Source organism: Dactylosporangium sp. NPDC049525, assembly GCF_040676755.1.
GTDB lineage: Bacteria > Actinomycetota > Actinomycetes > Mycobacteriales > Micromonosporaceae > Dactylosporangium.
The window spans coordinates 57,123-162,551 of the sequence record NZ_JBFAPO010000022.1 but is presented as its reverse complement, the minus strand read 5'-3'; the positions used below and the strand labels follow the sequence as shown (position 1 = coordinate 162,551).

The window sequence follows — 105,429 nt, the reverse complement described above, 5'->3', positions numbered from 1 at the left end:
CCGGCTCCGGCCAGTCGGCGCCGGTGGCCTCGTCCGAGCCGTCCGGCCCCGGCTCCGGCCCGTCCGGCCCCGGCTCCGGCCCGTCCACGGCGTGCTGACCGCCGCCGGCGCGCTCGGGCGACAAGACCGGGGAGGGCGACGCCGACGCCGAAGCCGGAGACGGCGCCGGGGCGTCGTCGGTGGAGGGCGCCCGGTGCGACGGCACGGCGCGGTGCGAGGCGGCCGTCCCCACCGGCACGGCGTCCTCGGCGGCGGGCCGCTCCTCGTACGTCTCGGCGAACTCCAGGTCGTCGTCGATGTCGCTGCCCGCGTCGGGGTCCACCGCCTCGTCGACCAGGTCGGCGGCGGCGTCGGCGACGGCCCGGGACACGCGGACCGGGCGCCGCGGCGCGAGGGGCGCCGTCACCTCGGAGGCGCTGCCCAGCTTCGGCTCGCCGAGGACCTCCTCCGCGACCCGGCGCACGTCCCAGCCGAGCTCGTCGTAGCGGGCCATCAGCTCCGCCGGGGTCGCGACGCCGGCCTCGACGAGCAGCCGGGCGGTGCGCACCAGGGGGTCGCGGGCGAGGTCGGCGGCGATCTCCACCGGGGAGCGGTACGCCATCTCGGCGTCGGCGCCCGCGTGGCCCATCAGCCGGACGGTGGTGAGGTGCAGGACCGCGGGACGCCGGAAGCGGCGCACCCACGCGGCGGCCTCGGCGGCCCGGTCGTAGGTGCCGGCACTGTCGCAGCCGTCGGCGGCGTAGTACCGCACCCCGGGCCGGCTGCGCAGCGCCGCGGTGACCCAGCCGTCGGGGGAACGGACGCTGATGCCGAGGGCGTTGTCCTCGCAGACGAACAGCAGCGGCAGGCGCAGGCCGACGTGGTCGCACCAGCCGGCGGTGTTGAACGCGGCGGTCGCGGCGGCGTGGTTGACCGACGCGTCGCCGAAGGAGCACACGACGAGGGCGTCGCCGGGCCAGCCGTGGCTGTTGCCGGCGCCGGCGGCCGGGTTGCGCCGGCGGCCGCGGCCGAGCGCGTAGGCGACGCCGACGGCGCGCGGCAGGTGCGAGGCGATCGTCGAGGTGGTGGGCACGACGTGCAGGTCGGGGTGGCCGAAGACCTTGTGCCGGCCGCCGGCGATCGGGTCCTTCGACGAGGCGACGACCCCGCGGAGCACGTCGCGGATCGGGTCGCTGCCGGGGACCTGCGCGGCGCGCATGCAGTAGAAGCCGCCGGAGCGGTAGTGCAGCAGCGCGGGGTCCGTCGGGCGCAGTGCCGCGGCGACGGCCGCGTTCCCCTCGTGGCCGGACGAGCCGATCGTGTAGTAGCCGGCGTCGAAGCTGCGCAGCCAGCGGGCGGCGAGGTCGAGGTGCCGGCTGGTGCTCTGGGCGTCATACAGCGCCCGGGCCTGCACGCCGGTGAGTGCGGTGTCGTCGCGCACCGGCTCGTCGAGATCCCGGATGACCGTGGCGGCGACGAGCCCGGCGAGCTCCGCGCGGAACCGCTCGTCGAGATCCTGAGGGGTGGTCACGCTCGACAGCATGGCCGAAATTGGTCTTCGTCTGCCAGTCCGATGTGGCCGGGAGTGCCCCGGCCGTTACCGCCCGGCGCGTTCGGCGAGGGCCCTGTACTGCGAAGACGCCAGGAAGCTCGGCACCAGAAGCGCGGCGGTCACGCCGAGGTCGCGAGCGAGTGCCTCCTCAGGTGTGAGGAACACCATTGCCTGGCCCTCGCCGAGGACGATCTCGTCCTGGGTGGCGTCGGTCGGCGCGTAGTACACGTGCATCTCCACGAGCCCGTCGGCGGTGGTCACCGACGGCCGGGTGCTGGTTACGTAGTGCTCCAGTGTGGTGACGGTGAGTCCGGTCTCCTCCCACACCTCGCGGCGGGCGGCCTCCTCCGGCGTCTCGCCCTCTTCGATCTTGCCGCCGGGCATGGCCCACTGGTTGGGAGAGACCTTGGCGTGGGAGTCGCGGTGCTGCATCAGGACCCGCCCATGCGGGTCGACGAGGAACACGACGGCGACGCGACGCTCGATCACGCCTGTGATCCTCCCGCCTGGTGGCCGGGACGCCCGGCAGAAACGCGGCTCATCCGCGCAGGAAGCTGAAACGGACCTGGCGGGTGGCGTTGTCGCCGTTGGGGTCGACCAGGCAGATCGACTGCCAGGTGCCCAGCGCGATCCGCCCGCCGAGGACCGGCAGCGATGCGTACGGCGCGACGAACGCTGGCATGACATGGTCGCGGCCGTGGCCGGGGGAGCCGTGCCGGTGCCGCCAGCGGTCGTCGGCCGGCAGGACGTCGTCGAGGGCGCGCAGCAGGTCGTCGTCGCTGCCGGCGCCGGTCTCGATGATCGCGATGCCGGCGGTGGCGTGCGGGACGAACACGTGCAGCAGCCCGTCGCCGTCCGGGGCGTGCGCGGCGACGAACCGCGACGCCTCGTCGGTGATGTCCCGCACCACGGGGCGTGCGCCGGTGCGGACGGTGATGACCTCCGAGTGCATGGACGACAGTGTGTCAGTCGCTGGAGGACGAGGACGACGACCCCGAGTCCGACGACGAGGACGAGCCGGAGTCCGACGAGGACGAGGAGCCGGAGTCCGACGACCACGACGAGCCGGAGTCCGACGACGACCAGGACGAACCCGAGTCGTGCGAGGAGTGATGGTGGTGGCCCATGTCGTGCCCCCACCCGTGCACGTGCCCGCCGTGCGAGGAGTGGTGCCCGCCGGACGCGTCGCCGGAGAAGCCGGACGGGCCGCCGTCGGGGGTCCAGTCGGGCCCGAACGGGGCCGGGTTGGAGCCGCCGCCGCCCGGGCGGAACGAGCCGTTGCCGAAGGTGTTGCGCACGGTGCCGCGGACGGTCCGGCGGACGACGAAGACGATGGTGAGCACGACTGTCGCGATCGAGCCCCCGATGCAGAGCACGGGGATCAGCAGCCACCAGGCGGAGTTGTCGGACACGGCCGGACCGTAGCCGACCCGCGCCCGCGCGATGATGGCTGAGTCGCGGTTTTGTCACCCAGAAGTTACCCGCCGGTATCGTGTCGCGCGTCGCAGTTGACGCCCCGTAGACGTGACGGAATGCACTGGGGGCAGGCAGGATGGGACATGGGCTCACACATTGCCTCAACACGCACACCCCGAGGCCATCCCGACCAGCCATCGCCGTCCTACCAACAGCGCGGCCGGTCCTACACCTAGAAGGAACGCCTGTGTCCACCGAACGCAAGCGCCCAGTGATCAGCGACGGCCTGCCGAGTCAACTGCCGGACATCGACCCGGAGGAGACCACCGAGTGGGTCGAGTCGCTGGACGGAGTGATCGACGAGCGCGGCACGAAGCGTGCCCGATACGTGATGCTGCGCCTGCTGGAGCGCGCGCGGGAGCGACAGGTCGGCGTGCCCCCGCTCACCACCACCGACTACATCAACACGATCGCGCCGGAGCGTGAGCCCTGGTTCCCCGGCGACGAGCACGTGGAGCGGCGCATCCGCGCCTACATCCGGTGGAACGCGGCGATGCTGGTCCAGCGCGCCCAGCGGCCCGACGTCGGCGTCGGCGGGCACATCTCCACCTTCGCCAGCGCCGCCAGCCTGTATGAGGTCGGCTTCAACCACTTCTTCCGGGGCAAGGACCACCCGGGCGGCGGCGACCAGATCTTCTTCCAGGGGCACGCCTCGCCGGGCATGTATGCCCGCGCGTTCATGGAGGGCCGCCTGAGCGAGCAGCAGCTCGACGGGTTCCGCCAGGAGCTGTCGCACCGCGGCATGGGCGGCGGCCTGCCCAGCTACCCGCACCCGCGGCTGATGCCGAACTTCTGGGAGTTCCCGACCGTCTCGATGGGTCTGGGCGGCATCAACGCGATCTATCAGGCGCGGTTCAACCGATACCTGCACAACCGCGGCTTCAAGGACACCAGCGACCAGCACGTATGGGCGTTCCTCGGCGACGGCGAGATGGACGAGCCGGAGTCGATCGGCGCGATCGGCGTGGCCGCCCGCGAGGAGCTGGACAACCTCACCTTCGTCATCAACTGCAACCTGCAGCGCCTCGACGGTCCCGTCCGCGGCAACGGCAAGGTCATGCAGGAGCTCGAGGCGTTCTTCCGCGGCGCCGGCTGGAATGTGATCAAGGTCGTCTGGGGCCGGGAGTGGGACCCGCTGCTCGCCGCCGACACCGACGGCGCGCTGGTCAACCTCATGAACAAGACCCCCGACGGCGACTACCAGACGTTCAAGGCCGAGTCCGGCGCGTATGTGCGGGAGCACTTCTTCGGCCGCGACCCGCGCACCCGCAAGATGGTCGAGCACCTCTCCGACGACCAGATCTGGCAGCTCAAGCGCGGTGGCCACGACTACCGCAAGCTGTACGCGGCATACAAGGCGGCCACCGAGCACACCGGCCAGCCGACGGTCATCCTGGCCAAGACGATCAAGGGCTGGACGCTGGGCTCGCACTTCGAGGGCCGCAACGCGACCCACCAGATGAAGAAGCTGACCCTGCAGGACGTCAAGGACTTCCGCGACCGGCTCTACCTCGACATCCCTGACAGCGCGATCGGCGACAACCCCTACGCGGTGCCGTACTACCGGCCGGACGAGAAGTCCGACGAGATGCAGTACATGCTGCAGCGGCGCGCGGAGCTCGGCGGCTCGGTGCCCAACCGGCGGACCACGCACGTGGACCTGAAGCTGCCGGCGTCGTCGGTCTACGGCGACATCAAGCGCGGCTCGGGCAAGCAGAAGGTCGCCACGACGATGGCGTTCGTCCGCATGCTCAAGGACCTGATGCGCGACAAGGGCATGGGGCGGCGCTGGGTGCCGGTCATCCCTGACGAGGCCCGCACGTTCGGCATGGACTCGCTCTTCCCGACCGCGAAGATCTACTCGCCGCACGGGCAGAACTACACGCCGGTCGACCGGGAGCTGTTCCTGAGCTACCGGGAGTCCACCGACGGGCAGATCCTGCACGAGGGGATCAACGAGGCCGGCTCGGTCGCCTCGTTCACGGCCGCCGCGACCAGTTACGCCACCCACGGCGAGCCGATCATCCCGGTCTACATCTTCTACTCCATGTTCGGCTTCCAGCGCACCGCCGACGGCATCTGGGCGGCCGCCGACCAGATGTCGCGCGGCTTCCTGCTCGGCGCCACCGCCGGGCGGACCACGCTCAACGGTGAGGGCCTGCAGCACGAGGACGGCCACTCGCTGCTCATCGCGGCGACCAACCCGGCCGTGGTGGCCTACGACCCGGCGTTCGGCTTCGAGATCGCGCACATCACCGAGAACGCGGTCGGCCGGATGTATGGCGAGCAGCCCGAGGACCTCATCTACTACCTGACGGTCTACAACGAGCCGATCTTCCAGCCGGCGGAGCCCGCCGAGCTGGACGTGCAGGGGCTGCTCAAGGGGCTCTACAAGTACCTGCCCGCGCCGGCGCAGGAGGGCCCGAAGGCGCAGCTCCTCGCCTCCGGCACCGGCATGCAGTGGGCGTTGAAGGCGCAGAAGCTCCTCGCCGAGGAGTGGGGCGTGGCCGCCGACGTGTGGTCCGCGACGTCCTGGACCGAGTTGCGCCGCGACGCGGTCGTCGCCGAGGAGCACAACCTGCTCCACCCGGGCGACGAGCCGCGCGTGCCGTATGTCACCGAGGCCCTCCAGGGCACCGAGGGCCCGGTCATCGCGGTCTCCGACTTCATGCGGGCCGTGCCGGACCTGATCGCCCGCTGGGTGCCGAATGACTACACGTCGCTCGGCACCGACGGCTTCGGCCTGTCCGACACCCGGCACGCGCTGCGCCGGCACTTCCACGTCGACGCCGAGTCGATCGTGGTCGCCACGCTGAGCCAGCTCGCCCGTCGCGGCGAGGTCCCGGCGTCGGCGCCGGCCGAGGCGGCGAAGAAGTACGCGATCGACGACGTGAACGCGGCCCCGGTCGGCGAAACGGGCGGCGACTCGTAACAGGCGCACCCAGGAGAGGGGGACCGGGCGACCGGTCCCCCTCTCTTTTGGCAAAGAGGTTTATGGCATAAAGTTGTTTGCATGACCCCGGTCGATGACGACGCACCACCCGCCTCACCCGCCGAGTCCCTCGCGCTCATCCAGCAGGAGCGCGCCGCGGTCGCCAGCACCGTGTCGATCAACCCGCTCGCCTACTACCTGCCCTGGGGCCTTGCCTGGATGGTCGGCTACGGCCTGCTGTTCGTGCGCTACGGGCCCGACGGGCGGATCTTCGTCGACCTGCCGGACTGGCTGCCCCTGGCCGTGCTGTTCGTGTGCATGGCCCTCGCCATGGTGTCCACGCTCGTGGTCTCCGCGCGGCGCGGCCGCGGCGTCGAGGGCCGCTCGTCATGGCAGGGCACGGCCTACGGCCTGTCCTGGTTCCTCGCGTTCGTCGGGGTCGGCAGCACCCTGGGCCGCTTCGCGCCGCTCCTGCCGGACCAGGAGCAGGGACTGCTGTGGGGGTCGGTCTCCGTCGGCACGGTCGCCGTCATGTACATGGCCGGCTCGGCGATCTGGCTCTCGCGCGACATGTTCATCCTCGGCGCCTGGCTCACCGTCATCAACATCGCCGGCGTCGCCCTCGGCCCCGGCTGGCACTCGCTGCTGATCTCGGCTGGCGGCGGTGGCGGCCTGTGCCTGTTCGGGGCCGTGCTGTGGCTGCGCGGACGCCGGCGTGGCTGACCTCGACCCGGTGATCCACGCCCAGGCGAGACTGCGCATCATGGCCGCGCTGTCCGGCCTGCCCGACGGCGACCGGATGACCTTCCCGCGCCTGCAGCAGATCCTCGACATGACCGCCGGCAACCTGTCGGTCCACCTGACCAAGCTCGAACAGGCCGGCTACGTCGACGTGGCCAAGTCCTTCAAGGGCCGCACCCCGACCACCAGCGCTGCCCTGAGCGCCCGCGGACGCGTCGCCTTCGACGACTACACCGCCGCCGTCCGCGCCCTCCTCGACCCCTCCAAGGAGACCTGATGCTGCTCGCCCGCACCATCGACGTCACCCGCCGCTACGGCGAGCACCTCGCGCTGGACGGCGTCAGCCTCGACATCCCCGCCGGCGGCGTGGTCGGCCTGCTCGGCCCCAACGGCGCGGGCAAGTCGACCCTCATCAACCTGCTCGTCGGCCTGCGCCGCCCCACGAGCGGCACCGCCGAGCTCTTCGGCGGCGACCCTCGCGACCCCGCCAGCCGTCGCCGGATCGGGGTCACCCCGCAGGAGACCGGCCTGCCCGCGACGCTGCGGGTCAGCGAATGCGTGGCGTTCGTCGCCGCCCACTTCGCCGACCCGATCCCGGCCGGCGAGCTCCTGGAAGGCTTCGGCCTGGCGGAGGTCGCCCGGCGGCAGACCGGTGGGCTGTCCGGCGGGCAGAAGCGCCGCCTCGCCGTCGCGCTCGCCTTCGTCGGCCGCCCCGAGCTCGTCTTCCTGGACGAGCCGACGACCGGCCTCGACGTCCAGGCGCGCCGCGAGCTGTGGTCCTACATCGCCGCCTACGGCCGGACCGGCACGGTCGTGCTGACCAGCCACTACCTGGAGGAGATCGAGGCCCTGGCCGACCGGGTCGTGGTCATCGGCGGCGGCAGGGTCCTCGCCGACGACACCGTCGAGGCGATCCGCGGCATGGTCGGCATTCACCGGGTCAGCGTCGCCGACCTGCCCGGCCTGCCCACGCTGCCCGACCTGCCGGGCGTCGTCGGCGTCGAGCACGCCGACGGCCGCACCTCCCTGCTCACCCCCGACGCCGACCAGCTGGTCCGGGACCTCGTCCTGGCCGGCGTGCCGTTCCGCGGGCTGCAGGTCCAGCCGACCACCCTCGAAGAGGCGTTCCTGACCATCACCACCCCGACACCGACGACGACCTCGACGACGCCCTTGAAGACGGGACGCTGACCCATGTCACTGGCACTCACCCACGCCCGGTTCCGCATCCTGGAGACGATCCGCATCCCCGTCGCCGTCGTCGGCGGCGCGTTCTTCCCGGCCGCGTCGATGCTCTTCTTCGTCGTGCCGTTCGCCGGCGAGGACGCCGTCGGCGCCACCTATGCCACCGCGTCGATGGTCATGTTCGCGGTCATGACCAGCTCCCTGTTCACCTACGGCGTCGGCGTCGCCGAGGACCGCGCCCAGCCGTGGGACCCGTTCAGCCGGACCCTGCCGGCCGGGCCCGCCGCCGCGTTCGCCGGCAGGGTGCTGTCCGGGCTGACGTTCATGTTCCTGTCGCTGATCCCGGTGGTCATCATCGGCGCCGTGCTCACCGCCGCCACCGCCAGCCCGGTGCAGCTGCTGCTCGCGCTCGGCGCCGTGGTGCTCAGCGCGCTGCCGTTCACGTTCATGGGCCTGGCGATCGGCTACGCCCTGCCGACCAAGGCCGCCCTCGCCGTCGCGCAGATCATCTTCTTCCCTCTCGCGTTCGGCGGCGGGCTGCTGTCGGCGCCGGGCGACGCGCCGGGCTTCGTCGAGACGATCGCCCCCTACCTGCCGACCCGCGGCGCCGTCGAGCTGGTCTGGGCTGCGGTCGGCGACTTCCACGTATCGACCACCTCGATGGTCGCGCTGGCTGTCTGGACGGTTGCGGCGGCGGCTCTCGCGGCCTGGGCGTACCGCCGTGACGAGGGAGCCCGCTTCAGCTGATCCGCGCATCGGCGCCCTCCAATCGGTGTTCCACGGCCGATTGGAGGGCGCCGATGTGTGTCGCAATGAACATCATTACCTTGATTCCGGCGTTTCTCGCACAACGGATCTTCCCTGGTCGCTAGCCTGGAGAGGCAGGCCTGCGACAGCGCGGGCCGAGGCGATGTCGAGGTGCCGACAGCCCGCTGCCGAAAATTGCCGAACCATACAGCTGGACGCACCGTTTCTCCGATCGCCGGTGAATCCTTTCTTCGGGGAACATGAAATGTATCTTTGGTACCGCGACCTGGCGGTGCGGTTGCCGTTGCCCTTGAGGGGGAAACGGTCAAGGGTGGCGGCGACGGTGACGGGGGGCAGGACGCGTGAGGTCGGGCGCCTTGCCGAGGGGGCGGTGACCGCCGTGGCACAACCGGACGCGGTCGGGCTCGTGGTCGCGTATCTGCGCGCCCAGCACCACCTGTCCGCCGCGACCCTGGTGACCGAGCGCCCCGATGACCTGGGCGGGAGCCTGCCGGTGCTGCTCGTGGAGGCGGTGGGGGAGCCGGCCCGCTCGCGGCTGCCCTGGGCCCGGCAGGTGCGCTGGCGGATCGGGCTGCAGGCCTGGGCCGAGGCCGACCAGGTGGAGAAGTTCATCTATGGTGCGTTGACGGCACTGTTCGCCGCGCGCGGTGTCCGGCTGCCCGAGGGCGGCCGGATCATGCGGGTCGACCCGGCCGCCGAGCCGACCGAGGTGCCCGATCGCAAGATCGGCGACGGTGTCCGCCGAGTAGTGACGACCATCGACGTGTCGGTCAGTTACTGATCTTTAGAGTAGATCAACACTCAGCGATGAGTAGGTAGTTTCGCAACCGTTGAGTAACTCTGCCGTGTTACAAGGGTCGACGTAGGGCTACACCAACGCTACGTTGGGCAGCGGCATGAATTCTGCACGTGAATTTTCTCCGATGCCTAGCGCGCTCCGGCACCACCGCCGCTCGGTCGGAGCGGTGCGCGCACACGGCAACGGCCGGTCCCCCCGAGAGGACCGGCCGCCGGCTCTGCCGCTGTGCCGGTTACGCGGCGCTGCGCCAGGTGTTCCTCGGCCCGGCGACGGCGAGGGGGCCCGCCCCGATGGCGTCGAGCATCAGCGCCTGCACGGCGTAGGGCTCCGCCGGCTGCCAGCCGTGCGTCTCCGGGGACAGCTCCCAGCGCACCCGCCCGCCGAACTGCGGGCTCGGCGCCGCCGGGACCCAGGAGCCCTGCCCGTGCAGCACCACGTCGGGCTGCTGGGCGAGCTCCGGCAGCAGGCCGTGTCCCGGCAGCACCAGGAAGAACCAGCGTTCGTCCTGACCTTTCTGCTGGGCGACCGCGACCGGTCCGCGCGCCGCGACGAAGCCGTCGCCGAGCAGCGCCGCCCGGCCCAGCGCCGCGGAGACCTCCAGGACGTCGAAGGCGTGCCCGGTGGGGAACAGCACGCTGTAGGGATGGACCTGCCACCACTCGGCGACGACCGCGGGCGAGCGGCTCGGCACGTAGGCCGTCGGGTGGCAGGCCACCGTGCGGCAGCCCACCTGGCCGCAGTCGAAGCGGCGCTCCTTCGAGTGCCGGCCGGCGTGCTGGCCGACCAGGTAGGCGCCCGGCAGGACATGCCAGCCGTGCTCGACGTACCGAAGCGCCGCTTTGCGCAGTTTGGCGCGTTCCCAGGACCGCATGTGCTCCTCCTAGCAGGGGAGATCACTCGAAAGTGCGCAGAGGACCACGTCGCGTCACCGCACGCAGTGTGCGTCGTTGACATTGGCGACGGGGGCTGCAACTTGCACATCGGAACGTATGAGCAGGAACGCCGGACGAACCGCACAAAAGGTGCGATATCGACCGCGCGGGTGACCTCCGGAGGTGAGCGGCGTGGATGAGCTGCCGATCGGCCGGCGTGTGGCCTACTGGCGAAACCGGCGCAAGATGTCCCAGCAGGTCTTCGCCGACCGGCTCGGGAAATCGAAGAGCTGGGTCGACAAGGTCGAGCGCGGCGTGCGGCGGCTGGACAAGTTCTCGGTGGTCTACGAGATCGCCGATGTGCTCCAGCTGGACGTCCAGATCCTGCTCGGCAAGGACCCGGAGCGGCGCCCCGACAGCGTCAACTGCGTCGACCAGGTCGAGGTCGAGGAGATCCGGGCCGCCCTGGAGCGTTACGACCAGATCAGCGCCTTCTTCTACGCGCCGCCGGAGCCGCCGCCCCTGGCGGAGATGCGCAAGGCCGTCACCCACGCGTGGCTGAGCTACCAGCACGCGAAGTACGGCATGCTCGCCCGCACGTTGCCCCGCCTGCTGCGCGAGGCCCAGGCCGCGGACACCGCCTACGCCGACAGCTCGCAGGGCCGCGAGTCCGCCCACCTGCTCGGGCAGGTCTACCAGATCGCGTCCTCCGCGCTGCGCAAGCTCGGCGAGCACGAGCTGGCCTGGCTCGCCGCCGACCGGTCGATCGCAGTCTCCCAGCGCGCCGGCGACCAGCTCCTGGCCGGCACCGCCACCACCCGCGTCGCCTCCGCGTTGCTCGCCCTCGGCCGCTCCCGCCCGGCCCTGGAGATCAACGTCAACATCGCCAACCGGCTCGCACCCGGTACCGGCGGCAACGACTGCGTGCCGGAGCGCCTGTCGGTCTACGGCATGCTGCTGCTGCAGGGCGCGATGGCGGCCGCCCGCATCGGCGACGGCGCCACCGTCCGGGACCTGCTGGGCGGGGCGGAGGACGCGGCCCGGGGACTCGACGGCGACCACAACTACTACTGGTCCTGCTTCGGGCCGACCAACGTGCAGCTGCACCGCGCCGCCGCCGCCGTCGAACTCGGCGAGGGCCGCGTCGCCGTCGAGGTCCACGAGGCCCTCGACCTGGACGCGTTCCACGCGCTGCTGCCGGAGCGCCGCGCGCACCACTACCTCGACCAGGCCCGCGCGCACGCGATGCTCGGCGACATCGACCTGGCCAGCGAGATGCTCCTGGAGGGCGACCGGCTCGCCCCGTCGGAGATCCGCTGCCGGCCCCTCGCCCGGGAGGTGCTCAGCGACGTGCTGCGCCGCACCCGCGGCACCCCGTCAGCGCTCGTCGCGGAACTCGCCGAGCACATGAGCGTGGGCGTATAGACGCGGGGTAGCACAATGCGCCCATGTCCGGTCATGTCCTGTACGCCGTGATGTGCGGATCGCCTGTCACGCAGGATGCCAGCAAGCTCGTGTCGCTCGCTCAGGCGAGAGGCTGGGAGGTCTGCGTGGTCGCCACGCCGGACGCCCTGAAGTGGCTCGACGTCCCCCGGCTCGTCGCGCAGACCGGGCACCCCGTCCGGCACCGGTACAAGTACCCCGGCGACCCCGACATCCTCCCGCAGGCCGAGGCGATGATCGTCGCCCCGGCCACCGTCAACACGATCAACAAGTGGGCCGCCGGCATCGCCGACACCCTCGCCCTCGGCCTGCTCGTCGAAGGGCTCGGCATGGGCCTGCCGATCATCGCCGTGCCGTTCACCAACATCGCGATGGCCCGGCACCCCGCGTTCGGCGAGTCGATCGAGAAGCTGCGCTCCTGGGGTGTCACCGTTCTCTACGGACCGGACGTGCTGCCCCTGCACCCACCGGGCACCGGCGAGCGGGTCCTCGGCGCCTTCCCGTGGCACCTGCCCGTCGAGGCGCTCGACCGGCAGACGTCGAGGGACGACGTGGAGTAACGTCGCGCCGTGCTTGTCGCCGAACTCGTCGAACTGCTCGAACAGCGCTACCCGTCCTCCTGGGCCGAGAGCTGGGACCGGGTCGGCTTCACCCTCGGTGAACCGTCCGCCGAGGTCACCAGGGTCCTCCTCGCGGTGGACTGCGACCCGCGGACCGTCGCGGAGGCCGTCGCCGCCGGGGCCGACTTCATGTTCACCCACCACCCGCTGCTGCTGCGCGGCGTGTCCAGCGTCGCGCCGACCACGTACAAGGGCGCCATCGTCCACCGGATGATCAAGGCGGGCGTCGCCCTGTACACCGCGCACACCAATGGCGACGTCGCCAACCCTGGCGTCTCCGACGCGCTCGCCGCCCGCCTGGGCCTGCTCGACGTCCGGCCGCTCGTCCCGATCGCCGACACCGGCCGCGGCCACGGCCGCATCGGCAGGCTGCCATCCGCCATGGCGCTGTCGGACCTTGCCGCGCTCGTGTCCTCGTCCGTCGGTGGTGTACGGGTGGCCGGCCCCCGCACGGCCACGATCGAGACGGTCGCCGTGTCCGGCGGTGCCGGCGACGCATGGCTCGCCGACGTCGCACGAGCGGGCGTTGACGCATACTTGACCTCGGATCTGCGCCACCATCCCGCACACGAGCACCTCGCGAACGGCGGGCCCGTGCTGCTCGACGTCTCGCACTGGGCGTCCGAGCGGCCCTGGCTCGACGACGTCGCGGCGTTCCTGCGGGACGAGACCGGCCTGCAGACCATCGTGTCCGATGTGGACACCTCACCCTGGACGTTCTTGGAGGACGGTAATTCGTGAAGGCTGACCCAGAGGCTCAGCGGCGCCTGCTCGACCTGCAGGCGATCGACATCGCGCTCACCCAGCTCGCGCACAAGCGCAAGTCGCTGCCCGAGCACGCCGAGCTCGACCGGCTGGCCCGCGAACTGTCCACGATGGAGGACCAGCGGGTCCGCGCCCAGGTCGCCGTCGACGACCTCGACCGCGACATCAGCCGCCTCGAGCGCGACGCCGAGCAGGTCCGCGCCCGCAAGGACAAGGACCAGGTCCGGCTCGACGCCGGCACCGGCCCTTCCCGTGAGCTGGAGGCCCTCCAGCACGAGATCGCCACGCTCAACCGGCGCCAGAGCGAGCTCGAGGACGCCGAGCTGGAGCTGATGGAGCAGCGGGAGACCGCGCAGGCGACCCTCGACGACATCGTCAGCCGCCTCACCGAGACCCGGTCGGTGCGCGCCGCCGCCGAGCAGCGCCGCGACGAGACCCTCGCCGGCCTCGCCAAGGACGAGGAGTTCCGCCGCTCCGGCCGCAAACCCCTCGCCGCGGACCTCCCCGCCGACCTCATCACCCTCTACGACAAGATCAGGGAGAGCAGCGGCGGCATCGGCGCGGCCATGCTCCGCCAGGGCCGCTGCGAAGGCTGCCGCCTGGAGCTCTCCGGCGGCGACAAGGCCCGCGTCAAGGCCGCCGCCCCCGACGAGGTCGTGCGCTGCGAGGAGTGCCGGCGCATCCTCGTCCGGACCGCGGAGTCCGGCCTGTGAAGGTCACGATCGAAGCCGACGGCGGGTCCAGGGGCAACCCCGGGCCCGCCGGCTACGGCGCGGTCGTGCGCTCCGACACCGGCGAGGTCCTCGCCGAACGCCTCGGCCGCCTCGGCGTCACCACGAACAACGTCGCCGAGTACACCGGCCTGATCGAAGGCCTGCGCGCCGCGTCCGAGCTCGGCGCCGACGAGGTCGACGTCCGCATGGACTCCAAGCTCGTCGTCGAGCAGATGTCGGGCCGGTGGCAGATCAAGCACCCCGGCCTGCGTCCTTTGGCGGCGCAGGCGAGCGACCTGGCGCGCGGGTTCCGGGCGGTCCGCTACTCGTGGATCCCGCGGGAGCAGAACAAGTACGCCGACCGGCTCGCCAACGCCGCCATGGACGGCAAGGACGCCCCCGAGCCCCCTGCGCCGCCCGTTGCCGCGGCGCCGGTCGCGGGGCCCGACTCTCCCGGCCGCGCGGCCGCCAGGGCCGCCGCTGCCGCTGCCGTCGCTCCGTCTCCTGTCCCACAGACGGTGGTCACTTCGCCTCCTGCCGCCGCGCTTTCAGCGGTCTCCGCTTTGCCGCCCCCCGCACAGACGGTGGTCACTACGTCGGACGTCGATGCCGCGTCGCAGGTGCCGACCGCGGCGCGGTCGTGGGAGCCGCCGTCGACCGGGTCACCGCTGCGGATGGTGCTGCTGCGGCACGGCGAGACCCCGTACACCGTGGAAAAACGGTATTCGGGTCGCAGTGACATCCCACTCTCCGAGCGGGGCCGGGACCAGGCCGCCCGCGCCGCCGGCCGGGTCCGCGCCGTCGCCCCCGACCTCGCCGCCGTGGTCAGCTCGCCGCTGCGCCGCTGCCTGGAGACCGCGGCCGCGCTCGGCGAAGTCTCCGGTGGGGCTGCGGTCGTCGTCGAACCGGACCTCGTCGAGTGCGACTTCGGCGAGTGGGACGGCCTCACGTTCGCCGAGGTGCGTGCTTCGTACCCGAACGAGCTCGACCGCTGGCTGGCCTCGCCGCTCGTCGCGCCACCCGGCGGCGAGTCCCTGCAGCAGGTCACCATCCGCGTGCGGCGCGCCCTGCGCCGGTTGCAGCAGCAGTACGCCGGGCAGCAGATCGCCGTGGTCAGCCACGTGACCCCGATCAAGTCGCTGCTCCGCGACGCACTCGCCGCCGGCGACGCGTTCATGTACCGGCTGTATCTGGATCCCGCCGGCCTGTCGGTCGTCGACTCGTGGCCTGACGGCGGGGTCGCCGTGCGTACCGTCAACGACACCGCACACCTGAGCTAGAAGACGGCCCGGTAGAGCAGGACCAACCCCACCCCCGTGCCGAAGGCCACGATCAGCCACTTCAGCACCGCCGACGGCAGGCGCCGGGCCAGCCTGGCGCCCCCGTAGCCGCCGAGCATCGCCGTCGGCGCGACGACGACGACGTCCGCCCAGTCGACGGGCCCGAACGCCGAGAACACGAGCACCGTGATGAGGCCGCCGAGCGCGGACACGACGTTCTTCAGTGCGCTGATCCTGGCCATCGACTGGTCCAGCACCAGACCCAGCGCCGCGACCAGCATCACCCCGAGCGCGGCGCCGAAGTACCCGCCGTACAGCGAACCCACGAACACCATCGCGTGCAGACTCAGCGTCCTGCGCCGCGGCGTCATGTCCCGCGGGTGCCCGACCAGTTTCCGCAGCCGGTCCTGGAACGCCAAGGTGGTCGCCGCGGCCAGCACCAGAAACGGCACCACCAGGTCGAACGCCCGCGCCGGCGTGGCCAGCAGCAGCGCACACCCCAGCGCCGCGGCCACGACCGACGTCGGCACGAGCTGCCACAACCCCGCCCGCTCCCGCGCCAGGTCCCGCAGATCCGACCTGCTGCCGTACACCGACGCCGCATACCCCGGAAACACCGACACGGAGTTCGTCACGTTCGCCGCCACCGGGCTCAACCCGGTCGCGATCAACGCCGGAAACGTGATCAGCGACCCGCCGCCGGCGATGGCGTTCACGGTGCCGGCGGCCAGCCCAGCCCCGGACAGGAGCGCGATGTCTACAAGGTTCATGGTCCCGCCTACCATAGTCAGCACGACGGACGAGTCGACCGGGCGGCCGCGTCGGCACCTTCACCGGTGCCGCCGAGGAACGTCCGGGCTCCACAGGGCAGGGTGGTTGTTAACGGCAACCCGGGGCGACCCGCGGGACAGTGCCACAGAGAACAGACCGCCCGACCTTCGGGTCGGGTAAGGGTGAAACGGTGGGGTAAGAGCCCACCAGCGCCCCGGGTGACCGGGGCGGCTAGGTAAACCCCACCCGGAGCAAGGTCAGACGCAGGCGTTTGAGGGCGGCCCGCCCGAGCCTGCGGGTAGACCGCTAGAGCCTGCCGGCGACGGCAGGCCGAGATGGATGGCCGCACACCGCCTTCGGGCGGGGACAAAACCCGGCGTACAGGTCGACTCGTCCGTCTGTAATTCTCCGCGCCTGGCGGCGCGGGGCGGGGGTTCCCACCCGCACCCCCATGCTCGCTGCGCTCGCACCGCCTGCGCCTGGCGGCGCGGCGGCTTCTTGCGCCTGACGCGCCCGATCCGTCGTGGTCGCCGTCCGTCTGAGGCCGATGCTGCGGCACGGCTACCTCCGGTGCGCAAAGCGGAGGACTCGGAGCGCATCCCCGGGGTTTCCCGGGTCGCCGAGGTCCACGGGCGAGCGGTCCTGGCCGCCGGAGGCGTACTTGGTGGGCGGCGGATCGTGCGGCGCGTCGTTCGCCAACCGTGTTAGTGATGCGGACAGTGCTGTCTGTGGACACGGATGGTCACAATGACTGTCGTGCGTTCTCCGAGACGTTGGTTGATGGAACGACGGCCTGCAGAGCCGGCCGTATCAGATGATGCGCCGTTGCGATGGACCTGGCTGCTGAGCAACAGCGGCGTGGTCACGATCGTGGTCGCCGTGGCTGGGCTTGGCGTGGTGATGCTCCTGTGGATGCTGAATGTCGCGGGGCACGCCCCTGACAGCGGCGCCGCCAACAAATCAATGCTGCGGATCGAGGCGATCAAGTACGGGCTCGGGTCCATCGCGGCCGGCGGCGCGGTCGCTGCGCTGCTGCTGGCGATCCGGCGGCAGGTGTTGAGCGAGCGGGCGCAGCGTCATGCGGAACGATCGCAGCGATTCTCGGAAACCGACGCGTTGGAGCAGCGGGCCACAGCCTTGTACGTGGCGGCGGCGAACCAGCTCGGCAGCGACAAGGCTGCGGTGCGGCTTGCCGGCCTGTACGCGCTGGAGCGGCTCGGGCAGGACGAGCCGAAGCTCCGTCAGACGGTGGTGGACGTCTGGTGTTCGTATCTGCGGATGCCGTACACGCCTCCCGCGGAGGTATTGCTGCGCAACGGCAGACGTTCCCCGGATCGACCGGCTGCGGATACGGACCCACCGGATGCGGCGTTGGAGAGTGAGCGTCGTCAGGAGTTGCAGGTCCGCCTGACCGCGCAACGTCTGTTGGCGGCGCACATGAGCCGTGATCTGGCCGAAGCGGGCGAAGCCACGTACTGGCTGGATCACCGAGGTAACCGCATGGTGGTTGACCTCGTCGGTGCTGTGCTTGTCGATTTTACCCTGAATTCCTGCGATGTCGGACGCTGCAACTTGAGCGACGCGCAGCTCCATGGGATGGCTGACTTCGAGGGCGTACGGTTCCACACCGTTGCCTATCTGACCAGGACGCAGTTCCATGGCGAAGCCGTCCTAAGCGAGGCGCAGTTCCACGGCAATGCCACTCTGTACGAGGCGCAGTTCCATAGTCGCGCCAGGCTGTTCGGGGCACATTTCCACGGTGACGCCAACTTGTTCGGGGCGCACTTCCACGATGCCTCCACCCTGCACGGGGTGCAGTTTCATGGTGACGCCAACCTGGCCGAGGCGCAGTTCCACGGCGTCGCCCTCCTGTTCGGGGTGCACTTCCACAGTGCCGCCACCCTGAGAGCGGTGCAGTTCCACAGTGATGTCGTCCTGCGCGACGCGCATTTCCACGGTGACGCCAACCTGTTCAGGGCGCAGTTCCACGGTGACGCCCTCCTGTACGACGCGCAGTTCTATGGTGACGCCCACCTGGTCGGGGCGCGGTTCCACGGCACCGCCAACCTGGTCGGGGTGCAGTTCCACGGCACCGCCGATCTGTCAGGCGCGCAGTTTCACGGCACTGCCGATCTGTCACAGGCGCAGTTCCGTGGCGCCGCCGATCTGTCAGGTGCGCAATTCCACAGCAGCCTCAACCTGGGATCGGTCATGGCCGTAAGCAGCGTAGTCGTGCCGACAGGTTGGAAGTTGTCGAGTGCATCAGTCCAGCAAGATGGACTTCTAGCCGTGATTGAGGCTGACAAAATCGCTGCGGAGCATGCTGGCTCGGACGAATCCATCGGTCGATCTGGCGAATTGCTTATCGAGTGAACGGCTGAAAGGTGCGTTATTTGATTGGTCGTAGCGCATTGCGATATGAGCGAGCGTCACGGAGGACGGTTTCTTCGAGGACTTTACGTCGCACGCCTGTTTGGACGGACTCCGCTAGCTCAAGAATGCCGTCGGGGATCTGCCACTGGCCATTGTCTCGACGCTGGATCACCAGGACGCGACCGCCGTCGTCGGTGACGACGGCGGCGACCGAAACCGAGTGAAGCGGTCGACTCACGATCTGCTCCTGTCGAAGAGGCACAGGGCTGCGGTTGCGTCGTCATGGCGTTTGTACCTGGGCTGGTTGTATCCGTCGCTGTCGGCGACTTCCGCTGCTCGGACCTGCCTGATGAGCGCCTGCGGCCCTGCATCGGTCACGACGTCGAGGAGGCGGCGCCAGTCGTAGAGGCGGAACGAGTCGACCGCGCATGAGGCGCCGTCCGTGAGCAGCGCCGCTGTCCGTACGCGATCTGCACCCGCCGTGGGCAGCTGCGTGCAGATCTGCGACCGCCAGGCCCGAAGCGTGCGTCGGTGACGACGGAGACCGCGTCGCCTCGGTCCACGACCAGCGGGCTGTCGCACAGCACCAGGTATTTAAGCTGCTCGTCGGACAGTTGCACCATGCAGACCGTGCACGCGGGCGTTCCCGGGTGCTCCAAGTTACAAGTCTCGGTGTGATCGCCCCCGCATCGGGTGGATTGCCTCCGCCAGCAGTTCGGGGAGTGCTGTAGCGGCACGCTGCCCGTGCAGCAACGCGAGGTGTCCGCCGAGACGGCGGACGTACCAGGACGGGCCGTGGACGCAGCCAGCGTCGAGGGTGGGCGGCACGGACACACCGTCGAAGACGGCGACGATGTCCGGCAGTGCGAACGCGAAGTCCTCGTTGACCACTCGCCCAGGTGCCGCCTGGGAGGCGATTCGGGCCTCCATCATCACGCCTCCTGCGAGTGTGCGATCGGATCACCCGATCCGTCGTGTGCTCATCGTCCGGAACGGACGGCCAGGGTTGCTCGCCGATACGCTCGTGCCGATGGGGGAGTCGTCGGTGCCGCGCCACCCGGTGTCGCCACCCGGTGGCGCCGCCGGATGCGGAAGGTGCCGGTGGGCGGCGGCGTGAGGACGGCACCTGGTGGCGGTTCTGGGTGGCGTTGCTCATCGTGGTGGCGGTGTGTGCCGGGTGCGGGCGGTTCGTGTCCGGCTCGGTGATGGATGTTGCTGGCCACCGGTAACGAGTGTGACCCGGCGCCCGGGGAGCCGGGCCGGCTGGCCGGCGAGCGGGTGTTCCTGCGGCAGGACGGCGACCGCCGTGCCGGACGCTGAAGCGGTGACGTGGCAGCCGTGCATGTCGGAGGACGGCGACAGCAGTGGCATCACCGGCGGTCGTTCGGTCACGTACACCAGCGCGCTGAGCAACGAGGACATCGCCCGGCACTACCTGGACGTCGCTCGGGCGTCGGGCTGGCGGCTGGTACCCCGACGAGTCCGTCCACCAGGTGAACCTCGCCACCGGCAGGAAGTGGAGCCGGCACCGCTGTCTCTGGTTGAACGTCCTGCGTGACCCGGACAACCGGCCCGGGGTCTACGTCGTCCAGGTCTCGTTCTGGCCGAAGTGGCAACGGTCGTTCTGCCGCTGAACGGCGCGGGGTGCGGCTCTAGGCTGGGCGCCATGATCGAGCGGCCGAGTCAGCGGTGGCAGCGCGTGGTGGCGGAGGAAGAGGCGGCGGTGGCCGCGGGCACGTTGCCGCGGGAAGAGGCGCACGCCGGGGAGTTCTGGCCGCCCGAGTTCATCGGTGCGGTCGAGGCGGCACTCGCGGCGTACGAGCGGGAGATCGAGCAGTTGCCGGACAGGAGCGACGAGCTCGTGTGGGCGGCGGTGCGGCGGGTGGTCCTGGCACTGAACGACACCGGTGGGGACGAGTTCATCGAGACCGGTGAGCGGGAGGAACTGGCCGGGTTCATCGACCAGGTCCTGACGGCCGCAGGCGTCGACGTGGAGGCGCTCATGGCGCGCAGCGGCGGCCGGGACCGCGGCCAGCTGACCGACGAATGGCGGGACTGGTAACCAGCCAAAGACCAGCCAAAGACCGGCCAAAAGGCCAGCAAAAGGCCACGGCTTAGGCTGGCGGCATGACCGTACCGGCACGGAGCACCGCACAGCGGGTCGCTGACACGCTGCACCGGCTCGAGCACGACGTCGACGCCTGGGTGGCGACCGCGTCGCCGGACGGGGAGCCGTGCATGGTGCCGCTGTCGTTCCTGTGGGACGGGGCGACGCTGCTGTTCTCGACGGCGCCGGGCAACCCGACGGCGCGCAACCTCGCCGTGAACGGGCGGGCCCGCGTCGGCGTCGGGCCGACCCGCGACGTGGTGCTCATCGAGTGTGCCGTCGAGACGGTGCCGGCGGCCGAGATGGCGCCGGAGGTCGCCGACGCGTTCGCGGTGAAGGCCGGGTTCCGGCCGGGGCCGCGATACGTGTACCTGCGCATGACGCCGCTGTGGGTGCAGGCGTGGCGCGAGGTGAACGAGCTCGCCGAGCGTGACCTGCCGGCGGGGCTCACGCCACCGACGTGAAGGCCAGCTGCTCCCAGGGGCCGGCGCTGCCGCCGTTGCCGCGCAGCATGTTGGCGGAGCTGCCGGTCAGGTCGACGCGGACGCTCACCCAGCCCTTGGTCGCCTGGTTGCGCAGGAAGAACCGGCCGGCGTCGGACCACACCTCGAAGACCTCCCAGTCGCCCGGCCATTCGCCCCGGGCGCGCAGCATGCCCTTGGAGTTGCCGGCGTAGCCGTACTCGGCGGTGACGAGGTATCCGGAGGTGGCCTGGATGAAGATCAGGTCGGTCCGGCCGTTGTAGGAGCAGATGCTGAACTGCTCCCAGGTGCCCAGCGCGCCGGCCGAGGACCGGGCCCGCAACATGTTGTGACTGCTGCCGGTGTACCCCTGCTCCTCGGAGACATAGCGTCCCGCACGGTAGCTGAAGATGTAGTAGCGCCGGCAGATCGAGGCGCCGGGGATGCTCGCCGGGCCGAGCGCGTTGAGCTGCTGGCTGCCGCCGCCGCTGAGGTCCAGCGAGGTGCGGGTGAGACCCTTCGTGGCCGGGTCGTCCTCGGCCGTCGCGCCGGGCGGTGCGGCGCTCTGCTCGGCATACGCGGTCCCCGTCCCCAGCAGCGCGGCCAGGACAACGGCAGCGGACAGCAAGCTCCGAGCATGACGCACGACGACCCCCAGCATGGATGGTGATTTACCCCGCCGGACATGCTGGACGAATGCATCGATGAGTGTCAAGGCCCGCCGAGAAGCTTCAGCGTGGCGGCGTGCAACACGGCGCTGCGGGCGAACAGCGACGGGCCGGCGCCGGGGCTCGTGCGTCCGTCGAGGCCGCTGTACCAGCCGCCGGCCTCACGCACGATCAGCGACGTGGCCGCGAAGTCCCAGACCTGACCCCGGGTCTGCACGGCCAGGTCGAGCCGCCCGTCGGCGACGAGCAGCGCCGCGTGCGTCGGCCACGGCTCCTTGCGCGTGGTGGCGGTCAGCGGCGCGAGCATCGTCCACTCGGCCGGGAACACCTGCCCGTCGTCAGGGACGACGCCGAGCGTGGCGCCGTCGGGGGTTTCGGCGCCGGTGGGGTCCACGCGCAGGCGCCGGGTGGACGCGTCGTCGCCGATGCGCGCCCAGTACGCCCCGGCGCCCCGCTCGGCCCACCAGATCGTGCCCTGCGCCGGCACCGCGGCCACGCCCGCGACGATCTCGCCGGCTTCTTCGAGGGCGATGAGGACCAGCCACCGGTCGTCGCCGGCGACGAACATCGCGGTGCCGTCGATCGGGTCGACGATCCACCGCCGGCCACCGGCGCCGGTCAGGCCGCCCTCCTCGCCGAGGATCGCGTCGGCTGGACGTGCCGCGGCGAGGACGTCCCGGACGGCGGTCTCCACGGCCCGGTCGGCCTCGGTGACGACGCTACCGTCGGCCTTGACCTCCTTGGGCAGCTGGGCGAGCGCCGCGAAGTACCGCATGCCGACCGCGGCTCCGGCGAGCGCGGCGCGGCGGGCCAGTGCGACGTCGCCCTCCGCCACGGTCACAGGCGCGCCAGGTCGATGAAGTACGTCGGGTAGGTCTTCGCCACGCAGCGGGGGTCGCGGATCTCGATGCCGGGCACCCGCAGGCCGAGCAGCGCCAGGCTCATCGCCATGCGGTGGTCGTCATACGTGTCGAAGGCCGTCGGCGCGGGCGTGCCGGGCGTGATGGTGAAACCGTCGGCGTCCTCGACCGCGTCGATGCCGGCGCGGCGCAGCTCGGTGACGACCGCGGCGATCCGGTCGGTCTCCTTCTTGCGGATGAAGCCGATCCCGCGGACCCGGGTGGGGGAGTCGGCGAACACCGCGACCGCCGCCAGGGTCTGCGCGGTGTCGGAGATGTCGGCCATGTCGACGTCGATGCCGTGCAGCGTGCCGGTGCCGGTGACGGTGACCCGGTCGGCGGTCCGTTCGACCCGGGCGCCCATCTGCTCGAGGAGGTCCGCGAACCGCACGTCGCCCTGCAGGCTCGCGGTGCCGAGCCCCTCGACGGTGACCCGGCCCCCGCTGATCGCGGCTGCGGCGAGCAGATACGACGCGGCGCTCGCGTCGGGCTCGATCGCGTAGTCCGTCGCCCGGTACGCCTGCGGCAGCACCCGCAGGCCGTCGACGGTCACGCCGAACGCGGCCATGACGGCCGTGGTCGCCTCGACGTAGGGGACCGAGACCAGCGGCGAGGTCAGCTCGACCGTCAGCCCGTCGGCCATCAGCGGCCCCGCCATCAGCAGCCCGGACAGGAACTGGCTGGAAAGGTGGCCGGGCACCGCGACCTTGCCGCCGGCGACCGGCCCGGTGACGGCGACGGGCAGGAACCCTGGCTCGCCGAGGTCCTCGACCGTCGCACCGAGCTCCCGCAGCGCGTCGGTCAGCGGGCCGAACGGCCGGGCCCGCAGCTGCGGCGAGCCGTCCACGACGCTGCGCCCCGGCCGCAGTGCCGCGGCGGGGACGACGAAGCGTCCCGTGGTGCCCGACTGCCGGGCGTCGACGGTGGCCGGCTCCGTCTGCGCGCGCGGGTCGACGCCGTCGACGACGACCGTGTACGCCGCCTCGTCCACCGTCAACGTCGCGCCCAGCGCCCGCACGGCACCGAGCATCGCGTGGGTGTCGTCGGCGAACAGCACACCCGTCAGCGTGCTGCGGCCCGGGGCGAGCGCCGCGCAGATGAGCGCGCGGTTGGTGATGCTCTTGGAGCCGGGCGGCCGCAACGACACGTCCGGCGGTGCGCTCAGCGGGGTGACGGCAAGGACGTCCGGCAGCTCATCGGCATGAAGGCTCACACCTTGATTGTCCCGCAGCCCGCGGGGCGTGCGTGGGCGACCTCACCCCGTCCCAAATCCCTTCTGCATCTGGTACGAGCCGTCGCCGGTCTCGTCGAGGGGCACCGTGCCGCCGAGGAGTTCGGCCGCGGCGGCGGAGACGCGCAACCGTCCCGGGGCGGCGAGGTCGGCGAGGCGGGACGCGGCCGACACCGCGGGGCCGGACAGCCGGCCGCCGCCGTCGCGTGGCGGCTCCCCGACGTGCAGGCCGAACCGGACCATCGTCATCGCCCGCGGCCGCAGGTATCCGGCGACGTCGCGGACCGCGGCGGCCGGCCCGTCGTAGAGGACCAGGACCCGGCCGTCGGCGGCGCGGGCGGACCGCCCCCCGCGCAGGTGCGCGGCGACGTCGTCCGCCGCGGCCGAACCGCCGATGGCCACGACGGTCGCGGGCTGTGCCGGTGCGTCCGCCGCGGCGGGGGAAGGGAAGGACTCCACGGCAACGAGTATCTGGCCCGGGCCCGCCGCGGTGAAGTGGCGGCGCCGGAAAAGTTCCCCGAGCCGGCGTCCACGGTGGACCGTTCGTCTCCTAACGATGACGGCGGGTCGCCCGACCGACTCGAATCTCGATCCACCGAACGGCTCACCCTCGGGTGATCGTGACCACAGGCATCCGCACCCGTCGGTACGTTTCGGCGACCCTCGCGGCGCTCGCGGCGATTCCCGGAATCGTTGTTGTGCAACGGGTTTGCGGCCTCGAACGGACGGTTCGCAGGACCTTCCGGACGTTCTGCGGGAGTCTGCTCCCGGAGTCGGGCGGTTGCGTCTACTGTGGAATCCCAACCAGCTATTTGCCGGTTTCGGTGGCGCGTGTTGCATTTGCGGTGCACAGTGATGTCATGAGCAGCAGCGGTGCTGAGCGGTACTACTGGTGCCTTTCCCACCAACGGGTCGAGTCCGAGGCCGACATGTGCGCCGGAAGGGATCGGCTCGGCCCCTATGATTCGGCGTCAGAAGCCGAACAGGCGCTGACAACAGTCCAGCAACGCAACGAGGCGTGGGACGCCGAAGACGAACGGTGGGAAGGCAAGCACTAGCAACACGTCGTAGCCGACGGCGACCGCGAACCGCCCCGGCACACGACATGGTTCGACCCGTCTCCACCCGCACAACCCAACCGCGAACATCCCGCAGGATGCGGGAGAACTCCTCCAGGAGGACCACGATGGCCGCAGCTAAAAAGGCCACCACAAGATCGGCCGCAACGAGCGCGGCCGCGACGACTCCAGCCGCGGACGCGGCGACGTCCGCAGCGACCGCGACCCCCGCCAGGGCCGCGAAGACGGTCGCCGCCGCCGCTCCCCGCCGGCGCGCGACCAGCACGACGGTGGCCCAGCCCACCGACGCGACCAAGCCCTCAACCCGCACGCGCGCGACCGGCACCACGTCGGCGACGCGGGCGACCCCTGCCGCGGCCAGGTCCGCCGCGGCGCAGAGCACCACCCCTGACGCGCTGACGGTCGCCACCCCGGCGGCGAAGTCGACCCCGGCCGCTGCCAAGACGGCCGCGGCGAAGACGGCGTCCCCGGCGGCGAAGTCCACGGCGGCGAAGTCGACCGCGGCGAGCCCCGCCGCGAAGCGGGCCGCTGCGGGGAAGGCGACCCCGGCCGCTTCCAAGGCTACCGCCGCCAGGACCGCCACCAAGGCGACTGCGGCGAAGTCGGCGACGGCGGCTCCCGCCGCGAAGGCCGGCACGGCCAGGACGGCGACCCCGGCGGCCAAGGCCACCACGGGCGCGGCTGCGGCCAAGTCGACGGCGGCCAAGCCGGCCGCGAAGTCGACGGCCGCGAAGGCGGCCACGGCGAAGGCGACCCCGGCGGCGAAGTCGACCACGGCCAAGGCCACTCCGGCGGCGAAGTCGACGGCTGCCAAGGCCACCACGGCCAAGGCGACCCCGGCGGCGAAGTCGACGGCGGCGAAGGCCACCTCGGCCAAGGCCACCCCGGCGGCGAAGTCCACGGCCGCGAAGGCGGCCACGGCCAAGGCCACTCCGGCGGCGAAGTCGACAGCGGCGAAGGCCACCTCGGCCAAGGCCACCCCGGCAGCCAAGTCCACTGCCGCGAAGACGGCCACGGCGAAGGCGACTCCGGCGGCGAAGTCGACGGCGGCGAAGACGGCCACGGCCAAGGCCACCCCGGCGGCGAAGTCCACGGCCGCCAAGGCGACCACGGCCAAGGCCACGCCCGCGAAGGCGGCCAAGACGACCGCGGCCAAGGCGACTCCCGCCAAGACCGTGACGGCGAAGGCGACCCCGGCGAAGACCACCGCGAAGTCGGCCGCCGCGGCCCCCGCCAAGGCGGCCACGAAGTCGGCGGCGACGAAGGCGGCAACCAAGGCGGCCCCGGCGAAGACCGCCAAGGCCACCACCGCCAAGGCCACCCCGGCGGCCAAGGCCACCACGGCAAAGGCCACCACCGCAAAGGCCACCACCGCAAAAGCCACCACGGCGAAGGCCACCACGGCCAAGGCGACCGCGACGAAGGCGGCGGCGAAGTCGGCGCCCGCGAAGACCGCGGCCAAGGCGGCTCCGGCCAAGACGGCGGCGAAGGCCACCCCGGCCAAGTCGACGGCGACCAAGGCGGCCGCGAAGTCCACGGCGACCAAGGCGGCAACCAAGGCGGCCCCGGCGAAGACCGCCAAGGCCACCACCGCCAAGGCGACCGCGGCGAAGACGGCCCCGGCGAAGGCGGCGACGAAGGCCGCAGCCAAGTCCGCACCGGCGAAGACGGCGACCAAGGCGGCCGCGAAGTCGACGGCGGCCAAGGCGACGGCGAAGGCGGCCCCGGCGAAGACCGCCAAGGCCACCACCGCCAAGGCGACCCCGGCGAAGACGGCCCCGGCCAAGTCCACGGCGGCGAAGTCCACGGCGGCCAAGGCCACCACGGCGAAGGCCACCCCGGCGAAGTCGACCGCGACGAAGGCGGCTCCGGCGAAGTCCGCGGCGAAGGCGGCCCCGGCCAAGACGGCGGCCAAGACGGCCCCCGCCAAGACGGCAGCCAAGTCGGCGGCCAAGGCGACCGCGACGAAGGCTCCGGCGAAGGCCGCGGCCAAGGCGACGGCCACCAAGACCGCCCCGGCCAAGTCCGCGACGGCCAAGGCTGCCCCGGCCAAGGCGGCGGCGAAGCCCACCGCGGCCAAGGCGACCACGGCCAAGGCGACGGCGAAGGCGGCCCCGGCGAAGACCGCGAAGGCCACCGCCACCAAGGCGACGCCGAGCGCGTCCGCGGCGAAGGCGGCCCCGGCCAAGACGGCGAAGTCGGCTCCCGCCAAGACGGCGAAGGCGGCTCCCGCCAAGACGGCGAAGTCGACCGCGGCCAAGGCCACCCCGGCACCGGCAACGGCACCGGCGGCGGCGACCCCGGCACCGGCCACCGTGACCGAGACCGTCCCGGCGACCAAGGCGACGGCGAAGGCGGCCCCGGCGAAGACCGCCAAGGCCACCACCGCCAAGGCCACCCCCGCGAAGGCGGCGGCCAAGGCGACCACCGCCAAGGCCACCCCGGCCAAGACGACGGCCACCAAGGCCGCCGACACGAAGCCGGCCCCGGCGAAGGCCCCCGAGCCCACGCCGGCACCCGTCGCGCCGGTGGAGCCGGTCGTCCCGGCCGCGGTCTTCTCCGAAGGTGGTCTCGACGCCGGCACCGCCGGTGACGTCGAGGGCGCCGCGACCGCACCCGCGGGTGGCGCCGCCACCGAGGCGATCCCGGGCCGCGAGAACGGCAACAACGTCGAAGGGGCCTCGAGCATGACGCCCGAGGACTGGGCCAGCCTGGCCCGCCCGTAACGGCGCAGGCAGCATCAGCGGCGCCGCGGTCCACCGACCGCGGCGCCGCCGCTTTTTGCGGTGCCGGTGTAAGACTGTGCCGTGGCCTTACGACGTATCCGAGCCGCCCGCATCGATTTCTCCGGGCTGCGCCGAGAGCTCGACCTGCCCACCGCGTTCCCCGAGGCGGCCGACCGGGAGGCCGAAGCCGCCGCGAAGGACCGGCACGAGGACCGCGAGGACCGCACGGCCCTGGAGTTCGTGACGATCGACCCGCCGACGTCCAAGGACCTCGACCAGGCGCTGCTGCTGCAGCGGCAGGACACCGGCTACCGGGTGTTCTACGCGATCGCCGACGTGGCCGCGTTCACCGTGGGGGCGCCCGCGATCGAGCGGGAGACCTGGATTCGGGGGCAGACCGTCTACCTGCCCGACGGCAAGGTCCCGCTGCACCCGGCGGTGCTCAGCGAGGGCGCCGCGAGCCTGCTGCCGGACCAGGACCGGCCGGCCGTGCTGTGGACGATCGACCTGGACGGCACCGGCGCGACGACCGGGGTGGACGTGCGCCGGGCGACGGTCCGCAGCCGGGCGAAACTCAACTACGAGCAGGTCCAGCGGGACGTCGACGCGGGCACCCCGCACCCGTCGGTGGCGCTGCTGCCGGAGATCGGCCGGCTGCTCACGAAGCTGGGGCTGGAGCGGGGCGCGGTCAACCTGCCGATGCCGGAGCAGGAGATCGAGCCCGACGGCGACGGCTGGCGCCTCGCTATCCGCGGGCCGGTGCCGGTCGAGGAGTTCAACGCGCAGATCTCGCTGCTGACCGGCATGGCCGCCGCGCAGATCATGCTCAAGCAGAACATCGGGCTGCTGCGGACCATGCCGCCGCCGCAGGAGGACGCGGTGCGCCGGCTGCGGCTGGCGGCGAAGGCGCTGCGCCTGGACTGGCCCGCTGAGCAGAGTCCGGGTGAGGTCATCGCGGCGCTCGACCCGATGGACCCGCGGGCGCAGGCGCTCATCGACCAGGCCGCGGAGATGATGCGCGGCGCCGGCTACACCCCGTTCGACGGCGAGGCCCCGCAGCAGCCGCTGCATGGCGCCGTGGCAGCCCCGTACGCCCACGTGACGGCCCCGCTGCGGCGCCTGGCCGACCGGTACGTCACCGAAGTGTGCCTCGCCCTGCACGCGGGCGTAGAGGTGCCCGCGTGGGCGCGGGAGGCGTTGCCGCGGTTGCCGGAGGTGATGAGCCGCACCGACCGGGTCGCCAACGCCGCCGAGCGCGGCGCGGTCGACCTCGTGGAGGCGGTCCTGCTGCAGCACCGCGTCGGTGAGGAGTTCGACGCCGCGGTGCTGGACGTGGACAAGCGCCGGGCCGACATCGCGCTCGACGAGCCGCCGGTGCGGGCCCGCTGCGAGGGTGAGAGCGACGGCGACGGCAAGGACCTGCCGCTGGGTGAGCGGATCCGGGTGCGGCTCACCGAGGCTGACCCCACCCGCCGCAAGGTGCTCTTCCACACGGTAAGACTTGAGTCATGAGCTACGACCAGATCGAACTGCCCGACGTGTCAGCGCTGCGGATCGGCATCCTCGGCGGCACCGGGCCGCAGGGCCGCGGACTCGCGTACCGGTTCGCCCGGGCCGGGCTGCGGGTGCTGGTGGGTTCGCGTTCCACGGAGCGCGGCGCCCAGGCGGCGGAGGAGCTCAACGCGCTGCCCGGCGTGCAGACCCCGGCCGAGGGCGGCGACAACGAGTTCGCCTGCCAGGCCGACGTGGTCATCGTCGCGGTCCCGTGGGAGGGGCACGCGGCGACCGTGGCGGAGCTGGCGCCGCTGCTGATCGGCGGGAAGATCGTGGTGGACTGCGTCAACCCGCTCGGGTTCGACAAGCAGGGGCCGTTCGCGCTGCCGGTGCCGGAGGGCAGCGCCGCCGAGCAGGCCGCGACGCTGCTGCCGGAGGCGCGGGTGTGCGCCGCGTTCCACCACGTCAGCGCGGCCCTGCTGACCGACCCGGAGGTCGACCGGGTCGACCTGGACGTGCTGGTCCTCGCCGACGACCGGGACGCGGCCGAGCAGGTCCAGGCCCTCGCCGCCCGGATCGACGGCATGCGGGGCGTGTTCGCGGGGCGGCTGCGCAACGCGGGGCAGGTCGAGGCGCTGACGGCGAACCTGATCGCGATCAACAAGCGCTACAAGGTGCACGCCGGCATCCGGGTGACGGACCTGTGAACACGTTCGACCCGTGGTCGCCGGCGTTCGTCGCGCACCCATATGACGCGTACCGCCGGCTGCGGGAACAGGCCCCGGTCAGCTGGTTCGAGCCGAGCGGCCAGTTCCTCGTGTCGCGGCACGAGGACGTCAACGCGCTGCTGCGGGACCGGCGGCTGGGCCGCACCTACCTGCACGTCGCCTCGCACGAGGAGATGGGCCGCACGCCCCCGCCACCGCAGGACGAGCCGTTCTGGCGGCTCAACAACAACGGCATGTTGGACCGCGAGCCGCCGGACCACACCCGGCTGCGGCGCCTCGTGTCGCAGGCGTTCACCCCGCGGCGGGTCGAGGCGCTGCGGCCGGTGGTGCAGCGCCTCGCCGACGGCCTGGTCGACGCGTTCGTCGCCAAGGGCGGCGGGGACCTGATCGCCGAGGTCGCCGAGCCGCTGCCGGTGACGGTCATCGCGGAGCTGCTCGGCATCCCCGAGGCGGACCGGCACCTGCTGCGGCCGTGGTCGGCGGCGATCTGCGGGATGTACGAGCTGAACCCGTCACGGGAGACGGCGGCCGAGGCGGTGCGCGCCGCCGAGGAGTTCTCGGAGTACCTGCGCGGCCTGGCCCGGCACCGTGCGGGCGATCCGCAGGATGATCTGATCAGCGCCCTCGCCGCGGTCGAAGGGCTCAGCGAGGACGAGCTCATCGGCACCTGCGTGCTGTTGCTCAACGCCGGTCATGAGGCAACCGTCAATGTGACCGGCAACGGATGGTGGGCCCTGTTCCGCAATCCGGATCAACTGCGAAAAATCCGGACCGACCCCGAGTTGGTACCGGTGGCGATCGAAGAACTGATGCGCTATGACACGCCATTGCAGATGTTCGAACGGTGGGCGCTGGAGGACGTCGAGCTGCGCGGCCACACGATTCGCAAGGGGCAAGAGGTCGCGCTGCTGTTCGGCTCCGCGAACCACGATCCGACCGTGTTCACCGACCCGCAGCGCCTGGACGTGGAGCGCCGCGACAACCCGCACATCTCCTTCGGCGCCGGAATCCACTACTGCCTGGGCGCCCCCTTGGCCAGGATCGAACTCGTCGCGTCGTTCGGCGCGCTGCTGAGCAAGGCGCCCGGCCTGCAGCTCGTGCGGGAGCCGAAGTGGAAGCCCGGATATGTGATCAGGGGACTGGAAAGCCTCGACGTGTCGCTCTGAGCGAGGGCGCCGCGACCGAGCTGGCGCAGAACCTGCGCCAGCTGGTCCCGCACGGCAGGTGCTAGAACGTGTGCTCGGCCGCCGGGAAGGCTCCGGTGCGCACCTCGTCGGCGAACGCCCGGGTGGCGTCGCCGAGCGCGCCGGCCAGGTCCGCGTATGCCTTCACGAACCGCGGCGCCTTCCCGGTGCGCAGCCCGGCCATGTCCTGCCAGACGAGCACCTGGGCGTCGGTCTCCGCGCCGGCCCCGATGCCGATCGTCGGGATCCGCAGCTCATGGGTGACGCGCTTGGCGACCTCACCCGGCACCATCTCCAGCACCACCGCGAACGCGCCGGCCTCCGCGACCGCGTGCGCGTCGGCGATCACCTCGTCGGCGGCGTCCCCGCGGCCCTGTACCCGGTAACCGCCGATCGCGTGCTCGCTTTGCGGCGTGAAGCCGATGTGCGCCATCACCGGGATGCCGGCCCCGGTCAGCGCGGCGATCTGCGGCGCGACCCGCACGCCGCCCTCCAGCTTGACGGCGTGGCAGCCGCCCTCTTTCATGAACCGCACCCCGGTGCGCAGCGCCTGCGCCGGCCCCTCCTCGTACGAGCCGAACGGCAGGTCCCCGACGACCAGGGCCCGCCGCGTCGAGCGGATCACGGCCCGCACCAGCGGCAGCAGCTCGTCCTCGGTCACCGACACGGTGGAGGCGTACCCGTACACGTTGTTGGCGGCGGAGTCGCCGACCAGCAGGACCGGAATCCCGGCCTCGTCGAAGATGCCGGCCGTGTACTGGTCGTACGACGTCAGCATCGGCCACCGCTCACCCCGCTCCTTGGCGGCGAGCAGGTCCCTGGTGCGCACCCGGCGGTTGACGGCACCGCCGTACAGCGACTGGACTTCGGACATCGATGTCCTCCTAACGGGTTCCTCGAGGCCCCGTGCGGGGTCCCCGGGCTGTCCCCCCGATGGTCGCACCGCACCGCTGCTCCCGGCACCGTGCATGCGGAATCTCACTGTCCCGACGCCGGCGGGACGCCGCACCGGCGGCTGCCCCGCCCACCGCCACACAGACGTTGGTCAATGCCCCGAAAAGCACCTTTCGAGCAAGACGTTGGTCGATCTACCCGCAAAATGATCTTCGAACCGCGGGTAGATCGCACACCGTCGATGCGCAAAAGCCGCATACGCGGGCATTGACCAACGTCTGCGCGGGGGGCGGGTCTGCCCGGGGGCGGTCTCCGCGGGGGCGGGTCTGCGCAGGGGGTCTCCGCGAGGGGTCTCTGCGAGGGCGGCGGGCGGGGCTGAACTGGTTGCTGGCCCGTAGCCGGCGTCGGCGGGACGAAGGGGATCTCGCCGCGGGGTCGGATGTCAGGCCCGTCGCGGGCTCGCCGCCCCCGACCCCCGGTACGCCCGGCGTAGCTAGTTGCTGAAGCGGTTGGTGATGGGCAGGCGGCGGTCGCGGCCGAAGGCCTTGATGGAGATCTTCGTGCCGGGGGCGCTCTGGCGGCGCTTGTATTCGGCGAGGTCGACCATCCGCAGGGTCTTGTCGACGACGGCGGGGTCGTGGCCGGCGGCGACCAGGTCGTCGCGGCCGAGGTCGCCGTCGACGTAGCCGGCGAGGATCGCGTCGAGGACCTCGTAGTCGGGCAGGGAGTCGGCGTCGAGCTGGCCGGGGCGCAGCTCCGCGCTCGGCGGCTTGGTGATCGAGCGCTCCGGGATCGGCGGCACGTCGCCGCGGCGTTCGGCCTCCTCGTTGCGCCAGCGGGCGAGCTTCCAGACGAGGGTCTTCGGCACGTCCTTCAGCGGGTTGAAGGCGCCGACGGAGTCCCCGTACAGCGTGGAATAACCGACGGCGAGCTCGCTCTTGTTGCCCGTGGTCAGGACGAGGGGACCCTCCTGGTTGGAGATGGCCATCATGATCACGCCGCGGACGCGGGCCTGGAGGTTCTCCACGGCGAGGCCGGACAGGGCCATGTTGGCCAGGAAGCTGTCGACCATCGGCTGGATCGGCTCGACCCGGTAGTCCAGGCCGGTGCGGCGGGCCATGTCCTCGGCGTCGTCCTTGGAGTGCTGCGAGGAGTGCCCGCTCGGCAGGGACACCGCGACGACGTTGGCCGGGCCGAGCGCGTCGCAGGCGATGGCGGTGACGACGGCGGAGTCGATGCCGCCGGACAGGGCGATCGCGACGCCGCGGAAGCCGTTCTTGCGCACGTAGTCGCGCAGGCCGAGCACGAGTGCCTGCCAGATCTCGGCCTCGTCGGTGACCCGGGCGGCGATCTCCGGCGCGGGCGCCGGCTGGTCGCTCTCCACGACGCTGTCGGAGATCAGGATGTTGACGACCTGCATCTCGGCGTCCCGCACGGCCGGCGGGACCGGCGCGGCGGCCGGCAGGTCCAGGTCCAGGACCATCAGCTGCTCGGCGAACTGCGGCGCCCGGGCGATCAGCGAGCCGTCGGGACGCACCACCATCGAGTCGCCGTCGAAGACCAGCTCGTCCTGGGCGCCGACGGTGTTGACGTAGGCGACGGTGGCGCGGGCCTCCGCGGCGCGGCGGGCGACGAGGGTGAGGCGGGTGTCGTCCTTGTTCAGCTCATACGGCGAGCCGTTGATGTTGATGACCAGACCGACGGACGCGAGGGCGGCGACGGCGAACGGGCCGCCGTCCTGCCACAGGTCCTCGCAGATGGTGAGGGCGATGTCGACGCCGCCGACCCGGATGACGGTCAGCGTCTCACCCGGCTCGAAATAGCGGTCCTCGTCGAAGACGCCGTAGTTGGGCAGGTGGTGCTTGAAGTAGGTGGCGACCTGGGTGCCGCGGTGCAGCACGGCGAGGGCGTTGCGCGGGCCGACCTCGTCGGCGTCGAGGTAGCCGACGATGACGACGGTGTCGCCGAGGCCGTCGGCGGACAGCTGCGCGGCGAGGTCGTCGACGGCGCGCTTGGAGGCGGCCACGAACGACTTGCGGAACACCAGGTCCTCGACCGGGTAGCCGGTCAGCATCATCTCCGGGAACGCCACGACGTGGGCGCCGGCACCGGCGGCCTTGCTGGTCCAGCCGTGCACCAGGGACGAGTTGCCGGTGAGGTCTCCGACGGTCGGGTCGATCTGGGCGAGCGCGAGTCGCAACCGGGGCATGCTTCAAGTGTGGACCAAGCCCGCCGCGGGTGCTCCTGTGACGTTCACTCCAGTGCCGGGTGAGATGGGCTGGTCCGGTAACTTGTGCGTAACACCTCCGGGCGAGACTTGCCCGAATTGGCCGTAGACACCGCAGCTCGTGGGGGAACCACCGTGGACCGTCAGCAGGAGTTCGTGCTCCGGACGCTCGAAGAGCGGGACATCCGCTTCGTGCGTCTGTGGTTCACCGACGTCCTTGGCACGTTGAAGAGCGTCTCGGTCGCGCCGGCCGAGCTCGAGTCGGCGTTCGAAGAGGGCATCGGCTTCGACGGTTCGGCGATCGAGGGCTTCGCCCGGGTCTACGAGTCGGACATGGTCGCCATGCCGGACCCGACGACGTTCCAGGTCTTCCCGTTCGAGGGTGGCATGTCGGGGGAGAGCGCCCGCATGTTCTGCGACATCACGCTGCCCGACGGTTCGCCGTCCTGGGCCGACCCGCGCCACGTGCTGCGCCGGGCGCTGTCGCGGGCGGCGGAGAAGGGCTTCACCTTCTACACCCACCCGGAGATCGAGTTCTTCCTGCTCGAGTCGCTGGGTGAGCACGGGTCGCTGCCGACCCCGGTCGACACCGGCGGTTACTTCGACCACACCACCCACGCCGTCGCCCGCGACTTCCGCCGCCAGGCGGTCCTCGCCCTGGAGCGGATCGGCATCTCGGTCGAGTTCAGCCACCACGAGGTCGCGCCCGGTCAGCAGGAGATCGACCTGCGGTATGCCGACGCGCTGACCACGGCCGACAACATCATGACGTTCCGGCACGTCATCAAGGAGGTTGCGCTCTCACACGGGGTGCACGCCACCTTCATGCCGAAGCCGTTCACCGACCAGCCGGGCAGCGGCATGCACACGCACCTGTCGCTGTTCGAGGGGGAGCGCAACGCGTTCCACGACGCGAGCGACCCGATGAAACTTTCGAAGGTCGGGCAGGCGTTCATCGCCGGACTGCTGGTCCACGCGCGGGAGTACACCGCGATCACCAACCAGTGGGTGAACTCCTACAAGCGGCTCTTCCCGCAGTCGGTGCCGAACCGGATCACCGAGTCGCCGGCCTATGTCTGCTGGGGCCACACCAACCGCTCCGCGCTGGTGCGGGTGCCGGCCTACGGCAAGCCCAACTCGGCCCGCGTCGAGGTCCGCTCGCTCGACTCGGCCAGCAACCCCTACCTCGCCTATGCGGTCCTGCTCGGCGCCGGCCTGCGCGGCATCGAGCAGGGTTACGAGCTGCCCCCGGGCGCCGAGGACGACGTGTGGGCGCTCACCGACGGCGAGCGGCGCGCCGCCGGCTACGAGTCGCTGCCGGAGAACCTGTCCCAGGCGGTCGACACGATGGCCGGCTCCGAGCTGGTCGCGGAGATCCTCGGCGAGCACGTCTTCGACTTCTTCCTGAAGAACAAGCGGACCGAGTGGGAAGAGTACCGCCGGGTCGTGACCCCGTTCGAGCGCGAGCGCTACCTCGGGATCATGTAGGTCAGGTCAGCCGTAGCGCTCGGTCTTGATGCCTCTGGCGTCATGGCCGAGCGCCACCATGATGTCGGCGACGGTCTCCACGAAGCCGGTCGGTCCGCACACGAAGACCGCGGGCTTGAAGTCCGCCGGCCACGCGTGCGTGTTGACGTCGGCGACGCCGACCCGCGAGCCACGGACCCTGGTGTAGACGTATTCGACGTCCAGGCCCCGGTCGTCGCGGGCCCGTTGCCGCAGCTCCGCCGCGTAGATCACGTCCTGCGGGGTGCGCACCGAGTAAAGCAGCCGGAACGGTGTCCGCACCCCGTGCTCGGCCCGGGACCGGATCATCGCCATCAGCGGCACGATCCCGGAGCCGCCCGCGATCAGCTGCACCGGCGCCGGGTCGGTGTGCCGCCACACGAACCAGCCGCCGATCGGCCCGCGCAGCTCCACCGGCTGCCCGATGTCGTAAATATCCGTGAGAAACGGACTCACTTCACCGTCGTCGAGCCGCTGCACGGTGATCTCCAGGCCGGACGCCGACGCGATCGAGTAGCTGCGCTGCGCCGTGTACCCGTCCTCGGCGGTCAACCGCACGTCGACGTGCTGGCCGGGCAGGTGCCCCGGCCAGTCAGGCACGTCGAAGACGAGGGTCCGCGCCGTCGGCGTCTCCGTGACAGCCGACAGCAACGTCGCCTTCTGCCAGGTCAGTCTCCCTGGTACCGCTGCTCGCGCCATGGGTCTCCGTAGTCGTGATAGCCGGCCTGCTCCCAGAACCCCGGCTCGTCCTCCAGCATCAGCCGCAGCCCGTGCACCCACTTCGCGGACTTCCACAGGTACAGGTGCGGCACCAGCAGCCGCGCCGGGCCGCCGTGCTCCGGCGTCAGGGGCTCGTCGTCGTAGCGGTACGCCACCCACGCCTGCCCGTCCAGCAGGTCCTCCAGGGGGAGGTTGGTGGTGTACCCGTCGTAGGAGTGTGCCATCACGAAGTCCGCGGCCGACTCGACGTCCGCCATGAGCGTGTCGACCGCCACGCCCCGCCAGCCCGTCTGCAGCTTCGACCACTTCGTGACGCAGTGGATGTCGACGGTCACGTCCTCGTACGGCAGCGCGGTGAACTCCGCCCATGTCCACTTCGTCGCCGCGCCCGTCTCGGTGGTGATGACGAACTCCCACCGGTCGGTGCTGAGGCGAGGGGTCGGCCCGGCGGACAGGACGGGGAAGTCGTGGGCGAGATACTGCCCGGGCGGCAGGTCCGGCTCCTGCTGCCGCCGCCGCCCGCCGAACCCGGTGGTCACGAAACTCATGCCGCCGCCTCGCTTCGCTCACCGGCGTCATGAGCGCCAAGTCCACGCTGCAACATGATTCGCTCGCTCCGCTCACTCATGGGTCCTATCCTGCCGCAGCGCTGTCTCCGATCTCATCCGTCAGACGACTGGTGAGGCAGCCCACGTTCGCGTCCAGCAGCGCCGGCGCGCCCAGCACGACGGTCTCCTGCCCGGCGCCGTGCCCGATCCGCAGCCCGCCGAGCACCGGCACGCCCAGCGCGCCGAGATGCTCCTGCAGCACGTCCACGACCGTCGTGGGCCCGCCGTCGACGCAGCCGGTGAACTGGCCCACCGCGACGCCCGCCACGCCGTCGAACGCGCCCGCGCGGCGCAGGTGCGTCAGCATCCGGTCGACGCGGTACGGCGCCTCACCCACATCCTCGATCAGCATGATTTTTTCCGAAAAGTCGGGCATGTCGACGGTGCCGAGCGTGCTGGCGAGCATCGCCAGGTTGCCGCCCAGCAGCACACCGCGCACGGGCGGGCCCGGCACCCGCACCGCACCCGTCTCCTCGTTTTCGCCGGTGTACGACCACAGCGGGCCCGACGAGAACAACGCCGCCCGTAGTGACGCCGCAGACGTCGCCGGGAGCCGGTCGTCGAACCAGGCCGCACCCGGGCCGTGCACGCTCGGCCACCGGCCCCTGCGCCACACCGCCAGCTGCAACGCGGTGATGTCGGAGAACCCGACGAGATGCTTCGGCAACCCGAGCCGCACCCGGTCGACGATCCGCTGGGCGCCGTACCCACCCCTCGTACACACGACCGCCCGGACCGCAGGATCCTCGAAGGCGTCGTCGAGGTCCCGGAGCCGGTCGTCGTCGTGGCCGGCGAGATACCCGTCGCGGTCGAACACGTGCCGCCCGACCCGCACCCGCAGACCCCAGCTCTCCAGCAGCTCGATGCCGCGGGCCACCCGCTCCGGCCGGGTCGGCCCCGACGGCGACACGAGCATGACGGCATCCCCGACCTTCAACGGTTCCACGGTCGTTATTGTCGGGTCGTGACGATCGAAGGGTCCCCGCGGGGACGGGTGGCGCTCGTGGTGGAGAACGACCCCAGCGACGGACCGGCGCGCCTCGGCGACTGGCTGACCGGCGGCGGCCTCGAACTGGCCGTCGTGCGCCCCCACGCGGGCGACCCGCTGCCCGCCGACCTGGACGGCTACGCCGCCCTCGTCGTGCTCGGCGGCGAGCAGGACGCGTTCGCCGGGCCCGACGGCGAGCGGGCCGCGCCGTGGTTCGCCCAGCTCGACGGCCTGCTGCGCAAGGCGGTCCGGCACAAGGTCCCGACCCTCGCGGTCTGCCTCGGCGCGCAACTGCTGGCCCAGGCGCACGGCGGCACCGTCGAACGCAGCGCCGCCGGCCCCGAGATCGGGGTGCGGCTCGTCGCCCGCCGGGACGTCGCCGATCACGACCCGATCTTCGCCGCGGTGCCGTTCGCCCCTGACGTGCTGCACTGGCACCGCGACGAGATCGTCGAACTGCCGGTCACCGCGACCCTCCTCGCCGCCTCCACCCACTACCCGGTGCAGGCGTTCCGGATCGGCTCGGTCGCGTGGGGCCTGCAGTTCCACATCGAATGCGACCTGGAGATGTTCGCTGCGTGGGCGATGGACGGCGTCGGCACCCTCGGCGAGCTCGGCATCGACCCGATCGAGCTGCTCGAAAGCGTCGAGGCCGCGCTGAGCGACGTCGCCGAGGTGTGGCAGCCGTTCGCGGAGCGGTTCGCCGCCGTCGCGCTCGGCCGGGTGCCCAGGGGCGACGGCGGCCTGCGGTCCCTGCCGCTGCTGGGCCCCGCCTGATGGCCCCCGCCGGTCACCTCGCCCGGTTCGGGTTCACCGACGACGCCCGCTCCTCGGCCCTCGCCGGCCCGGACGGGCTGCGCCTGTGGGACCCGGAGACCCGCCGCCCGGTCGACGACGACGCCGCGACACTCCTGGAAACCCTGTACTTCGCCGCCGACCCCGACCTGGCGCTCTTCCAGCTGCACCGGCTCGTCGAGGTCGCCGGGGAGGAGGTCCGCGACGCCGTCCTCAGCGACCGGCCGCTGCGGCGCCGGCTCACCGGGGTGCTCGGCGTGTCCGCGACCCTCGGCGACCTGCTCGTGTCCAACCCACCGGACTGGAAGGAGCTGCAGGGCGAGCAGAACAGCCGCCCCGCCGGCTACAGCACCCGCGACGTGTCCACCGTGCCGTTGCTGCGCAGCGGATACCGGCGGGAGCTGCTGCGCATCGTCGCGGCCGACCTGACCGGGGCCGCCGACGTCGACGTCACGATGCGCCGCCTGACCGAGCTCGCCGACGCGACCCTGTCCGCCGCGTTGACGATCGCCTCCACCGAACACCCCGACTTCTCGGGCATCTGCACCCTGTCCGTCGTCGCCATGGGCAAGTGCGGCGGCGTCGAGCTCAACTACGTCAGCGACGTTGACGTCGTGTTCGTCGCCGAACCCGTCGACGGTGCCGACGTCGAGGTCGCGATGCGGGCCGGCAGTACCCTCGCCGCCCGGCTGATGGAGATCTGTGGCTTCGTCGCCTGGCCCGTCGACGCGGCCCTGCGCCCCGAGGGCAGCCGCGGGGCTCTCGTGCGGACCGTCGCCTCGCACCTCGCGTACTACCGCAAATGGGCCAAGACCTGGGAGTTCCAGGCCCTGCTGAAGGCCCGGCCCGCCGCCGGCGACCTGGAGCTCGGCGCCCGGTGGCTGCAGGAGCTGCAGCCGCTCATCTGGTCCGCCGCCGAACGCCCCGAGGCCGTCGACGAGGTCCGGGCGATGCGCCGCCGCATCATCGAGCAGATCCCGCGCACCGAGGTCGACCGCGAGATCAAACGCGGCCCCGGCGGCCTGCGCGACATCGAGTTCGCGGTGCAGCTGCTGCAGCTCGTCCACGGCCGCGCCGACGAGACGCTGCGCACCCCGACCACCATCACCGGCCTGCGCGGCCTCATCGAGGGCGGGTACGTCGGCCTCGCCGACGGCGAGGCGCTGCTGCGGGCGTACCGCTTCCTGCGCACCGTCGAACACCGCCTCCAGCTGCAACGCCTGCGGCGCACCCACACCGTGCCCGACGACCCGGCCGCGCTGCGCTGGCTCGCGCACGCCCTCGGCTACCGGCCCAACGCCGCCCGCGACGCCGTCGAGTCCTTCCGCGCCGACTGGGTCCGCCACGCCCAGGAGGTCCGCCGGCTGCACGCCAAGCTGCTCTACCGGCCGCTGCTGGAAGCCGTCGCCCGCGTCCCAAGCGAGCAGCTGCGGCTCACCGCGACCGCCGCCAAGGCCCGCTTGGAACTGCTCGGCTTCGCCGACCCGGCCGGCGCGCTGCGCCACATCGAGGCCCTCACCGGCGGCGTGTCCCGGACCGCCGCGATCCAGCGGCAGCTGCTGCCCGTGCTGCTCAGCGAGTTCGCCGACGCCCCCGAACCCGACCGCGGGCTGCTCGCCTACCGGCAGGTGTCCGACAAGCTCGGCAACACCCCGTGGTACCTGCGGCTGCTGCGCGACGAGGGCCCGGTCGCGCTGCGGCTGGCCCGGCTGCTTGCCCTGTCCCGGTACGTCACGGAGCTGCTCGTCCACGACCCGGAGGCGCTGCGGCTCCTCGCCGACGACGCCGAGCTCGTGCCCCGCACCGCCGCGCAGCTCGCCACGCAGTTCGCCGCCGCCGCGGCCCGCCACGACGATCCCGAGACCGCGATCAACGCCGTGCGCGCCTCCCGCCGCCGCGAGCTGTTCCGCATCGCCTGCGCCGACCTGCTGGGCTTCCTCGACGTCTCCGTCGTCGGCGTCGCCCTCTCCGCCGTCATCGACGCGACGCTGCGCGCCACCCTCGGCGTCACCGCCGCGCCTGCTGTTGACCGCAGTCTCGACTTCGCCATCATCGGCATGGGCCGCCTCGGTGGCGAGGAGACCAGCTACCCCTCCGACGCCGACGTCCTCTTCGTCTACGAACCCCCACCCGGCATGGCCGACGACGCCGCCAGCGGCCTCGCCCTCACCGTCGCCGAGGACCTCCGCCGCCTGCTCGCCCGCCCCGCCCCCGACCCGCCGCTCGGCGTCGACGCCGACCTGCGCCCCGAAGGCCGCCAGGGCCCCCTGGTGCGCAGCCTCGGCGCGTACCAGCAGTACTACGCCCGCTGGTCGAAGGTCTGGGAGGCGCAGGCCCTGCTCCGCGCCCGCCACGTCGCCGGCTCACCCGACCTCGGCGCCCGCTTCCTCGCCCTCGCCGACACGATGCGCTTCCCCGACGGCGGCCTCACCCGCGAGCAGATCCACGAGATCCGCCGCCTGAAGGCCCGCGTCGACAGCGAACGGCTGCCCCGCGGCGCCGACCCGGCCACCCACACGAAACTCGGCCGCGGCGGCCTCGCCGACGTCGAGTGGACCGTCCAGCTGCTCCAGCTCCTGCACGGCCGCACCGTCCCCGGGCTGCGCACCACCCGCACCCTCGAAGCCCTCACCGAGGCGACCTCGGCGGGCCTGATCGACGCCGCGGACGCCGCGGCCCTGCGCTCCGCCTGGCGCCAGGCGTCCCGGGTCCGCAACCTGCTGACCCTGGTCCGCGGCCGCGCCACCGACCAGCTGCCCCGCCAGGGCCCGGACCTGGCCGCGGTGGCAAGGATCCTGGGCGGCGTCGAACCCCAGGAGTTCCTGGACGAGTACCTGCGCGTGGCCCGCCGTGCCCGCCAAGCCGTCGAACGCATCTTCAGCAGCTAGCTGTTCCTGGCTTCGGGCGGCTACCGCCGCTCGGTGCCCGGGAATCTCGGTGCCCGGGAATGCGGAACGGCGGCCGCGCCGGGCTGGTGAGCCGGGCGTGACCGCCGTCCTGACGAGCGACCTCAGTGCCGCGCCGGGTGGCGCGGGGGTGGATCAGACGTCGTAGTACATCGCGAACTCGTGCGGGGTCGGGCGCAGGCGCACCGGGTCGACCTCGTTGGCGCGCTTGTAGGAGATCCAGGTGTCGATCAGGTCCTGGGTGAAGACGCCGCCCTCGAGCAGGAAGCCGTGGTCGGCCTCCAGGGAGGTGAGCACCTGGTCGAGCGAGCCGGGGACCTGCTTGACGTTGGCGACCTCCTCCGGCGGAAGGTCGTAGAGGTCCTTGTCGATCGGCGCCGGGGGCTCGATCTTGTTCTTGATGCCGTCGAGGCCGGCCATCATCATCGAGGAGAAGGCCAGGTAGACGTTGGCCGACGGGTCCGGCACGCGGAACTCGACGCGCTTCGCCTTGGCGTTCGTGCCCGTGACCGGGATACGGGTGCAGGCGGAGCGGTTGCGCTGCGAGTAGACCAGGTTGACCGGGGCCTCGTAGCCGGGGACCAGGCGGCGGTAGGAGTTGACCGTCGGGTTGGTGAAGGCGAGCAGCGACGGCGCGTGGTGCAGCAGGCCGCCGATGTACCAGCGGGCGATGTCCGACAGGCCGCCGTAGCCGGCCTCGTCGTAGAACAGCGGCTCGCCACCCAGCCAGAGGGACTGGTGGGTGTGCATGCCGGAGCCGTTGTCGCCGAAGAGCGGCTTGGGCATGAAGGTCGCGGTCTTGCCGGCGGCCCACGCGGTGTTCTTGATCAGGTACTTGAACAGCTGCATCTGGTCGCCGGCCTGCAGCAGCGTGCCGAAGCGATAGTTGATCTCGGCCTGGCCGGCGGTGCCGACCTCGTGGTGCGAGCGCTCCACGACGAACCCGGCACCGATGAGGCGCTGGACCATCTGGTCACGCAGGTCCGAGTAGTGGTCCAGCGGCGGGACCGGGAAGTAGCCACCCTTGTAGGCGGTCTTGTAGCCGCGGTTGCCACCCGGCTCGTCCTTGCCGGAGTTCCACCAGCCCTCGACCGAGTCGATGTAGTAGAACGACTGGTTGGCCGACGTCTCGTGCCGGATCGAGTCGAAGATGTAGAACTCGGCCTCGGCGCCGAAGTAGGCCGTGTCCGCGACACCGCTCGACTTCAGGTATGCCTCGGCCTTCTTCGCCACGTTGCGCGGGTCACGCGAGTAGGCCTCACGCGTGAACGGGTCGTGGATGAAGAAGTTCAGCGCCAGGGTCTTCTCGACCCGGAACGGGTCGATGAAGGCCGACGTCGCGTCGGGCAGCAGCATCATGTCCGACTCGTGGATCGCCTGGAAGCCACGGATGGACGAGCCGTCGAAGGCGAGGCCGTCGCTGAACACGCTCTCGTCGAACGACTCGGCGGGGACATTGAAGTGCTGCATGACGCCCGGCAGGTCACAGAAGCGAACGTCGACGAAGCGGACGCCCTCGTCCTTCACGTATCGCAGCAGCTCGTCAGAATTGGCGAACACTCGTCCTCCAGGTCGCAGGCAATACCAGCCGTGGTGATCACTTCAGTGTGAAGGTGTCTGGTTGGTCGCGACCGTAGAACTGTGCGATTGCCCAGGCGTGTCTCGATTGTTTCCACTGTGTTTCGCCGTCAGTGGTTTGGCCGATCATCGACGTGTACCTGTTCGGTAGGCTGACCCGCCGTGGAGCTCACCGCGGCCTCGTTGTCCAGGCGCTTCGGCGCATTGCTCGTCGACTGGCTGTTGTGCCTGGTCATCAGCGGGGCGTTCGCCGATCCCGTGGATGCGCCGTGGCTCGCGCCCGGCCTGCTGCTGGTGGTGTACGGGCTGTTCCTCGGCTTCTTCGCCCAGACCCTCGGGATGCGGCTGCTGCGCATCCGGTGTGTGTCAATGGCCACAGGCGGCCCGATCGGCGTGCCCAGGGCGATCCTGCGGGGCGCGTTGCTGCTGCTCTTCGTCCCGGCGCTGATCATGGACAAGGACGGCCGGGGACTGCATGACAAAGCCGCCGGCTCGTGGGTGGTGAACACGGCGCCGGCGGCTTCGTAAGGTCGCTCAGCGGCCGCGCATCGCCTTGAACGCGCCCTTCGGCGGCTTCATGTTCTTCGGCATCGCGCCGCGCGGCATCTGCGGGCGCGCCGACAGGGCGGTGAGCCGCTTGTCGAGCGCGTTGACGTCCTTGCCGGTGATCGTGCGCGGCAGCCGGACGAGGGTGTTGCGCAGCTTCGCGAGGGGCAGCTGGCCCTCCTCGTTGCCGATGACGAAGTCGCGCAGGTCGGCGTTGCCGATGACCTTCACCAGGCGGCGGCGCTCCTGGTTGATCAGGCCGCGGACCCGCGACGGGTTGCCCTCGCCGAGGAGGATCACGCCGGGGCGGCCGATGACCAGGTGCACCATGTCGAACTGCGTCGTGGAGACGATCGCCGGGGTGACCCGCCAGTCGCCGCGCATGTTCTCGATGATTGAGGCCGCCGCGCCGGGCTGGCCCTCGGCCTCGCGCATCATCGCCTTCTGCGAGCGCAGGTTGAGCACGATCACCGTGCCCAGCAGCGCGGCCAGGACGCCGATCGGCGCCCACACCCAGGAGACGCCGAGCGCGACGGCCACGCCGACGGCGATGAGCGGCACGAGGACCACCACCGCGACAAGCGGGACGAACAGCTTGTCTCGCTTGGCGGTGAAGGAGAACACCATGCCGATCTGCTTGAGCCGAGTGAAGAAGGAGACCTTCTCCGGCTCCTGGGCCTTTGCCATGCCCCAAGTCTAGTGGGACGCGCTCAAGCTTTCAGCGCCCGGCTGTCCAGGGCCTGCCGGTAGAGCCGGCCGGCCCGGTAGGACGAGCGCACCAGGGGCCCGCTCAGCACCCCGGCGAAGCCGATCTGCTCGGCCTCCTGCGCCAGCTCGACGAACTCCTCCGGCTTGACCCAGCGCTCGACCGGGTGGTGGCGGGGGGTCGGGCGCAGGTACTGCGTGATGGTCACCAGCTCGCAACCGGCCTCGTGCAGGTCGCGCAGCGCCTGGGAGATCTCGGCCCGCTCCTCGCCCATGCCCAGGATCAGGTTGGACTTCGTGACCAGGCCGGCGGTGCGGGCCTGGGTCAGCACGTCGAGGGAGCGGTCGTAGCGGAACGCGGGGCGGATCCGCTTGAAGATCCGCGGCACCGTCTCGACGTTGTGCGCGAGCACCTCGGGACGGGCGTCGAAGACCTCGGCGAGCAGCTTCGGCTCGCCGTTGAAGTCGGGGATGAGCAGCTCCACGCCGCAGCCGTCGACCAGGCCGTGGATCTGCCGGACGGTCTCCGCGTAGAGCCAGGCGCCGCCGTCGGGCAGGTCGTCGCGGGCGACCCCGGTCACCGTCGCGTAGCGCAGGCCCATCGTCGCCACCGACTCGGCGACCCGGCGCGGCTCGTCCGCGTCGAACTCGGCCGGCTTGCCGGTGTCGATCTGGCAGAAGTCGCACCGCCGGGTGCACTGGTCGCCGCCGATGAGGAACGTCGCCTCGCGGTCTTCCCAGCACTCGTAGATGTTGGGACAGCCGGCCTCCTGGCACACTGTGTGGAGGCCTTCGCGTTGCACGAGGCCTCGCAGGTGCGTGTATTCAGGCCCCATCTTCGCGGAGACCTTGATCCACGGCGGCTTGCGCTCAATCGGCGTCTCCGCGTTACGCGCTTCGATGCGCAGCAGACGACGGCCTTCCGGAACAACGGCGGTCACACGGGAAAGCCTACGCCCGCGGCCTGCCCAGCCGTCGGGAACGCGATTGACGTCACGTCTGCGAGGTTTCCCGAGCCGTACACCAGGCAATCACGCAACCGTGGCGTTCAACGACACCCTGGTGGTCTACTCCGACGGCAACCCCATCGATGTCCTGCGGGCCTGTCCCGTGCTGGACAAGCCCGCGACCCGTGTGCTTGCGGAGCGGCTCTTCCCGGGTGCGACGCTCGAGGAGATCGGCGACGAGCTGCTCGCCGACGCGCTCAACCCACCCCAGGACGTCGTGTACGTCGGCTCCTTCGCCGGCCTCGACCTGGTGTGCAGCTGGGCGCTGACGCCGCAGCGGCCCTCGCAGCTCGACCCCGCGGTGCTCGAGGCGGGCGGGCGCAAGCAGGTCCTGCTGCACGCCGCGCACAGCGATGCCGAATGGTGCAGTTTCGGCCTGTGGCGCGACGGTACGCTGCTGCGCGCGCTGAGCGTCTGCGCCGACCCCGGCGTGCTGGAGGACAAGGGCGAGCGGCTGGCCTTCGAGGCGGCCGGCGAGCACCCGGTCGAGCTCGGCGACCGGGCGCTGCAGGCCCTGATCGGCTTCAGCTGCGCCGGCCACGACCGCCTCGACGACGTCGACCCGGAGCTGATCCCCGTGGTCGCCTACCGGGTGACGGCTACGACAGCTGGAACAGCGTCGTGAGGTGCCGCTCGACCACCGGCAGGACCTCCTCGACGGTGACGTCGCGGCCCAGCTCCGCTGACAGCGACGTCACGCCCGCGTCGCGGATGCCGCACGGGACGAAGATGTCGTAGCGCGACAGGTCACAGTCGGCGTTGATGGCGAAACCGTGCAGCGTCACACCCCGGGCGACCCGGATGCCGATCGCGGCGACCTTGCGGTCCGGCCCCCGCTCGTCGGCGGCGACCCACACCCCGCTGCGCCCCTCGACCCGCACCGTGGCCAGGCCGAACTCGGCACACACGGCGATGAGGACCTGCTCCATGCGGCGCACGTAGGCCACCACGTCGATCGGATCCGGCAGCCGCACGATGGGGTAGCCGACCAGCTGCCCCGGGCCATGCCAGGTGATCTTGCCGCCGCGGTCGACGTCGACGACCGGCGTGCCGTCGAACGGGCGGTCCGACGGCTCGGTCCGCTTGCCGGCGGTGTAGACGCTGGGGTGCTCCAGCAGCAGCACCGTGTCCGGTGCCGTGCCGTCCGCGACGGCCTCGTGGATCCGCCGCTGCTCAGCCAGGGCCGTCTCGTAGTCGACGAGACCGGCCCGTTTCACCTCAAAACCCAGAATGCTGGTCACGCCTCAGCCTAACCCTCACGCCCGGACCCCGAGAATGTGTGGACAACGGACATAGTGGTGCGTGCAGCGTCACACCTAGCGTGGGCATCCCCCCGAGAGGAAGGGCACCGCCATGCCCCGCATCCTGCGTTTCGTCCTACCCGCACTCGCCGCCGTCGCGACCGCCATTGCATTGACCGTCGTCTCCACGCCTGCCTATGCCGCGACCCTGACCACCGTGTCCAGCTTCGGCTCGAACCCCGGCAATCTCAGCATGTACAGCTACCGCCCCGACGGCCTGCCGGCGAACGCGCCGCTGGTCGTCGCCATGCACGGCTGCACCCAGAACGCGACCGACTACTTCACCAACTCCGGCTGGCGCAAGTACGCCGACCTGTGGCGCTTCGCGTTGGTGCTGCCGGAGCAGAAGTCCGCCAACAACAGCACCAGCTGCTTCAACTGGTTCGAGACCGGCGACACCGCCCGAGGTGGTGGTGAGGCCCTCTCGGTGAAGCAGATGGTCGACTACGCCGCCACGAACTACCAGGTCGACCGCGGCCGGGTGTACGTGACGGGGCTGTCCGCCGGCGCCGCCATGACCGCGGTGATGCTGGCCACGTACCCCGACGTGTTCGCCGGAGGCGCGATCATGGCCGGCCTGCCGTACCGCTGCGCCACGTCGATGACGAACGCCTTCAGCTGCATGAACCCGGGTGTCGACAAGACCCCCGCGGCCTGGGGTGACCTGGTCCGGGGGGCGTACAGCGGCTACAGCGGCACCCGCCCCCGGGTCTCGATCTGGCACGGCACGTCCGACACCACGGTCGCCCCGGCGAACGCGACCGAGCTGCGGGACCAGTGGACGAACGTGCTCGGCGTGTCCCAGACGCCGACCTCCACGTCGTCGCTGCCCGGCGGCACGTCCCTGGCGAACTACGGCGACAAGGTCAAGGTGTACCTGGTGTCCGGCATGACCCACGCCACACCGGTCGACCCGGGCAGCGCCACGGAGCAGTGCGGCACCGCCGGCACGTACTACAAGGACACCATCTGCTCGTCGTACTACCAGGCGCTCGACTGGGGCCTCAACGGTGGCGCTCCTTCGCCCACCGCGACGGCATCGCCGACCGCCTCGCCTTCCCCGACCGCTTCCCCGACCGCTTCGCCCACCCCCACCGCCGGACCTTGTGTCCGGGCGTCGAACTACGCGCACGTCACCGCCGGCCGGGCACACATGAGCGGCGGGTACACGTACGCGAACGGTTCGAACCAGGCGATGGGCCTGTACAACGTGTTCACCACGCACGGCCTGCAGCAGACCGGCCCGAACTTCTACGTGGTGGCCGACACGGCCTGCTGAAGCGCCGCCTCGACGGTCCGGTGCGCGAACGGGAAACCCTCGCGCACCAGGACCCCGGGCAGCACCCGCTGGCTGGCCAGGGCCTCCCCGCCGAACTCGCCGACGGCGGCCTTCAGCGCGATGCCCGGCACCGGCAGCAGGTTCGGCCGGTGCAGCACCTTCGCCAGGGCCGCGGAGAACTCGCCGTTGGTCACCGGCTCCGGCCCGGTGAGGTTCACCGGGCCGGCCAGGTCCCGGTCGAGCGTGAACGCGACGGCGTCCAGCCAGTCCGGCAGCGACATCCACGGCAGGTACTGCCGGCCGCTGCCCATCCTGCCGCCGGCGAACAGCTTGAACTGCAGGTACAGCGGCTTGAGCAGCCCGCCGTCACGGGCCAGGGGGAAGCCGGTGCGCAGCAGCACCACCCGCGTCCCGGCGTCCTCCGCCGGCCGGGTCGCGGCCTCCCACACCTTGCACAGGTCGGCGAGGAACCCCTCGCCGGCGGGGGACTGCTCGTCGACCGCCCGGTCGCCGGTGTCGCCGTAGAACCCCACGGCGGAGGAGTTGAGCAGCACCCGGGGCCCCTGACCGCTCTGCCCGGCGTGCGCGATCGCCTTCGCGAGGGTCGCCGTGGTGTCGACGCGGCTGGTCTGCAGGGTCCGCTTGTACTGCGCGGTCCACCGCTGGTCCCCGACCCCGGCCCCGGCCAGGTTGATCACCGCGTCCTTGCCGGTGACGGCGGTCGCGTCGAGCAGCCCACCGGCCGGGTCCCACCGCAGCTCACCCGGGTTGCGGGCGGGCCGGCGGACGAGCTGGGTGACCTGGTGCCCGGCGGAGCGCAGGTACGGCACGAGCCGCCCGCCGAGAAACCCTGACGCGCCCGCGATGAGGATCTGCATGCGGTCATCTTGCCCAGTCCCCGGCCTCGTACCACAAATTCGACGCAGCCGGGGCACGGAAAAAGGGGCGCCCGGGGGCGCCCCTTTCGCGGTGCGGGTGTTACACGCCGAGGTCGGCCTCGAAGTTGCCGCCCTCGAGGCGCTCCTTGACGGTGGTGAGGAAGCGGGCGGCGTCGGCGCCGTCCACGATGCGGTGGTCGTAGGACAGCGCCAGGTAGACCATCGAGCGGGGCGCGATGATCTCGCCGAGCTCGGGGTCGTTGATCACGACGGCGCGCTTGACGACGGCACCGGTGCCCAGGATGGCCACCTGCGGCTGGTTGATGATCGGCGTGTCGAACAGGGCGCCGCGGCTGCCGGTGTTCGTCAGCGTGAACGTGCCGCCGGTGATGTCGTCGGGGTTGAGCTTGTTGGTGCGGGTGCGCTCGGCCACGTCGGCGATCCGCTTGGCGAGACCACCGAGGTTGAGGTCGCCCGCGTTGCGGATGACCGGGACGATGAGCCCCTTCTCGGTGTCGACGGCCATGCCGAGGTGCTCGGCGTCGTGATACGTGACGGTGCCCGCCTCCAGGTCGATCGAGGAGTTCACCGACGGGTGCACCCGCAGGGCCTCGACCGCCGCGAGGGCGAAGAACGGCAGGAACGACAGCTTCACGCCGTGTGTGTCCAGGAACTGCTGCTTGGCCCGGGCCCGCAGCTTCGCCACCTTGGTGACGTCGACCTCGACGACCGTGGTCAGCTGCGCCGAGACCTGCAGCGACTCGACCATGCGGCGGGCGATCAGCGCGCGCATGCGGGTCAGCTTCTGGGTCTGGCCGCGCAGCGGGCTCGGTGCCGCCTTCGCCGCGGGCGCGGCCGTGGTGGCCGCCGCGGGAGCGGCAGCGGGCGCGGGTGCGGCCGCGGCCTGCTTGGCCTTGGCGGCGGCGTCGAGGACGTCCTGCTTGCGGATGCGGCCGCCGACCCCGGTGCCGGACAGCGACGACAGGTCGACCCCGTGCTCGGTGGCGAGCTTGCGCACCAGCGGCGTGACATACCCGGCCTCGTCGCCCTCGACCTTGCCGTTGGGGGTGACCGTGGTGCCCGGGCCGGCGGCGACCGGCGCGGCGGCGGCCGGCGCGGTCTGTGCCGGCTGTGCGGGCGCCGGAGCGGCCGACTGGGCGGGCGCCGCGGCCTGCTTCGGCTCGGGCTTGGCCTCGGCCTTCGGCTCCGGCTTGGGCTCCGGCTTGGGCTCGGCGGCCGGCTTCGGCTGCGCCGGCGCGGCGGCCTGCGGGGCGCCGCCGGCCGCGCCGATGACGGCCAGCTCGGCGCCGACCTCGACGGTCTCGTCCTCGTTGACCTTGATCTCCAGCAGCGTGCCGGCGACCGGCGAGGGGATCTCCGTGTCGACCTTGTCGGTGGAGACCTCCAGGAGCGGCTCGTCGGCCTCGACGGCGTCGCCGACCTGCTTGAGCCAGCGGGTGACGGTGCCCTCCGTGACCGACTCGCCCAGCGCCGGCATCTTCAGCGACGTGGTCTCACCCGAAGCAGCCTGTGCGGCGGGCGCGGCCTCCTCGGCTTCCGCAGCGGCGGGCGCCTCGGCCTCGGGCTCCTCGGCGGCGGGCGCCTCCGCGGGCTCTTCGGCGGCGGGCTCCTCGGCGGGCGCCGCGGCGCCGTCGCCGGAGCCGGCCGCGTCACCGGCGTCGCCGATGACGGCCAGCTCGGCGCCGACCTCGACGGTCTCGTCCTCCTGCACCACGATGCGCGTGAGCACCCCGGCGGCCGGTGACGGGATCTCCGTGTCGACCTTGTCGGTGGAGACCTCGAGCAACGGCTCGTCGGCCTCGACCTGGTCGCCCTCCTGCTTCAACCAGCGGGTGACGGTGCCCTCAGTGACGCTCTCGCCCAACCGGGGCATGGTGACCGATACCGGCATATGAACAGTCTCCTCGAACAGTGCTTGTGGCGGTCGGGTCCCAGATGATCAGTGGACGTGCAGCGGCTTGCCGGCGAGCGCCAGGAACGCCTCACCGATCGCCTCGTTCTGCGTGGGGTGCATGTGCACGAGCGGGGCGACGTCGCCCGGGAACGCCTCCCAGTTGTAGATCAACTGGCCCTCGCCGATCAGCTCGCTCACGCGCGCGCCCACCATGTGGACGCCGACGACAGGGCCGTCCTTGACCCGCACCAGCTTCACGAAGCCGGCGGTCTTCAGGATCTGGCTCTTGCCGTTGCCGGACAGGTCGTACTGCACCGTCTCGATCTTGTCGCCGTGCAGCTCGCGGGCCTTCGACTCGTTGAGCCCGACGGAGGCGATCTCAGGCTCGGAATACGTCACGCGCGGGATGCCGGCCTCGTCGATCGCCTGCGGGTGCTGCCCGGCGATCTCCTCGGCGACGAAGATGCCCTGCTGGAAGCCGCGGTGCGCGAGCTGGACACCGGGCACGATGTCGCCGACCGCGTACACCCCCGGGACGCTGGTGCGCAGGCGCTCGTCGGTGATCACGAAGCCGCGCTCCATCTTGACGCCCTGCTCCTCGTAGCCGAGGCCGGCCGTCGTCGGGCCACGGCCGACGGCGACGAGCAGCAGCTCCGCCTCGATCGTGTCGCCGCCCTGGATCTTCACCCGGACGCCGGAATCGGTGCGCTCGACGCTCTCGAACGGCTTGCCGACCTTGAAGGCGATGCCGCGCTTGCGGAACGCCCGCTCCAGGGCCTTGGAGCTCGCCTCGTCCTCGACCGCGACGAGCCGCGGGAGGGCCTCGACGATCGTCACGTCGACCCCGAAGGACTTCCACGCACTGGCGAACTCGCAGCCGATCACGCCACCGCCGAGGATCACCGCGGACGTCGGCACGTGGTCCAGGGTCAGCGCGTGCTCGCTGGTGATCACCCGCTCGCCGTCGATGTCCAGGCCCGGCAGGGTCTTGGAGTAGGAGCCCGTCGCGAGGATGACATTCTTCCCCTGATACCGGGTGCCGGCGACCTCGACCGCGTCCGGCGCGACGAGGCGCCCCTCGCCCTCGATCAGCGCCACCTTGCGGGCCTTCGCCAGTCCCTGCAGCCCCTTGTAGAGCTTGCTGACGACACCGTCCTTGTAGGCGTTGACGGCCTTCATGTCGACGCCGTTGAACTTCGCCTGGACACCGAACTGCTCCGCCTCGCGGGTCGCGTCGGCGATCTCACCGGCGTGCAGCAGCGCCTTGGTCGGGATGCAGCCGCGGTGCAGGCAGGTGCCGCCGAGCTTGTCCTTCTCGACGAGACCGACGGACAGGCCGAGCTGCGCGGCGCGGAACGCCGCCGCGTAGCCGCCGCTGCCGCCGCCCAGGATCAGGACGTCGAAGGAGTTGGCGTGTGGGTCGCTCACGAATTCTCCCAGGTGATGCACGGACCTGTTGGGTCCGTGATGGCATGACGATCCTTGGCCATCTTGTCACCACCGCTCCTCGCCTGCGACGGTAGGTGCCCTTACGTCGTACGCTGGGCGCCCGCTCGCAGGGGATCGTCACGGGGAGGGAAACGGATCGTGGCTTGGTTCCGCCGCCGCAAGCCCGCCGCAGGTGGGCGCACCGCGAGCCGTGATGATCTGCGGCACCTGGAGGAGTTCGTCCGGTCACGGCGGGGCGTGGAGGGGTTCATCGAACCCCGCACCACAGTGACCGAAACGACACTGTTGTTGATCGCACACGACGGCGAATGGACCCGCCGCCGCGTGGACGACCCACAGGTGGCGCGGCAGTTCGCGCACAAGCTGAGCATGCCGATCTACGACGTGGGGCTCGTGGGCTACCCGCAGCGGATGCGCGACTACAACGCCCGCAACAAGAAGGCCTAGCCCTCCGCGGCGATCTCCTCGACCAGGCCGATCAGGGTCCGCACGGGCACGCCGGTGCCGCCCTTGGCCCAGTAGCCGAACGCCTCCCCGGAGTGGTAGCTGGGGCCGGCGATGTCGATGTGCGCCCACTGGACGCCCTCGGCGACGAACTCGGACAGGAACACGCCGCCCTGCAGCATGTGCCCGGCACGGTCCATGCCCGCGTTGACCTGCGAGATGTCGGCGACCTCGGAGTCCATGCCCTTGCGCACGTCCTCCGGCAGCGGCATCGGCCACGCCGGCTCGCCGGTGCGCTCGCCGGCGTCGCGGACCCGGTCGCACAGCTCCGGCGTGCCCATCACGCCGGCGATCCGCTTGCCCAGCGCGATGACCTGCCCGCCGGTCAGCGTGGACACCTCGAACAGGTAGTCCGGCTCGTCCTCGCAGGCGCGGGCGATCGCGTCGCCGAGGATCATGCGGCCCTCGGCGTCGGTGTTGAGCACCTCGACCTTCTGGCCGTTGTACATCGTCACCACGTCGCCCGGCCGGTACGCGCTGCCGGAGGCCATGTTCTCGGCCATCGGCGCGTACGCCACGACGGCAACCTTCGGCTTCAGCGCCGCGATCGCGATCATCGTCGACACGACCGCCGCCGCGCCGGCCATGTCGGACTTCATCTCCCACATGCCCTGGGCCGGCTTGATCGACACGCCACCGGTGTCGAACGTGATGCCCTTGCCGACCAGCGCCACCCGCCGGGTCGCGCCCGCCGGCTCGTATGCGATCCGCACCATCCGCGGTGCCGCCGCCGAGCCCAGGCCGACGGCGAGGATGCCGCCGTAGCCCTGCTTGGCGAGGGCCTTCTCGTCCAGGACGGTGACGTCCAGCTGCGCGGCCTGCGCGGCCTCGGCGGCCTGCGCGGCGAACTGCGGCGGCCGCAGGTCGTTGGGGGCGGTGTTGATCCAGTCGCGGGTGCGGGCCACCGCGGCGGTGACGGTCCCGGAGCGCTTCACCGCGGCCTTGGCGGGCCGGGCCGCGGCGTCCGGCACGTGCAGCACCACCTTGCGGACGGGGTCGCGCCGCGTCGCGGACGCCTTCGTCTTGTACCCGGCGAAGCGATACGCCCCCAGCACGGCACCCTCGGCGACGGCCCGCACGCCGGCGGTCAGCTCGTCGTCGGTGGGTGCGTCCCGGTCGGACAGCGGCAGCACCAGGGCCACGGACGCCGACCCGGCCAGGGCCCGTGTCGCGGCACCGGCGGCCCGCCGCAGCGTCTCGGCCGCCGGCGCGGCGCCGGCCGGCTCCGGTCCGAGCCCGACGGCCACCACCAGCGGCGCCGCCACGGCACCGAACGCGGCGACCTTCGTCACCTCGCCGACCGCGCCGGTCGCGCCGAGCACGCGCAGCGTCTCGGCCAGCCCGCCGCCCGGCCGGTCGCTGAACGCCGCCGCGACACTCTCCGCACCGGAGGCGAGCAGCAGCTTGGTGTCACCGCCGTCGTGTGCGTAGACGCCGACGACGACAGCGTCGACGGCGAGCTCGGCGGGGTCGGTGTCGACCAGGTTCAGGGCGGTCACTCGGGCTCCACATCACTGATGGTGTTCTGCGTCAACGTCCACTGCGGCTGCACCGCACCTTCAGCATGCCGCCGATTCGGGTGCTGGACACGATAACCAACGCGATAGGTTGCGGGCATGACGCAACCCTTGCGGCACCCCGCGTTGTATCACCGTCATGCGGCGCTCGGTGCCAAGTTCGCGGCGTTCGGTGGCTGGGACATGCCGCTGGAATACGCCGGCGGCGGCGTGCTCAAGGAGCATACGGCGGTCCGGGAGGACGTCGGTGTGTTCGACGTGTCGCATCTGGGCAAGGCCCGGGTGCGCGGCCGTGGCGCGGCCGCCTTCGTCAACCGCTGCCTCAGCAACGACCTCAATCGTATCGCCGCAGGTCAGGCGCAGTACACCTTGTGCCTGGACGAGGACGGTGGCGTGGTGGACGACCTCATCGCGTACCGGTTCGGCGACGACGACGTCTTCCTGATCCCCAACGCGGCGAACACCGCCGAGGTGGTGCGGCGGCTCGTCGCGGCGGCCCCGAACGGCATCAGCGTGGTCGACCAGCACGAGATCTTCGCCGTCCTCGCCGTGCAGGGGCCCCGCTCGAAGGAGCTCCTCGACGGGATCGGCCTGCCCACCGACCACGACTACATGAGCTTCACCGTGTCGGCGTTCCAGGGCAGCGACGTGGTCGTGTGCCGGACCGGGTACACCGGCGAACACGGCTACGAACTGGTCGTGCCCTCCCACGACGCGCACACCCTCTGGGACGCCGTCATCGCCGCCGGCGCCCGCCCGTGCGGCCTGGCCGCCCGCGACACGCTGCGCACCGAGATGGGGTATCCGCTGCACGGCCAGGACCTGTCGCCGCAGATCAGCCCCGTCCAGGCCCGCTCCGGCTGGGCGGTCGGCTGGGGCAAGGAACATTTCTGGGGCCGCGACGCGCTCCTGGCCGAGAAGGCCGCCGGGCCGCGCCGCCTGCTGTGGGGCGTCGAGGCCCTGGACCGGGGCATCCCGCGGGCCCACATGACGGTGCTGCCGGCCGACGGCGACACCCCGATCGGCGAGGTGACCAGCGGCACGTTCTCCCCGACCCGCAAGGTCGGGATCGGCCTCGCGCTGATCGACACGGCGGCGGGCGTGTCCGAGGGCGACGAGATCGCGCTCGACGTGCGCGGCCGCCGCTCGACGGTCCGCGTGGTGAAGCCGCCGTTCGTGAAGTCCAGCGTGCGCTGACCCCGCTCCCGGGGAGGACGTCGCAGGCGTGCTCCCCGGGTCAGGGTGTCGTGGCGAGGACCAGCCAGGCGGTCATGGTCGCGAGCTCGACCGCGGCACCGATGACGTCGCCGGTGACACCGCCCAGGCGGCGCCGCGCGTGGTGGGTCAGGGCCCAGGCGACCCCGGCCGCGAGCAGCACCGCCAGGGGGCCCCTGACCGGGTCGGCGAGCACGGCGGCCGCGGCGACCAGCAGTGTGATCCCGCTCACCGCCGTGCGGGGCAGGGTCTGCGCGACCAGGACGCCGAGGCCCTCCGGGCGCGCGGCGGGCAGGCCCGCCCGGCAGGCGACGGTCGCGCCGAGCCGCCCGGCCGCCGCGCCGGCCGCCACCAGGGTCAGCGCCTCGGCCCACGGGCGGGCGTAGACGGTGGTCAGCGCGCTGGCGTCGATCAGCAGGACGGCCACGATCGCCACCACGCCGAACGGCCCGATGTCCGACTTTTTCATGATCTCGAGTGCTTTTTCCGGGCCCTGGTAGGAGCCGAGACCGTCCGCCGTGTCGGCCAGCCCGTCCAGGTGCAGCGCCCGGGTGCCGAGCGCGAACAGCCCCACCGTCGCGGCGGCGGCGACCAGCGGCGAAGCGCCGCCGAGGCGGAGCCCGAGCGCCAGGCTGCCCAGTACACCTCCCAGCAGGAGACCCGCCAGGGGAGCGAAGGCCATCGCCGTGCGGGCCGTCCCCCGGTCGACCCGCGACCCGCCCAGCGGGGCGACCGTGAAGAGGGTCAGGGCGAGCCTCAGGCCTCCCACGACGGTTTCACGTAGGGCATCTCGGCGGTGGGGGAGTCCGCGACGACCCGCTGGATCTCGTCCTCGATCCGCTGCTGCTCGGTCCTGCCGTCGGCGGGCTCCGTGGACGGCTCACGCTGCGGGGTCGCCGCGGCCAGGGTGAGCGCGGTGTTCACCAGCGGCAGCGTCGCCAGGGACGTGCCGCCCTCGCCGAGGGCCAGCTTGAGCTGCAGGAACGGCGTCACCCCGAGCACGTCGGCGCCGAGCTTCACGGTCGGGTTGTCGCCGTGGTCGGGCATCAGCAGCCAGTGCCGGGTCTGCGCGCCGTAGTCGCGGGCGACGAGACCGGCGGCGATGCCGACCGGGCCGTCGACCATGACCGGCAGCCGCCGGGACGCGGCGCCGAGCAGGATGCCGGTCGCGACCGCGATGTCGCCGCCGCCGAGCATCGACAGCACGGTGTGCGGCTCGCGGCTGCGGGCCCGGATGCGGTGCCGGGCGTCGCGGACCGCGCCGACCTTGCGGATCCAGGCGGCGTCGTCGACGAACCCGGACGCGTCGACGACCCGCCCGAGCAGCGCGGCCGGCTCGCCGCCGGTGAGCACGGCCACGATCGCCGCGGCCGCCGCGTCGGAGCCCGCCCCGCAGGCCGCCAGGACCAGCAGGTCGACGCCCTCGTTCGCGGCCGCGTCGGCGAGGCGCCAGCCGAGGGTGAGCGCCGCGTCGACGCTGCCGTCGTCGAGCGCGTCGTGCAGCTCGGCGGGCCCGGCCTCGGGGCAGTCGATCGCCTGCACGCTGGCGCCGGCGGTCGCGGCCAGCATCGCCAGGGTGCCGGTGCCCTCGACCACGTCCTGGAGGCGCTGGTCGGCGGCGGCGGCCGAGTCGCCGGCGGCGAACGCGCCGGTGCGGTCGCCGCGCAGGACCAGGACCCGCGGCTGCTGCCACGGGCGCGGGTCGGGCCGGCCCTGGGTGCCGCCGGCGAAGCGGACGACGGGGACGAGGCCGCCCAGGCCGGCGCCGTTGAGCTTCAGCGTGAGCAGCCGCTCGGCGGCCTCGGCCGCGGTCGACTCGTCGGGCAGCGGCAGCTCCATGCCCGGCTGGAACGACAGGGTCTCGCCGCCGTCGGCCGTGGACAGCACCGCGCCGGCGACCGCGCCGGTGAACTCGAACGGCGTGCTGTCCGCACGGCGCGGCGCCTCGGCGAACCGGCCGCCGGCGTGACCGACGGCGTCGCCGCCGCGCAGCCAGCTGACCTCGCCGGCGACGACCAGGGCGACCCCGTCGCTGGCCGCCGCGACCCGCTGGTTGAGCAGCCCGTTGGCGTCGGCGAAGGTGCGCCCGGCCTGGGTCACCGGCATCACCGCGAGCCCCACCTCGGGCGCGACCATGACCAGCAGCGCGGCCGGGCAGGCCCGCACGGCGTCGCCGAGGGCGGCGATGCGGCCGTCCAGGGCGTGCGGGTCCGACCAGTCGCCGGTGGTGTCGAACAGCGCGGTGAGCCACCCGCCGAGGTCGTCGACGAGCAGGACGTCCTCGGGCTTCGCGCCGTGCAGCAGGTCCGCGAGGCGCTCCGGGTCGGTGCCGATCTCCTCGGTGCTCCAGCCCGCGGGCCGCCGCTCGCGGTGCCGGGCCAGCCGCGTCGACCACCCCTCGTCGCTCAGCCCGCCGGACAGCTCGGCCGCGGTCGCGACATAGCGCACCCGCTCCGCGTCCGCGACGAGCGACTCCGCCACTTCCGACTTCCCGGACCGGATTCCACCGAGCACCAGCAACCGCATGCCCCGTACTTTATGGCCCGGGGTTCACTTTCCGGTGGGCGGCATCGGCACTGCGCCGTCAGCCCGATACGCTCGAAACTACCTACCTGGGACGGGAGCGTGACTGATGGCGTGGACATGGCAGTTCGAAGACGCTGAGAGCCGGGCGGTCGACGGCCCGAACGAGGCGTTTTCCAGCCAGTCCGACGCGGAGTCCTGGCTCGGCCAGAGCTGGCGTGAGCTGGTCGCCAAGGGTGCGACGACGGCGATCCTGGCCGAGGACGAACGCACGGAATACAAGATGAGCCTGCTGCCGGCGGGAGGCTGACGCAGATGTCGTTCGGCCGGTCGCCGGGCCGCGTCGGGGGACTGCCCCGCGAGGCGTTCCGGCCGAGCTCGCTGTTCCTCGGGATCCTTGCGCTGTTCCTCGTCTCCGGCTGGATGACGTGGACCGGCTTCGGCGACGCCGGGTTCGACGTGTTCCTGTTCGTCGTGACCGGCTGGACCGTCTCGCTGTGCCTGCACGAATACGCGCACGCCCTCGTCGCGTTCCGCGGCGGCGACCACGACGTGGCGCACCGCGGCTACCTGACGCTCGACCCGTTGAAATACACGCACCCGCTGCTGTCCTTCGTGCTGCCGGTGGTGTTCCTGATGATGGGCGGCATCGGCCTGCCCGGCGGCGCGGTGTGGGTCAACCATTCGGTGATCCGCAGCCGGGCCGTGGACAGCCTGATCAGCTTCGCCGGTCCGGCCACCAACCTGCTCTTCGCCGTGGTGCTGATCGCGCCGTTCAGCCTCGGGCTGGACGGTGGCGACTCGGCGTTCTGGGCGGCGCTGGCGTTCCTCGCGTTCCTGCAGCTGACCGCGAGCATCCTCAACTTCCTGCCGGTGCCGGGCATCGACGGCGGCAACCTGCTGTTCCCGTGGCTCAGCCCGCAGTGGCAGCGCGGCTTCAACCACGTCGCGCCTTACGGGATGCTGCTGCTCATCGCGCTGCTGTTCTTCTCGCCCGTCGTCAACGAGTGGTTCTTCAACCTCGTCTACGCCATCGGCGACGTCATCGGCCTGCCGTCCTACCTGGCCTCCGACGGCTACCAGCTGTTCAAGTTCTGGGCGTGACGCCACCTAGAAGGGGCCGCCCGCAGGGCAGCCCCTTCTAGGCAACGATCACGGACGCTTCGCGGGGCTCTGCGTCCGGGCCGGGTCGCGCTCGACGACCGGGTCGAGGATCTCGTCGATCCGCTTCAGCAGCTCCGCGTCGAGCTTCACGCCGGCCGCCTTCACGTTGTCCTGCAGCTGCTCGGGGCGGGTCGCGCCGACGATCGCCGAGGACACGTTCGGGTTCTGCAGCACCCACGCCACGCCCAGCTGGGCCATGGTCAGCCCGGCCTGCTCGGCGAGGGGCTTGAGCTGCTGCACCGCGGTCAGGACCTCGTCGCGCAGCAGCGCGGAGATGAACTGCGCACCCGACTTCTCATCGGTCGCCCGGGACCCCGCCGGCGGCGGCTGACCCGGCAGGTACTTGCCGGTGAGGACGCCCTGGGCGAGCGGCGACCACACGATCTGCCCGATGCCGAGCTCCTCGGAGGTGGGGACGACCTCGGCCTCGATGACCCGGTACAGCGCCGAGTACTGCGGCTGGTTGGACACCAGCTGGATCTTCAGCTCGCGGGCCAGCTCGAAGGCGGCGCGGATCTCGTCCGCCCGCCACTCCGAGACGCCGATGTAGTGCGCCTTGCCGCTGTGCACGACGTCGGCGAACGCCTGCATGGTCTCCTCGAGCGGGGTTTCGTAGTCGTAGCGGTGCGCCTGGTACAGGTCGACGTAGTCGGTCTGCAGGCGGCGCAGCGACCCGTTGATCGACTCGGCGATGTGCTTGCGGGACAGGCCCCGGTCGTTGCGGCCCGGCCCGGTCGGCCAGTAGACCTTGGTGAAGATCTCCAGGCCCTCGCGGCGCTGACCCTTCAGCGCGTCGCCGAGCACGACCTCCGCCCGGGTGCCGGCGTACACGTCGGCGGTGTCGAAGGTGGTGATGCCGAGATCGAGGGCGGCGTGGACGCAGGCGGTCGCCTGGTCCGCCTCGACCTGCGAGCCATGGGTGATCCAGTTGCCGTACGAGATCTCGCTGACGAGCATCCCGGACCGGCCGAGGTGACGAAACTCCATACCCTCTTGCTTACAGGACCGGGCGGGTGTCTGCGAGCAGACCTACATCACGGGCCGGGTGTCGGCGAGCAGCCGGTCGATCTCGTCGGTCACGCCGGTGCGGCTCGGGAACGTGGCCTCGATCACCGTCCGGCCGCGCCGGTCCAGAGCGCCCCAGCGCTGCGAGTCGTCCGCGAACAGGAACGCGACCGGGTGGATCATCAGCGTGTGGTGCACCGGCGGCACCAGGACCCGGCCCGAGCGGTCCACGACACCCTTGCGGCCGTCGAGGGACACCACGGCGAGACCTTCGTCACTGAACCCGTCGATGTACCGCCCGTCGAGCAGCGCGGTGGCGAATCCGTCGTACTGGAACGACACGACGACCCGGCCGATGCTGTCCACGGCACCCCAGTGCTCGCCGCGCCGGACCGCCGCGACGCCCCGCCGGAACGGCCGTACGTCGTCGAACCCGGTCGAGATCAGCACCGCGTTGGTCTTGTCGATCGCGATCCACCGGTTGGTGCCGTCCCGCGACACCCAGGCCACGCCGTCGGAGAAGCTGCCGACGCCCAGGTAGCCGGCGGCGGGCTCGATCAGCAGCTTGCCGGTGTCGTCGATCAGCTCCCAGTTCTGCGACCCCTGCCGCTGCACCCACGCGACCCCGTCGCGGAACGGCTGCACGTCCAGGTATCCGGGGCCGATGCAGAAGTTGCCGTCCGGCTCGATGTACCCCCAGCGCTGGGTCTGCTCGTCGAACGCCGGCGACGGCGCCTTGCGGATCTGCAGGATCTCGTCGCGGCTGCGCGGGTAGGGCCCCCAGCCCTTCTCCGCGACCCGCCGGAACACCGCGTCCAGGGCCAGCTCGGTCTGCGCGATGAGCTCCGGGTCCTCTTCCTTGCGCAGGTCGAGGGCCCGCTCGAAGTGGTTGCACGCCTCCATGTAGCGGCCCTGGTCGTAGGCGCACTTGCCGGCGTGCTGGTGCATGGTGGCCCGCAGCCGGTCCGGCAGCTCGCTGCTGTTGGCGAGCGTGAACAGCCGGTCGGCCTCGTCGAACTCCTCCCGCCACTGCAGCACGTGCGCGAGCCGGGCCTGCGCGATCGCGATGCGGCGCAGCTCCCCGGTCGCCTCGGCGTGCGCGAGGGCGAGCTTGCCGTCGGCGAACGCCTTGGGCAGGTCGTTGAGAATCCGCGACACCACGGCGCGCAGGCTCAGCAGCCGCGCCCGGGTCGGGTTGTCGGCGACGCCGTTGAGCTTCGCGGTCAGCAGGTCCCGGATCTCGGTGAGCTCCTGGATCTCCTCGCCCTCGATCTGCTCACGCAGTGTGTCGGGGTCGAAACGCCACACGTATCCGGCGAGGACCTGCTCCGGGTCGGGCCCGGCGGTCTCGTCGCCCTTCGCCTCGGCGCCGCCGCGGGTCGCCGGCGCCGGCGAGGTCGGCAGCAGCGCCGCCAGCTCGGCCGGGAAGCCCTCCGCGCCGGGCCGCACGATCGGCAGGTAGCCCGTGGCCTGCAGCCCGTCGACGCCGGCACCCGTCAGCGTGGCCGACCGGTAGGCGTCCATCGCGGTCTGCTGCACGGCGGCGGTCCCCTCCTGTTCCGGCGTCTGCTCGGGTACGGCCACCGCCGCCTCGCCCGGCTCGCCGCCTCCGGCGGGACCGAACGCGTTGAACGGCGCGTCCTGCGTGACGAGCGGCGGCGCGCTCATCGGCGCCACCGTCACCGCCGGCAGGTCGGCGGGCAGCGGCTCCGGCGGCACCGGGACGGGCGCCGGCTCGGGCACCGCGGACACGGGGGCGGCGGAGACGGGCGCGACGGAAACGGGCACGGCCGAGACCGGCGCCGCGGACACGGGCACGGCCGAGACCGGCCGGTTGCCGGGGTCGGCGGCCCAGCCGGGGCCGGGCGAGTTGCCCGGGTCGGCGGTCCGGCCGGGTCCGGGTGCGTTGTTCGGGTCGGCGGTCCGGCCGGGTCCGGGTGCGGCCGAGACGGGCCGGTTGTGCGGGTCGGCGGTCCAGCCGGGGCCGGGTGCGGCGGACACCGGCCGGTCGGCGAGGTCGTCCTGCCACCCGTGGCCGGGGGCCGGGGACTGCGGTGCCGCCGAGACCGGTGCCGACGACACGGGCGCGGAGGAGACCGGCCGGTCGGCCATCCCCTGGTCGCCCTGGACCGGGGCGCCGTACGTCCGCGGCGTGGGCGCGCCCTGCGGCGGCCCGCCGTAGGTGCGTCCCTGCTGCGGCGGCGCGACGTGCTGCGGCGGCGCGCCGTAGACGGTGGAGCGGGCCTGCCCGCCGTACGTCGTCCCGGCCGGCGGTGCGCTCATCGGCGCGTCCACCGGCGGGGGAGCGCCGTAGACCGTGGCCCGGCCGGTGCCCGCGGGGGCGGGCGGGGCGGTCGCGCCGGCCGCGCCGCGGCGCACCCGGGGGACCTCGTCCGTCGGCTCGTCCAGCGCGGGGTTGCGCGGCGGCCGGCCGTGCCCCTGCTGCGGGCGGCCGTACCCGGGCGGCGGCCCGTCGTAGCCGCGCCGGTCGTCATACGGGGCGTCGTAGCCGCGCCGGCCGTCGTCGCGCCGGTCGTCGTACGGCGCGTCGTAGCCGCGCCGGTCGTCGTAGGGCGCGTCGTAGCCGCGGCGGTCGTCATACCCCTGCTGCGGGTGCCTGCCCGGTCCGGGGCGCCCCTGCTGCGGCACCTGTGGGTAGCCCTGCTGCGGGTGCGGCTGTCCCTGGTAGCCGCCCTGCTGGGGACGGCCCTGCTGCGGGACCGGCGGGGGCTGGTACCCCTGCGGCGGGGGCTGGTGCCCGGGATGCTGCGGCGGGTAGCCCTGCTGCGGCTGCCCCTGCGCCCGGCGCGGCTGCGGCCCGCCGTGCGGCCGGCCACGCTCGTCGGCGGGCCCGCCGTATCCACGGGGGTCACCGGTGCGCGGGTCCACGCCGCGGGGATCTACGCCGCGAGGATCGGCCGGCCGGGGGTCCGCGAACCGGGGATCGGTGTGCCGCGGGTCGCCCTGCTGGCGGGGGTCGCCATACTGCCGGCCCTGCGGGCGGCGGCCGGCGGGGTCCTCGCCCCGCTGCTCGGCGCCCGGCTGGTCGGGGCGGTGTTCGGGGCCGCCGCGACCCGGCGGGGTCTGCTCGTCACGTCGCTGCTCCGGCACCCTGGTCCACGGCATGGTCGGCACTGCCGCCCAGGTGGGCGCGGCGGTTCCCGGCTCTTCCCCCGGGTACTCGTCGCTCACAGCTTCGCTCTCCTCGCCCCACTCCGGCACCAATCATGCACCGGCGCCCGCCACGCGCCTACCCGGTGAAATCGTGGTCCGGTCGCGAAGGGAGGGTACGGCTTGGGAGCCGTCCAACGCCACCGTCGGGCGCGCCGCCGCCGCCGAATCGTTGTCGCCCACCGGGCCGGATCCGGCCGCCGGCCGGCTCCTAGATCGAGGCGCCGACCTTCACCTGCGGTTTCGGGTTGCGGATGAAGCGGAACGAGATGGCGCGCATGATCGCGTAGAAGTACAGCCGGCCGAGCTTCTCGGTGCTGGCGGGGAAGCGTTCCTTGACGAGCCGCTTGATGGTCCGCGAGATCAGGAAGCTGTCGATCGCGGTCGCGACCGCCATGACGCCGAAGAGGGCGTTGGCCGCGAAGTAGATGCTCGGGTTCAGGTTGCGGTTGAAGCCCACCAGCATCACCAGGAACGTGGTGCCGAAGAAGAAGGTGCCGATGGTGCGCCGCGAGTCGACGATGTCGCGCACGAGCTTGCGCTCGGGGCCCTTGTCGCGGGGGAGCAGGAAGCGCTCCTCACCGTTGGCCATGCCCTCACGTGCCTCGAGCCGCTCGGCGCGCTGCCGCTCCCGCATCTTCTTGGCGGCCTCGCGGCGGTTTGCGGCGGGCGGCTCGGCGACGCGGCGACCGGCGACGGTCCGCTTCGGCGTGGTCTTGCCCAGGTCGCGCTTGCTCAGGGTCTGGCGCTTCCCGGACGCGACCTCGGACTCCGCGGGCTCGGGGGTGACGGCCACGGCGGGCTCGGCTGACTTGCGGGAGAACAACGACGGCACGCCGTGAAGGGTAGCGGACAGTAGGCGGGCGACCCAACGCTCGGGGCCGCCCGCCGCACAGATGTGTCCTTATCCCAGCTCGACGTGGGCGCCGAGGCCGTTGAGCTTGCCCTCGAAGTCCTCGTAGCCGCGCTGGATGAGCTTGACGCCATAGACGCGGGACGTGCCCTCGGCGGCGAGCGCCGCGATCAGGTGGCTGAACCCGGCCCGCAGGTCGGGGATCACCAGGTCGGCGGCGTGCAGCTTGGACGGGCCGGCGATGACGGCGGAGTGCATGAAGTTGCGCCGGCCGAAGCGGCACGGCGTCCCGCCCAGGCACTCCCGGTACGTCTGGATGGTGGCGCCCATCTGGTTGAGGGCGGCCGTGTAGCCGAGGCGCCGCTCGTACACCGTCTCGTGCACGATCGACAGGCCGCGGGCCTGCGTGAGCGCCACGACCATCGGCTGCTGCCAGTCGGTCATGAAGCCGGGGTGGACGTCGGTCTCCATCGCCACGGCGTTGAGCTCGCCGCCCGGGTGCCAGAAGCGGATGCCGCCGTCGCCGGGGGTGTCGTCGATCTCGAACGCGCCGCCGACGGACGTGAACAGGTTGAGGAACGTCATCATGTCGGCCTGCCGGGCGCCGCGGACGAAGACGTCGCCGCGGGTCGCCAGGGCGGCCGCGCCCCAGCTGGCCGCCTCGATGCGGTCCGGGATGGGACGGTGGCTGTAGCCGACGAGACGGGGCACACCCTGGATCTCGATGACCCGGTCGGTGTGGACCTTGATGATCGCGCCCATCTTCTGCAGCACGCAGATCAGGTCGATGATCTCCGGCTCGACGGCCGCGTTGCGCAGCTCGGTGACGCCCTCGGCGCGCACGGCGGTGAGCAGGATCTGCTCGGTCGCGCCGACGCTCGGGTAGGGCAGCTCGAGCTTCGCGCCGTGCAGCCCGTTGGGCGCGGTGATGTCCATGCCCTTCTCGGACTTCTCCACGACCGCGCCGAACTCGCGCAGCGCCTGGATGTGGAAGTCGATGGGACGCCCGCCGATGTTGCAGCCGCCGAGGTCGGGGATGAACGCGTGGCCGAGGCGGTGCAGCAGCGGCCCGCAGAACAGGATCGGGATGCGGCTGGAGCCGGCGTGCACGTTGATCTCGTCGACGTTGGCCGACTCGACGTCGGAGGTGTCGAAGTGCAGCTCGCCGTCGAGCGGGCCGCGGGTGACCTTCACCCCGTGCAGCTCGAGCAGGCCGGTGACCACTTCGACGTCGCGGATCGCCGGCACGTCGAAGAGCCGGCTCGGGGTCTCACCCAGCACCGCCGCGACCATCGCCTTGGAGACGAGGTTCTTGGCACCGCGCACCCGCAGCTCGCCGTTGAGCGGCGCGCCGCCGTGCACGGTGAGGACGTCACCGGCGTCGTAGTTGGTCACGGAAAGCCCTCCTGCAGGCAGGAATTGAAGAGGAGACGTGCTGACGGAGCGTGAACCCGCGCAGCAGCATAACCACATCTACGGCATGCGAGCGCCGACCGCACGTCCGTCATGGCACGAAGACGTGACTCCGACAGCGATCATCCTCCGGGCACTACGGAGGGTGACGGGATGGTCCGCGTTACGGCAGTGCCAGCATCCGGTCGAGTGCCACCCTGGCGTAATGCGCGGTGTCGGCGTCGACGGTGATCTCGTTCGGCACGCGGCCGGCGACGAGCTCCTCGAGGGCCCACACGAGGTGCGGCAGGTCGATCCGGTTCATCGTCGAGCAGTAGCAGACGTTCTTGTCCAGGAACATGATCTGCTTGTCCGGGTGCGCCAGCGCGAGCCGGCGGACCAGGTTGAGCTCGGTCCCGACCGCCCACGCCGTGCCCGGCGCCGCCGCCTCGACGGTCCTGATGATGTACTCCGTCGAGCCGACGTAGTCCGCGGCGAGGACGACCTCGTGCTTGCACTCCGGGTGGACCAGCACGTTGACGCCCGGCACCCGCTCCCGCACGTCGTTGACGGTGTCGAGGGTGAAGCGGCCGTGCACCGAGCAGTGCCCGCGCCACAGGATCATCTTCGCGTCGCGCAGCTGCTGGTCGGTCAGCCCGCCGCCGGGCTTGTGCGGGTCATACAGCACGCAGTCGGACAGCGACAGGCCCATCTTCAGCACCGCGGTGTTGCGGCCCAGATGCTGGTCGGGCAGGAAGAACACCTTCGAGCCGCGCTCGAACGACCACTTCAGCGCCGTCTCCGCGTTCGACGAGGTGCACACCACGCCGTCGTTGCGGCCGACGAAGCCCTTGATGTCGGCGGTCGAGTTCATGTACGTCACCGGCACCACGTCACCGGCGATGCCCAGCCGGGTGAAGTGCTCCCAGGCCTTCTCGACCTGCACGAGGGCGGCCATGTCGGCCATCGAGCAGCCCGCGGCCAGGTCCGGCAGCACCACCCGCTGCGTGGCGGAGGTCAGGATGTCGGCGCTCTCGGCCATGAAGTGCACGCCGCAGAACACGATGTATTCCGCGTCGGGGCGGGCGGCGGCCTCCCGGGCCAGCTTGAACGAGTCGCCGGTCACGTCGGCGAACTGGATCACCTCGTCGCGCTGGTAGTGGTGGCCGAGCACGAAGACCCGGTCGCCGAGGGCGGCCTTGGCGCGCTTCGCCCGCTCGACGAGGTCGGGGTCGCTGGGTGCGGGCAGGTCACCGGGACACTCGACACCCTTCTCGGTGGCGGGGTCGGTGCCGCGGCCCAGCAGCAGCAGCGCGGTGGCGGTCGACGATGGTTCAGCCCAGGTCACCTTCCGATCGTCGCACGCGTGCGGTAGTGCGGAACTGTGACCTACAAGACGTGCACAATGTCCGGATGCGCGTCCTCGTCTGCCCCGACAAGTTCGCCGGGACGATCTCCGCGGTCGACGCCGCGGAGGCCTTCGCCGAGGGCTGGCGCAAGGCGGCCCCCGGCGACGAGCTGATCGTGCGGCCGCTGTCCGACGGCGGTCCCGGGTTCGCGGGGGTACTGGCCGCGGCGCTGCCGCACGCGCGCGTCCTGACCGTGCCGACGACCGGCCCGCTGGGCCGGCCGGCCGAGGGCCACGTCGTGCTGGACGGCACCACCGCATACGTGGAGAGCGCCGAGGCGTGCGGCCTGCACCTGCTCGCCGAGGCCGAACGTGATCCGAAGCACACCAGCACCTTCGGGCTCGGCCCGCTGCTGCTCGCCGCGGTGGAGGCCGGGGCCACGACGCTGGTCGTCGGGCTCGGCGGCAGCGCCACCAACGACGGCGGCGCCGGCCTTCTGGCGGCCCTCGGCGCCGCCCCGCTGTCGTCGGCCGGCTACGCACTGCCCTACGGCGGCGCGGCCCTGATCGACTGCGTCTCGCTGGGTGGCGTACCGAGGCTGCGGGGAGCGGACCTGGTCGCCGCCACCGACGTGGACAGCCCCCTGCTCGGGCTGCACGGCGCGAGCGCCGTCTACGGCCCGCAGAAGGGCGCGACCAGGGAGGACGTCTTCCTGCTCGACGCCGCGCTGACCCGTTTCGCCGACGTCCTGCAGGCGCTGCCGGCCGCACCCGCGGGCCTGCCGGACCTGCCCGGCGCGGGCGCCGCCGGGGGTCTCGGCGCCGCCCTGCTCGCCCTCGGCGCCCGGGTCGAGTCGGGCATCGGCCTGGTCCGCCGCCTGACCCGCCTCGACGCCGAACTGGAGGAGGTCTCCCTGGTCGTGACCGGTGAGGGCGCCTTCGACGAGCAGTCCCTGCGGGGCAAGGTGGTGGCGGGTGTGGCGAACGCCGCACGTGACCTCGGCGTGCCCTGCGTGGTCGTCGCGGGCCGGGTCGACGCGGGCCGCCGGGAGGCCGCCAGCATCGGCGTCACCGAGGCCCACGCCCTTGTCGAGCACTTCGGCAGCGTCGCCGATGCCCTCGCCCGGCCCGCCGACGGGCTGCGTGAACTCGGCGAACGTCTGGCTCGCCAGTGGAGCCGCTAGCACGAAACCGTGTCAGTATGAGAGGGAATGCCATCGGATGCTGCGGCGTTGGTGCCCGGTGGAACTGTAGACATCACCGCAGGGAGCCTTGATCGTGACCGCTTCGAAGTTTGCCGAGCCTGTTCAGACGGACAACCCGGCCGGCATCGGCCTCACCGCGGATGCCGCTCTCAAGGTGAAGGGCCTGCTCGAGCAGGAAGGGCGGGACGACCTGCGGCTCCGCGTCGCGGTCCAGCCCGGCGGCTGCTCCGGCCTGCGCTACCAGCTGTTCTTCGACGAGCGCTCGCTCGACGGGGACAAAGTCAGCACCTACGACGGCTTCGAGGTCGTCGTCGACCGCATGAGTGTGCCCTACCTCACCGGCGCGACGATCGACTTCGCCGACCGGATCGACGCGCAGGGCTTCACCATCGACAACCCCAACGCCCAGGGCTCCTGCGCCTGCGGCGACTCGTTCCACTAAGCCTCCAGGCAGACCCCGCGAGCCGCTCCCCGGACCCCCGGGGAGCGGCTCGCTGCTTTCCCCACCCATCGTTCCCAGGCCATTCGTCCCCCAGCCATCGTCGGGCTTCGATCACGCGTCCCGCCCTGTGGACAGCTCCGCGGCGCATGTGGCCTGCCGGGAGGGGGTGCGGGCCCGGCTGGACACCGTGGGCGGACACGGCTGGCTATCCTTTGCTGGCCCTGCTGTCTCGAGACCGAGGTTTCCATGAAGATCGTCGTCACCGGTTCGATCGCGACTGACCACCTGATGCACTTCCCGGGCCGTTTCGCTGAGCAGCTCCTGCCCGACCAGCTGCACAAGGTCTCGCTGTCGTTCCTGGTCGACGACCTGACGGTGCGGCGCGGCGGGATCGCCCCCAACATCGCCTACGGCATGGCGCTGCTCGGCCTCGAGCCGATCCTCGTGGGTGCCGTCGGCGCCGACTTCGGCGACTACCGCAGCTGGCTGACCAGGCACGGGGTCGACTGCGACTCGGTCTACGTGAGTGAGATCGCGCACACCGCCCGGTTCGTCTGCACCACCGACGACGACATGTGTCAGATCGCCTCGTTCTACGCGGGCGCCATGTCGGAGGCCCGCAACATCGAGCTGTCCCCGGTCAACACCCGGGTCGGCGGCATCGACCTGATCCTGATCAGCGCCAACGACCCGGTCGCGATGGTCCGGCACACCGAGGAGGCGCGGGCCCTCGGCGTCGCGTTCGCCGCGGACTGCTCGCAGCAGCTGGCCCGGATGTCCGCCGAGGAGATCCGCAAGCTGATCGACGGCGCGGCCTACCTGCTGACCAATGACTACGAGAAGGAGCTGCTCGAGTCGAAGACGGGGCTCACGACCGAGCAGCTGCTGGACAAGGTCGGGGTGCTCGTCACCACGCTGGGCAAGGACGGCGCGCTCATCCGCGGCCGGGAGCTGCCGGGCGAGATCCACGTGCCGGTCGTGAAGGGTGTCGTGGCGAACGACCCGACGGGCGTCGGCGACGGCTTCCGCGCCGGGTTCTTTGCCGCGCTGTCGTGGGGCCTCGGGCTGGAGCGGGCCGCGCAGGTCGGCTCGATGGTGGCCGCGCTGGTCCTGGAGACCGTCGGCCCGCAGGAGTACGAGATCCTGCCCGCCGAGTTCACGAAGCGGATCGCCGAGTCCTACGGCGACGCCGCCGCCGACGAGATCCGCGCCTATCTGCCTGCCTGAACCTTCCCTATCGGGGTTATAGGAATGGGCGTACAGTTGCCGCTGTGACGATCGTGGTCGTGGCGCTGCTCGCCCTCGCCACCGTGGTCGGGCTCGTCTACCGGGCCCGCTACGGCCGCCTCCGCGCGGCCGGGGGTGACCTGCCCGCGGGCCTGCTCACCCCGGCCCGCGACACGGTCACCCTGCTGCACTTCTCCTCCGCGACGTGCGCGCCGTGCCGGCAGGTCCGGGCGGTCTGCGCCGACCTCGCCGGCGGCCTCGACGGTGTCCGGCACGTCGAACTCGACGCCGAGGAACACCTCGACGCGGTCCGTGACCTCGGCATCTGGCGCCTGCCGACGCTGCTGGTCGTCGACCGGCGGGGCAACATCGCCCGGCGCACCGTCGGCGTCCCCGACCGCGCCTCCCTGCACGCCACCGTCACGGAGGTCCTCGCGGCATGAGCCTCGACCCGCGCGGCCCGCGGTTCTCCGCCGGCCTGACCACGATCGTCTTCGTCGTCGTCCTGCTCACCGGCAACGGCTGGCTCGCCCTCGCACAGGCGGCGGTGTTCGCGATCGGCGCCTACGACCCGCGGCTGACGCCGTACGGGCTGCTCTACCGGTACGCGGTCGCGCCGCGGCTCGGCCCGCCGGCGGAACGCGAGGACGGCGCCCCGGTCCGGTTCGCCCAGGCGGTCGGCCTCGCCTTCGCCGTGCTCACGGTCGTCGGCTACCTGTCCGGCACCACCGCGCTCGGCGTCGTCGGGGCGTCGTTCGCCCTGGTGGCGGCGTTCCTCAACGCGGTGTTCGGCCTGTGCCTCGGCTGTGAGGCGTACCTGCTGATCAAGCGCCTCCGCACGGCCTGACAGCCGCACCCGGATCGACCATGATGCTCGGGTGAGAGTCTCGTGGTCGACGGCCCGTGCGCAAAACCTGCCGCTGCCCGCCCGTTCGGTCGTCGACGGCGCGCCCGCCGTGCCGGTCACCCTCGTCGCCGAGTCCGTGGTCCCGCTGGCGACCAGGCGCGTCCGGCTGCCCCTCGCGGCGGCCGACGGCCCGGCGTTCCTGCGGCACGAGCGACGGATCCTGCAGATGCGCTGGGCGTTCGCCGGGGTACTGGTGGTGTTCGCCGCGGCGGTCCTGGCGGTGTCGACCCTGCCGGGGGTCGGGCTGCTGCCGCTGCTGGTGTTCGGCGTCGTGGGGCTGGCGTTCAACCTGGTCTGGCTGACGGTGCGGGGTGGCAGGCCGGCCCAGTACCCCGTCGTCGCGCTGGGCCGGGTCACGCTGCGGCGGGTCGACCCGGCGGCGGCGTGGGAATGGCAGACCGTCGCCGGCGACCTGGTCCGGGTCGACCACTAGCAGTTCGACTACTGGCGCAGTTCGACGGTGTGGCGGTGGCCGTCGGTGGAGATGAAGGTGTGGCCGCGCATCCGGCACCAGGCGGGGATGTCGACCGCGGCGGCCGGGTCGTCGGCGAGGACCTCGATCCGGGTGCCTGGTGGCTGGCCGGCGGCGAGCTTCGCCAGCATGATGACCGGCAGCGGGCAGCGCCGGCCGAGGGCCGCCACGACCAGGGGCTCGCTCACATGCCCACCTCCGCCCGCACCCCGGCGACCAGGCCCGGCAGCACCGCGAGGAACCGGCGCACGTCGTCCGTGGAGACTCCACTGTGGAGCGACACCCGGACGTTGCCGTGGGTGAGCACACCCATCGCGGCCAGGACGTGTGACGGCTGGAGGGTGTCGGCGGTGCAGGCCGAGCCCGAGGACACCGCGAAGCCGGCCCGGTCCAGGGCGTGCAGGAGGACCTCGCCGTCGACGTACAGGCACGAGAACGTCACGATGTGCGGCAGTCGCTCGTCGGGCTCGCCGACCACCTCGACGTCGGGCACGGTCGCCGCGACCGTGGTGCGGATCTCATCGACCAGCGCGCTCAGGCGGACCGCCTCCGCCGCGGCCTCGGCGTGCACGGCGCGCAGCGCCGCCGCCGCGGCGACCACCGCGGGCACGTCCACCGGCGACTCCCAGGGCTGCTCCCACCGGGTGCCCTTGCGCACGGCGAGGACGCCGACACCGGCCGGGCCGCCCCACTTGCGGGCGCTGCCGGCCAGCAGTGACCACCCCGTGGGCAGCGCGGTCCGGCCGATCGACTGGGCGGCGTCGACCAGCAGCGGTACCCCGGCCTCCTGGCACAACAGCGCGGCCGCCTCGACCGGTTGGACCGTCCCCACCTCATGATTCGCGCTCTGGACCGCGGCGAGGGCCACTTCCGGCGAATCCAGCGCCGCTGCCAGGGCGCCGAGGTCGACCCGCCCGGTCAGCGACACCGGCACCGGCGTGGCGAAGTCGCCGGCGGCCTTGATGACCGCGGAGTGCTCGACCGCGCTGTGCACGACCACGCGACGGTCGCGGGCCCGCCGGACACCGGTCACCGCGCGCCGCACGGCGTCGGTGCCACCGGCGGTGAAGTGCAGCTCGTCAGGGCGCACGCCGAGGACGTCGGCGACCGCGGCCCGGGCCGCGTCCAGCAGCTGCCGGGACCGCCGGGCCGGGGTGTAGAGCTTGCCCGGGTCGGCCCAGCCGTCGTCCAGTGCGGCCAGAAACGCTTGCCGCGCAACGGGATGCGGCGGCATCGCGGTGGCGGCGTCGAAGTAGACACCCACCCGCGCAACGCTATCGCGGCCCGGACACGACCACCCCAAGCCGGGCGGACCGCGCATGGTCGAGTACGCTCGCCAGCGTTGGTGAGGCTTGCCGTGCGACCGTCCAGGAGGCGGGCCGCGCGGCGCTGCTAAGGAGGCAGGAGCAGGTGGTCTCAAGAGGTTTGAGCCCCGCGCGCGCCGTCGGGCTCGCCGTCTCGGCCGTCGCGGTGACGACCCTGCTCGCCGGGTGTTCCGTCGACGACGCGTTCGCCGGGTTCGGCTGGCCGAAGGGCATCACCCAGCAGGGCGACCGCATGTATGACCTGTGGATCGGGTCCGTGGTCGCGGCGCTGGTCGTCGGTGTCTTCGTGTGGGGCCTGATCTTCTGGTGCGTCGTGCGGTATCGCAAGCGCGGCGACGAGCTGCCGCCCCAGACGCGGTACAACATGCCGTTCGAGATCCTGTACACGGTCGCGCCGTTCGTGATCATCGCGGTGCTGTTCTTCTACACCGCGGTCATCCAGACCGACGTCGACCGGCTCTCGAAGAACCCCGACGTCAACGTCGAGGTCATCGCCTCGAAGTGGAACTGGCAGTTCGTCTACAGCGACACCAAGGGCCCGGACGGCAAGCCGATCACGACCGTCGGCGCCGACGACTACATCCCGGTCCTGGTGCTGCCGGCCGGCAAGTCGGTGCAGTTCCTGGAGACCTCGCGGGACGTCATCCACTCGTTCTGGGTGCCGGACATCCTCTTCAAGCGCGACGTCATCCCCGGCGTGGAGAACAGGTTCGAGATCAAGCTCAAGGACAACGCCGCCGGCGCCTACGTCGGCCGTTGCGCGGAGCTGTGCGGCACCTACCACTCGATGATGAACTTCGAGCTGCGGGTCGTCTCCGCCCAGCAGTACCAGCAGTATCTGGAGCTGCGCGGCGCCGGCAAGAGCACCCCGGAGGCGCTCGCCCAGCTGGGCTTCCCCAACGGGGGCTACGCGACGAAGACGCAGCCGTTCGACACCGACCGCACCAAGCGGTCCTCGAGCTGAGAAGGGGCGCACGGCGATGAAGTCAGAAGGACGCTTGTTCTTCGTGCTCGCGTTGTTCGTGTTCGCCATGGCCGGGTTGTACGGCTGGTGGACCAACGTCGCCCCGCACGAGCAGACCGGGCACCGTGGCGTCGAGTGGATCGGCGTGGTCGCGCTGATCCTGTCGGGTCTGCTGCTGACCATGATCGGCAGCGCGCTGTGGCTGATCTCGCGTCGCATCGAGCCGCGTCCCGAGGACCGGCCCGACGCGGAGATCTACGAGGGCGCCGGCGACCTGGGCTTCTTCAGCCCGGGCAGCTACTGGCCGATGGGCATTGCCCTCTCGGCGGCGATCGCGTGCCTGGGTCTGGCGTTCGACCAGTGGTGGCTCGTCGCGGTCGGCCTGATCGCGGTCCTCGTCGGGACCTGCGGCCTCATGTTCGAGTACTACACCGGCACCCGTCGCGGCGCCGAGCACTGAAGTCGTTGACAAAAGGGGGCCTCCGAGGAGGCCCCCTTTTTCATGCCTTCGTCTTCGCGGCGGCGAGCTCGCCGCGTTCCTTGAGGTCCGCGGCGCGCTGCAGGTCGGCGTCGGCGACGACGACGTTGCCGAACGCGACCACGGCCTGGTAGTAGGTCCAGGCGAGGCTGGTGCAGGCCGGCCGGACGAAGGCGTTGTAGGTGGCGCACTTCGCCTTCAGGTCGCGGTAGAACGAGTCGTCGATGCGGGACTTGTTGGCCGGGAACTGCCCGACCGCCTTGTAGTTGCGGTAGCCGAAGTCGTGCCGCTGGCACGACAGCCGGAAGTCGAAGCCGAGCGGCTGGTCCGGGCTGGTGGAGCAGTAGTCGGTGGACCAGTCGAAGCCGTAGGACGCCCAGTCGGACTGGTGCTGGCGGGCGGCGTTCCAGGCGTCGTAACTGGCGGCGGTCGGCTGTGACCAGGTCGACATGACGGCCAGCTTCTCGTTGATGCCGGCCGCGGCTGCGGGGGATGCGGTGCTGACGATGCTCGCCAACGCGAGGGCGAGCGCGAGGACGGCGGTGCGCCGGAGCTTCATGCGTAAGATTGTTCAGTCTCGATGTGTACCGGCGGGTGGCGGTTGCGCCAAGCGGTACCTACGGAGAGGTGAACGGCCGTTCAGGCCGCGTGTCGCCGGTCGGCGCGCCGCCGCACGAACACCCGGGAGCGGCGGTCCATCAGCAGGATGACCGGCGCCACCACGATCGCCGCGCCGCACGCCGTGCAGGCCCGGTCGGGGCAGGTCTCGCGGGGATGGTCGGTGCAGGCCGGCCGCTCGAAGATCCGCTGCCGGGCGCAGGTGTCGCAGTGCAGCTCCATGCCGGTCACGGTGCCACCGCCCGCCGCACCGGCCCGGGACGGCGGGCGGCGTGTCGCATCACTTTTCGGTACCACTCGGCGCGGGCCTCGGGCTCGGGGTCTTCGCCGGCGCCCTGGCCGGGGCCGGCGACGCCGCCGGCTTGGTCGGCGTCGGCGTCGCCGCCGGCTTGGCGGCCGGCGGCAGGAACGCCTCGTCGCTGACGCTCGGCGTCGTGTACTGCAGGGTGAGCTGGGTGTACTTCCCGGCGTCGGTGGTGCCGTCGAAGTACGCCAGCAGCCCCCCGGGGTTGACGCAGGCCGTCTCGGTGCGCACCCCGCGCGCGGTCACCGACACGCACTGCGCGTCGCCGCGCTTCGAGGTGCCGGTCCGCACGTCCTCGCCCTGCGCGATGGTCGCGAGCCGGCCCATCGCCGCCTCGGGTGCCATGAACTCACCCCCGAACGCGTCGCTGATCGCCTTGGCCTGCGAGGGCGACATCGTGTCCACCCCGGGCCCCTCGTCGCACTGCACGACCGGCTGGGGGCTCTTCTTCGCCTTCGGCGCGGGGGAGGGGGTCACGGCCCGGCACAGGTACGTGCCGTCCGGCGTCGAGATGTACGTGACCCCGGCGCCCCGGTACGCGCGCCGCGGCATCGACTGCGACACGATCACGGTCGCCCCGCCGGCGGTCGTGTACTGGATCGTCGCGTCCGTCTGCAGGCCGAGCACCAGCCGCGAGGCGAGGCTGTCGACGAGTTCGAGGGCCGGGTTCGCGGCCTCCGCCTGCTCCTTGACCGGCGCGCCGCACGACTTCGCCATCATGCCGGCGAAGCCGAGGGTGAGTGCGCCGGCAACGACCGCCGACAGCAACGCCTTCTTCTGGGAGTTCGGAGTGTTGGCCACGGTGTGTCAACGGTTGTGACCGCTTCGCGGTCACGGCCGCGCCGTCCGGGCGCTGTGCCGGCCGCCGGCTACCCGCGCTCCGAAGGGGCGGGTGGGCCGGGGTCAGGGCTTGAAGGCGGACCAGCGGGCGACGAGGTCGGTGGCGGCACCCGAGTCGACGGCGGCGGCGGCGCGGGCGATGCCGGCGCGGAGTTGGGCCGGAAGGTCCGTGCTGGACAGGCCGGCGCGGGCGGCGATCGCGGCGGCGGCGTTGAGCAGCACCGCGTCGCGGACCGGGCCGGTCTCGCCGGCGAACATGCGCCGGGCCACCTCGACGTTGTGGGCCGGGTCACCGCCGCGCAGGTCGCCGGGGGCGGAGCGGGGCAGGCCCAGGTCGACCGAGTCGAGGACCGTCTCCGTGACGGTGCCGCCGGTGACCACCCACACCTTGGTCGGGGCGCCGGTGGTGAACTCGTCCAGGCCGTCCTCGCCGCGCACCACCAGCACCGAGAAGCCGCGGCCGGCCAGCACCGATGCCATCACCGCTGCCATCCGCGTGTCGAAGCAGCCGACGGTGGCGGCGGTGGGCTGGGCCGGGTTGGTGAGCGGGCCGAGGAAGTTGAAGACCGTCGGCACGCCCATCTCACGGCGGGTGGCGGAGGCGTGACGCATGCCCGGGTGGAAGCGGGCGGCGAAGCAGAAGCCGATGCCGACCTCCTCGACGCAGCGGGCGACCTCGTCGGGGCCCAGGTCGATGGTGACGCCGAGGGCCTCGAGCAGGTCGGCGGCGCCGGTGGAGGAGGACGCGGCGCGGTTGCCGTGCTTGACCACCGGCACGCCCGCGGCGGCCGTCACGATGGCGGCCATGGTGGAGATGTTGACGGTGTTGGCGCGGTCGCCACCGGTGCCGACGATGTCGACGGCGGCGTCGCGCTGGGCGTCGGTGAGCGGCACCTTCGGCGCGACGGACAGCATCATCTCCGCGACGCCGGCGACCTCGGCGGAGGTCTCGCCCTTGGCGCGCAGCGCGACCACGAACCCGGCGATCTGGCTGGGGGTGGCCGAGCCGGCCATCACCTCGCCCATCGCCCAGCCGGCGTCGTCGGTGGACAGGTCCTCGCCACGGAGCAGGGCGTTGAGCAGCTGGGGCCAGGTCCGCTCACCCATGGTCAGCCCTGGACGGGGAGCGAGCGCAGGAGGTCCGACACCGTCTTGCCGGTGATGACCGGGTCCAGGGGATACATGATCGTGCCTTCGACCCGCGCGTAGGACGCCAGCCAGCGGTCGGCGGCCCGGGCGATGGCGAGGACCACCGGCGGCGGGTCGGTGATCTCGTCCTTGAGCTGGCGGGCGATGCCGAGACCGCCGCCGGGCGTCGCCTCGCCGTCGAGGACCAGCAGGTCGACGTCGGTGTCGTCGACCAGGCCGACGACCTCGGCGTAGGTGGAGGCGTCGACGAACTTCACCGACAGGTCGGCCGCGGGACGGCTGCCGATGGCCATCCGCATGCGGTCGCGGACCTCGGGATCGTCGCTGTACAGCAGGACCGTGTGCTGTGTCATGTGCGCGCTGCTCCTCGTGTGGCGGGTGCCTCGGGGATCGTACCGTCATCCGTGATGGCGATGCCGGTGCGGGCGGACCACTCCTGCTCCTCGCGCCGCTGCCGCTCCTCGCGGTCCAGCCGCCGGTCGACCCGGGTGGCCTCCCGGTCGGACTGGCGCATCCACTGCACGACGAGCACCGCGAGCATCGTCACCGAGACGATCTCCCCGCCCGCCCACAGGATGCCGCCGGCCACGACCTGGTCGTGCGCCGGGTCGGCCCAGGACAGCCCCAGCGACGGATACCAGTCGCCGCCCAGCAGCTCCTTGCTCTGCATGATGGTCAGCCCCAGCACCGTGTGGAACGGCGTGGACAGGAACATCAGCAGCGCCCGGGCCGGATACGGCCAGCGCCCCGGCAGCGGGTCCAGCCCGATCAGCGGCCAGAAGAACAGGCAGCCGACGGCGATGAAGTGCGCGTGGGTCAGCTCGTGCACCCACTCGTGCCGCATCGTCAGCTCGTACAGGCCGGTGAAGTACAGCGCGAACGGCGTGACGACGAAGAGGCCGAACGCGACCAGCGGGAACGCCAGGATGCGCGCGACCCGTGAATGGACCACGGCCAGCAACGCCTTGCGCCCCCGCGGCGGCAGCGTGCGCAGGGCGAGGGTCACCGGCGCGCCGAGGGCGAGGAAGATCGGCGCGATCATCGACAGCATCATGTGCTGGATCATGTGGATGCTCAGCAGCGTCGTGTCGTACTCCTCGACGCCGCTCATCGTGACCGCGGCGATCGAGCCGAGGCCCGGCCCGAGGAAGAGCACGACCCGGGCCACGGGCCATCGGTCGCCGCGCCGGCGCAGGCTCAGCACGCCCGCGAGGTACAGCCCGGCGGCGACCACCAGCAGCAGGGTCAGCCATGACACGTGGAACGAACCGAGGATGCCCGCCGCGGACGGAGGCCCTGGTTCGGCAGCTCGTAACACGTGCCCAGCCTATGCCGACGCGCGAAACGTCCGTGTCTGGTGGACCCCGTGAAAAGCCGATGATGATCGGGGGCGATAATGACCGCGTGACTGCGGCCCCAGCGATTGCCAAGAGCCAGATCCACTCACTGACCAGGCCCAACATGGTCAGTGTCGGGACGATCGTGTGGCTCTCCAGCGAACTGATGTTCTTCGCGGCACTGTTCGCGATGTATTTCTCGATCCGTGCGGCGGCTCCGGAGCTGTGGCACGAGCACACCGAGGTCCTCAACGTCTGGTATGCGTTGACCTTCACCACGATCCTGGTGCTGTCGTCCATCACCTGCCAGATCGGCGTGTTCCGCGCCGAGCGCGGTGACGTGCACGGCCTGCGCCGGTGGTTCGCGCTGACGTTCGTGATGGGCCTGATCTTCGTGCTGGGCCAGGCCAACGAGTATGTCAACCTCGTCGGCGAGGGTGTGAAGATCAACGGCGACGGTTACGGCTCGATGTTCTACCTGACGACCGGCTTCCACGGCCTGCACGTCACGGGCGGGCTCATCGCCTTCATCATCTATCTGATCCGCACCACCATGGGCCGGTTCACCCCCGCCCAGGCGACCGCGGCGATCGTCGTGTCCTACTACTGGCACTTCGTCGACGTGGTGTGGATCGCACTGTTCGCAATGATCTACTTCCTGCAGTAGGAGTTCGGGCCGCGTCACACGCTCCCGGGACCACACTCTTCTCCACGACTTAGGTGATGATCACAAAGGTGAGGCCATGACTTCTGAGCAGAGCAAGCGGCCGCTTGCCCGGCTGGTGCCAGGTGGCGCGCGCGCGGCGAGAGGCAAGCTTCGCCGGCGGTTGTCGGCGGCTGTGCGCCTGGTCGCGGCGCTCACAATTGTCGGCGGCCTCTACTCCGCATACGCACCCGGCGTCGGCCGCGCCGAGGAGACCGTGAAGCTGTCCGACGCGGCGGCCAACGGCAAGGCGATCTACGAGGTCAGCTGCATCACCTGCCACGGCCGCAACGCCCAGGGCGTGGAGAACCGGGGACCGAGCCTCATCGGTGTCGGCTCCGCCGCCGTCGAGTTCCAGGTCAACACCGGCCGCATGCCCCTGGCCCGCCAGGAGGCGCAGGCCGAGCGCAAGCAGCCGCAGTTCAACCCGGAGCAGGCCGCCGAGCTCGGCGCCTACATCCAGGAGCTGGGTGGCGGCCCGCAGCTGCCGACCGCGGAGAGCCTCGACGAGCAGGTCAAGCAGGCCCAGGGCAACGACAAGATCCTCGCCCACGGCGGCGAGCTGTACCGGGTCAACTGCTCCTCGTGCCACGCGTTCTCCACCGGTGGCGGCGCGCTGTCCTCGGGCAAGTTCGCCCCGTCGCTGCAGCACTCGACCAACCGCGACATCTACGCGGCGATGCTGACCGGCCCCCAGAACATGCCGGTGTTCGGCAACAACCAGTTGAGCCCGGATGACAAGGCCGCGATCATCGCCTACATCCAGAACCTCAACAAGAACCAGGCGAGCGACCCGGGCGGCTGGAGCCTCGGCAGGTACGGTCCGGTCCCCGAAGGCCTCGTCATCTTCCTCGTCGGTATCGCGGCGCTCGTGTTCGCCACGCTGTGGATTGCAGGGAAGTCATGACCACCCACCACCCGTCCGACGACGAGTTCGACGCCAGCGACGCGTCCTTGACCAGGTTCGACCTGGTCAAGGAGGGCGCCCGCCGGGACGGCGTGCAGATCGTGCACTACGCGCCGCGGTTCCCCGTCCCGGGCACCCGCGCGGAGCGCCGCATCGAGCGCGTCCTGGCGCTGCTGTTCCTGCTCACCGGCCTGACGTCGACCGCGTTCGTGGTCGCCTACATCGCCTGGCCGTGGAAGTACGGCGAGGGTGACTCGACGTACCGCTCGCTCTACCCGTTCTACACGCCGGTCCTCGGCCTGACCCTCGGCCTGGCCCTGCTGACCCTGGGCCTGGGCATCGTGGTGTGGAGCAAGAAGCTCCTGCCCGAGGAGGTCTCGATCCAGGAGCGGCACGACGGCCCGTCGGAGAGCACCGAGCAGGTGCTGACCGCGGCCACGATCCTCAACATGGGTGACGAGCTCGGCCTCAAGCGCCGGCGCTTCGTCGGCCTGGCGTTCCTCGCCGGTGCCGCGCCGCTCGGCGCGGTCGCCGGTGCCCTGCTCGTCGGCTCGCTGATCAAGGCGCCGACGCAGGACGGGGAGAACGTCTTCTTCACCACCGGCTGGGACCCCAAGAACAACGACGGCAAGCCGGTCCGGCTGACCCACGAGGACGGCACCCCGATCCGCCCCGCCGACGTCAGCGTCGGCGGCCAGATCACCGTCTTCCCCGGCATCCCGCACGGCGCCACCAACAAGTGGGCCGACTCGCCGACGCTGCTGATCCACCTCCGCGAGGAGGACGCCGAGGCGACGCTGGGCCACGCCAAGGAGATCAACAAGGGTTCGCAGTGGCAGAACTTCGTGGCCTACTCGAAGATCTGCACGCACGCCGGCTGCCCGGCAAGTCTCTATGAGCAGCAGACCAACCGCCTGCTGTGCCCCTGCCACCAGTCGCAGTTCCAGATCACGGACAACGCGCGGCCGATCTTCGGTCCAGCCAGTCGCGCCTTGCCGCAGCTGCCGATCACGGTGGACGATGAGGGATACTTCATCGCAACACAGGACTACAAGATTCCGGTTGGACCGGCCTTCTGGGAGCGGCCATGAAACGGCGCAAGATCGACGTCCGGGCCCTCCCGGCCAACTCCGCGAAGGCTCTGGACGAGCGGTTCCAGGCGGCCACCCCGCTGCGGCGGTTGATGAACAAGGTCTTCCCCGACCACTGGTCCTTCCTGCTGGGTGAGATCGCGCTCTACTCGTTCATCGTGCTGCTGCTCAGCGGCATCTTCCTGGCGCTGTTCTTCGACCCGTCGATGCGCGAGGTCGTCTACGACGGCAGCTACGCGCCCCTGCGCGGCGTGGAGATGTCCCAGGCGTACAACACCGCGCTGCACATCTCGTTCGACGTGCGCGGCGGCCTGTTCATGCGGCAGATGCACCACTGGGCCGCGCTGCTGTTCATGGCCGCGATCGTGGTCCACATGTTCCGGATCTTCTTCACCGGTGCGTTCCGCAAGCCCCGCGAGGCCAACTGGATCGTCGGCGTCCTGCTGTTCTGGATGGGCTTCCTCGAGGGCTTCGGCGGCTACTCGCTGCCCGACGACGCGCTGTCCGGCACGGGCCTGCGCATCGCGAGCGCGATCATGCTGTCCATCCCGATCGTCGGCACCTGGGTGACCACGTCGCTGTTCGGCGGCGAGTTCCCCGGCGAGGTCATCCTCGACCGCCTGTACATCGTCCACGTGCTGCTCGTCCCGGGTGCACTGCTCGGCCTCATCAGCGTGCACATGGGCCTGCTGGTGAAGCAGAAGCACACCCAGTGGCCCGGCCCCGGCCGGACCAACACCAACGTGGTCGGCGTGCGCATGTTCCCCGGCTTCGCGGCCAAGGCCGGCGGCTTCTTCATGATCGTGTTCGCGATGATCGCCGCGCTCGCGGGCCTCTTCCAGATCAACCCGATCTGGCAGTTCGGCCCCTACAAGGCGGCGGTCGTCTCGGCGGCGAGCCAGCCCGACTGGTATGTCATGTTCCTCGACGGCTCGACCCGCCTCTTCCCGGCGTGGGAGATCCGGTTCGACTTCTTCTACGGTGACGGCTACACCATCCCGCCGATCTTCTGGCCCACGGTGGTGCTACCAGGCATCCTGACGATGTTGCCGATCTTCTACCCGTTCATCGAGGCGCGGTTCACGAAGGACAAAGCGGTCCACAACCTCCTGGAACGCCCCCGTGACAACCCGCTGCGCACCGCGCTCGGGGCCATGGCCATCGCGTTCTACGTGGTCCTGCTGATCTCCGGCGGCAACGACGTCTTCGCGGACAAGTTCCACATCAGCCTCAACGCGATGACCTGGGCCGGCCGCATCGGCATCCTCGTCCTGCCGCCGCTGGCCTACTACGTGGCGTATCGCATCGCGCTCGGCCTGCAGCAGCACGACCGTGAGGTCCTCGTCCACGGCGTGGAGACCGGCATCATCCGCCGCCTCCCCGACGGCAAGTTCGTCGAGATCCACCAGCCGCTGCCCTCCGGCAACGGCCACGGCGCCGAAGACGGCCACCACGGCCTCGATTACGCCGGCTGGGTCGTGCCGAAGAAGATGAACCGCCTGGGTGCCCTGGCCCCGACGGTGAAGGGCTTCTTCTACCCGATCGAGAAGGCCGGCCCGGCCCCGAAGCCGCGCCAGCTCGAAGAGGACCGTGACCGCGAAGAGATCACCAGCGGCCACTGAACCACTTCGCGCGACGCCCCCGGCCCCACACGGGGCCGGGGGCGTCGCCGTTTTCCGGCTCCGCCGTTTTCCGGCTCCGCCGTCGCATGGGGCTCCGGTCCGTCGTGGGCGCGGCCGTCGCTCCCGTCAGCCACCGGTCGGCCGTGAACGGCCTCCCTGCCACCTCCGCGTGCAGTTGCGCAGCCACGGCCTCCGGCCGTGACCAACCCGCGGGCCGGACCGGTGTTCGGCTGGTGGCGGATCTGCTGAGGGCGAAGTGACCTGGAAGGCGGCCACCCGAGGTGCATAGGGTCCGGGGATGGACGTGGTCGAGTTGCTGCCCCGCCGCCTGTACCTGCTCGGGTTCCCCGTCGGGCACGCCTACCTGTGGTGCGGCCCCGACGGGCTGACCCTCGTCGACACCGGGCTGCCAGGGTCCGCGCCCCGCATCGCGGAGGCCGTCGAGGCGCTCGGCTACCAGCGCCGCGACCTGCGTCGCATCCTGCTGACCCACGCGCACGTCGACCACGTCGGCGCGGCCGCGGACCTCACCGGCTGGGGTGCCGTCACCGTGTCCGCGCACCGGGACGACGCCCAGGTCATCCGGGGTGAGGCCGACAACCCGCCGCCCGTCCTGGCGGGCTGGGAGCGGCAACTCTACGACCAGGTCCACGCCACCATGCCCGCCGGCCCGCCGCCCCCGGTGCGCGTCGACCGGGAACTGCGCGACGGCGACCTGATCGACCTCGGCGGTGGCGTGCAGGCCGTCGCCGTCGCGGTGCCGGGGCACACGCCGGGCAGCGTCGCGTTCCACCTGCCGGAGCAGCGGGTCCTGTTCACCGGCGACACGATCGCCCGCGCCCTGGACGGTACGGTCATGCTCGGCGTGTTCAACGCCGACCCGGTGCGGGCGGCCGGCGCGCTGCGGCGGCAGGCCGACCTCCGGCCGGCGATCGCCTGCTTCGGCCACGGCGCCCCGCTCACCGAGAACACGGCCGCCAGGCTGGCCGAGGCCGCCGCCGCCCTGCCGCACTGAGCAGGACCCGAGCCCTGAAACCGTCAGATGGTGGCGGCCCAGGCGGCGACGCGGCCGGCCAGGGGCGTGCCGTGGCGGGCCCAGGTGAAGTGGTCGATCGGCGAGCCCGCCTCCGCGGCGGTGTAGTGCTGGCGGACCACCGAAGCGGCGGACAGCTTCGCCGTCAGGTGGTCGACCGTCGGGGCGGGCGTGTACTGGTCGGTCTCCATGTCGACGGCGAGGACCGGCAGCCGCACCCCGGCGAGCGCGGCCTCCATGTCGACGCCGGCGAGGACGGGGTACCGGCCGGTCCGGGCGGTGTGCGCCCAGCCGCCGATCACGGCGCGGGACTGCCGGCCGCCGAAGCCCCAGCCCGGCCAGACGCCGAGCACGGCGGAGGTGACGGCGAGCGTCGAGGTGAACGCCAGGGTGCCGGGGGCCATGCGGCCGGGGTAGCACCGCCAGTACGGCACGCCGACCGCGAGCAGCGCGAGACCGTCGACGCCGGGGTCCAGGCCGACGGCGTGCCGGGCGGCGAGGTGCAGCGCGCAGACCTGACCGCCGAGGGAGTGCCCGACGAGCAGGGTGCGGCGGCCGGCCCGGCGGGGTTTGAGCGTGTCGAGGGCGGCCTCGACGTCGGCGGTGAGCTCGGCGAGGCCGTACCGGGAGGCCCGGGAGGGCCGCGGCGTGCTGTCGCCGGTGCCGCGCAGGTCGGCGACGACGACCTCGATGCCGGTGGCGTTGAGCGCGGCGGCGAAATGCCGGTAGTAGCGGGCCGGGACACCCATCGCGGGCCAGAACACGGCGAGGGTGGCGGCGTCATCCGCCGGATACGTGTGCAGCGCGAGGCGATCGGTGCCGCGATCCACGAACTCCATGGATTCGTAGGGTAGAGGTAGGAGGTTACTGGTGAGTAAGAAGTGTGACTCAGACTACTGTGCGGGGCGTGAAGCCAATCGATCTGTCCCAAATGCGCCTACCCGGCGCGCCTACGGTCAGCCCAGACGGCACGATCGCCGTCGTGGCGGTGAGCCGGCTCGAGTTCGCGGCCGACTCGTACACCTCCCAGCTCTGGCTCTTGAAGACCGATGGGAGCACCGCGCCGGTCCAGCTCACCCATGGATGGCATGACAGTGCCCCACGGATCTCGCCGGACGGGCGGTGGCTGGCGTTCCTGCGCGCGACGAAGGCGGCGGGGAGCCGGGCAGGCGGCGCGAAGGCCGAGCACGACGGCGCGCCGCAGCTGTGCGTCCTGCCCCTGGCGGGCGGCGAGCCGCGCCGCCTGACGGACCTGCCGCTCGGCGCTGGCACGCCCGCCTGGGCACCGGACAGCACCCGGCTGGCGTTCTCCGCGCGGGTACCGCAGGAGGGCCGCTACGGCACGGGCAAGACCGGGGACGGCGAGACGATCGGCGCGGACGGCGAGGCACCACGCCGGATCACCCGGTACTTCTACCGGGTCGACGGGGTCGGGTTCGTGCTGGACCGCCCGGCGCACCTGTTCGTGACCGACCTCGACGGCACGCCGACCCAGGTGACCCACGGCGAGCGCAGTCACGGCGACCCGGATTGGAGCCCCGACGGGCAGTCCCTGGCGTTCGTGTCCGAACAGCACGACACGTGGGGCGACGACATCGCCTCCGACGTGTGCGTCATGCCGGCCGGTGGCGGCGAGATCCGGGTGCTGACGGACACCACCTTCGGCGTCGGGCTGTGCCGGTGGGCGCCGGACGGCGGTTCGGTGCTCTTCACCGCCGGCCTGGCCGGTGAGGGCCGGCTCGACCCGGTGATCCGCAACGAGTCACTCTGGTCGGTGCCGCTCGCCGGCGGGCCGGCCACGCAGCTGCTCGACCCGGAGGCGTACACCCTCGCCGCGCCCGGCGGTGACATCGCGGCGACGGACCGCGGGGTGCTGTTCAGCAACGAGGACCGCGGCGCCGTCCAGCTGCTGCGGGTGCCCTACGACGGCGGTACCCCCGAGGTGCTGCTGGACGGCAAGCGGCAGGTGGCCGGGTTCGCAGCGGCCGGCGACACGCTCGTGGCGACCATCGCGGGAACGGCCGACTGGGGCGAGGTCTACGCCGGCGACGTCAAGCTCACCGACTTCTCGGCGGGCTTCCTCGCCGATGTCACGCCCCTCGAGCAGGTCGAGGTGCTCGGGACCGCGCCGGACGGCTACCCGGTGCACGGCTGGGTGGTCAAGCCCGCCGGCGACGGCCCGCACCCGGTGCTGCTCATGATCCACGGCGGGCCGTTCGCGCAGTACGGGTGGCGGCTCTTCGACGAGGCGCAGGTGTATGCCGGCGCGGGCTACGCGGTCGTCTACGGCAACCCGCGCGGCTCGTCCGGCTACGGCGAGGCGCACGGCCGGGCGATTCGTGGCAACGTCGGCGAGGTCTCCGCCGTCGACCTGATCGCCCTGCTGGACACGGCCCTCGCCGACAGCGGGCCCGGCGGGGACCTGGACGCCGACCGGGTGGGGGTGCTCGGCGGCTCGCACGGCGGGTTCATGACCACCTGGCTCGCCGCGATGCGCGGCGACCGCTTCAAGGCGGCGATCTCGGAGCGCGCGGTCAACGCGATCGACAGCTTCCAGGGCAGCTCCGACATCGGCTGGGTGTTCGCCGACTCGTTGTACGGCGCGGACGGCGGCTCGTTCGAGCAGCAGAGCCCGCTCACCTACGCCGGCAAGATCGAGATCCCGATGCTGATCATCCACTCGGAGCAGGACTGGCGCTGCCCGGTCGAGCAGGCGCAGCGGCTGTTCGTGGCGTTGCGGCGGCGGGGGACCCCGGCGGAGCTGCTGCTGTTCCCGGGGGAGGGGCACGAGCTGTCCCGTTCGGGACGGCCGTCGCACCGGGTCGCCAGGTTCGACGCGATCCTGGACTGGTTCGGCCGGCACCTCTGAGCCCTCCGGACGGGGGTGCGATGCACCCCCGTCCGCGAGGCGGCTACTTGACCAGGAGCTCGGCGATCTGGACGGCGTTGAGCGCGGCGCCCTTGCGCAGGTTGTCGTTGGACACGAACAGCGCCAGGCCGTGCTCCACGGTCTCGTCGACCCGGACCCGTCCGACGAAGCTCGGGTCGGCGCCGGCGGCCTGCAGCGGCGTCGGCACGTCGGTGACGACCACCCCCGGCGCGGCGGCCAGCAGCTCCAGGGCCCGCTCGACCGAGATGGCCCGCTCGAACCGGGCGTTGAGTTGCAGCGAGTGGCCGGTGAACACGGGCACCCGCACGCACGTGCCGGACACCTTCAGGCCCGGGATCTCGAGGATCTTGCGGCTCTCGTTGCGGAGCTTCTGCTCCTCGTCGGTCTCGAACGACCCGTCGTCGACGATCGAACCGGCGAGGGGCAGCACGTTGAACGCGATCGGCTGGCTGAACTGCTTCGGCGCGGGGAACTCCACGGCCGAGCCGTCGAACGCGAGGGCGGCCGCGCCGTCGGCGACCTTGCGGACCTGCTCGTCGAGCTCGGCGACGCCGTTGAGCCCGGCCCCGGACACCGCCTGGTAGGTGGCGGCGACCAGCGCGACCAGGCCGGCCTCGTCGTGCAGCGGGCGCAGCACCGGCATCGCGGCCATCGTGGTGCAGTTGGGGTTGGCGATGATGCCCTTGGGCCGGTCCGCGATCGCGTGCGGGTTGACCTCGGCGACGACGAGCGGCACCTCGGGGTCCATCCGCCAGGCGGAGGAGTTGTCGATGACGACGGCACCGGCGGCGGCCACCTTCGGCGCCAGCTCCTTGGACGTGCCCTTGCCGGCGGAGAACAGCACGATGTCCAGGCCGGAGTAGTCGGCGGTCGCCGCGTCCTCCACCGTGATCTGCTGGTCCTGCCAGTCGATGGGCCGGCCCGCGGAGCGGGCGGACGCGAACAGGCGCAACTGGGTAACCGGGAACTGACGCTCGGCCAGAATGGCGCGCATGACGCTGCCCACCTGACCCGTGGCTCCGACGATGCCGATCCTCATGGGCGTCGAGATTACCGGGTCAGGAGCGCGGGTTCGCTGCGATTTGCCGCACTCCCGACGCTCGTACCGCCCCTTTAGCAGGCAAAACGGGGGCTTCTTGCGGCCGGTCCCCGGTGCGGGCGGACGGCTTACGGCCGCCCCCCGGGAAATATGCCGGAAATTCGCGGGCCCGGATCAGTCCGTGTCGGGCAGGCCGATCGCGAACGCCTCTTCCAGGTCGTGCTGCGAGTAGGCGCGAAACGCGATGTGCGTGTCGGTGTCGACCACGCCCGGCACCTTCGAGATGCCGCCGGCGATGACCTCGGCGATCTCCTCGTACTGCCGGACGCGGACCATCGCGATCAGGTCGACGTTGCCGGCGACGGAGTAGACCTCGCTGACCCCGGGGAGGTTGGCGATGTTCTCGGCCACCTCGGGAATCGAGTCGGTCGCGCAGTCGATGAGGACGATCGCGGTGATCACCTGCGGTGCTCCTTCCGGCAGCGGATCCAGCATGTGGACACCGTCATGCTAATCGGCCGCGACGGTGAGCTCCCGCCCGACCCGGACCGCGTCGCACAGCACCTCGCCCGCCCGCACCTCCGCGCCGGGCCACACCACCCCGCGGGTGACCTGCCCGGCGACGACGGCACCCCGGCCGATGACCGCCTGGTCCACCGGCCCGGTCACCACGGCGTCCTGCGCGATCAGGTTCCGGTGGTGTACGGCGTGCAGGTTGGCCCGCAGGTAGTCGCGCGGGGTGCCGGTGTCCAGGTAGGTGCCCCGGTATTCGACGACCTCGAGCCGGCCTTCGCGTTCGGCGGGCCGCCAGGTCGTGCGGACCAGGTCGGACGGGACCGCCTCCAGGCGCGCGACGAAGTCCCATGGCAGCAGGGAGAACCCGGCGAACCGGTGGCTGCCGAACTCCTTCGGCGGCCCGGGTACGCCGAGCATCCGCACCGTGGTGCCGTCCCAGCCATCGAGCAGTTCCGTCAGATCGGACATGTCTGTTGTATCCGTCGGCGCGAGGTACGCGTCGGCGTTGCCCACCAGGACGCCCCGGCCGTCGATCCAGTCCTTCAACAGGGCGACGCCTCCCGCCGTACCGAACGGATCGCCCGGTTCGACGGAGAGGTGCGCGCGGTCGCCGACGTGCGCGACCACCTGCTCCGCGAGGTAGCAGGCGTTGACGGCCAGGTCGGCGGGGCCGGTGAGGCCGAGCGTCGCGACCCTGGTCATGGCCCGGTCCAGCAGCGCCACGTTGCCGACCGGGCACAGCGCCTTCGGCAGGTGCTCGGTCAGCGGCCGCAGCCGGCGGCCCTCCCCGGCGGCGAGGATCACCGCGCAGACAGCGGTCATTTCGTCAGCACCTCGGGGTAGTCCTTGTACGGCCCGATCCCGTAGTGCGCGAGCAGCTGCGACGTCGACACCGTCAGCGGCGGCAGCGTGTCCAGGCGGTGCCAGGCGGCCTCGATGACCTCGGCGGCGTCGATGACGAAGTCGTCGGACGGCTCGACCTCGGCCTCGAACACCATGTCGACCCACTGGCCGCGGGTGTGCACGACGGCGTTCGGGTTCGCCGGCCGGAACCGCTCCACGGGCAGCTCGATCCCGGTCTCCTCGGCCAGCTCGCGGGCCGCGGTCTGCACCGGGCGCTCACCGCGGTCCATCAGCCCCGCCGGCAGCGACCAGCCGGCGCCGGGCGGCTGCCGCAGCAGCAGGATCCGGCTCGCCTCGGGGTCGCGCACCAGGATGACCGCGCCGATCGTGTACGTCGGCTGGAACGTCCGCACGATCCGGCGCTTCCAGCGGGCGGGGAGACGGTAGAACGTCCGGTACGCCACCATGCGCAGTTGTTGTTTTACCGCCATCTGCGAAAGGCTAGTGCCCTACCGGGGTGAGTGGTCGACCAGGGCGATCAACTCCTCGACCACCTCGTCCGCGGTGCGGCTGTGGTCGGCGACCGCGACAAGCAGCGTCTCCAGGTCCGGGTAGCCGAGCCTGGTCGCGAGGCGTACGAGCGGCAGGTCACTGGCCAGGCCGCGACCCTTGCCACGCAGCGCCAGCCCGATCGCGAGCCGGCCCAGGCGCACCTTGTTGGCGACCGTGATCGCGGGTGCCTCGTGCGCCTCGAACCACCGGCTGATGTGCAGCCGGGCGTGCGGCGTCTTCACGAACTCCAGCCACTCCGGCGACGGCCCCCGCGCCGGTGCGTCCGCGTCGAAGTCGAACTCGTCGCGCTGCCCCGTCCGCGTGATGATCTCGACCGTGTCGCCGTCGGCGAGCGGGGACGACACCGCGATCAGCCGTCCGTTGACCCTCGCGCCGATACATCGGTTGCCGACGTCCGCGCCGAGGATGTACGCCAGGTCGACCGGCGTCGCGTCCTGCGGCAGCAGCACCGGCCGCCCGCCGCCCTCGGCCAGGACCAGGATCTGGTCCTCGGCGAGGTCGCACCGCAGCGACGCGATGAACTGCGACGGGTCCGACGCCGCCGCCTCCCAGTCCAGCAGGCGCCGCAGCCAGTTGAGCTGCTCCGCCTTGCTTGCCGGGCCGAACCGCGCCGCCGTGTGCGGGTACCGGAAGTTCGCGACGATGCCGTACTCCGCGGCCTGGTGCATCTCCTCGGTGCGGATCAGCACTTCAAGGGAGCGACCCTCGGGCCCGAGCACCGTGGTGTGCAGCGACTTGTAGTTGTTGCCCTTGGGCGTGGCGATGAAGTCCTTGAACCGCCCGGGCACCGGCCGCCACTTGCCGTGCACCGCGCCCAGCGCCGCGTAGCAGTCCGTCTCCGGCCCCTCGACGATGATGACGACCCGCGGCATGTCGTGCGGGTCCTCGTAGTTGCCGTCGACGGTGTCCTTCCAGATCGAGTACAGGTGCCGCGGCCGCGGTGACACCTGCGCGTCGATGCCGAACTTCTTCAGGTCCGTCGTCACCGCCGCGATGACCCGCTCCAGGTACCCGTCCCAGCCGGTGCGCTGCCGCACGTACTCGTCGATCAGCGCATACCCGCCGGGGCTGACGGCCCGCAGCACCCAGTCCTCGAGCTCCCGCTTCAACGCCTGGATGCCGAGCCGCTCGCACAGCGGGATCAGCACCTCCCGCGTCGCCGTCGCGATCCGCACCTGCGACTTGATCGACCGGGCGTCGAGGGTACGCATGTTGTGCAGCCGGTCGGCCAGCTTGATGACGAGCACCCGCACGTCCCGCCCGGCCGCGACAATCATCTTGCGGATCGTCTCGGCCTCGGCGTCGGCGCCGTAGAACATCTTGTCGAACTTCGTCACGCCGTCGACGAGCAGCGCCACCTCGCCGCCGAAGTCCCGCTCCAGCGCACCGAGCGTGTAGTCCGTGTCCTCGACCGTGTCGTGCAACAACGACGCCACCAGGGTCGTCGTGTCCATCCCCAGGTCCGCGAGAATCTCGGTGACCTCGAGCGGGTGCGAGATGAACGCCTCGCCGCTCTTGCGCATCTGCCCGCGGTGCATCTGCTCGGCCGTCGCGTACGCCCGCCGCAACAACGCCACGTCACCAGTCGGATGGATCGTCCGGTGCGACCGCAGCACGTTGGCCATGGGGTCCTCGGTCGTCTGCCACGGCAGCATCGCCCGCAGCCGCGACCCGATGATCGCCGAGTACGTCGCCGTCGGGTCCCCGGGCACCGCCCCGCCCACCAGCGCCGAGTACGTCGGCGGCGGCGGCACCGCCGGCGAGTCCTCGGTCGGCGGCGCGGTGAGCCTCGCCCGCGGCGCCGCGAACCGGTCATCGACGGGTACGGCCCGCTTCACCGCCGCGCGCTCCGCGTCCTTGCCCGCTCCCCGCTTGCCCGTGCCCGGCGCGTCAACGGCGGCCCGGTCTACCGCTGGCGTGTCCGCGGTGGCCCGGTCGGTGCCGGGCTTGTCCGTGACGGGCCGGGTGGGGGTTGGCCGGTCGGTGCCGGTCCTGTCCGTGGTGGGTCGGGCCGCGCTGGGCCGGTCGGTTCCGGGCCGGTCCGTGGTGGGCCGGTCGGTTCCGGGCCGGTCGGTGGTGGGTCGGTCGGTGGTGGGTCGTTCGTTGCGGGGGCGTTCGCTGCCGGGCCGGTCCGCCGCGGGCCGCTCGCCTGCCTGCCGGTCACCGGCGGTCCGCTGGCCACCGGGTCCGGGCCGCGCCGCGGGCGGCCGAGCGCCGGCGGGCCGTTCGTTGGCCGGCCAGTCCCTGCGCGTTTCGCCCTGATCGTGCGGCGCCCGCTGGCTCTGCGGCGCCCGCTGCCCCTGCGCCGCCCAGTGCGCGGGTGTCTCCTGCTCGTCGCGCGGCACCCTGCGCTCCTGCGCCCCGGCCTCCCGCCGCGGCGGCCGCTGCCCAGGTGTCACCTCGCCCTGCCCCGAACCGCCACGCTCAGCCGGCCCGCGCTCAACCACCACACCGTCGGCCGGTATGTCGTCGCCCGTCGCGCCCCCGGTCGCCACATCCCCGGTCGTCACGCCCGCGGCCGCCATGCCTGCGGTCGTCATGCCTGCCGTCGTCGCGCCCCCGGTCGCCGCCGTCTCGGTCCCGACGGCCTCGGCCGCCGCTGCGGCGCCGCCCGCGGTGTGCTCCCGCACGGCCTGCCGAGCCGGCAGCTCTTGATGGCTCCCGTCGTCCTGCGGCATGCGCTGCCCGGGCGTCGCGTCGTTCGTCTGATCGTCCCGGGCGGCCTGCGCTGCCGGGTGGCCCTCCGCCGTTTGCGCTTCCACCCAGCCCAGCTGCGAACGGATCTCCCCGCCGCCAACCGCCTCGGCGGCCGTCACACCGCCGCGACCGAGATCGCCGCCACCCGGATCAGCCCGCTCGCGCTGGTCCGTCTCGCGCCGGTCCGTCTCGCGCGGATCTGATTCGTGGCCGCTGGGCTCGCTGCGGACTGCCTCATGCTGATCCGCGCCCCGCCTGCCAGGATCGGCCGACTCTTGGTTCTGGTCACCGTCCCGCGAACCCGCGCCGCCTACGCTGTCCTGCGCCGCGTTGCCCTGCGCCGCGCGATCCCCTGGACCCTGGCCGTAGGCGCTCCGGTCCTGGGTGTTCCGGTCTCCCGCGCCCCGATCCTGCGTCCCGGGATGCTGCGCGTCGCGATCCTGCGTGCCCTGGTCCTGCGACGCCCGGTCCCGTGGACCCTGGTCGTCGGCGCTCCGCTCCTGCGTGCTCCGGTCTCCCGGGCCGCGGTCCTGTGTGCCGCCGTCTCCCGCGCCATGGTCCTGTGCGCCGCGGTCCTGTGTGCCGCGTTCTCCCGGGCCATGATCCTGCGTGCCGCGGTCGTGCACGCTCCGGTCTTCCGGGCCGCGGTCCTGTGTGCCGCCGTCCTGTGCACCGCGGTCTCCCGCGCCGTGGTCCTGCGTGCCGCCGTCCTGTGTGCCCTGGTTCTGCGGGCCTCCGCCGTAGGCGCCGGACTCGTGGCCGCCGGAGTCGTGGCCGTCGGGCTCGTATGCGCCCGGGTCGGTGCGGCCGGGGTCGGACTGGTCCGCGGAGGACCTGTCCACATACGGCCGGTCCGCTCGTTGCCGCTCCTGCTGGACCCTGTCCCGAAGGTTGCGATCCGGGTGGCGGCGCTCGGCCGGGTGCCCGGGGCGCCGCCGCCGGGTCGGGGCCTCCGGCACGTTGATCGCGGCGGTCGGCAACCCTCGCGGCCCGAGCAGCACCTCGCCCACCGCGTCGAGGAGTTGATGGGCGTCCGTGCTGCCGGGCACGGGTGCCGGAGGCGTCGCGCCGCCGACCGTGAACCCCGTCGGCAACGTGTGCACAAAACCCGTTGGCTCGTTGGGCTTGCCCCCGGGCGTCAGTGGGTCCAACATGAACTCGCTGTGCGCGGACGCGGACCCGGAGTTGGTGCCGCCGCCGCCGGTGACCGTGGAGGGGCCAGCATCCAGGGGCGCGCCGGACTGATGCAGACCGGGCTCCATGCGGCACCTCCTCACCGACGGGCCGGGCGGGCCTGGGTTTGGGTAGGTTCCAGCCTAGTTTCCCTTGTGGCATCCGATCGGTCATTTGAGTATGTGCGATCGTCCGATGTGCTTACCCCTCCAAGTCGATCCGCACCGACGCGGCGGCCTCCGCGCGGGTGAGAAATGGGCGCCACCGACCGGCCCCCGTGGCCGGAGATGACCATCCCATATCGGCCTTGACCAGGCGTGTCTCCGGCCGCTCGAGCCACGCGAGGATCCGCTCGGTCTCCTCGGGCGTCGCGCGGGGCGTCGGCCCGTGTCCCGGCTGGACGGTCTCAGCTGTGGCGAGAACCACATCGAGCGTCGGCTGTGGATGCACTCTGGGGGGTGACACGCCCGCCGCGGCGAGGCGGCCGTGTCGCACCACCGCGAGCTCCCAGCCGCCCTTCGCGGATGGCCGGGCGGCGATCAGCTCGGGCAGGCTGGTCAGGGAGACGAGCCGCTGCATGCGGATCGCGGTGCGCAGGAACGCGATCAACCGGGTGCGGATCGTGGCCGCGTCCTCGAAACGCTCCGCGGCAGACAGCGCCTCGATGCGGGTCATGAGCCCGCGCACGACGGGGCCGGGATCGCCGGTCGTCGCGGTGCGGAACGGCTCGGCGGCGGCCGTCTCGTAGTCGCCGGGGGAGATGCTGTGCTCGCACGGCGCCGGGCAGCGGCCGAGTTCGGCGAGCGCGCACGCGGGGGTCTTCGTGCGCAGGGACAGCTTGTGGGTGCACTGCCGGATCGGCAGCGCGTCATAGATGCCGGCGGCGGCGAGCTCGGCGCCGCGGCGGGAGCCGAACGGGCCCAGATATGCCGCGCCGTCGGGCTGCACCTCGCGCACGACCGACAGCCGCGGATAGGCCTCCGCCGTGAGCTTGAGCCACATGACCCGCTCGGGGAACTTGGACCGGCGGTTGTAGGGCGGCTTGTGCGCGGCGATCAGCCGCAGCTCCCTGACCTCCGCCTCCAGGGAATGGGCACAGAGGATCGCCTCGACCCGCTCCGCCGCGTTGATCATCTCGTCGATCCGGGCGCGCTTCTCGGCGGCGGTGAAGTAGCTGCGGACCCGGGTCGCGATCGACGAACTGGTCCCGATGTAGAGGGGGCGGTCCTTGTGCCCGCGGAACACGTAGACCCCTGGCGCGTCGGGCAGCCCCTCGGCGAGGTGGCGTTTGCGTCGCTGGGACGGGCTGACCGCCTTGACGAACTCGATCGTCTCGCCGATGGTGTGCACCTTGTGGCTGCCCAGCCGGGCGATCAGGCCGTGCAGGACGTCGACGGTGGCGCGGGCGTCGTCGAGGGCGCGGTGGATCGGCTGGGTGCTCGCGTGGAAATGCCGGGCCAGGGTGGAGAGCTTGTTGTTGGGCACCTCGTCGGCGACCAGGGCCCGCCGGGCGATCGCCGCGGTGTCCAGGACGATCGGCTTCGGCCACGCATAGCCGTGCTTGGCGCAGGCGGCCTTGAGGAACCCGGTGTCATATGGCGCGTTGTGTGCCACGAGCACGGCACCGGCGGCGAACTCCAGGAACGCCGGCAGCACCGTGTCGATCGTCGGCGCCTCCACCAGCATCGACTCGGTGATGCCGGTGAGGACCGTGATGAACGCCGGCAGCCGCTCCTCGGGATTGACCAGCGTGCCGAACTCGCCCAGGACCTCGCCGCCGCGGACCTTGACCGCGCCGATCTCGGTGATGCCGCCGCCGTCCGGCGCGCCGCCGGTCGTCTCCAGGTCGACGACCACGAACGTCGACGCGAACAGCGTCGCCGCACGTGGGTCGTCGAACAGGGCATCGAGCGTTTCCTGGTGGTAGTCGGCCACGCGCGCACACTACGACCAGGGTGTGACAAAAAATCGCTCAGTGCGGCGGGAAACGCAGCTCGAACCGGACATCCGGCGAGCCGAGCGCGGCGTTGGTGCGCACCACGGTCGCGGCGTGGTTGCGCAGGATGTCCGCCACGGCCCGGGGGACCAGCTCGTCGGCCTCCCGCGTGCCGTCCAGGTCGGCCTGCCATTCGGGGGCGATCGACCCGCCGGCGTGGCTGATCTCCACCGTCGGCACCGGCGCGCCGAGCACGCGCACCGCGACCCGTCCACCTGCGGGAGCGACTTTCAGTGCCGAGAACACCACATAGTCCAGCGCTCTGGAGAGTCTGCCTGGATCCGCCTGTACCGACGCTGCATCCGTCACACCGAGCGTGATGGCGATGTTGCGGGCGTCTGCGATCGGCCGCAACTCGCGGATCCGGGCTTCGGTGAGGTACGTGAGATCGACCGACCTTGGTTCGGGCCTTCCGTCGAGGGCTGAGCCGACGACCAGATGGCGCAGTTCCAGCAGCTCGGTGACCTGCTTGGCGAGCGCGCGCAGCGCCCGCATCTGGTCGAGGTTGAGCCGGTGCGGTGCGTGGTCGACCACGCACAGGGTGCCCAGCGCCGCGCCCTCACTGGTCAGCAGGGGAGCGCCGGCGTAGAACCGGATGCCGTCCTCGGCCTGGACGAAAGGGTTGTCGGCGAACCTCGCGTCCTCGGTGGCGTCCGGCACGACCATCAGGTCGCGGCCCATGATCGCGTGGGCGCAGAACGCGACCTCGCGGGGCGTCTCGGTCGGGCCGTCCAGGCCGATCTTGGCCTTGAACCACTGTCGTTCGGTGTCGACCAGGGTCACCAGGGAGATCGGCGCGCCGCAGATCTCGGATGCGATCCGGACGATGTCGTCGAAATCGGTCTCCGGCGGAGTGTCGAGGACCGCCAGCCCCCGTAGCGTTGAGATCCGCTCCGCTTCGTTCTCAGGTACCGGCGGCTGCATTCGGTGCCTCCTCGTGGCGTACCCAATCGGGTGAAATAAGGATATGTCAGCTTTTAGCCTTTCGAGGGAACCCGGCAGTGCTGGAGACCATCCGGGGCGAATCTGGTCGACAATGCGACACTGGAGTGATGCCCGCGCACGACGTTCCCGACGACCTCGACGACGAGGCCGCGGTGATGTCTGCGCCCGGGGAGGTGGACCTGCCGGACTCCGACGGCGGGATCGAGCCGGTCCTGCCCGAGATCATCCGCCAGCGGGTCATCTCCCTCGCCGCCGGCGCCATGACCGGCCTGCCCCTCGACGAGCTGCCGATGCCGCTGCGACGGGTCGCGAAGTTCGCGCCGAACCGCCGCGCCCGCCTCGGCGGCCCGGTCATCGCGATGCAGCTGTCGGGCGACCCGCTGCTGCGGCAGCGTCTCGCGACCAGGGTGGTCAACGACGCCGGTGACCTGGGCGCCTCCATCCTGGAAGGGCTCGCGCCGCCGGCCGCCGACCCCGTCGAGGTCGCCGCGCTGGCCTATCTCGCCCGGCCCGACGGCTGGCGTGACCTGGTCGAGCGGGCCACCGACACGGTCCGCGCCGAAGCGCAGGGCGCCGCCGCGTCCGAGCGCATCCGCGACGTCGAGCAGCGCCTCGCCCGCGCCGAGCACGACCGCGCCGTCGCCCGGGTCGAGGCCGACAAGCTCCGCGACGAGCTGGCCAGGCTCCGCGACGAGACGTCCGGCCTGCGCGAGGAGGTCCGCTCGCTGGGCAAGGCGCTGCGGGAGAGCCACGCCAAGGAGCGCAAGGCGATCGAGATGCTCGCCAGCGAGAAGGGCCGCGCCACCCGGGCCACCGCCGACCACGACGCCGAGCTGCGTCGCATGCGTGCCAAGCTCGCCGAGGCGGAGACCGCGGCCGGCGCCCAGCGGCAGAGCGCCAAGGACGCCCGCGCCGTCGACGACGCCCGGCTGTGGCTGCTGCTGGAGACGATCGGGCAGGCCGCCGTGGGGCTGCGCCGCGAGCTGGCCCTCGACCCCACGGACCGGCTGCCGGCGGACTTCGTCGCCGACCACGACGCCGACCGGCCGGAGAACGCCAACGGCGCCGGGTCGGCCCGGGCCCTGGACGCCGACGACCCGGCCCGGCTCGACCAGCTGCTGAGCCTGCCGAAGGCACACATGATCGTCGACGGGTACAACGTCACCAAGAAGGGCTACGGGGAGCTCTCCCTCGAACAGCAGCGCAACCGCCTGGTCGCCGGGGTCGGCGGCCTGGTCGCGCAGACCCGGGCCGAGGTCACCGTCGTGTTCGACGGCGCCGAGCGGGTCGTCGGGCTGCCACCCGCACCGCGCGGCGTCCGGGTGCTGTTCTCGAAGAAGGGCGAGACCGCCGACGAGCTGATCCGGCGCCTGGTCAGGGCGGAGCCCGCCGGCCGGCCGATCGTGGTGATCTCCTCCGACAAGGAGGTCATCGACGGCGTCCGCCGCCACGGTGCGTATCCGCTGGGCAACGACACCCTGCTGCGCCGCCTGTCACGCTCCTGACCTGCGCAAACGCATTTTTGTCGTACCCCCCGCTTACCGTGGAGCTACGGACGGTCAACGGAGGAGGAGCGATGCTCGTCGACTGCGAGACCTGCTCAGTGCGCGGCACCGCCTGCGGCGGTTGCGTGGTGACCCTGCTGCTGGACACCCCACCCGCGCTGCACCAGCTCGGCGCGGCCGAGGTCCGCGCGATCGAGGTGTTCGAGCGCGCCGGGTTCGAGGTCACCGTGCTCGACCCGACGCACGTCGAGGCGGCGGCACCACGCCGGCCCGGGCGGCACCGCGCCGCATAAGCTTGCGGAGTTTCTCACCAGGGAGGTGCGGCGTGACCCCTCGAGCATGGGCGGCGATCACCCTTGCGGTGCTGCTCGTCGCGGTCGTGGTGGTCGCGGTGCTGCGGGTGCCCTGGTCGGCGCCGCCGGCCCCGCGCAGCGACCAGCTCGCCGCGCTCGACACGCTGCCCGCCGACGCGGTCGCCCGGGGCCGGGCGTTCCACGCGGCGCTGCGCCCCGGCACCTACCTATCCCTCGCACTGGGCCTGCTCGTCGCGGTCCTGCTCGGGCTGACCCCGGCCGGCGCGTGGATCGTCGAGCAGGCGGGCCGCCCGTTCGGCGGCCACTGGCTGGCCCGTGCGCTGCTCGGCGGCCTCGCGGTCGTCCTCATCGGCGAGGTCGTGGCCCTGCCGCTCGCCGCCTGGCGCCAGTCCATTCTCAGACGCTATGGGCTCTCGACCCAGGACTGGTCCGGCTGGACCGTCGACATGCTCAAGGGCTACGCCGTCGGCGCCGTGATCGGCGCGGTCGTGCTCGTCGGCTTCTTCACCGTCACGCACTTCGCGCCGCGTTGGTGGTGGGCGTGGGGAGCGGTCGGGGCGGCCCTGCTCACGGTGCTGCTGTCGTTCATCTTCCCGGTCCTGGTCGAGCCGGTCTTCAACAAGTTCACCCCGATGCCCGCCGGCGAGCAGCGGACCCGGCTCATGGCCCTCGCCGAGCGTGACGGCGTCCCCGTCCGTGACGTGCTCGTCGCCGACGCGTCCCGGCGCACCCGCGCCGTCAACGCGTATGTGTCCGGCCTCGGCCCGACCCGCCGCATCGTCGTCTACGACACGCTGCTCGAAAAGGCCCCGCCGGAGGAGGTCGAGTCGGTCGTCGCGCATGAGCTCGGCCACGCCAAGGACGGCGACGTGTTCACCGGCACCCTGCTCGGGGCGTTCGGCGCGGCCGCCGCCGTGTGCGCCCTCTATCTGCTCGGCTCGTGGGGTGCCCTGCTGCGCCGCGCGGGCGTCGACGCGATCGGCGAGCCCCGCGCGGTCGCGCTGCTGATCGCCGTCGCCACCGTGGCGGGTCTGCTCGCCGGCCCGGCGCAGGCGTTCGTGTCGCGGCGCGTCGAGGCCCGCGCCGACCGGCACGCCCTGCAGCTCACCGACGACCCGGCCGGGTTCGAGGCCATGCAGGGCCGGCTCGCCCTGGTCAACCTCGGCGACCCGGACCCCAACCCGGTCGAGCAGTTCCTGTTCGGGTCCCATCCGACCGCTGTCGAGCGGATGGCGGAGGCGCGGGCCTGGGCGCGGGGCGAGCGATGACCACGCTGCTGGTCACCAACGACTTCCCGCCCCGCCCCGGCGGCATCCAGCAGTTCGTGCACAACCTCGCCGTGCGCCAGCCCGCCGGCTCGGTCGTCGTCTATGCATCGACGTTCCGCGACGCGGAGAAGTTCGACGCGGAGCAGCCCTTCGAAGTGGTACGGGAACCGACCGGCATGCTCCTACCCACCCCCGGCGTCGCCCGGCGCGCCGCCGAGCTGGCCCGCGCCCACGGCTGCGACAGCGTCTGGTTCGGCGCCGCCGCCCCGCTCGGCCTGCTCGCCGACGGTCTGCGCCGCCGCGCCGGGGTCGAGCGGGTCGTCGCCCTCACCCACGGCCACGAGGTCGGCTGGGCCGCGCTGCCCGGCGCCCGGACGCTGCTGCGGCGCATCGGCCGTGGCGCCGACGTCGTCACCTACCTCGGTGAATACACCCGCAGCCGGCTTGCCCGCGTCCTCGACGGGCACACCTCCCTGCAGCGCCTCGCCCCCGGCGTCGACATCGACGCGTATTCACCACAGGTCGACCGGCACCTCGTCCGCGCCCGCCACCACCTCACCGACCGCCCGGTGATCGTGTGCGTGTCCCGCCTCGTGCCCCGCAAGGGCCAGGACGTGCTGATCAGGGCGTTGCCGCTGATCCGACGCGCGGTCCCCGACGCCGGCCTGCTGATGGTGAGCGGCGGGCCGTACCGTGCCGCTCTCGAACGCCTCGCCCGCGAGGCCGGCGTCGAACGCGACGTCGTGTTCACCGGCTCCGTCTCCTGGGCCGAGCTGCCCGCCCACTACGCCGCCGGTGACGTCTTCGCCATGCCGTGCCGCACCCGCCGCCGCGGCCTCGACGTCGAGGGCCTCGGCATCGTGTATCTCGAAGCCTCCGCCACCGGCCTGCCCGTCGTCGCCGGCGACTCGGGTGGCGCCCCTGACGCGGTCCGCGAGGGCGAGACCGGTTTTGTCGTCCCAGGCCGCGACGTGGCCGCCGTCGCCGACCGCATCACGACTCTGCTGCTCGACCGCGCCCTCGCCGCGCGGATGGGGGCGGCCGGCCGCGCCTGGGTCGAGTCCGACTGGCGCTGGGAGACCCAGGCGGACCGCCTCCGCGCCCTGCTCACCACAACTCCGGAGCGCACCCCCTGACCGCCCCACCCAGCGCGATGCCCCGACCCGCCTTACGCTCCGACCGGTGTGTTGAGGCACGCGCCACGCTCCGCTCGACGTTCTGGCTGGCGTGAGGTTCCGACCCGCCCGACGTTCTGGCTGGCGTGAGGTTCCGACCCGCCCGGCGTTCCGGTCGGCGTGACGTTCCGTCCGATGTTCCGGCCGGGCGTGATGTTCCGCCCGATGTTCCGGCCGGGGCGTGACGTTCCGACCAGCGCTGCCTTCGACACCCTGGGCTATCGACTCGCTTGGTCTTCGACCCGCCTGACTATCGACGCCGCTTGGTTTCCGGCGGGGCCGCGGCTCGCAATAGCTGGCGAGCTGTATGTAGTTGCGGCGAGCAGGCCAGCCCTGTCCGGGCGGCCGGTGGTCGTTCGCGGTGGGACCTTGCTCTACAGGCGTGTGGTCATGGGGGTCGCCCCGGTGGATCGCTGACGCTTGGGAGCCGGTTGCGAGTCGACGGCTCGCGGGCGCGGTCGCCGAGCCCACGCTCCCGACCGCGCCGGCGCCCGCATAGGCGGTGTGCGACCTACCGCGCTCCCGAAGACCATATCGCGGGCAGATCGCACACCGTCGATCTCACAAAAGCCGCAAAGCCGGATATCGACCAACGCCTGCCCCAGCCGGGTCCGTGGCCGGCGGCGTTGGGCAGCGCCGGGGTTGACCGGCCGTCGACTCCCAGTTGAGCACTGGTGCCATGAAGCGGTCGCGTCCACGGAGGCCGCGGGGCGGTTGTTCCGACAACCCGAAGGATCCGCGGGGTCAGAGCACCGCGGATCCTTCGGGTTGTTCGGCGGACTGCTGGTCGCGGGTGGAGTGGTTCGGGCTCAACGACCCGAGCACCACCGTTGCCGGACTCGTCGGCCGCCCGGCCGCTCGACCGCCGCGGCGCACCGCCGATGGAGCAAGAGCCACAAACCCGTGCGTCGGTCACCGGCAAATCCGCAGCACCACGGAAGTGCCGCCGCGACCATCGCACCCGGAACCACAGCACCAGAACGATTCGCGCGCAAGCACCCGACCGAGGGAATAGCCAACCAGCCGACGGGGGAACATTTCCCGATATTTCCGGGGCGGCGCGACCGGGGTCAATGCCGCGCGCAGTGCCACCGGGCAGGCTGCGGAGTGGAGAAACGACAGGCTGGCCGTTCTGGGGGTTGGGGGCAGATCGGCCAGCGCCTATCAGAAAAACGGAGGGTCAGAACTTCGGGGCGTCGGGCGCTTCGAGGAGGCCGAGGCGCAGTGCGGTCATGAGGGCCTGGGCGCGGTTTGCGGCGCCGAGCTTCTCGTACAGCTTCGAGATGTGCGTCTTCGCGGTGGACTCGGAGACGAACAATTGCTTGGCGATGCCGGCGACGCTCATGCCGTCGGCGAGCAGGCGCAGCACCTGTCCCTCGCGGGGGGACAGCTGCGGTCCGCTGGGGGCGAGCCGGCGCTTCATCGCCTCGGCCAGGTCGGCCGCGGTGAACGCCGAAGGGGCCGAGGCCGCGTGGCGGGCCGCCGCGACGACCTCGTCGGCGGGGGCGGTCTTCGGCACGAACGCGGACGCGCCGGCCTCGAGCGCGCCGAAGAGCTGGTCGTCGCCCGCATACATGGTCAGCACGACGATGCCCATGGTGTTGCTGGTCTTGCGCAGGGCCCTGGTCGCCTCCAGGCCGCTGCCGTCGGGGAGGCGCAGGTCCATGATGACCACGTCGGGCTGGAGCGCGCCGGCCTGCCGGATCGCCTCGGCGGCCGTCGCGGCCTCGCCCACCACCTCGAACTGGCGGTCACGCTCGAAGGCGTGCCGCAGGCCTCTGCGGATGAGATCGTGGTCGTCGACGAGCAGAACTTTGGTGCGTGTCGTCGGCGTCGCGGTAGTCGACATTCCCGGTGCTCTCTCCCTCTGGTGCCTTCACGCTACCGCGCACGCGGTGCGGTTCCGAGCACAACCGCCACTGTTGTCCCATTCGGCACGCGCGGTGTGATCTCTAACCGGCCTCGGATACGTTCCGCTCTCTCGGCCATGATCGCAAGACCATAGCGTCCGTCAGGGCGGTTCTCACCTATGCCGCTTCCATCGTCGGAGATTTCTACCTGTGCGAACGGTGGATCGACCGCGCACGTTACCCAAAGATTCTCCGCGCCGGCGTGTTTCCGCGCGTTCGTGATGGCTTCCTGGGCAATGCGCAGCAGTTCGGCCTCGACCGCGGCGGGCAGTCGGGCGGTGGTTTCGTCGAGGGACAGGTGCACGCGCAGGCCGGCGGAGGCGCCGACGGTGCGGGCGTAGTCGGCGATCGCGGCGGTGAGCCCGCCGTACCGGTCGACCTCGCTGCGCAGCTCGAACAGCGACAGCCGCAGCTCGGTGATGACGCGCGTGACCTCGGCGCGCAGGATGCGCAGCTCCTCCTCGGCGGCGGTGGCGTCGGGCAGCGCGGCGACCGCGTTGTCGATGCCGTAGCCGACCATGACGAGCTCCTGGGCGACACCGTCGTGGATCTCGCGGGCGAGCCGCTGCCGCTCCTCGGTGGTGGCGAGGGAGCGGACCTCGTCGAACAGCAGCGCCGCCTCCAGGCGCAGCGCGGCGGCGCCGGTCAGGCCGGTCACCCGGGCGAGGACCGGCGGCGGGTACGCCCCGGCGCTGTCACTCTCCAGCACGATCAGCCCGACGGTGCGTACCCCGGCGATGAGCGGGACGACCATCGAGGAGATGTCGCGGCTCGGCGCGACCGACCGGGCCTGCGAGCGGCCGGACACGACCGGCTGCTGGGTGGCCCACGCGTCGGCGACGGAGCTCTCGGTGTCCAGGGCGGTCTCCCAGTCGAGGCGCTCCACACCGGCCTGGGCGAGCACGACGAGCCGGCCGCCGCCGCTGCCGGACAGCACGGCGCCGCGCGAGGACGGGACCATGGCCCGGACCTCGTCGAGGAGGTGCTCGGCGAGGCCACCGGGGTCGAGGGTGGCGCCGGGCAGCTGCCGGGCGACGCTGCGCAGCTGGGTGAGCAGGCGGGTCGCCTCGACGTACGGCTGGGGCGTCTCGTCGGTGCGCCGTGCCAGCAGCGCCCGCTGCACGATCGCGGCCTGGTAGGCGCCGGCTCCGGCGATCACGAGCCACTGCAGGCAGGTGCCCAGATAGTCGCGGTCGGCGAGGATCCCTTCGGCGGCCCCGCCGGCGGCCAGGACGGCGGCGGCACCCGCCAGCAGCAGGAACGCGGCCCGCAGGCGGGAGGCGAGCACCGTCCCGATGACGGGCACCGGCAGGTAGACGAGGAAGTTGTCGTCGGTCGTCGAGGCGGCGAGCGCGACGACGAGCACCTCGGCGGCCCGGCCGAGCTGCGCGACCCGGTGCGCGGGCGGCGCGACCGTGGCGACCGCCACCGCGAGCAGCAGCAGGGCGAGCCACAGCAGCTCGTCCTGGTGGGGGCCGTCGATGAGCAGGAGTGTCGCGACCAGCGCGAGCATCAGGACACGAACCGCGATCACGGCGCCCCGGGGGCGGTCGCCCAGCACCGTCAGCTCGGTCAACGAATGTTCTCCCTACCGTAGGTGACAGCGTCAGCGATCGTAGATGGCGGCGATGTCGCCGGCATACTCCTTCAGGACCACGTTCCGCTTCACCTTCAACGACGGAGTGAGCGTTCCGGTCGCTTCGGTGAAGTCCTGCGGCAGGATCCGGAACACCTTGATCGCCTCGGCCTTCGACACGGCGGTGTTGGCGTCGTCGATCGCGGTCTGAATCTCGGCGCGCAGCTCGGCGTCGTCGACGAGCGCGGCGGCGTCGGCGGGCTTGCCACGCGCCGCGGCCCAGGCCGGCAGGGCGTCGGGGTCGATGGTGACCAGCGCGGCGATGAACGGCTGCCGGTCCCCGACCACCATGCACTGGCTGACGAGGGGGTGGGCGCGGACCCGGTCCTCGAGCACGGCCGGCGCCACGTTCTTGCCGCCGGCGGTGACGATGAGCTCCTTCTTACGGCCGGTGATGCGCAGATACCCGTCGTCGTCGAGCTCGCCGATGTCGCCGGTGTGGAACCAGCCGTCGCCGTCGATCGCCTCGGCGGTGGCGGCGGGGTTGTTCCAGTATCCCTTGAAGACGATGTCGCCCTGCACGAGGATCTCGCCGTCGTCGTCGATGCGGATCGTGACGCCGGGCAGCGGGCGGCCGACGGTGCCCATCCGGGCGCCGGTGTCGCGGTTGGCGTTGGTCGCGGGGGAGGTCTCGGTCAGCCCGTAGCCCTCGAAGATGGTGACGCCGATGCCGCGGTAGAAGTGCGCGAGCCGCTCGCCGAGGGGCGCGCCGCCGGAGATCGCCCGGGAGCATTGCCCGCCGAGCGCGGCCCGCAGCTTGCCATAGACGAGCCGGTCGAACAGCGCGTGCTGCGCGCGCAGCAGCGGGCCGGGCCGCTCCGCCGACGACCAGGCGATCGCCACCTGCTCCGCCCGGTCGAAGATCGCGCCCTTGCCGTCGGCGTGCGCGCGCTGCTTCGCCGTGTTGTACACCTTCTCGAACACCCGCGGCACCGACAGCACGAACGTCGGCTTGAAGCTCTGCAGCGTCGCGGCGAGGTTCTTCGTGTCGGCGGTGTGCCCCATCGTGGCCCTGGCCTGCACCACGCCGATCTGGATCAGCCGGGCGAAGGAGTGCGCGAGGGGCAGGAACAGCAGCGTGCGGGCGCCCTGGTGGAACAGCGACTGCAGCTCGGGGATCGCGTTGACGATGTCGGACAGCATGTTGCGGTGCGTGATCATGCAGCCCTTGGGGCGGCCGGTCGTGCCGCTGGTGTAGATGATCGTGGCGAGGTCGTCGGCCTTCGTCTCGGCGCGGCGGCGCTCCACGTCCTCAAGGGGGACCGCGGCGCCGTCGGCGCCGAGCACGTCCACCGCGCCGGGCGCGCCGTCGATCTGCCACACGTGCGCGACGGCCGGCAGCCGGTCGCGGATCGCCGCGACCGTGTCGCGGTGCGGGTCGGTCTCGACGAAGCAGGCGACCGCGCCGGAGTCCTCGAGGATCCAGGCGACCTGCTCCGGGCTGGACGTCTCGTAGACCGGCACGGTGACCGCGCCGATGGACCA

The 105,429-nt window shown here is 71.9% G+C and carries 99 protein-coding genes and 1 other RNA gene (1 of these 100 cut by a window edge); 49 read left to right on the top strand and 51 right to left on the bottom strand.

Annotated elements, in window-relative coordinates; genetic code table 11:
- The 4 genes from AB0K00_RS29035 to AB0K00_RS29020 all read right to left on the bottom strand — a co-directional run.
- The coding region (locus AB0K00_RS29035) for a thiamine pyrophosphate-dependent enzyme (protein ID WP_363526228.1) at positions 1-1,522 on the bottom strand (1,522 nt) is incomplete at its 3' end.
- A 54-nt stretch (positions 1,523-1,576) separates the two neighbouring features.
- Positions 1,577-2,020 carry an NUDIX domain-containing protein gene (locus tag AB0K00_RS29030; protein ID WP_363526225.1) on the bottom strand — a complete coding sequence of 148 codons (444 nt, stop codon included), beginning with the start codon at positions 2,018-2,020 and terminating at the stop codon, positions 1,577-1,579.
- 49 nt (positions 2,021-2,069) lie between these two features.
- A complete protein-coding gene (locus AB0K00_RS29025; RefSeq protein ID WP_363526222.1) occupies positions 2,070-2,483 on the bottom strand; it encodes a YjbQ family protein in 414 nt (137 codons plus the stop codon).
- 13 nt (positions 2,484-2,496) lie between these two features.
- Positions 2,497-2,943, bottom strand: coding sequence for a hypothetical protein (locus tag AB0K00_RS29020; RefSeq protein WP_363526219.1), 447 nt, complete (start codon positions 2,941-2,943; stop codon positions 2,497-2,499).
- Between the two features lie 251 nt (positions 2,944-3,194).
- Between AB0K00_RS29020 and aceE the strand changes: the two genes are divergently transcribed.
- The 6 genes from aceE (at position 3,195) to AB0K00_RS28990 (ending at position 9,414) form a co-directional block, all read left to right on the top strand.
- Complete coding sequence (gene aceE / locus AB0K00_RS29015; RefSeq protein ID WP_363526217.1) at positions 3,195-5,939, top strand: pyruvate dehydrogenase (acetyl-transferring), homodimeric type; 2,745 nt, start codon at positions 3,195-3,197, stop codon at positions 5,937-5,939.
- Positions 5,940-6,020: 81 nt separating this feature from the next.
- Positions 6,021-6,662 carry a transporter gene (locus tag AB0K00_RS29010; protein ID WP_363526214.1) on the top strand — a complete coding sequence of 214 codons (642 nt, stop codon included), beginning with the start codon at positions 6,021-6,023 and terminating at the stop codon, positions 6,660-6,662.
- On the top strand, positions 6,655-6,957 hold the full coding sequence (locus AB0K00_RS29005) for a transcriptional regulator (protein ID WP_363526211.1): 303 nt from the start codon (positions 6,655-6,657) through the stop codon (positions 6,955-6,957). The genes AB0K00_RS29010 and AB0K00_RS29005 overlap by 8 nt, the downstream gene beginning before the upstream one ends.
- Positions 6,957-7,871, top strand: a complete 915-nt coding sequence (locus AB0K00_RS29000) for an ABC transporter ATP-binding protein (protein WP_363526208.1) — start codon at positions 6,957-6,959, stop codon at positions 7,869-7,871. Before AB0K00_RS29005 ends, AB0K00_RS29000 begins: the two co-directional genes overlap by 1 nt.
- Positions 7,872-7,874: 3 nt before the next feature.
- On the top strand, positions 7,875-8,612 hold the full coding sequence (locus AB0K00_RS28995) for an ABC transporter permease (RefSeq protein ID WP_363526205.1): 738 nt from the start codon (positions 7,875-7,877) through the stop codon (positions 8,610-8,612).
- 400 nt (positions 8,613-9,012) lie between these two features.
- Entirely contained in the window at positions 9,013-9,414 is a 402-nt protein-coding gene (locus AB0K00_RS28990) for a hypothetical protein (protein ID WP_363526202.1), read from the top strand.
- A gap of 250 nt (positions 9,415-9,664) precedes the next feature.
- Here AB0K00_RS28990 and AB0K00_RS28985 read toward each other — a convergent pair whose 3' ends face one another.
- On the bottom strand, positions 9,665-10,303 hold the full coding sequence (locus AB0K00_RS28985; protein WP_363526199.1) for a bifunctional DNA primase/polymerase: 639 nt from the start codon (positions 10,301-10,303) through the stop codon (positions 9,665-9,667).
- 193 nt (positions 10,304-10,496) lie between these two features.
- Here AB0K00_RS28985 and AB0K00_RS28980 point away from each other — a divergent pair, with 193 nt between their 5' ends.
- Genes AB0K00_RS28980 through AB0K00_RS28960 form a run of 5 tightly spaced genes read left to right on the top strand, consistent with a single transcriptional unit; the run spans position 10,497 to position 15,125 of the window.
- Positions 10,497-11,729, top strand: coding sequence for a helix-turn-helix domain-containing protein (locus tag AB0K00_RS28980; protein WP_363526196.1), 1,233 nt, complete (start codon positions 10,497-10,499; stop codon positions 11,727-11,729).
- A gap of 23 nt (positions 11,730-11,752) precedes the next feature.
- Positions 11,753-12,307 (top strand): flavoprotein, encoded by a 555-nt coding sequence (locus AB0K00_RS28975; RefSeq protein ID WP_363526193.1) that lies wholly within the window; start codon positions 11,753-11,755, stop codon positions 12,305-12,307.
- A gap of 9 nt (positions 12,308-12,316) precedes the next feature.
- Positions 12,317-13,108: a Nif3-like dinuclear metal center hexameric protein gene (locus AB0K00_RS28970; RefSeq protein WP_363526190.1), complete on the top strand. Its 792-nt coding sequence runs from the start codon at positions 12,317-12,319 to the stop codon at positions 13,106-13,108.
- Entirely contained in the window at positions 13,105-13,845 is a 741-nt protein-coding gene (locus tag AB0K00_RS28965; RefSeq protein ID WP_363526188.1) for a C4-type zinc ribbon domain-containing protein, read from the top strand. Before AB0K00_RS28970 ends, AB0K00_RS28965 begins: the two co-directional genes overlap by 4 nt.
- Positions 13,842-15,125, top strand: a complete 1,284-nt coding sequence (locus AB0K00_RS28960) for a bifunctional RNase H/acid phosphatase (RefSeq protein WP_363526185.1) — start codon at positions 13,842-13,844, stop codon at positions 15,123-15,125. The genes AB0K00_RS28965 and AB0K00_RS28960 overlap by 4 nt, the downstream gene beginning before the upstream one ends.
- Here the strand turns inward: AB0K00_RS28960 and AB0K00_RS28955 are convergent.
- Entirely contained in the window at positions 15,122-15,895 is a 774-nt protein-coding gene (locus AB0K00_RS28955) for a sulfite exporter TauE/SafE family protein (RefSeq protein WP_363526183.1), read from the bottom strand. The two genes, AB0K00_RS28960 and AB0K00_RS28955, sit on opposite strands and share 4 nt — an antisense overlap.
- A 30-nt stretch (positions 15,896-15,925) precedes the next feature.
- Between AB0K00_RS28955 and rnpB the strand changes: the two genes are divergently transcribed.
- Both rnpB and AB0K00_RS28945 read left to right on the top strand, forming a co-directional pair.
- Positions 15,926-16,293: RNase P RNA component class A (gene rnpB, locus AB0K00_RS28950), an RNA gene on the top strand.
- Between the two features lie 428 nt (positions 16,294-16,721).
- Positions 16,722-18,269 carry a pentapeptide repeat-containing protein gene (locus AB0K00_RS28945; RefSeq protein WP_363526181.1) on the top strand — a complete coding sequence of 516 codons (1,548 nt, stop codon included), beginning with the start codon at positions 16,722-16,724 and terminating at the stop codon, positions 18,267-18,269.
- 16 nt (positions 18,270-18,285) lie between these two features.
- Here AB0K00_RS28945 and AB0K00_RS28940 read toward each other — a convergent pair whose 3' ends face one another.
- Positions 18,286-18,507 carry an NUDIX domain-containing protein gene (locus AB0K00_RS28940; protein WP_363526178.1) on the bottom strand — a complete coding sequence of 74 codons (222 nt, stop codon included), beginning with the start codon at positions 18,505-18,507 and terminating at the stop codon, positions 18,286-18,288.
- Positions 18,508-18,929: 422 nt separating this feature from the next.
- Positions 18,930-19,202 carry a hypothetical protein gene (locus AB0K00_RS28935; RefSeq protein WP_363526175.1) on the bottom strand — a complete coding sequence of 91 codons (273 nt, stop codon included), beginning with the start codon at positions 19,200-19,202 and terminating at the stop codon, positions 18,930-18,932.
- A 560-nt stretch (positions 19,203-19,762) separates the two neighbouring features.
- Between AB0K00_RS28935 and AB0K00_RS28930 the strand changes: the two genes are divergently transcribed.
- The 3 genes from AB0K00_RS28930 (at position 19,763) to AB0K00_RS28920 (ending at position 20,840) form a co-directional block, all read left to right on the top strand.
- The gene (locus AB0K00_RS28930) at positions 19,763-19,903 is read left to right on the top strand and encodes a hypothetical protein (protein WP_363526172.1); all 141 of its coding nucleotides are present in this window, start codon (positions 19,763-19,765) and stop codon (positions 19,901-19,903) included.
- 32 nt (positions 19,904-19,935) lie between these two features.
- The gene (locus tag AB0K00_RS28925) at positions 19,936-20,331 is read left to right on the top strand and encodes a hypothetical protein (protein WP_363526169.1); all 396 of its coding nucleotides are present in this window, start codon (positions 19,936-19,938) and stop codon (positions 20,329-20,331) included.
- Between the two features lie 65 nt (positions 20,332-20,396).
- Positions 20,397-20,840 carry a pyridoxamine 5'-phosphate oxidase family protein gene (locus AB0K00_RS28920; protein WP_363526166.1) on the top strand — a complete coding sequence of 148 codons (444 nt, stop codon included), beginning with the start codon at positions 20,397-20,399 and terminating at the stop codon, positions 20,838-20,840.
- Here the strand turns inward: AB0K00_RS28920 and AB0K00_RS28915 are convergent.
- From AB0K00_RS28915 to AB0K00_RS28900, 4 genes are all read right to left on the bottom strand, one after another.
- On the bottom strand, positions 20,824-21,465 hold the full coding sequence (locus tag AB0K00_RS28915; protein ID WP_363526164.1) for a hypothetical protein: 642 nt from the start codon (positions 21,463-21,465) through the stop codon (positions 20,824-20,826). The two genes, AB0K00_RS28920 and AB0K00_RS28915, sit on opposite strands and share 17 nt — an antisense overlap.
- Positions 21,466-21,548: 83 nt before the next feature.
- Positions 21,549-22,346: an inositol monophosphatase gene (locus tag AB0K00_RS28910; RefSeq protein ID WP_363526161.1), complete on the bottom strand. Its 798-nt coding sequence runs from the start codon at positions 22,344-22,346 to the stop codon at positions 21,549-21,551.
- Positions 22,343-23,617 (bottom strand): 3-phosphoshikimate 1-carboxyvinyltransferase, encoded by a 1,275-nt coding sequence (gene aroA, locus AB0K00_RS28905; protein WP_363526159.1) that lies wholly within the window; start codon positions 23,615-23,617, stop codon positions 22,343-22,345. Before aroA ends, AB0K00_RS28910 begins: the two co-directional genes overlap by 4 nt.
- 42 nt (positions 23,618-23,659) lie before the next feature.
- Positions 23,660-24,094 (bottom strand): hypothetical protein, encoded by a 435-nt coding sequence (locus AB0K00_RS28900; RefSeq protein WP_363526156.1) that lies wholly within the window; start codon positions 24,092-24,094, stop codon positions 23,660-23,662.
- A gap of 161 nt (positions 24,095-24,255) precedes the next feature.
- Between AB0K00_RS28900 and AB0K00_RS28895 the strand changes: the two genes are divergently transcribed.
- The 5 genes from AB0K00_RS28895 (at position 24,256) to AB0K00_RS28875 (ending at position 30,828) form a co-directional block, all read left to right on the top strand.
- A complete protein-coding gene (locus AB0K00_RS28895; RefSeq protein WP_363526153.1) occupies positions 24,256-24,693 on the top strand; it encodes a hypothetical protein in 438 nt (145 codons plus the stop codon).
- A 128-nt stretch (positions 24,694-24,821) separates the two neighbouring features.
- Positions 24,822-27,440: a hypothetical protein gene (locus AB0K00_RS28890; protein ID WP_363526150.1), complete on the top strand. Its 2,619-nt coding sequence runs from the start codon at positions 24,822-24,824 to the stop codon at positions 27,438-27,440.
- An 81-nt stretch (positions 27,441-27,521) separates the two neighbouring features.
- Complete coding sequence (locus AB0K00_RS28885; protein ID WP_363526147.1) at positions 27,522-28,952, top strand: RNB domain-containing ribonuclease; 1,431 nt, start codon at positions 27,522-27,524, stop codon at positions 28,950-28,952.
- Entirely contained in the window at positions 28,949-29,641 is a 693-nt protein-coding gene (npdG, locus tag AB0K00_RS28880; protein ID WP_363526145.1) for an NADPH-dependent F420 reductase, read from the top strand. The genes AB0K00_RS28885 and npdG overlap by 4 nt, the downstream gene beginning before the upstream one ends.
- The gene (locus tag AB0K00_RS28875) at positions 29,638-30,828 is read left to right on the top strand and encodes a cytochrome P450 (RefSeq protein WP_363526143.1); all 1,191 of its coding nucleotides are present in this window, start codon (positions 29,638-29,640) and stop codon (positions 30,826-30,828) included. Before npdG ends, AB0K00_RS28875 begins: the two co-directional genes overlap by 4 nt.
- Before the next feature lie 61 nt (positions 30,829-30,889).
- Here AB0K00_RS28875 and panB read toward each other — a convergent pair whose 3' ends face one another.
- Both panB and AB0K00_RS28865 read right to left on the bottom strand, forming a co-directional pair.
- Positions 30,890-31,720 (bottom strand): 3-methyl-2-oxobutanoate hydroxymethyltransferase, encoded by an 831-nt coding sequence (gene panB / locus AB0K00_RS28870; protein ID WP_363526141.1) that lies wholly within the window; start codon positions 31,718-31,720, stop codon positions 30,890-30,892.
- Positions 31,721-32,233: 513 nt separating this feature from the next.
- Positions 32,234-33,949, bottom strand: a complete 1,716-nt coding sequence (locus AB0K00_RS28865; protein WP_363526138.1) for an NAD+ synthase — start codon at positions 33,947-33,949, stop codon at positions 32,234-32,236.
- A gap of 153 nt (positions 33,950-34,102) precedes the next feature.
- On the opposite strand from AB0K00_RS28865, the gene glnA (AB0K00_RS28860) reads away from it, so the two are divergent.
- Complete coding sequence (gene glnA, locus AB0K00_RS28860; protein ID WP_363526135.1) at positions 34,103-35,455, top strand: type I glutamate--ammonia ligase; 1,353 nt, start codon at positions 34,103-34,105, stop codon at positions 35,453-35,455.
- A gap of 6 nt (positions 35,456-35,461) precedes the next feature.
- Here the strand turns inward: glnA (AB0K00_RS28860) and AB0K00_RS28855 are convergent, their stop codons facing one another.
- From AB0K00_RS28855 to AB0K00_RS28845, 3 genes are all read right to left on the bottom strand, one after another.
- A complete protein-coding gene (locus AB0K00_RS28855; RefSeq protein ID WP_363526132.1) occupies positions 35,462-36,172 on the bottom strand; it encodes a ferredoxin reductase in 711 nt (236 codons plus the stop codon).
- On the bottom strand, positions 36,142-36,741 hold the full coding sequence (locus AB0K00_RS28850) for a sulfite oxidase-like oxidoreductase (RefSeq protein WP_363526129.1): 600 nt from the start codon (positions 36,739-36,741) through the stop codon (positions 36,142-36,144). The genes AB0K00_RS28855 and AB0K00_RS28850 overlap by 31 nt, the downstream gene beginning before the upstream one ends.
- Positions 36,742-36,826: 85 nt before the next feature.
- Positions 36,827-37,717: an LD-carboxypeptidase gene (locus AB0K00_RS28845; protein WP_363526252.1), complete on the bottom strand. Its 891-nt coding sequence runs from the start codon at positions 37,715-37,717 to the stop codon at positions 36,827-36,829.
- A gap of 54 nt (positions 37,718-37,771) precedes the next feature.
- On the opposite strand from AB0K00_RS28845, the gene AB0K00_RS28840 reads away from it, so the two are divergent.
- Together AB0K00_RS28840 and AB0K00_RS28835 are read left to right on the top strand one after the other, a co-directional pair.
- Positions 37,772-38,566, top strand: coding sequence for a type 1 glutamine amidotransferase (locus AB0K00_RS28840; RefSeq protein ID WP_363526249.1), 795 nt, complete (start codon positions 37,772-37,774; stop codon positions 38,564-38,566).
- Positions 38,566-41,472, top strand: a complete 2,907-nt coding sequence (locus AB0K00_RS28835; protein ID WP_363526126.1) for a bifunctional [glutamine synthetase] adenylyltransferase/[glutamine synthetase]-adenylyl-L-tyrosine phosphorylase — start codon at positions 38,566-38,568, stop codon at positions 41,470-41,472. The genes AB0K00_RS28840 and AB0K00_RS28835 overlap by 1 nt, the downstream gene beginning before the upstream one ends.
- Before the next feature lie 153 nt (positions 41,473-41,625).
- Here the strand turns inward: AB0K00_RS28835 and glnA (AB0K00_RS28830) are convergent, their stop codons facing one another.
- Positions 41,626-43,050 carry a type I glutamate--ammonia ligase gene (glnA, locus tag AB0K00_RS28830; RefSeq protein WP_363526123.1) on the bottom strand — a complete coding sequence of 475 codons (1,425 nt, stop codon included), beginning with the start codon at positions 43,048-43,050 and terminating at the stop codon, positions 41,626-41,628.
- Between the two features lie 180 nt (positions 43,051-43,230).
- On the opposite strand from glnA (AB0K00_RS28830), the gene AB0K00_RS28825 reads away from it, so the two are divergent.
- Entirely contained in the window at positions 43,231-43,596 is a 366-nt protein-coding gene (locus AB0K00_RS28825) for an RDD family protein (RefSeq protein ID WP_363526120.1), read from the top strand.
- A gap of 6 nt (positions 43,597-43,602) precedes the next feature.
- On the opposite strand, the gene AB0K00_RS28820 is transcribed toward AB0K00_RS28825, so the two are convergent.
- Complete coding sequence (locus AB0K00_RS28820; protein WP_363526117.1) at positions 43,603-44,301, bottom strand: DUF4191 domain-containing protein; 699 nt, start codon at positions 44,299-44,301, stop codon at positions 43,603-43,605.
- A 23-nt stretch (positions 44,302-44,324) separates the two neighbouring features.
- A complete protein-coding gene (gene lipA, locus AB0K00_RS28815; protein ID WP_363526114.1) occupies positions 44,325-45,260 on the bottom strand; it encodes a lipoyl synthase in 936 nt (311 codons plus the stop codon).
- Positions 45,261-45,360: 100 nt separating this feature from the next.
- Here lipA and AB0K00_RS28810 point away from each other — a divergent pair, with 100 nt between their 5' ends.
- Complete coding sequence (locus tag AB0K00_RS28810; RefSeq protein ID WP_363526111.1) at positions 45,361-45,951, top strand: hypothetical protein; 591 nt, start codon at positions 45,361-45,363, stop codon at positions 45,949-45,951.
- Here the strand turns inward: AB0K00_RS28810 and lipB are convergent.
- Entirely contained in the window at positions 45,926-46,567 is a 642-nt protein-coding gene (gene lipB, locus AB0K00_RS28805; protein WP_363526108.1) for a lipoyl(octanoyl) transferase LipB, read from the bottom strand. The two genes, AB0K00_RS28810 and lipB, sit on opposite strands and share 26 nt — an antisense overlap.
- 112 nt (positions 46,568-46,679) lie before the next feature.
- On the opposite strand from lipB, the gene AB0K00_RS28800 reads away from it, so the two are divergent.
- Positions 46,680-47,906 (top strand): PHB depolymerase family esterase, encoded by a 1,227-nt coding sequence (locus AB0K00_RS28800; protein WP_363526105.1) that lies wholly within the window; start codon positions 46,680-46,682, stop codon positions 47,904-47,906.
- On the opposite strand, the gene AB0K00_RS28795 is transcribed toward AB0K00_RS28800, so the two are convergent.
- The 3 genes from AB0K00_RS28795 to lpdA form a co-directional block, all read right to left on the bottom strand.
- Positions 47,879-48,784 (bottom strand): TIGR01777 family oxidoreductase, encoded by a 906-nt coding sequence (locus tag AB0K00_RS28795; protein ID WP_363526102.1) that lies wholly within the window; start codon positions 48,782-48,784, stop codon positions 47,879-47,881. The two genes, AB0K00_RS28800 and AB0K00_RS28795, sit on opposite strands and share 28 nt — an antisense overlap.
- A gap of 100 nt (positions 48,785-48,884) precedes the next feature.
- The gene (gene sucB / locus AB0K00_RS28790; protein WP_363526099.1) at positions 48,885-50,696 is read right to left on the bottom strand and encodes a 2-oxoglutarate dehydrogenase, E2 component, dihydrolipoamide succinyltransferase; all 1,812 of its coding nucleotides are present in this window, start codon (positions 50,694-50,696) and stop codon (positions 48,885-48,887) included.
- Positions 50,697-50,744: 48 nt separating this feature from the next.
- Complete coding sequence (gene lpdA, locus AB0K00_RS28785; RefSeq protein ID WP_363526096.1) at positions 50,745-52,127, bottom strand: dihydrolipoyl dehydrogenase; 1,383 nt, start codon at positions 52,125-52,127, stop codon at positions 50,745-50,747.
- A 159-nt stretch (positions 52,128-52,286) separates the two neighbouring features.
- Here lpdA and AB0K00_RS28780 point away from each other — a divergent pair, with 159 nt between their 5' ends.
- Positions 52,287-52,595, top strand: a complete 309-nt coding sequence (locus tag AB0K00_RS28780; RefSeq protein ID WP_363526093.1) for a hypothetical protein — start codon at positions 52,287-52,289, stop codon at positions 52,593-52,595.
- On the opposite strand, the gene AB0K00_RS28775 is transcribed toward AB0K00_RS28780, so the two are convergent.
- The gene (locus tag AB0K00_RS28775) at positions 52,592-54,151 is read right to left on the bottom strand and encodes a leucyl aminopeptidase (RefSeq protein WP_363526090.1); all 1,560 of its coding nucleotides are present in this window, start codon (positions 54,149-54,151) and stop codon (positions 52,592-52,594) included. The genes AB0K00_RS28780 and AB0K00_RS28775 overlap by 4 nt on opposite strands.
- Positions 54,152-54,268: 117 nt before the next feature.
- Here AB0K00_RS28775 and gcvT point away from each other — a divergent pair, with 117 nt between their 5' ends.
- A complete protein-coding gene (gcvT, locus tag AB0K00_RS28770) occupies positions 54,269-55,366 on the top strand; it encodes a glycine cleavage system aminomethyltransferase GcvT (protein WP_363526087.1) in 1,098 nt (365 codons plus the stop codon).
- A 40-nt stretch (positions 55,367-55,406) separates the two neighbouring features.
- Here gcvT and AB0K00_RS28765 read toward each other — a convergent pair whose 3' ends face one another.
- Both AB0K00_RS28765 and AB0K00_RS28760 read right to left on the bottom strand, forming a co-directional pair.
- Positions 55,407-56,153 (bottom strand): adenosylcobinamide-GDP ribazoletransferase, encoded by a 747-nt coding sequence (locus AB0K00_RS28765; protein WP_363526085.1) that lies wholly within the window; start codon positions 56,151-56,153, stop codon positions 55,407-55,409.
- Complete coding sequence (locus tag AB0K00_RS28760; protein ID WP_363526082.1) at positions 56,141-57,910, bottom strand: bifunctional adenosylcobinamide kinase/adenosylcobinamide-phosphate guanylyltransferase; 1,770 nt, start codon at positions 57,908-57,910, stop codon at positions 56,141-56,143. The genes AB0K00_RS28765 and AB0K00_RS28760 overlap by 13 nt, the downstream gene beginning before the upstream one ends.
- Positions 57,911-58,016: 106 nt before the next feature.
- Here AB0K00_RS28760 and AB0K00_RS28755 point away from each other — a divergent pair, with 106 nt between their 5' ends.
- Entirely contained in the window at positions 58,017-58,217 is a 201-nt protein-coding gene (locus AB0K00_RS28755) for a hypothetical protein (protein WP_203852623.1), read from the top strand.
- A 5-nt stretch (positions 58,218-58,222) separates the two neighbouring features.
- A complete protein-coding gene (locus tag AB0K00_RS28750) occupies positions 58,223-59,011 on the top strand; it encodes a site-2 protease family protein (RefSeq protein ID WP_363526079.1) in 789 nt (262 codons plus the stop codon).
- Positions 59,012-59,059: 48 nt separating this feature from the next.
- Here the strand turns inward: AB0K00_RS28750 and AB0K00_RS28745 are convergent, their stop codons facing one another.
- The 5 genes from AB0K00_RS28745 to nadA form a co-directional block, all read right to left on the bottom strand.
- Positions 59,060-60,058, bottom strand: coding sequence for an aldo/keto reductase family protein (locus tag AB0K00_RS28745; RefSeq protein ID WP_363526077.1), 999 nt, complete (start codon positions 60,056-60,058; stop codon positions 59,060-59,062).
- A gap of 42 nt (positions 60,059-60,100) precedes the next feature.
- Complete coding sequence (locus AB0K00_RS28740) at positions 60,101-63,268, bottom strand: WG repeat-containing protein (RefSeq protein ID WP_363526074.1); 3,168 nt, start codon at positions 63,266-63,268, stop codon at positions 60,101-60,103.
- 190 nt (positions 63,269-63,458) lie between these two features.
- Complete coding sequence (locus tag AB0K00_RS28735; protein ID WP_363526068.1) at positions 63,459-64,082, bottom strand: DUF3043 domain-containing protein; 624 nt, start codon at positions 64,080-64,082, stop codon at positions 63,459-63,461.
- A 69-nt stretch (positions 64,083-64,151) separates the two neighbouring features.
- On the bottom strand, positions 64,152-65,495 hold the full coding sequence (gene murA / locus AB0K00_RS28730; RefSeq protein ID WP_363526065.1) for a UDP-N-acetylglucosamine 1-carboxyvinyltransferase: 1,344 nt from the start codon (positions 65,493-65,495) through the stop codon (positions 64,152-64,154).
- A gap of 181 nt (positions 65,496-65,676) precedes the next feature.
- A complete protein-coding gene (gene nadA, locus AB0K00_RS28725; RefSeq protein ID WP_363526062.1) occupies positions 65,677-66,840 on the bottom strand; it encodes a quinolinate synthase NadA in 1,164 nt (387 codons plus the stop codon).
- Positions 66,841-66,905: 65 nt separating this feature from the next.
- Here nadA and AB0K00_RS28720 point away from each other — a divergent pair, with 65 nt between their 5' ends.
- From AB0K00_RS28720 to AB0K00_RS28695, 6 genes are all read left to right on the top strand, one after another.
- Positions 66,906-68,024 carry a glycerate kinase gene (locus AB0K00_RS28720; protein ID WP_363526059.1) on the top strand — a complete coding sequence of 373 codons (1,119 nt, stop codon included), beginning with the start codon at positions 66,906-66,908 and terminating at the stop codon, positions 68,022-68,024.
- Between the two features lie 145 nt (positions 68,025-68,169).
- A complete protein-coding gene (locus AB0K00_RS28715; RefSeq protein WP_238019399.1) occupies positions 68,170-68,487 on the top strand; it encodes an iron-sulfur cluster assembly accessory protein in 318 nt (105 codons plus the stop codon).
- Between the two features lie 246 nt (positions 68,488-68,733).
- Positions 68,734-69,714 carry a carbohydrate kinase family protein gene (locus AB0K00_RS28710; protein WP_363526057.1) on the top strand — a complete coding sequence of 327 codons (981 nt, stop codon included), beginning with the start codon at positions 68,734-68,736 and terminating at the stop codon, positions 69,712-69,714.
- A 44-nt stretch (positions 69,715-69,758) separates the two neighbouring features.
- A complete protein-coding gene (locus AB0K00_RS28705) occupies positions 69,759-70,157 on the top strand; it encodes a thioredoxin family protein (RefSeq protein WP_363526054.1) in 399 nt (132 codons plus the stop codon).
- Entirely contained in the window at positions 70,154-70,561 is a 408-nt protein-coding gene (locus tag AB0K00_RS28700; RefSeq protein WP_363526051.1) for a DUF4395 domain-containing protein, read from the top strand. The genes AB0K00_RS28705 and AB0K00_RS28700 overlap by 4 nt, the downstream gene beginning before the upstream one ends.
- A 31-nt stretch (positions 70,562-70,592) precedes the next feature.
- Positions 70,593-71,054, top strand: coding sequence for a hypothetical protein (locus AB0K00_RS28695; RefSeq protein WP_363526048.1), 462 nt, complete (start codon positions 70,593-70,595; stop codon positions 71,052-71,054).
- Positions 71,055-71,062: 8 nt separating this feature from the next.
- Here the strand turns inward: AB0K00_RS28695 and AB0K00_RS28690 are convergent, their stop codons facing one another.
- Together AB0K00_RS28690 and AB0K00_RS28685 are read right to left on the bottom strand one after the other, a co-directional pair.
- Positions 71,063-71,281: a sulfurtransferase TusA family protein gene (locus AB0K00_RS28690; protein WP_363526045.1), complete on the bottom strand. Its 219-nt coding sequence runs from the start codon at positions 71,279-71,281 to the stop codon at positions 71,063-71,065.
- Complete coding sequence (locus AB0K00_RS28685; RefSeq protein ID WP_363526042.1) at positions 71,278-72,414, bottom strand: aminotransferase class V-fold PLP-dependent enzyme; 1,137 nt, start codon at positions 72,412-72,414, stop codon at positions 71,278-71,280. Before AB0K00_RS28685 ends, AB0K00_RS28690 begins: the two co-directional genes overlap by 4 nt.
- 104 nt (positions 72,415-72,518) lie before the next feature.
- Between AB0K00_RS28685 and coxB the strand changes: the two genes are divergently transcribed.
- Both coxB and AB0K00_RS28675 read left to right on the top strand, forming a co-directional pair.
- On the top strand, positions 72,519-73,382 hold the full coding sequence (gene coxB, locus AB0K00_RS28680; RefSeq protein ID WP_363526039.1) for a cytochrome c oxidase subunit II: 864 nt from the start codon (positions 72,519-72,521) through the stop codon (positions 73,380-73,382).
- 16 nt (positions 73,383-73,398) lie between these two features.
- Positions 73,399-73,842 carry a cytochrome c oxidase subunit 4 gene (locus tag AB0K00_RS28675; protein ID WP_363526036.1) on the top strand — a complete coding sequence of 148 codons (444 nt, stop codon included), beginning with the start codon at positions 73,399-73,401 and terminating at the stop codon, positions 73,840-73,842.
- A 40-nt stretch (positions 73,843-73,882) separates the two neighbouring features.
- Here the strand turns inward: AB0K00_RS28675 and AB0K00_RS28670 are convergent, their stop codons facing one another.
- From AB0K00_RS28670 to AB0K00_RS28645, 6 genes are all read right to left on the bottom strand, one after another.
- Positions 73,883-74,419, bottom strand: a complete 537-nt coding sequence (locus AB0K00_RS28670; RefSeq protein ID WP_363526033.1) for a phospholipase — start codon at positions 74,417-74,419, stop codon at positions 73,883-73,885.
- 80 nt (positions 74,420-74,499) lie between these two features.
- Positions 74,500-74,700 carry a hypothetical protein gene (locus AB0K00_RS28665; RefSeq protein ID WP_363526245.1) on the bottom strand — a complete coding sequence of 67 codons (201 nt, stop codon included), beginning with the start codon at positions 74,698-74,700 and terminating at the stop codon, positions 74,500-74,502.
- Positions 74,701-74,758: 58 nt separating this feature from the next.
- Complete coding sequence (locus AB0K00_RS28660) at positions 74,759-75,583, bottom strand: hypothetical protein (RefSeq protein ID WP_363526031.1); 825 nt, start codon at positions 75,581-75,583, stop codon at positions 74,759-74,761.
- A 102-nt stretch (positions 75,584-75,685) separates the two neighbouring features.
- Positions 75,686-76,729, bottom strand: coding sequence for an anthranilate phosphoribosyltransferase (gene trpD, locus AB0K00_RS28655; RefSeq protein WP_363526028.1), 1,044 nt, complete (start codon positions 76,727-76,729; stop codon positions 75,686-75,688).
- 2 nt (positions 76,730-76,731) lie between these two features.
- The gene (locus AB0K00_RS28650) at positions 76,732-77,124 is read right to left on the bottom strand and encodes a hypothetical protein (RefSeq protein ID WP_363526026.1); all 393 of its coding nucleotides are present in this window, start codon (positions 77,122-77,124) and stop codon (positions 76,732-76,734) included.
- Entirely contained in the window at positions 77,121-78,089 is a 969-nt protein-coding gene (locus AB0K00_RS28645) for a cytochrome c oxidase assembly protein (RefSeq protein ID WP_363526024.1), read from the bottom strand. The genes AB0K00_RS28650 and AB0K00_RS28645 overlap by 4 nt, the downstream gene beginning before the upstream one ends.
- 86 nt (positions 78,090-78,175) lie before the next feature.
- On the opposite strand from AB0K00_RS28645, the gene AB0K00_RS28640 reads away from it, so the two are divergent.
- The 5 genes from AB0K00_RS28640 to AB0K00_RS28620 all read left to right on the top strand — a co-directional run bounded on the left by AB0K00_RS28640 (position 78,176) and on the right by AB0K00_RS28620 (position 83,446).
- Positions 78,176-78,775, top strand: coding sequence for a heme-copper oxidase subunit III (locus AB0K00_RS28640; RefSeq protein WP_363526022.1), 600 nt, complete (start codon positions 78,176-78,178; stop codon positions 78,773-78,775).
- A gap of 76 nt (positions 78,776-78,851) precedes the next feature.
- Entirely contained in the window at positions 78,852-79,718 is an 867-nt protein-coding gene (locus AB0K00_RS28635) for a cytochrome c (RefSeq protein WP_363526020.1), read from the top strand.
- Positions 79,715-80,809 (top strand): ubiquinol-cytochrome c reductase iron-sulfur subunit, encoded by a 1,095-nt coding sequence (locus AB0K00_RS28630; protein WP_363526017.1) that lies wholly within the window; start codon positions 79,715-79,717, stop codon positions 80,807-80,809. Before AB0K00_RS28635 ends, AB0K00_RS28630 begins: the two co-directional genes overlap by 4 nt.
- A complete protein-coding gene (locus tag AB0K00_RS28625; protein WP_363526014.1) occupies positions 80,806-82,431 on the top strand; it encodes a ubiquinol-cytochrome c reductase cytochrome b subunit in 1,626 nt (541 codons plus the stop codon). Before AB0K00_RS28630 ends, AB0K00_RS28625 begins: the two co-directional genes overlap by 4 nt.
- 298 nt (positions 82,432-82,729) lie before the next feature.
- On the top strand, positions 82,730-83,446 hold the full coding sequence (locus AB0K00_RS28620) for an MBL fold metallo-hydrolase (RefSeq protein ID WP_363526011.1): 717 nt from the start codon (positions 82,730-82,732) through the stop codon (positions 83,444-83,446).
- 23 nt (positions 83,447-83,469) lie between these two features.
- On the opposite strand, the gene AB0K00_RS28615 is transcribed toward AB0K00_RS28620, so the two are convergent.
- Positions 83,470-84,303, bottom strand: a complete 834-nt coding sequence (locus AB0K00_RS28615) for an alpha/beta fold hydrolase (protein WP_363526009.1) — start codon at positions 84,301-84,303, stop codon at positions 83,470-83,472.
- 68 nt (positions 84,304-84,371) lie between these two features.
- Here AB0K00_RS28615 and AB0K00_RS28610 point away from each other — a divergent pair, with 68 nt between their 5' ends.
- On the top strand, positions 84,372-86,333 hold the full coding sequence (locus AB0K00_RS28610; RefSeq protein ID WP_363526006.1) for a S9 family peptidase: 1,962 nt from the start codon (positions 84,372-84,374) through the stop codon (positions 86,331-86,333).
- A gap of 43 nt (positions 86,334-86,376) precedes the next feature.
- On the opposite strand, the gene AB0K00_RS28605 is transcribed toward AB0K00_RS28610, so the two are convergent.
- From AB0K00_RS28605 to AB0K00_RS28575, 7 genes are all read right to left on the bottom strand, one after another.
- A complete protein-coding gene (locus AB0K00_RS28605) occupies positions 86,377-87,393 on the bottom strand; it encodes an aspartate-semialdehyde dehydrogenase (RefSeq protein ID WP_363526004.1) in 1,017 nt (338 codons plus the stop codon).
- Between the two features lie 174 nt (positions 87,394-87,567).
- Positions 87,568-87,855 (bottom strand): Lrp/AsnC ligand binding domain-containing protein, encoded by a 288-nt coding sequence (locus AB0K00_RS28600; protein ID WP_363526242.1) that lies wholly within the window; start codon positions 87,853-87,855, stop codon positions 87,568-87,570.
- A 48-nt stretch (positions 87,856-87,903) separates the two neighbouring features.
- Entirely contained in the window at positions 87,904-88,731 is an 828-nt protein-coding gene (locus tag AB0K00_RS28595) for a sugar phosphate nucleotidyltransferase (protein ID WP_363526001.1), read from the bottom strand.
- Entirely contained in the window at positions 88,728-89,243 is a 516-nt protein-coding gene (locus AB0K00_RS28590) for an NUDIX hydrolase (RefSeq protein WP_363525999.1), read from the bottom strand. The genes AB0K00_RS28595 and AB0K00_RS28590 overlap by 4 nt, the downstream gene beginning before the upstream one ends.
- A gap of 18 nt (positions 89,244-89,261) precedes the next feature.
- On the bottom strand, positions 89,262-91,052 hold the full coding sequence (locus AB0K00_RS28585; RefSeq protein ID WP_363526239.1) for an HD domain-containing protein: 1,791 nt from the start codon (positions 91,050-91,052) through the stop codon (positions 89,262-89,264).
- 2,344 nt (positions 91,053-93,396) lie between these two features.
- On the bottom strand, positions 93,397-95,130 hold the full coding sequence (locus AB0K00_RS28580) for a DEDD exonuclease domain-containing protein (RefSeq protein ID WP_363525996.1): 1,734 nt from the start codon (positions 95,128-95,130) through the stop codon (positions 93,397-93,399).
- A 37-nt stretch (positions 95,131-95,167) separates the two neighbouring features.
- Positions 95,168-96,115 (bottom strand): GAF domain-containing protein, encoded by a 948-nt coding sequence (locus AB0K00_RS28575; protein ID WP_363525993.1) that lies wholly within the window; start codon positions 96,113-96,115, stop codon positions 95,168-95,170.
- Between the two features lie 176 nt (positions 96,116-96,291).
- On the opposite strand from AB0K00_RS28575, the gene AB0K00_RS28570 reads away from it, so the two are divergent.
- The 4 genes from AB0K00_RS28570 (at position 96,292) to AB0K00_RS28555 (ending at position 100,359) form a co-directional block, all read left to right on the top strand.
- Positions 96,292-97,641, top strand: coding sequence for an NYN domain-containing protein (locus tag AB0K00_RS28570; RefSeq protein ID WP_363526236.1), 1,350 nt, complete (start codon positions 96,292-96,294; stop codon positions 97,639-97,641).
- A gap of 71 nt (positions 97,642-97,712) precedes the next feature.
- Positions 97,713-97,934 carry a hypothetical protein gene (locus AB0K00_RS28565; protein ID WP_363525991.1) on the top strand — a complete coding sequence of 74 codons (222 nt, stop codon included), beginning with the start codon at positions 97,713-97,715 and terminating at the stop codon, positions 97,932-97,934.
- Between the two features lie 32 nt (positions 97,935-97,966).
- On the top strand, positions 97,967-99,223 hold the full coding sequence (locus tag AB0K00_RS28560) for a M48 family metallopeptidase (protein WP_363525988.1): 1,257 nt from the start codon (positions 97,967-97,969) through the stop codon (positions 99,221-99,223).
- On the top strand, positions 99,220-100,359 hold the full coding sequence (locus AB0K00_RS28555; RefSeq protein WP_363525985.1) for a glycosyltransferase family 4 protein: 1,140 nt from the start codon (positions 99,220-99,222) through the stop codon (positions 100,357-100,359). Before AB0K00_RS28560 ends, AB0K00_RS28555 begins: the two co-directional genes overlap by 4 nt.
- 1,219 nt (positions 100,360-101,578) lie before the next feature.
- Here AB0K00_RS28555 and AB0K00_RS28550 read toward each other — a convergent pair.
- The 3 genes from AB0K00_RS28550 to AB0K00_RS28540 all read right to left on the bottom strand — a co-directional run.
- On the bottom strand, positions 101,579-102,247 hold the full coding sequence (locus AB0K00_RS28550; RefSeq protein WP_033362529.1) for a response regulator transcription factor: 669 nt from the start codon (positions 102,245-102,247) through the stop codon (positions 101,579-101,581).
- Between the two features lie 32 nt (positions 102,248-102,279).
- Positions 102,280-103,821, bottom strand: a complete 1,542-nt coding sequence (locus tag AB0K00_RS28545; protein WP_363526234.1) for a GAF domain-containing sensor histidine kinase — start codon at positions 103,819-103,821, stop codon at positions 102,280-102,282.
- 93 nt (positions 103,822-103,914) lie between these two features.
- Positions 103,915-105,429 carry the 3' portion of a long-chain fatty acid--CoA ligase gene (locus AB0K00_RS28540; protein WP_363525982.1) on the bottom strand. It continues 270 nt past the right edge of the window, so 1,515 of the gene's 1,785 nt are visible here — the last part of the coding sequence; its start codon lies beyond the right edge, outside the window; the stop codon is at positions 103,915-103,917.

Excerpts from the sequence above, each read along its gene's own strand:
- AB0K00_RS28865 (WP_363526138.1), bottom strand. The coding sequence starts at position 33,949 with ATGCCCCGGTTGCGACTCGCGCTCGCCCAGATCGACCCGACCGTCGGA.
- AB0K00_RS29025 (WP_363526222.1), bottom strand. The coding sequence starts at position 2,483 with ATGCACTCGGAGGTCATCACCGTCCGCACCGGCGCACGCCCCGTGGTG.
- AB0K00_RS28570 (WP_363526236.1), top strand. The coding sequence starts at position 96,292 with ATGTCTGCGCCCGGGGAGGTGGACCTGCCGGACTCCGACGGCGGGATC.
- panB (WP_363526141.1), bottom strand. The coding sequence starts at position 31,720 with ATGTCCGAAGTCCAGTCGCTGTACGGCGGTGCCGTCAACCGCCGGGTG.
- AB0K00_RS28850 (WP_363526129.1), bottom strand. The coding sequence starts at position 36,741 with ATGAGTTTCGTGACCACCGGGTTCGGCGGGCGGCGGCGGCAGCAGGAG.
- AB0K00_RS28605 (WP_363526004.1), bottom strand. The coding sequence starts at position 87,393 with ATGAGGATCGGCATCGTCGGAGCCACGGGTCAGGTGGGCAGCGTCATG.
- AB0K00_RS28555 (WP_363525985.1), top strand. The coding sequence starts at position 99,220 with ATGACCACGCTGCTGGTCACCAACGACTTCCCGCCCCGCCCCGGCGGC.
- AB0K00_RS28750 (WP_363526079.1), top strand. The coding sequence starts at position 58,223 with ATGTCGTTCGGCCGGTCGCCGGGCCGCGTCGGGGGACTGCCCCGCGAG.
- AB0K00_RS28565 (WP_363525991.1), top strand. The coding sequence starts at position 97,713 with ATGCTCGTCGACTGCGAGACCTGCTCAGTGCGCGGCACCGCCTGCGGC.
- AB0K00_RS28595 (WP_363526001.1), bottom strand. The coding sequence starts at position 88,731 with ATGACCGCTGTCTGCGCGGTGATCCTCGCCGCCGGGGAGGGCCGCCGG.
- gcvT (WP_363526087.1), top strand. The coding sequence starts at position 54,269 with ATGACGCAACCCTTGCGGCACCCCGCGTTGTATCACCGTCATGCGGCG.
- AB0K00_RS28590 (WP_363525999.1), bottom strand. The coding sequence starts at position 89,243 with ATGGCGGTAAAACAACAACTGCGCATGGTGGCGTACCGGACGTTCTAC.
- AB0K00_RS28575 (WP_363525993.1), bottom strand. The coding sequence starts at position 96,115 with ATGCAGCCGCCGGTACCTGAGAACGAAGCGGAGCGGATCTCAACGCTA.
- AB0K00_RS29000 (WP_363526208.1), top strand. The coding sequence starts at position 6,957 with ATGCTGCTCGCCCGCACCATCGACGTCACCCGCCGCTACGGCGAGCAC.
- AB0K00_RS28995 (WP_363526205.1), top strand. The coding sequence starts at position 7,875 with ATGTCACTGGCACTCACCCACGCCCGGTTCCGCATCCTGGAGACGATC.
- AB0K00_RS28955 (WP_363526183.1), bottom strand. The coding sequence starts at position 15,895 with ATGAACCTTGTAGACATCGCGCTCCTGTCCGGGGCTGGGCTGGCCGCC.
- AB0K00_RS28670 (WP_363526033.1), bottom strand. The coding sequence starts at position 74,419 with ATGAAGCTCCGGCGCACCGCCGTCCTCGCGCTCGCCCTCGCGTTGGCG.
- AB0K00_RS28615 (WP_363526009.1), bottom strand. The coding sequence starts at position 84,303 with ATGGAGTTCGTGGATCGCGGCACCGATCGCCTCGCGCTGCACACGTAT.
- AB0K00_RS28760 (WP_363526082.1), bottom strand. The coding sequence starts at position 57,910 with ATGCGGTTGCTGGTGCTCGGTGGAATCCGGTCCGGGAAGTCGGAAGTG.
- AB0K00_RS28620 (WP_363526011.1), top strand. The coding sequence starts at position 82,730 with ATGGACGTGGTCGAGTTGCTGCCCCGCCGCCTGTACCTGCTCGGGTTC.
- AB0K00_RS28845 (WP_363526252.1), bottom strand. The coding sequence starts at position 37,717 with ATGCTCGTGTCGCCGTCGGGGCCGACCCGGCCGGAGCGGGTGGCCCGC.
- AB0K00_RS28700 (WP_363526051.1), top strand. The coding sequence starts at position 70,154 with ATGAGCCTCGACCCGCGCGGCCCGCGGTTCTCCGCCGGCCTGACCACG.
- AB0K00_RS28920 (WP_363526166.1), top strand. The coding sequence starts at position 20,397 with ATGACCGTACCGGCACGGAGCACCGCACAGCGGGTCGCTGACACGCTG.
- AB0K00_RS28985 (WP_363526199.1), bottom strand. The coding sequence starts at position 10,303 with ATGCGGTCCTGGGAACGCGCCAAACTGCGCAAAGCGGCGCTTCGGTAC.
- AB0K00_RS28820 (WP_363526117.1), bottom strand. The coding sequence starts at position 44,301 with ATGGCAAAGGCCCAGGAGCCGGAGAAGGTCTCCTTCTTCACTCGGCTC.
- AB0K00_RS28795 (WP_363526102.1), bottom strand. The coding sequence starts at position 48,784 with ATGCAGATCCTCATCGCGGGCGCGTCAGGGTTTCTCGGCGGGCGGCTC.
- AB0K00_RS28630 (WP_363526017.1), top strand. The coding sequence starts at position 79,715 with ATGACCACCCACCACCCGTCCGACGACGAGTTCGACGCCAGCGACGCG.
- AB0K00_RS28855 (WP_363526132.1), bottom strand. The coding sequence starts at position 36,172 with ATGGCGCGAGCAGCGGTACCAGGGAGACTGACCTGGCAGAAGGCGACG.
- AB0K00_RS28665 (WP_363526245.1), bottom strand. The coding sequence starts at position 74,700 with ATGGAGCTGCACTGCGACACCTGCGCCCGGCAGCGGATCTTCGAGCGG.
- AB0K00_RS28720 (WP_363526059.1), top strand. The coding sequence starts at position 66,906 with ATGCGCGTCCTCGTCTGCCCCGACAAGTTCGCCGGGACGATCTCCGCG.
- AB0K00_RS28710 (WP_363526057.1), top strand. The coding sequence starts at position 68,734 with ATGAAGATCGTCGTCACCGGTTCGATCGCGACTGACCACCTGATGCAC.
- AB0K00_RS28925 (WP_363526169.1), top strand. The coding sequence starts at position 19,936 with ATGATCGAGCGGCCGAGTCAGCGGTGGCAGCGCGTGGTGGCGGAGGAA.
- AB0K00_RS28890 (WP_363526150.1), top strand. The coding sequence starts at position 24,822 with ATGGCCGCAGCTAAAAAGGCCACCACAAGATCGGCCGCAACGAGCGCG.
- AB0K00_RS28800 (WP_363526105.1), top strand. The coding sequence starts at position 46,680 with ATGCCCCGCATCCTGCGTTTCGTCCTACCCGCACTCGCCGCCGTCGCG.
- AB0K00_RS28685 (WP_363526042.1), bottom strand. The coding sequence starts at position 72,414 with ATGCGCGGTCCGCCCGGCTTGGGGTGGTCGTGTCCGGGCCGCGATAGC.
- AB0K00_RS28625 (WP_363526014.1), top strand. The coding sequence starts at position 80,806 with ATGAAACGGCGCAAGATCGACGTCCGGGCCCTCCCGGCCAACTCCGCG.
- AB0K00_RS28675 (WP_363526036.1), top strand. The coding sequence starts at position 73,399 with ATGAAGTCAGAAGGACGCTTGTTCTTCGTGCTCGCGTTGTTCGTGTTC.
- trpD (WP_363526028.1), bottom strand. The coding sequence starts at position 76,729 with ATGGGTGAGCGGACCTGGCCCCAGCTGCTCAACGCCCTGCTCCGTGGC.
- AB0K00_RS28835 (WP_363526126.1), top strand. The coding sequence starts at position 38,566 with ATGGCCCCCGCCGGTCACCTCGCCCGGTTCGGGTTCACCGACGACGCC.
- AB0K00_RS28935 (WP_363526175.1), bottom strand. The coding sequence starts at position 19,202 with ATGATGGAGGCCCGAATCGCCTCCCAGGCGGCACCTGGGCGAGTGGTC.
- AB0K00_RS28650 (WP_363526026.1), bottom strand. The coding sequence starts at position 77,124 with ATGACACAGCACACGGTCCTGCTGTACAGCGACGATCCCGAGGTCCGC.
- AB0K00_RS28755 (WP_203852623.1), top strand. The coding sequence starts at position 58,017 with ATGGCGTGGACATGGCAGTTCGAAGACGCTGAGAGCCGGGCGGTCGAC.
- AB0K00_RS28635 (WP_363526020.1), top strand. The coding sequence starts at position 78,852 with ATGACTTCTGAGCAGAGCAAGCGGCCGCTTGCCCGGCTGGTGCCAGGT.
- sucB (WP_363526099.1), bottom strand. The coding sequence starts at position 50,696 with ATGCCGGTATCGGTCACCATGCCCCGGTTGGGCGAGAGCGTCACTGAG.
- npdG (WP_363526145.1), top strand. The coding sequence starts at position 28,949 with ATGAGCTACGACCAGATCGAACTGCCCGACGTGTCAGCGCTGCGGATC.
- AB0K00_RS28975 (WP_363526193.1), top strand. The coding sequence starts at position 11,753 with ATGTCCGGTCATGTCCTGTACGCCGTGATGTGCGGATCGCCTGTCACG.
- AB0K00_RS28545 (WP_363526234.1), bottom strand. The coding sequence starts at position 103,821 with ATGCTCGCGCTGGTCGCGACACTCCTGCTCATCGACGGCCCCCACCAG.
- AB0K00_RS29010 (WP_363526214.1), top strand. The coding sequence starts at position 6,021 with ATGACCCCGGTCGATGACGACGCACCACCCGCCTCACCCGCCGAGTCC.
- AB0K00_RS28745 (WP_363526077.1), bottom strand. The coding sequence starts at position 60,058 with ATGGAGTTTCGTCACCTCGGCCGGTCCGGGATGCTCGTCAGCGAGATC.
- AB0K00_RS28550 (WP_033362529.1), bottom strand. The coding sequence starts at position 102,247 with ATGTCGACTACCGCGACGCCGACGACACGCACCAAAGTTCTGCTCGTC.